Raw genomic sequence first — 114,254 nt, forward strand, 5'->3', positions numbered from 1 at the left:
GATGCGGGGTTTTAGCGGGTGATCGAGGATTGTCCGCCAACGCCGGACGGTCTCGGTCAGTCCATCCTTGAAATCGTCCCCCATGTGCCAAGCCTGGGCATATTGGCCGATCAGGAGGACGAGATCGAGACTGGGAAGCGCCTGGAAGAGCGGCCGGCGCCAGGCCTCGGCGCATTCCCGGCGCGGGCCGAGATCGCCGCCATTGGCATCCTGGCCCGGAAAGCATGAGCCCATGGGCACGATGGCAACCTTGGAAGCATCGTAGAAGGTCGCCCGGTCGAGGCCGAGCCAGTCGCGCAGCCGCGTGCCCGACCGGTCGTCGAACGGGATGCCGCTGGCATGGGCGCGGGTTCCGGGCGCCTGGCTGGCGATGCACAGCCGCGCCGTGGCGCTGCCCTGGATGATCGGACGCGGCTCGTGCGGGAGGGCCGCGCCGAAGCGCGGCGCATCGCGGCAGATCCGGCAAGCCCGCAAATGAGCGGCAAGATCGTCGAAGGTCGGAGAGGGATTCATGCCCATCAGATGGGGATCGAGGCCCAGGCGAAGGAGACACCCCGGGAACGACACGACGTCGCTCCCGTCACGAGTTGCGCCTGCGCCAATCCTGCGGACGCTCGAAATCACCTTCCCAGAGCCCGGCGGGGCGCTTGCGGGCGCGGGTTTCCTCAGGATCGTAATCGCGCCCGTAGGAGACGGCCCAGCCCTCCTCCACCATGCGGGCGCCGATGTCCCGGCCGTTCACGGTGCACCGTGCGAGGACGCGCTGGTAGCGGTCGCGGCCGGTGGCGCGACAGCGCACCGTCTCGCCGGAGACGAGATCGATGAGGGCCCGGCGGGAAGTCTCGCCGCAGGCATAGGAGCGGCCGGAACGGGAGCAGTTCTGCCGGATCTCGGGCGCATCGATCCCTTTGAGGCGGATGCGGGTCTCGCCGATGCGGATCGTGTCCCCATCGGTCACCTGGGCCCTGCCCTCGAGGGAGCGCCCGTTCGGCTTCATTGCAAGCCCCGCCCCGCCGGCGAGCGCCAAAGCGACGATCAGGGAGGTGATGCCGCTCGACCGGGAGCGACGACGCCGGAACCTCACGACAGGCGCTCGGAAACTCCCGCCTGCCCGAAGGTGGCCATGTCCCGATGTACCGCCGCCGCGGCCTTCACGAGGCCGGCTGCCAGAGCCGCGCCGGACCCTTCGCCGAGCCGCATCCCGAGCGCCAGCAGCGGCACCTTGCCGAGGCGAGTCAGCACATCCTGGTGCGCGCCCTCGGCGCTCAGATGGCCGGCGATGCAGTGATCGATGGTCGAGGGGTGGATGGCGTGAAGGACGGCCGCCGCAGAGGTGGCCACGTAGCCGTCGAGGATCACGGGGATATGTTGCAGGCGCGCCGCGAGAATGGCGCCCGCCATGGCGGCAATCTCGCGCCCACCGAGGCGGCGCAGCACTTCGAGAGGATCTTTGAGACTGTCGCCGTGATGGGCGATGGCTGCCTCGACCGCCGCGACCTTGCGCTTGAGCCCCTCGTCGTCAACCCCCGTGCCGCGCCCGACCCAATGCTCGGCCGATCCGCCGTAAAGCGCCTTGTAGATGGCTGCGGCAATCGTGGTGTTGCCGATTCCCATTTCGCCGATGGCAAGCAGATCGGTCCCGCCGGCGATCGCCTCCATGCCGAACGCCATGGTGGCGACGCAGGACTTCTCGTCCATGGCGTCGGCCTCGGTGATATCGCCCGTTGGCATGTCGATGGCGAGGTCGAACACCTTGAAGCCCAGTCCGTAGGCGGCGCAGATCTGATTGATGGCCGCCCCGCCGGCGGCGAAGTTCTCCAGCATCTGGCGGTTCACCTCGGAGGGGAACGCCGAGACGCCCTTGGCGGTCACGCCATGGCTCGCCGCGAAGACGCAGACGAGGGGGCGGTCGACGGTCGGAACGGGCTTCGCCTGCCAGGCCGCCAGCCATTCGGCGATTCGCTCCAGACGCCCCAAGCTCCCGGAGGGCTTGGTGAGCTGGCGATCACGCGCCTGCACGGCCTTGACGGCGGCCTCGTCAGGACCCGGCATGGTCGTGATCAGGCGGCGGATATCGTCGAAAGGTGAGGACACGGCATCGGACATGGAGGGCTCCGGCCCCTGGGGGCATTGCAGAACACGAAGAGGCGTGACCTATAACGACCCATGCACGCGGGGTGAAGCATGTCGGAGCAATTTGAGCAGGGTAAGGCCGATGCCATCGGTGGCTGGCGGGCGGTTGCCACCGACATCGCCCATTGCGTGCGCTTCTATTCCCGGCTGCCGGTGCCCGCCCTTCCCTTCGAGCGGGACGCCCATGGGCTGCCGAACTTTACCCGCGTGGTGCGGGTGATCCCGGTCGGGGGGCTCGTCATCGGCGTCCTGCCGGCGGCCTTGCTCGGCTTGGCTCTTTCCCTCGATCTCGGCCCCTGGCTCGCCGCCATGATCTCGGTGACCACCCTGGTGATGACGACCGGGGCGCTCCATGAGGACGGGCTCGCCGACCTTGCCGACAGCGTCGGCGGCTCGACCCGCGAGAAGCGCCTGGAGATCATGCGCGACAGCCGGATCGGCTCCTTCGGCGCCTCGGCGCTCTTCCTGGCCCTGGCGCTCCGGATCGGGGCGCTCGCCACACTCGCATCCCGTCTCGATGGTGTCGCCGTCATGGCGGCCGTCCTCATCGTGGCGTCCCTGTCCCGGACGGCCGGGCTGATTCCCCTCGTGTTCCTCCCGCCGGCTCGCCGGGACGGCATCGCCCGGGCGGTTGGGCAACCGGCGCGGGAGACGTTCTGGCTGGCGGCGGGAATCGCCGGGGGGATCGCCGTCGTCCTCGGAGCCGTTTCAGGCCTGCCGCCGTTCGGCATCGCCCTGATGCTCGTGCTCTCGGGCCTCGCCGGAATCGCGCTCAGCGGATTCGCATCGCGGCATCTCGGAGGGCAGACGGGGGATGTCATCGGCGCCGCCCAGCAGGTGGCGGAGATCGCTGCGCTGATCGGCCTCTTGACCGCCGTCCACCCATGACGACATGAAGGTAAGATGACCCGCGTTTCCAGCCCCTGCATCCGTGTCTGCATGCTCGACCCTGAAACGGGGCTCTGCGAAGGCTGCGGCCGCACGCGGGAGGAGATCGCCGGCTGGTACCGCATGAGCGAAGAAGACCGCCAGCGGATCATGGCCGCGCTGCCGGAGCGGATGCGCGAAGCCTTTGCCATCGAGTCGCCCTTCGCGCCTCAAGCCGACAAGGCGGGGTGATGCCCGGCATTCGCGGCGCGGGCCTCCTCCTTCTCCTGGCCGCCCTCCTCGTCGGGCTGTTCGTCAGCGACTCGGTCGGCGAACTCTCGGCCCTGGAGGCATCGGGGCTTCTCGCCCTCGGCGGATTGTGCCTGCTCATGGCGGCCTCGATCGTCGAAGGCTTCTCCCGGCATTGGACCTACGGCGTCCAGTCCATCGCGGTCAGCACCGGCATCCTGGTGGCCCTGATCGTGACCTACGCATCCCGGGGAGAGTTGCAGGCCGTGATCGACCGCGCCATCGGCGATATCGCGGTCGGCCGCACCGTCGTCACGCCCGAGGGCGAAGTGGTGGCCGCGCGCCGGACGGATGGGAGCTTCATGGTGCAGGGCGAGGTGAACGGCCACGAGACCCGCTTCGTCTTCGACACGGGCGCGACCACGGTCGTCCTGCGCGCGGAGCACGCCGCCGCTCTCGGCTTCAAACCCGACAACTTGAACTATTCCATTCCTGTCGCAACCGCCAACGGCGGCGCCCTCGCGGCCCCGGTGGTCATCGACCGCCTGACCGTCGGCCCGATCACCGAACGCAAGGTCCGCGCGCTGATCGCCCGCGAAGGCGTGCTCCACGCCAACCTCCTCGGCATGACGTTTCTGGAGCGGCTGGGCTCCTACGAGGTGCGGGGAAACAGGCTGATCCTGAGAGCCCGGTCAGGCTCGTGATGTCACGGCGAAGCGAATGAGGATCCGGCTTCGCTTAAGGATGGGAATGGTTGAAGAGAATCGCGCGCGGCTCCTCACGCATCGCTTCAAGGCTGCACTTCTCCGGCCCGAGCCTGCCGGCCAAACGAGGAAAGCGGGCTGCGATATCGTCTAGCGTGACGTTCTGCACGATGCGCGGACGAGCAACGCACACCGCGCCATCGGCCCCCCAGGCTGCCTCGAACTGCATGCCATCGGCCTTTTCCGAGTGCTGAATGCCGAAGCGGTCGAAGATGTCCACGGACGTGCCATCCCGCGTCGTCGGATGGTTATCGCCCCCGTAATCGGCGCGCAGCATATGCACGCAAGCCTTGTGCAGATCATGCGAAGAGATGCCGTCCCGATTTTCCCAAGGGCGATAGCCCATGCGGACGCATTTGCCTTCAGCCCCGCTGGTGCAGGTGAAATGAAAACCGCCAGACCCGTCAGGGATCACGAAACCGGCGCGCCGCCCTTGAGGATCGGATAGACAGAACGGCTCCTTCTCCTCTCCGTCCGGAGAATGAACCGACATGCTGTAAAGCAGGAGAGGGCCTCCTCTCGCGCTGCCATCCTCTTCGACACCGTCGATCCGGACATGGGTCACGCCATCCGGACCGGCTAGGACGAAACGAAGCCCGACCAGCTTCGCGCCCCGCAGGATCCGCTCACCCTCCAAGTTCAAGACAAGCTCCGGCCCATCGGCATGAAGACTGCCGCCTGCGCCAAAAGCGGCTTGAGGGAAGAGGGCATGGAGAATGAACAGCAGGAAGGATGAAAAGGCCAGAACACGCACTGAATGATCCCGAAAGGAAAGCAGCCTCTCGTTCGAGAGACTGCTGGATGCAAAGCGATAATGATTATCGGTCGAGCGTGACAACCGACCCATCCCGCAGGATCACCGCTTCGAGGCGTAGGCCTGAAGAAGTGGCTCCTGTGTTGCTCTGCCCATTGGTGCTCAACCCATTGGTGCTCAGGCCGTTTGTGCTCAAACCGTTGGTGCTGAGGCCGTTGGTGCTCAGACCATTCGTGCTCAGACCGTTGGTGCTGAGGCCATTCGCGATCTCAAGCGCACTCGCTCCGTAGGCTGTGAAAACGCCGAGAGAAGCAGCAATAATCGAGATGCAAGATTTAAGACGCATAATTGTCCCCTTAGATCGATTTTTCTGAGAAGTGACTCAAAGGCAGATCGCCCGTTCACGTAGAGGAAAATACACGTAATAACCTTTCTGTTAAGGCCATTGACGTAACTTTATATATGCATATTTGCACACTTACTTTGCGGATCATTACCGGTTGAACGGGCGCCACGGATGCATGTACTTCAGATTGAATTCACTGCATTTGCTGTTGAACAGATTTTGGAAAATAACTTTAGGTCGCTTCCTCATTCGCATTGTCTGTCTTTTGAGGGTCTGCACCGGGAGACGGATTGGCCTTGCTCTGCGTCCGCTCGCCTATCGTTTTGGGGAACCACGTCCCGGATGAATTGAGAGAGGTCCGACGAGCAAACAGGAGCTTCTCCTTCGACGACGCGCTCCACGATCCTGTTCGGGAAAAAGCCTATGCGGTGCATCGGGTCTTTTGAGGCAGAGCGAACGGGGCCAACTCACGTCTCTGAACGATGCCCTGGGTCAGATACTGCGGACCAACCAAAAAGCCCTCGCCGAGGCAGGGGGCCGGTGCGTGTTTCCGAGGGATGATGAGACCACCTTCAAGCGTCGGACGCGATCTCGAAATCACGCCCGACGCGCTAGGGGCGTGAACGACGATGCGCCTGCACGTTCGGCAAGGCATGCTGTCGATGGAAACGCTCCTCGCCGAACCGTGGCACGGGCGACGTCCGGCGGGCTCTTGTCACTTCTTGTCTCTGCGCCATGTCAGGACGGATTGATTGAAGAGCATTGCCCGCGGTTCAGCCCGCATGGCCTCTTCCGAACAGGCGCTCGGCCCCAGCCTTCCGCGCAGGCGCGGATAGCGCTCGGCCAATTCCTCCAGGCTGATGTTGTCGGCGATGCGCGTGTGAGAAACACAGATGGCGCCATCAGGCCCCCAGGCGGCTTCGAAGGCCATCCCCGGTGCCGGATCGGGATGCTGAATGCCGAGGCGATCATAGACGTTCACGGCGGTGCCGTTGCGGGTCGTGGGATGGTCATCGCCCCCGTAATCGGCGCGCAGCATGTGGATGCAGGCTCTATGCAGATCCCGCAGGGAAACGCCGTCCCGCGTTTCCCAGGGAAGGTAGCCGAAGAGAATGCACTTGCCTTCCGCGCCGCTGGTGCAGGTGATGGAAAAACCGCCTGCCCCATCGGGAAAGGCGAAAGCGGCGTGCTCGCCGTCAGGGTCGGCCTCGCATAGGGATTGCGCCGCTCCAGTGACGGGATCCTTTACGGACATGCGGTAAAAAGTAATGCCGCGGTTGGCCAGCTGCCCCTCACGGATAATGTCGTCGATGCGAATTTGGATTTCGCCGGACCCCGTGCCCATAATAAAGGTCAGGCCTATCATGGCATTGCCTCGCAGCACCGTCCCGTCGTTCAGGCGCAGCAGGAGGTCCAGATCTTCGAGTGCGAAGCGCCCTTCCTTGGAAGCCGTCGGGACGGCGAGGACGACGAGCAAAGCGCCGATCCGAAGGCACCAGGACAGCAGGCGATCCACCGAACGTAGAAGACCCCTTCGTCGGGAACGAAGGGGCCGCCCCTCTCGGGAAGTCACGATTAACGCAGTTCGATACGATCGCCGTTCGGCAAAGTGACGGCGTGAGGCGCAAGGATTTTCGAGGTCAGGCCTGTGTCATAGCGACCGTTCACGGTCAGGCCGTTCACCGTGAGACCGTTCACGGTAAGGCCATTCACGGTAAGGCCATTCAGGCTGATGCCATTGGCTCCGTTCGGTGGCGGCCTTGGGCTCAAGGCGAAAAATGCTTGGGCTTGCGTAGCAACCGAAACTCCGAGGACGGCGTAAAGCCCAATCCAGGAGAACGATGCTGTTCGAGAGCTGTTTTTCATAACCCAACCCCTTTTGGCACTTACTCATCGAAGGATCGACAAGACCCTTCGACCAAGGAGTTTAGGCCTATAAATGTTATAGTAAAGCAATCAGGGCGTGTTCCATGTGCTCCTTGGCGGAGCGGGCTCGCCGTCACGCGCTAATGCAGCAATACAAAGCTTCTCCGCAAAGCGAGATGCCTTCGATACGGCAACTCTCGCGTGCGGGACAATCTCCGGTCATCCCAAACCGGCTTGGTCTAATGCGCGGAAGGACAGGTCGAACCTGGTTCAGGCGGACATCGCGGCCATTGCCACGACGTCGCGCGACACCTGAGCCACCGCATCCCGCAGGGTCTGCAAAGTCGCGCCCGGCTTCACGGCCTCGGTTGCGAGGTGACGGCGATAGGCCCGTGCGCCCGGGCGGCCCGTGAACAGGCCGAGCATGTGGCGGGTGATGTTGCTCAGGCGCTCGCCCCTGGCGAGCTGAGCCGCGATATAAGGTTCAAAAGCCTCTACCGCCTCGAACCCGTCGGCCACCGGCGGTTCCTCGCCGTAGAGTTCGGAATCGACGTCCAGCAGGATCTCGGGCTCGTGATAGGCCACGCGGCCCAGCATCACGCCGTCCACGTGCTTCAGGTGCCCGCGGATCTCCTCCCAGGTCTTGATGCCGCCATTGATGGCGACGGGAAGAACCGGCCGTGCCTGCTTCAGGCGATAGACTCGATTGTAGTCGAGAGGCGGGATATCCCGGTTTTCCTTGGGCGACAGACCCTTGAGCCAGGCCTTCCGGGCATGGACCGTCAACTCGTCGCAACCTGCCGCCACGACGCAGTCGGTAAGGCGGTCGAGGGCCTCTTCGGTGTCCTGGTCGTCGACGCCGATCCGGCACTTCACCGTCACCGGCAGGGAAACCGCCGCCTTCATGGCCGCCACGCATTCGCCCACCAGAACCGGCTCCTGCATCAGGCAGGCCCCGAAGCGGCCGTTCTGCACCCGATCGGACGGGCAACCCACATTGAGGTTGATCTCGTCATAACCGAAATCGGCGCAGATCCGCGCGGCTTCCGCCAGATCCTTCGGATCGGACCCACCAAGCTGCACGGCCACGGTATGTTCCACCTCGCTGAAGCCCAGAAGCCGCTCCCGCGGCCCATGGATGACCGCTCCCGTGGTGACCATCTCCGTATAAAGCCGCGCCCGGCGCGACAGGACGCGGTGGAACGCCCGGCAATGCCGGTCGGTCCAATCCATCATGGGGGCAACGGTGAAAAACTTGTTGGTCATATGCAGCAGAGCAGCGGGTCTGGGGGTGGGGGAAGGCCCTTTCATATGGGGATGGCAGTTACAAGGCAAATAGGGACATTCTACGCCCTTTCGATTTATGAACACAAAGATGAACACCCATTCACTTATGTATAAACTTAAATACCTTCACTTCTGGAACATCCATTCTCAGCATTCGTTCTTCACGTCCAAGTTATACGTTCTCATAGGAGCACAAACGTGAAGAAGACACTTGGCCTCTCCTGCGCCACCGCTTTGTTCTTTGCCATTCCCATGGCAAGTCATGCGCAATCTTCGAACACCAACACGAATTCGAACGGCGCTTCACAATATGCTACCGGTCAGCAGGACCGCAGCACCATGACGGGCCCCGGCGCATCGAGCGCTGCTCCCGGTCAGAAGATGCAGAACGACACCACCGGCTCCGTGAGCGGGTCCGGTGCCTCGGGCTATGCCCCGGGTCAACAGAAGAAGCTGCCGACGGCTTCGACCGGCACCTCGACACAGCGCAAGTAAGCTGCCCCGTGCGGAGAGGCGAGGCCTCTCCGCCCCTTATCCCGGGCAGTTTTCAGATCACTGGCGCGACCTTCGCGTCCAGCACAGCCGCCGCCTCCCGGGGGGCGAGCTTGACCTGAAGGCCTCTCTGGCCTCCGTTCATGAACACTTCGGCATGTTCCAAGGCCGATTGCTCCAGCACGGTCGGAACGCGCTTCTTCTGGCCGAAGGGGCTGATGCCGCCGACATGGTAGCCAGTGAGGCGTTCCGCATCGGCTGGTTTCATCATCTGGGCCGCCTTGCCGCCGAGAGCGGCGGCGAGCTTCTTCAGGTTCACTTCCCGGTCTGAGGGCAGGATCACGCAGGCCGGCCTGCTGTCCACCAGCACCATCAGGGGCTTGAGCACCTGGCCAGGGTCCGCCCCCAAGGCTTCGGCCGCCTGCAGGCCGATGCGCTCCGCATTCGGGTCATAGTCGTAGGCATGAACCGTGAAGGAGACGCCGGCCTGCTGCAGGGCTACCGTCGCGCGGGTGGTTTTGGACATGGCCGTGAAGCGGAAAGGCGATCAATGCTCGTGCTTGTGGCCGTGGTGATGACCGCAGCCGCAGCCATGGCCGTGCTCATGATGATGGTCGTGGTTGTGATCGTGCCCATGCTCATGATGCGCGGGGCTGTGGGCATGAGCGTGGCTATGGCTCTCGCCATGGCTGTGCGAATGCCCGTGGTCGTGATGGTGATGATGCCCGTGGTCGTGATCGCACACATGGGCGCTGCGCTCCGGCTTGAACGGGCGCTCGACGGGCGTCGCCGTGCAGCCCTGTCCACGCACCAGTTCGGCTACGGCCGGGCTGTTCTCGACATAAAGAGCGTCCGCTGCAACCTCGACCAAGCCATGGCTGCTGCCGAGGTGCCAGGCAAGGCGGGTCAGGCGCAGGGGGTTCTCGGCCTTCACCTCCAGCAGGGGCTCGGCCGCCGCCTGCACCTGGACGAGCCGCCCGTCCTCGAGGCGAAGGGCATCGCCGTCGTTGATGGTCGTTTCCATGTCGAGGTCGAGCAGGATCTCGGTCCCGCCCTCGCCCTTCAAAGTCCCGTGGCGGCGGTTGCGGGCCTCGTGATCGAGGGTGATCGTGTCGACGACGCGGTCGGCCTTCACGGCGGGCTTGCGGACGATGGTGGTGACGCGGGGCATGGCTTGTCTCGGGTAGATGTCGGTGAAACTTTAGATAAGCAGGCGTCAGGCGGATCCTAGGCCGGCCCGGATTCAATACTTGATCTTGTCTTCCTTGTCCGCCCAGGCGTCGAACACGGCCTTGGCCTCCAGGCTCGGCAGGTGATCCATCGGGAGGATGCGCTCGGCGATGGGCTTGGGGATCTCGTCGTAGATCAAGCTGTCGTCGAAGCCGATCTCGGCCGCATCCTTCCGGGTATTGGCGAAGACGATCCGGCTCACGCGGGCCCAATAGGCCGAGGCGAGACACATGGGGCATGGCTCGCAGCTCGTATAGAGCGTGGCGCCCTCCAGGGAGAAACTGCTCACTTCCTGGCAGGCCCGGCGGATCGCCGTGACCTCGGCATGGGCCGTCGGGTCGTTGGCGGACGTCACCTGGTTCCAGCCTTCGGCCAGAACCTTGCCGTCGCGCACGACCACGGCGCCGAAGGGCCCTCCGGCTCCCTCATCCATGTGCTCGCGGGAGAGTTCGATGGCGCGCGTCAGATAGCGCTGATCGTCGGTCTTCATGGTGCTCATGGAGGTTTATGTATCGTTTGAGGCGGCGGGAGGCGAGAGATTTTGCGCCGGGCTTCCATGCTCCCGCACCTGCAGCAGCTGCGCCGTCACGGAGGCGGCGATCACCGCCGGGTTCTTGTCCGTGATGCCGGGAAGCCCGATGGGGCTGACGAGGGAGCGGATCGTCTCGTCGGACAGGCCGAGCTCCCGGAAGCGCTTCTCGAAGCGGGCCCGCTTCGTGGCGCTCCCGATGAGGCCCACATAGGAGAAGCCCCGCTTCAGGGCCGCCGCCGTGATCGCCATGTCGAGAGGGTGGTCGTGGGTCATGACCAGGATGAAGGAACTCGGCCCGGCCTGCGCGATCTCGGCCTCCGGATCGCGCAGGCGGACAGCCCTGGCGTTCTCCGGAAGGTGGGAGGGAAAGGCATTCTCCCGGTCGTCGAGCCAGCGGACCGAGAACGGCAGGGGCGCGAGGGACAGGACGAGGGCGCGGCCCACATGACCGGCACCGAAGATGAGGACGGGTGTGCGGACCTCGCCTTGGGTCTCGTGCCAGCCGGCCCAGCGGTCGTCGCCCACGGCAGAGCCGATCTCGCGCCGCACGCGGCCCTCCTCCATCCGGCACTCGACCTCGAACAGCCCACCCTCGGCTTCAGCCGAAACGAGAGGAGCGAGGTCTTCGAGGTCCCGCCCGTCGAAGGTCTCGATAAGGATCTTCACCCGCCCGCCGCAGCATTGGCCGAGGTCGGGCCCGAGGGCCTGATCGACGATCCGCGCCGGTCCCCGCCCCGCCGCCAGCATCTCTCGGGCGATGTCGAGCATGCGGAGCTCGAGCTGCCCGCCCCCGATGGTGCCGTGAAAGGCCCCATCGGGCCGCACGACCATGTGCGCGCCGACCTCCCGGGGGGCGGAGCCTTTCACGTCATGAACGGTGATGAGGGCGGCGCTGCCGTGCCGCGCCACGAGATCGGTGAGCTGGCGCCAGACCCTCACCCCATCGGCCTCCCCCGCAGGCTCTCGCAGGCGCGCAGGATCGCCTCAGGCGTGGCGGGTGCTTTGAGAGGCACGGGCTTGGAAGGGTCGAGCGCATGAATCGCGTCCGCAAGGGCGCAGAACACGCTGTTAGCCAGCATGATCGGCGGTTCGCCGACGGCCTTGGAGCGATAGATCGTCTCCTCGCGGTTCTCGTTGGGATAGAGCGCCACGTTGAAATCGGCGGGAACGTCGGACGCGACCGGGATCTTGTAGGTGGAGGGCGCATGCGTGAGCAGGCGGCCCTCCTTGCTGAAGACCAGCTCCTCCGTGGTCAGCCAGCCCATGCCCTGCACGAATCCGCCTTCGATCTGGCCGATATCGATAGCGGGATTGAGGGAGCGGCCTACGTCGTGGAGGATGTCGGCGCGCAGCAGGCGGTTCTCCCCCGTGAGCGTGTCGAGGATCACTTCCGAGCAGGCGGCCCCATAGGCGAAGTAGAAGAAGGGCCGGCCCGTGCCCTTCGCCCGGTCCCAGGTGATCTTCGGCGTCTTGTAATGCCCTGCCTCGGACAGCGAGACGCGGGCGAGAATGCACTTCTTCACCAGCTCGTCGAAGGGGACGCTTTCGTTGCCGATGAAGACCCGGTCGTCGCGGAACACGACCTGCTCCTCCAACACCCCATAGGCTTCCGCCGCGTAGGCTATCATGCGCTTCTTGATCGCACCCGCCGCGACGCGCGCCGCCATGCCGTTGAGATCGGACCCGGAGGAGGCCGCCGTCGGCGAGGTGTTCGGCACCTTCGCCGTCGTGGTGGCGGTGATGCGCACCCGCTCCATGGCGATCCCGAATTCCTCGGCCACCACCTGAGCCACCTTGATATAGAGCCCCTGCCCCATCTCGGTGCCGCCGTGATTCAGATGCACGGACCCGTCCTGATACACATGCACCAGGGCGCCCGCTTGGTTCATGTGGGTGAGCGTGAAGCTGATCCCGAATTTCACCGGCGTCAGCGCCAGCCCCCGCTTCATGATCGGCGAGGACGCGTTGAAGGCCGCGATCTCCTCACGGCGCGAGCGGTAGTTCGACGTCTCCTCGAGCGTGCGCACGAGATTGAGAAGCGTATCGGTCTCCTCGACCTCCATGCCGTATGGCGTGACGTTTTCGCCCGGCCGGTAAAAGTTGGCATAGCGCACATCGAGCGGATCGCGCCCCGTCGCCCAGGCGATCTGGTCCATCACGTGTTCGATGGCCAGCATCCCTTGCGGTCCGCCGAAGCCTCGGAAGGCGGTGTTCGAGACCGTGTTGGTCTTCAGCCGCCTCGAGGCGATGTGGACGGCAGGCATCCAATAGGCGTTGTCCGCATGGAACATGGCCCTGTCGACGACGCCGCTGGAGAGATCAGCCGAGTAGCCGCAGCGCGCCAGCAGATCGACCACATAGCCCTGGATGCGCCCGTCCTCGTCGAAGCCGACCTGCCAGTCGCAGCGGAAATCGTGACGCTTGCCGGTGAGGACGAAATCGTCGTCCCGGTCGAGGCGAAGCTTGCAGGGCCGGCCCGTTACGCGGGCTGCCAGAGCCGCCGTGACGGCCCATTGCGTCGCCTGGCTCTCCTTGCCGCCGAAGCCGCCGCCCATGCGGCGCGTTTCGCAGGTCACATAGGCATCGGGGATGTCGAGCACGCGGGCGACCACGTGCTGCACTTCCGTGGGATGCTGTGTCGAGGAATAGACATGAATGTCGCCGTCCTCGCCCGGGATCGCCATGGCGATCTGGCCTTCGAGATAGAAATGCTCCTGTCCGCCGACGCGGAACTGGCCCTCCAGTTTCCGTGGCGCCTTCGCGATCACGGCATTCGGATCGCCGCGGCCGTAAGCGTAGTCCGGCAGCACGGTCTCGCCGCGCTCCAGCGCATCCTCGACCGTGATGCTGGGCGTCTCGGCCTCGATCTCCATGATCGCCTTCCTGACGGCGCGACGCGCCACGTCGCGGCTCGTCGCGACGACGGCGAACAGGGACTGGCCCAGAAAGCTGATCTCCGTATCGGCGAAGAGCGGATCGTCCCCGAAGGCGGGCGATACGTCGTTCTTGCCGGGAATGTCGGCTGCGGTGAGAACGGCTACGACGCCGGGCATCGCGCGGACGGCCGACACGTCGAGTGAGACCAGCCGGCCACGGGCTTTCGGCGATTGACCGATGGCAACGTGCAGCGTTCCTTCCGGCTCGCGGATGTCGTCGATGTATTGCGCCGAACCCTGGACATGCTTGATGCCGGAATCATGGGCGATGGGCTGGCGGATGTGGCGAAGCGATTCCGCATCCATCATCGGCTTGGCGGGTGCGTTCATGGCTCTACTCCGCCGCCTGAAGCGTGTCGCGCCGGCCGACGATCCGCGTGGCCCGCGTTTCGCCCGATGAGGTTTCGCTCAGGACCTTGAACACGAGGTTGCGGGCGACCGTCGAGCGGTAGGCGGACGATGCGCGATGATCGTCGAGAGGCTGGTAATCCCGTGCGATCGCCGCCATGGCTTCGCCCCAGGATGAGGGCTCGTCCAGGGACAGGCCGATCAGCGCCTGCTCCGTCTCGGCCGCTCGCTTGGGTGTTCCCGCCATCCCGCCGAAGGCAACGCGGGCCTCCGCGATGCGCCGCCCGTCGAGGGTGACCTTGAAGGCGCCGAGAACCGCCGAGATATCCTCATCGAATCGCTTCGAGATCTTGTAGGCGCGGAAGCCTTCATGGGGTTTCAGCTTCGGCACCGTCACCCGCCGAACGAACTCGCCCGGCTTCCGGTCCTGCCTGCGATAGGCGATGAAGAAGTCTTCGAGAGGTAGGGTGCGGGTGGTATCGCCCTGTCGCAGTTCAAGCTCCGCGCCAAGCGCGATCAAGGCCGGCGCGAGATCGCCGATGGGCGAGCCGTTGGCGATGCTTCCGCCCACCGTCCCCGAGGCGCGCACCTGCACCGAGCCGAAGCGCCGCATGATCTCGCCGAGATCGGGATCGATCCGTGCAAGCGATGAATGGACGTCCACATGCGTCACCGTCGCGCCGATGCCGAGGCGATCTGAGGAATCCTCGATCAGGTCCAGGCCCGCCACGCGCCCGAGCCAGATGACCTTCTCGATCTCCATCATGGCCTTGGTGATCCAAAGGCCCACATCGGTGCAGCCGGCGACCAAGGTCGCGTCGGGGTGCCGTGCATATAACGCACCAAGTGATGCTTCGCTCGCGGGCGCGGCAAAGAAGCGGGTCTCTTCGCCGATGAAGATGTCACGTCCGTCGGCCAGTCCCATGAGCCCCTGCGCGGTGTGCTCGCCATGCACGGAAAAGACATCGTCGCCCTGCCCGCTGCAGGCATGAAGAGCCGCGTCCACGATGGGGCGGTAGCCCGTGCAGCGGCAGAGATTGCCGGCCAACACATCGTTGACGCTCTGACGGTTCAAGGGCCGCTCACCGTCATGATAAAGGGTGAAGAGGCTCATCACGATGCCGGGCGTGCAGAAGCCGCATTGCGATCCGTGATGCGCCACCATGGCGGATTGGACCGGGTGCAGGTCTCCGGTTGCGCTCAAATCCTCGACCGTGACGAGTTCCGCCCCGTCGATCTGGCCGAGCAGCAGGATGCAGGCATTGACAGGCTCGTAATGCACGCGCCCGCCCCGTACTCGGCCCAACGCCACTGTGCAGGCGCCGCAATCGCCTTCCCCGCACCCCTCCTTGGTGCCGACGCGACGCTCCTGAAGCCTCAAATAGTCCAGAAGCGTGGTGCGTGGGTGAAAGCCTGAAACCTCGACGGCCTGTCCGTTCCGCCAGAAGCGGATTGTGTCTCGTACCACAGTAATCCTCCGCCGGTTGCACCCGGCCTTGTTATGGTGAGCCGGGTAGAATGACGGAGCAAGGCCTTTTCGCCAAGGGCGCCCTCAAGCGGGACTTTCCGATCTCGGAGCCTGCTTTCCTTGCCGTCCAGGTCCGGGCCTACCAGGTGCCGGTATTCGGCATGGACGCCCAGGGCTCCTGCACGGGCTTCGGCTCGCCGCGCTGCAGCAATTCGATCGAGATGTTGTCCGGAGTCTTGACGAAGGCCATGTAGCCGTCGCGGGGCGGACGATTGATGGTGACGCCGGCATCCATCAGCTTGCGGCAGGTCTCGTAGATATCGTCGACCCGGTAGGCGAGATGGCCGAAATTACGACCTCCGGTATATTCGTTCTCGTCCCAGTTGTAGGTCAGTTCCAGCAGCGGCGCCTTCGTATCCTTGGATTTCTCCACATCGCCGGGAGCCGCAAGGAAAACGAGGGTGTAACGCCCCTTCTCATTATCCGTCCGGCGAACCTCGACCAGCCCGAACTTGTTGCAGAAGAAATCGAGGGATTCGTCGAGGTTCGAGACGCGAACCATCGTGTGCAGATATTCCATGATCGGTTTCCCTATGGGTCGGGGATAGGTGATGGAGTATTTGTCGAGGAGATCAAGGGGTACCTTTTTCTTGCGCCGAAAAAGCCTTGGATTTGCTCAAGATCAGGTGACTTTTAACGAATGCTGCTCCAAGCAGAGTGGAAGTCCCTTCCCCAAGGCCCTAGCTTTAGACGAAACTCAGTTTCAGACGAGTATCTGATGCGCATCGATACCAACCCGATTGTTCGCCTTGAGGATTACCGACCCAGCGACTTCCTGATCGACAGCGTCGAACTCGACGTCAAGCTTCATCCCACGGAAACCCGGGTCGTCGCCACTCTCGCCATGCGGCCCAATCCGGAGGGACGCTCGGACGCGCCGCTTGCTCTCGATGGCGATGAACTGAAGCTGAAGACCGTGGCTCTGAACGGCCGCACCTTGGCGGACGAGGAGTTCGAAGCCTCGCCTCAATCGCTCACGATCGCGCAGGCGCCCCGGCAGCCCTTTACGCTCACCATCGAGACCGAGATCAACCCGACGGCCAACACCAAGCTCATGGGCCTCTACCGGTCCGGCGGCAACTACTGCACGCAATGCGAGGCGGAAGGCTTCAGGCGCATCACCTATTTCCTCGACCGGCCGGACGTCCTCAGCGTCTATACCACCCGCATCGAAGCCGAGCGCGGCGATGCCCCCGTTCTCCTGGGTAACGGCAATCCGATCGAGAGCGGATCCATTGAAGGCTCCGGCAGGCATTATGCGATCTGGCACGATCCGCACCCGAAGCCGTCCTATCTTTTCGCCCTCGTCGGCGGACGCCTCGGCCGTATCGCCAAAACCTTCGCGACCATGAGCGGACGCGCGGTGGAACTGGCGATCTACGTGGAACCCGGCAAGGAGAACCGCGCCGATTATGCCCTCGACGCCCTGGAGCGCTCCATGCGCTGGGACGAGCGGGTCTTCGGCCGCGAATACGACCTCGACGTATTCAACATCGTCGCCGTGTCCGACTTCAACATGGGCGCGATGGAGAACAAGGGCCTCAACATCTTCAACGACAAATACGTTCTGGCTTCTCCCGAGACGGCCACGGATATGGACTACGCCCATATCGAAGCGATCATCGCGCATGAGTACTTCCACAACTGGACCGGCAACCGCGTGACCTGTCGCGACTGGTTCCAGCTCTGCCTGAAGGAAGGCTTGACGGTTTTTCGCGACCAGGAATTCTCGTCTGACGAACGCTCGCGCTCCGTTCACCGCATTGCCGAGGTGAAGACCCTGCGGGCGCGGCAGTTCCTGGAGGATTCGGGCCCCCTCGCCCACCCAGTCCGTCCGACGCAGTATCGAGAGATCAACAACTTCTATACCGCCACGGTCTATGAGAAGGGGGCCGAGATCGTCCGCATGCTCAAGACGATCATAGGCGAGGAGGATTTCCGGCGCGGGATGGATCTCTATTTCGAGCGCTGCGACGGCACCGCCGCCACTGTGGAGGATTTCCTGAAGGCCTTCGCCGATGTGACGGGTCGGAACCTGTCCCATTTCGCCCGCTGGTACGAACAATCCGGGACGCCGCGGGTCAAGGTGAAGGGGCAGTACGATTCCGGCGCGCAGACCTACCGTCTGGATTTTGCGCAGAGCACTCCCGCGACGCCCGGTCAGCCGAGAAAGGACGCGATGGCGATCCCGGTAGCGCTCGGATTGGTCGCGCATGACGGCTTGCCCTTGAATGCGACCTGCGAGCGCGTGGACGAGCGAGGCGTCTTCCTGTTCGACAGGCCGGAGGACGGCATCACCTTTACGGGGGTGACATCCCTGCCCGTCCCGTCCCTCTTCCGAGGATTCTCGGCTCCGGTAAAGGTTTCGCTCGACCTGCCCAACGAGGAGCTGCTGGTCCTCCTCCGGCACGATACGGACGCCTTCAACCGCTGGCAGGCGGCTCAGACCGTTGCCATGCGCCTGCTTGCCGCCCGCTCGAACGGCGCCGACGTCGCCGACGCGGAAATCGATGCCTTCTCGGCCGCCCTCGCCTCCTTTATGGAGAGGGACGCGCAAGAGGACCCGGCCTTCGCGGCGCTTGTGGGCACACTTCCCAGCGAAGCGGATATCGCGCAGGAGATCGGCCAGAACGTCGACCCGGACGCCATTCACAGGGCCCGGTCGGAGATGAGGCGGCGCATCGGCCTGAGTTGCGCCCGCCATCTGCGACGCTTCTATGAGTCGATGACGGATCTAGGACCTTACAGTCCCGACGCGGCCAGCGCCGGGCGGCGCTCCTTGCGCAACGCTTCCCTCGATCTTCTTGCCGCGGCCGATCCAAGCGCAGGCGAAGCCCTCGCCGTGCGGCAGCTCGAATCCGCGAGCAACATGACCGACCGCCTTGCGTCCTTGAGCGTTCTGACCACCTTGCCGGGTGCTGTGCGCGAGGAAGCCGTTGCCCGTTTCGGCGAGCGCTATCGCAGCGAGCCTCTGGTGCTCGACAAATGGTTCACGCTGCAGGCCACAATTCCGGAAGATGGCACCTTGGAGAGAGTCAAGGGCCTGATGCAGCATCCGGCGTTCTCGATCGCCAATCCGAACCGCGTGCGCGCGCTCATCGGAAGCTTCGCCATGCTGAACCAGGTTCAGTTCAATCGCGCCGACGGAGCGGGCTATCGCTTCCTGGCCTCGATCGTCCTGCGCACGGATGAATTGAATCCGCAGCTCGCCGCCCGTCTCCTGACCGCTTTCGGAACGTGGCGGATGATGGAAAGCGCACGCCGTTCGCACGCGGAAGAGGCCCTTCGTTCCATCGCCCAAAAGCCCAATCTTTCCCGCGACGTAGGCGATATCGTGAGTCGGTCCCTCGAGGAGAGCCAGGGCAAATAAGCAATTTATTTTAAAAGGTTAGCCGGTTGTCCCAGCTTTCCCCAGGGGAATGCGAAATGGGAAAATTTTTATTAACCTTCGGGTTCTACTAACTAGACAAATCACCCGCTCAAGATTCTATTGTTAGTGATTCGGAGAGATGCGGCACGTCCTCCGAAACAGGACGTAAACGGTTCCGGAGGAAGCATCGCATGGCGGGGGCGGTGACCGCATGCGTACCCGCACGCGCGGGTACGATTCTAGGAGTGACGCGATCGGATGCGAATCCGGCCTATCGTCGGCTCGAGCAATATGAGCCTCTGCTGAGGCTCGCAGTCCCTGCCCTTCTGGTCCTGTTCCTGATCACCCTTGCCGGCAGCGCCTGGATCCAGATCCGCGACGGCCGCAAGGACACGCTCTTCGACGCCATCAACGACATCGACATCATCGCGTCGCTCTCGGCCGCGAAGCTCGGCACCGCCCGCGCCCCGGCTGACCGGGCGCAGGCGTTGGCTCAGCTTGAGCGCTTGGCGAAGGACATGCCGCCGAGCGCCCTGACCCAGAACCGTTCTCTCATGCTCGTCGATCAGGCAGGCATTGTTCTCGCCGTCTATCCGCCGATGGACGAAGCACCGGCGAAGCTGACGGACATTCTGGGAGAAGCTCAGCCCCTGATGCTGTTCGCAGACCGCGCCGGCGTGATGACGATCAAGCTTCCCGGCGGCACCGAGGGCATGGCGACCGTCCGCGCACTTCATGCTTCTTCCGGCCAGATCGCGCTCGTGCAGCCGATGCCGCACATTCTCTCCGGCTGGTGGACGCGCACCATCGGCCATGTCTCGCTGCTCGGCGCCACGATCATGGTCCTGCTCGGCATCGGCGTGGCTTATGTGATGCAGGCGAACCGCGCCCGCGCCGCCGACGAGGTGTGCGAGAAGGTGCGCGACAGGATCGATTCCGCGCTCAACCGCGGACGCTGCGGGTTGTGGGACTGGGATATCGGCCGCGGACGCATCTACTGGTCCGACTCGATGTACGAACTCCTGGGCTACGAGCGGCAGGACGAGTTCCTGTCCTTCGGCGAAGTGAACACCATGATCCATCCCGAGGATCAGGACCTGTTCACCCTGGCCGAGCAGCTTGCCTCCGCCAGCACCTCCCTCGTGGACTACGAGTTCCGCATCCGCAGCATCTCGGGCGATTGGGTATGGTTGCGCGCTCGCGCCGAGTTGATGAACGATCCGGACGATGCGGCGAGCCACCTCGTCGGTATCGCCGTCGACGTGACCGAGCAGCGGGGCCTCGAAGAGAAGACCGCAAAGGCCGATGCCCGCCTGCACGATGCCATCGAGGCGATCTCCGAAGCCTTCGTGCTGTGGGATGCCAACAACAACCTCGTGCTCTGCAACTCGAAATTCCAGAAGCTGCACGAGCTGCCGGCGGATGCGCAGCTTCAGGGCAAGTCCTATGCGGAAGTGATGGCTCTCGGACGCCCGCCGGAAGTGCAGCATCAGTTCCTTCGCCGTGAGCAGCAGGATGTGGGCGCGCGCACCTTCGAGGCACGCCTGCAGGACGGACGCTGGCTGCAGATCAACGAGCGGCGCACGAAGGACGGCGGCTACGTGTCGGTCGGCACGGATATTACCGCGCTCAAGCGCCACGAGCATCGTCTCGTCGAGTCCGAGAAGGAGCTCATCGCCACGGTTCTCGACCTCAAGCAGTCGCGACAGAAGCTCGAAGCGCAGACCCACCAACTCGCGGATCTCGCAGAACGCTATCTCGACCAGAAGGCGCAGGCCGAGAGCGCCAACCGGGCGAAGTCCGAGTTCCTCGCCAATATGAGCCACGAGCTGCGCACGCCGCTCAACGCCATCATCGGATTTGCGGAAGTGATGCAGAGCGGCATCTTCGGCTCGCTCGGCTCCGAGAAGTATGAGGAATACTGCTCCGACATCCGCTCGAGCGGCGAATATCTCCTGTCGGTGATCAACGATATTCTCGACATGTCGCGCATCGAGGCGGGCCGCACCTCGCTTACCAAGCAGCCGATCGAGGTCCACGCATCGATCCAGCGCGCCCTCAAACTCGTGGGCGAGCAGACGAAAGCCAAGAATCTCTCCGTCACGGTCGACGTGAACCCCGAGGACATCATCGTTCCGGCGGACGAGCGCGCGCTCCACCAGATCCTCGTCAACCTGCTCCAGAACGCCACGAAGTTCACGAGCGACGGCGGCTGCATCACGGTGCGAACCCGCCAAGCAGGAAATGCGGTCAACATCTACGTGGAAGACAACGGCATCGGTATTCCCGATCACGCCCTGCACAAGCTCGGGCAGCCGTTCGAGCAGGTCGAGACCGAGTTCTCGAAGAGCTACAAGGGCTCGGGCCTCGGCCTCGCCATCGCCCGCTCCCTCGCCGAGCTCCACGGCGGCAGCTTGCGCATCAGAAGCCAGGAAGGCGTCGGCACCATTGTGCTCGTCCACCTGCCGCTCACCGAAGCCACCAATGCGGACATCGCTCTGGCCGATGCGGCGGCGTAAGCTCCTGCAGCGATCCGGAAAACAAAATGGCGCCCAGGGCATCTGCCCAGGCGCCTTTTCTGAGGCTGAAAGATCCTGCGCGACGGCAGGCAGAACCTTACTTCAGAACGGCCTTGTAGATCTCCGTCACCTGCCGGTACGTGTCGGACAGATGCGACAGCAACACGGTCTCGTTCGGTAAACCTGCCACCGTCGACAGCCTCTTCAGGATCGGCTTGGGCGCCGTCTCCGCGTCGAAGCGCCCCTCGATCGTCAGCCGCTGCCACTGGAAAATGTCGTTGAAGAGCTTGTGCGCCTCGATCAGCGACCTCGCATCCTCGCTGTCCAACAAGCCTTCGTCCTGAGCCTTCGCGAAAACTCCCTCGGCAGCCTGCCCGATCAGCGACGGATGAACATGACCGTGGGCCAGTACGAGGGCTTGCGCGATGAAGTCGAGATCCGTGAGACCGCCGCGGGCAAGCTTCAGGTCCCAGGGATCGCTGTCGCCCTTCTCCTGCGCGATCAATTCGCGCATGGCACGCACTTCCTTGAACACCGCCTTGGGATCGCGCTTCGGGCTGAGAATGCTGATTATGGCATCAGAGACGTCTGCGCCGAATTCCTCATCGCCCGCCAGGACGCGGGCACGGGTAAGCGCCATGTGCTCCCAAAGATCGGCTTCGGACGTCTGATAGCTCACGAAGCCCTTGAACTGCGAGGCGACCGGCCCTTTCCCACCTTGCGGACGCAGGCGCAGATCCACCTCGTAGAGCAGACCGCGCCGCGTCGGCACGGTAAGCGCGGAGACGAGACGCTGCGTGAGACGCGTATGATAGACGACGGCGTCGAGGCTGCGCGGACCGGTGCTTTCGCGGGCGTTCTCATCGAAATCGTAGATCACCACGAGGTCGAGGTCGGAGCCTGCGGTGAGTTCGCGGCTGCCCAGCCGCCCGAGGCCCAGGACCGCAACCCTGGCACCCGGCACCGTGCCATGCTCGCTTTCGAAAGCCCGGCGGACCTCTTCGAAGGATGCGCGGATGACCGCGCGGGCAATCGCCGCATAAGCTTCCCCCGCCTGAGCGGGAGACAGGACGCCGGAGAGAAGCCTCGCGCCGGTCACGAAGCGCATCTGGCGCGCGGCATCGCGGATGCGATCCAGAAAGTCCTCGAAATCGCGCACTGAGCCGATGAGCTGGCGTACCTGCTCCTCAATGGCTTCGTCGTCCGTGGTGGGGGTTCCGAAGGCAGGATCGATCAATGCGTCGAGCACATGCGGCGATTGCGCCACCGTATCGGCGAGGCGCGGTGCCGTGCCGAGAAGATCCGCAAAGAGAAGCCGTAGCCGGTCGTGTGATTGCAGGATGGTGAGAAGCTCGACGGCGGCCGGCATGCGGCCGAAGGCGCGGTCGAGAGCCGCGAGAGCACCGTCCGGATCGGCAGTGCCGCCGAGTGCGGACAATAACGCCGGAGTGAGCTCGGTGAGCACTTCCCGGGCACGCGCGCTCTGGATTGCGGGACGGCGGCCGAAATGCCAGCCGCGCACCGTTTCCGCCGCACGCTCGGGCTCGCGAAAGCCTAAGCGCCGAAGGGTGGAAAGGGTCTCCGGATCGTCCCCCGTTCCCGTGAAGACGAGGCTGCCCACGTCGGAGGCGAGCTCCGGCCCCTCCTCGAAGAGCAGCGCGTAATGGCCCTGCACGATCCTCGCCTGATCGGTGAGGGCCTTCGCGAAGGCCTTCAAGGTGGCATAGCCGCAGAACTTGGCGAAGCGCTTGAGCTGCTCCTCGTCCGACGGCAGGCGCTGCGTCTGCTCATCGGCCACCATCTGCAGCCTGTGCTCGATGGTGCGCAGGAAACGATAGGCGTCGGAGAGTTCGTCGCGCGCCTTCGCGGTGATCCAGCCCTCGTCGTGTAGAGCCTTGAGCATGTCTAGGGTGCGGCGGCCCCGCAGATTGGGACGGCGGCCGCCGAAGACGAGCTGCTGCGTCTGGACGAAGAACTCGATCTCGCGGATGCCGCCGCGTCCGAGCTTGATGTCGTGGCCCGCGACTGCGATCTCGTCATGCCCTCGCACCGCATGGATCTGCCGCTTCATGGCGTGCACGTCGGCGATGGAGGCGAAGTCGAAATACTTGCGCCAGATGAAGGGGCAAAGCTCCTTCAGAAATGTCTCGCCGAGTGCGAGATCGCCCGCCACCGGCCGCGCCTTGATGAAGGCCGCGCGTTCCCAATTCTGCCCGACCGTCTCGTAATAAACATAGGCCGACGACAGCGACACGGCCGTCGGAGTCGATCCCGGATCCGGGCGCAGGCGGTAATCGACGCGATGCACGTATCCATCGGCGGTGCGCTCCTGCAGGAGCTTGGCGAGCTGCTGGGCGATCCGCGTATAGATTGTCGCCGCCTCGGAGTTATCCTTCAGAACCGTCGTGCCGGGATCGAAGAAGATCACGAGGTCGATATCGCTGGAATAATTGAGCTCGCCCGCCCCGTGCTTGCCGAGCGCCAGCACGGTGAAGCCGGAACCCTCCCCCGGAGCGTCGGGGTTCGTGAGATTGATGCGGCCGAGATCGGCCGTCTCGGTCAGCACCAGGTTTACGCCGCCGGCCACCGAGGCATCGGCGAAATCGGAGAGAGCCTGCGTGACCTCCTCCGTGCTCCAGACGCCCCCGATATCGGCGAGGGCCACGAGAAGCGCATGGGCGTTGCGGTTCTGCCGGAAGGCGCGCACGGCATCGGTGCGCGTCATCGCGCCGGACCGCACCGCCCGGAAGAGGGTGGACTGGCTGTCGACGATGGCGCGATGCGATGCCTCGGGCGCCGCTGACGCAAGCCTCGTCATCCTGGCCGGATCGTTGACCACGAGTTGCCACAGGAAGGGGGAATGATCGGACAGTCCCAGAAGAAGATCGTGAAACGTTCCGCCGTCGAGGTGCTTCAGCAGCTCCCCTGCCTCAGGTTCCTCCCGGATGCGCTTGATGAAATCCGCCAATTGCGCCTTCGCGCGCTTCGTGTCGGCCACCAAAGGGGCCCTCGTCAGGCGGTCGAGAAGTGAGTTCGTCCGGTCGGGCACGGCCTATCCATCGGGTTCTGCTATCGGCCCTGAGTGTTCACGCCGGGGCGCCGGAGGCAACAGAAAAGTGCCGGCATGATCCGGCTCGACGGGTCAGGCGGCGGATTGCAGAGGAGCCTGCGGCAGCTCGATGGCCTTTAGGGGCAAGGCCAGGACAACCCGCAATCCGGGTTCGTTGTCCTCCAGCAGCAGGCTCCCGCCATGGAGCCGGGCCACGGCGGCGGCCAGGCTGAGACCGAGGCCGAAACCGGGACGCGAACGCGCCGTCTCCAGCCGAACGAACCGCTCCAGGACGCGACCGCGCTCCGCCTCCGGGATGCCGGGGCCGCGATCGGCCACGACGATCCGCACCTCGCCGCCATTCCGCTGGGCCGACACGCTGATCGCCTGGGGCGCACCGGCGGAAGCGCCGTATTTCAACGCATTGTCGAGGAGGTTCGCCATGGCCTGGCCCAGAAGCTCGCGGCTGCCATGGATCGGCAGATCGTCCTCCACGGAAACTTCGAGCGACACACCGGCCTCTTCGGCCAGCGCATCGTAGAGCTCCGCCACGTCCCGCACCGCCTCGGCGGCGTCGAAATCCGCCAACGCGTCGCGTGCATTGCCGGCTTCCAAACGCGCGATCATGAGCAGCGCGTTGAAGATGCGGATCAGATTGTCGCTTTCCTCGATGGTCGCCTCGAGGGCCGATTTCAGCTCGTCGGGCGTGCTCGCCGTGCGCAGGGCTTCATCCGCCTTGTTGCGCAGGCGCGTCAGAGGCGTTTTCAGGTCATGGGCGATATTATCCGAGACCTCCTGCATGCCGCGCATCAATTCGCCCATACGGTCCAGCATGTCGTTGAGGTTCTGGGCGAGACGGTCGAGCTCGTCTCCGGTTCCGGCAATCGTCAGCCGCCCGCCCAGGTCGCCCGCCATGATGTGCCGCGTGATCTCCGTCATGTCGTCGACGCGTTTCAGGACGCGCCGCGTGATGAACCAGCCGCCGACGCAGCCCAACACGACGATGAAGAGCAGCGAGTATCCGAAGGCGCGGTAGATGACCTCCTGAAGACGCCTGCGCTCCTCGATGTCGCGGCCCACGAGAAGTCTGAATCCGCCGGGGAGAAGGTAGACGCGCACGATGGCCATATCAGGCCGTGCCTCAGTTTCATCAGTGCGGTTGTAGAGCGTCTCGAACTGCCCCGTGCGGCCGATGACGCCCGGCGGCAGCGCGCCCACATTGCCCGCGACCCTCTCGCCTGCCTCCGTCGTGACGAGATAGAGCATGGCGCCCGGCGCCCGAGAGCGCCGCTCGACGATGTTCACGAGGCGGCGCAGGCCGCCGAACCTGTACTGGTCGGAGAGGCTGTTGATCTCGCTCTCGATGGTGGACACGAACTGATCGGTGAGCAGCCGTTGGGCGTTCCAGGCCACATAGCCGAGACCCACGAAGGCGAAGATGGTGAAGATGAGCAGATAGGCGAAGGACAGCTTGAAGGCGGTCGTCCGGACGAGCTTGCCGAGGGCGGTCATGGAAGCGTTCATCGCCGCACGCTCATTCCTCGTCGCCCTCCTGGCCGACGCGCACCATGTAGCCTGCGCCCCGGATGGTATGGATCAGCGGCTTGTCGAAACCCTTGTCGATCTTGGCGCGCAGCCGCGACACGTGAACGTCGATCACGTTCGTCTGCGGATCGAAATGATAATCCCACACATGCTCCAGCAGCATGGTGCGGGTGACCACCTGGTTGGCATTCTTCATCAGATATTCGAGCAGCCGGAACTCGCGCGGCTGCAGCACGATTTCCTGGCCCGAGCGCGTCACGCGGTGCGACAGGCGATCGAGTTCGAGATCGGCGATGCGATAGAGTGTCGGCTCCGTGGTGGGAGTCGATGCCCGGCGGCGCGAGAGCACCTCGACGCGGGCCAGAAGCTCGGAGAAGGCATAGGGCTTGGGGAGATAATCGTCGCCGCCGGCGCGCAGGCCCTTCACCCGATCGTCGACTTGCCCCAGCGCAGACAGGATGAGGACCGGCGTCTCGACCCGCTGCTCGCGCAGGGAGCGGATGAGGGAGAGGCCGTCGAGCTTGGGCAGCATGCGGTCGACCACGAGCACGTCGTAATCCCCCTCCTCGGCCAGGGCATAGCCGTCGAGCCCGTCGGCGGCATGGTCCGCCACATGGCCCGCTTCGCGAAACGCCTTCACGAGGTAGGAGGCCGCCTCTTTGTCGTCCTCGATGATGAGAATCCGCATGAGCCTCCTCGAAACGCAATGAAATGCCCGACGGCAGGCCGGCCTTGGAGGGGAAGAGGCCGACCTGCCGTGGGCAGAAGACACCAGGTGCGGGGGGCGATCAACTACAAAGCCCGGTGCCTTTTACTCTTGATGTGGATCAGGCCCGCTGAATCAGGCCTTGGGCTGACTCCCGACCTCGAGTTTCACGGTCCGCTCCTGGCCCTGGCGCCAGAGCGTGAGCGACACGGACTTGCCGGGGGCCACGTTCGCGATCTTCCGCGACAGGTCCTTGGCTTCCTTGATCGGCTCGCCGTCGACCGCGATGATGGTATCGCCAGTCTGGACACCCGCCTTGGCGGCAGGACTGTCCTTCAGAGCCTCGGCCACGAGGGCGCCCTTGGGCTCCTTGAGGCCGATGGCCTCGGCGATTTCCTTGGTCACCGGCTGCATCTGCACGCCGATGAAACCGCGGGTCACGGAGCCCTTGTCCTTGAGCGAGGCGACAACCTGCTCGACGGTGCTCGCCGGGATGGCGAAGGCGATGCCGACGCTGCCGCCGGACGGCGAGTAGATCGCCGTGTTCACGCCCACGACCTCACCCGAGAGGTTGAAGGTCGGGCCGCCCGAGTTGCCCTTGTTCACGGGCGCGTCGATCTGGATGAAGTCGTCGTACGGACCCGATCCGATGTCCCGGTGCTGAGCCGAAACGATGCCGGCCGTCACGGTGCCGCCGAGGCCGAACGGGTTGCCGACGGCCAGGACCCAATCGCCGATGCGGGCCTTCTGCGGAGCGAGGCGTACATAGGGGAAGTCGTTGCCCTCGACCTTCAGCAGCGCGAGGTCCGTCTTGGGATCGGTGCCGATCACCTTGGCGCTCAGCTCCTTGCCGTCATCCATGGTTACGGTGACCTGGGAGCCGTTCTCGACCACGTGATTGTTCGTCACGACATATCCGTCAGCCGAAATGAAGAAGCCGGAGCCGAGGGCCTGGCCGAACTGGCGCGGGCGCTGCGAGCGTTCGCCCCGATCGCCGCGGCCGGGCATCTGCTGATCGCGGAACTGGCGGAAGAAGCGCTCCATCGGGCTGCCGGGCGGGAAATCGGGCATCGAGAACTGCTGACCATCCTCGTCGTCACCCTGGGCGGCCACATTCTGCACCTTGACCTTCCCGGCCACGACGGCAGGCTTCACCCGGTCGATCATATCGGCGAAGGACGGCATGCCCTGCATCGGCTGCGACATGGAGCGCAGCTCGGCATGGGCGGGATTGGGAGCAATCAAACCGCTATCGACGGCGCCGCCCGCGATGAGCGCGGCCACGGCCGCTGCGCCGAGCCACTTCGCGGTGCGCTTGCGGGCGGGAGTGGAAACCTTGTCCAACATGTCTTGTCTCTCCTCGAAGAACGCTTGTTGGTTCGTCATGAGAGCAAGATGGGGGTTCAAGCCTTACGGTACCCTCACCCGCAGATGAATTGTTGGTAAGGTTTCGGGAGGGCGGCCCAACGGCTTCACCGCCCCCTTCGAGACGGCGGCTTGCCCTTCCTCTCCCTGGCCTTCGCAGCCTTGGCCGTCCTGGTGGAGGCCACCTTCGTCCGGGAAGGTTTCGCCCGCCCTGCCTCGCGTTGAGGCTTGACGGGGCTCGATGCGGCGGCGGGCCGTCCGCCGCCAGCCGTGGCATCGTCGAGCACCCGTCGCGGCGGGGACGGAGCGTTGCTGCTCGCCACCACGCTCCGGCCGATGCATTGCGTGACATAGGTCGCGCGGCGTTGGACGATGCGGCGGTAGTCGTCGACCTTGATCTTGCCCTTGGGCGCGATACGGCTTCTCGCCTCGATGCGGCATGCCTCGCGCTTGTCGGCGAGATTTTCACTCGATCGAACCGCGGAAGGCAGAGCAAGAAGGATCAGACACAATCCATAGGCCGCAAGCTTCACGACCGTACCTTTCGCGGGAGATATCGGGAGATGTGAAAGCCCGATATCAGCCGGCGCCACGCTTGGCACCGCGACAAAACGGCATGATCAACACAAAGGAGCGGACGTGCTTAACGCAAGGGATGCGGACTTGTTCGATGCCGCTTCCTTCACCCGCTGCTGCGGCATGACCTCAAGCGCTCTGATCCCGCTTGAGCAGATCGTCCAGCGCCTTCTGCTCCTCGGCATCGAGCGCGGGGGCGACGCGGGGGCGACGTCGCATGGCTGCATAGGCGCCGATGCCGCCGAGGACAAGGACGAGGGCGGGTGTCAGCCAGAGCAGCAGAGTATGGGTGCGGAAGGTGGGCTTCAGCAGCACGAACTCGCCGTAGCGCTGCACGAGGAAGTCGCGCACCTGGCCGTCCGTGTCGCCCGCCACCAGACGCTCGCGCACCAGGAGCCGGAGATCCTTGGCGAGCTGCGCATCGGAATCGTCGATGGACTGGTTCTGGCACACGAGGCAGCGCAGGCCTGATGAGATCTCGCGGGCGCGCTTTTCCAGCGCCGGATCCTTGAGTACCTCGTCGGGCTGTACGGCGAAGACCGCGCCGCTGAGAAGGAGAGCCGCAATGAAGGCGAGAACGAACCGCATGGCCTACTCCGCGGGGACGGCAGCGGACGGAACCACCTTCGCGCGGGCCGGTGCACCGATGCGCATGCGCCGATCCGTAAGCGACAGCGCACCGCCCGCCGCCATCACGAGGGAACCGATCCAGATCAGCAGGACCAGCGGCTTGTGATAGAGCCGCATGCCGATGGACCCGTCCGCCTGGATCTCGCCGACGCTGGCATAGACCTGACCGAGCCCGATGGTCATGATGCCGGCTTCCGTGGTCGGCATGCCGCGAGTCACGTAGAGCCGCTTCATGGTTTCGATCGTCCCGAGTTCGCGGCCGGAACCGATGACCGTCAGGAGTGCGACATCCTCGCGGTAATTGGCCTCGACACGCGGGGTTACCCGCTCCAGCCGCACCTCGTAGTCGCCCGCCTTGAGGCGCTCGCCGGGCTTCAGGCTGCCGATGGCCTCGACGCCCCAGGCGGTCGCGGCGATGCCGATGACCGTCAAGCCCACGCCCGCATGGGCGATGGCCGTTCCCCAGGCCGAGCGCGGCAGGCCGCGCGCTTTCCGCCAGGCTACGGACAGGGGCGTGCCCTTGGACCAGGAGCGGGTGACGATCTCATTGAGGGAGCCGAGCACCAGATAGACGCCAAGCCCCACGCCGAGCGGCGCCGCCACCGGCCCGCCATGCTGGAGAGCGAACAGCGCGAGGGTGACCAGGAGCGCGATGCCGAACACCGTATAGAGACGCTGGGCCGTCCCGAGGAAGTTGCCGCGCTTCCAGGCGAGCGTCTGGCCGAGCGGCAGCAGCAGCAGCAGCGGAACGATCAGCGGCAGGAAGGTGAAGTTGAAGAACGGCGCCCCGACCGAGATCTTCTCGCCCGTCAGCACTTCCAGGGCCAGAGGATAGAGCGTGCCGATGAACCCCGTGGCGCAGGCGCTGGCGAGAAAGAGATTGTTGAGAACGAGCGCGCCCTCGGGGGAAACGGGCGCGAACAGGCCGCCTTGCCTGAGCATCGGCGCGCGCCAGGCAAAGAGCGCGAGCGATCCGCCGATGAACAGGATGAGAATGCCGAGGATGAACGTTCCACGCTCCGGATCGACCGCGAAGGAATGCACCGAGGTGAGAACGCCGGAGCGGACCAGGAACGTGCCGAGAAGCGACAGGGAGAAGGTCAGGATGGCGAGAAGGATGGTCCAGACCTTCAGCGCGTCGCGCTTTTCCATCACCACGGTGGAATGCACAAGCGCCGTGCCTGCGAGCCATGGCATGAGCGAGGCGTTCTCCACCGGATCCCAGAACCACCAGCCGCCCCAGCCGAGCTCGTAATAAGCCCAGTAGGAGCCCATGGCGATGCCCAGCGTCAGGAACGCCCAGGCTCCAAGCGTCCAGGGCCGCACGATCCGGGCCCAGACCGCGTCGATGCGTCCGTCGATCAGGGCCGCGCAGGCGAAGGCGAAGGAAATCGAGAACCCCACATAGCCGATGTAGAGCAGCGGCGGATGGATCGCGAGGCCTGGATCCTGCAGCAGCGGGTTCAGATCCTGCCCCTCGGGCGCGGCCGGGATGACGCGCGTGAATGGGTTCGACGTGGTGAGGATGAAGAGCAGGAACGCGATGGTGATCGAGGCCTGTACGGCCAGCGTGTTCGCCTGCAGCCGGAGGGGGATGTTGTTTCGCGCGAGCGCCACCACGCCTCCGAACAGGGCGAGGATCAGCACCCAGAGCAGCATGGAGCCTTCATGGTTTCCCCACACGCCGGAAATCTTGTAGATCAGCGGCTTCGCCGAATGGGAGTTCTGGACGACGTTGAGCACCGAGAAATCGGAATTCAGGTAAGCGAAGGTCAGCGCCAGAAACGAGAATCCGATGCAGGCGAGCACGGCGAGCGCGCTCGTCGGCGCGACCGCCATGAGCACGGGATCGTTGGCGCGCGCGCCCCAGAGCGGCACGATGAACTGGATCAGAGACAACCCAAGCGCCAGCGCGAGTGCGAAATGTCCGGCCTCGACCAACACGAGGGATCTCCCTTGCTACTGCGTTACCTTACTGCGTCTTGGGCGCGGCGTTGGCCTCGCCCATCCAATGACCTTGCTTCTTCAAGGTGTCGGCCACCTCGCGGGGCATGTAGTTCTCGTCATGCTTGGCGAGAACGGAATCGGCCCGGAACATGCTGGGACTCACGAGCACGCCCTCGGCCACCACCCCCTGCCCTTCGCGGAACAGGTCGGGAAGCAGGCCCTTGTAGCTCACTTGGATCGCGGCCTGCGCGTCCATGACTTCGAAGCTGATCTGCTGATCCGAGCCGCGCTGGACGGAGCCTTCCTTGACGAGGCCGCCGAGGCGGATGCGCGTGCCGGGTTGCACGTTCTTCGCCTGGATGTCGGCCGGGGAATTGAAGAACACGATCGTGTCGTTCATGGCGTAAAGCACGAGACCGAGCGCAATCGCCAGGACACATCCTGCGACTCCGATCAGGGTCAAACGGCGTTGTTTTCTCGTCATGGCTGAGCGTCGGTCAGTTTCAGTTCCTGCGCCATCATATCGATGGTCTTCAAGGCGTCCTTGTCCTGCGCCAACGCCTCCCTGGCGCGGCGGGCGGCAGCAACGGCTTTATCACGCTGGCCCAGAACCGTATAGGAGCGCATCAGTCGCGCCCATTCCTCCGCCGTACCGCCCTGAGACTCGAGGCGACCGGCGAGGCCCGCCACCATGCCGGCGATCGCCTCGGGGCCGATCCTCTGCGATTCGCTAGCCGGATTCGCCGCCTGAGGAGCGCCGAGGGCGGCGAGCTCCTGCTTCACGGCTTCGACCCAGGGCGCATCGGGAGGCGAGGAGGACAGAAGCTCCGTATAGGCAGACTTGGCCTTCTCGACCTGTCCATCCTGGACAGCCGCGCGGGCGACATAGAAGCGCGCCTTCGGCGATGTCGGATCGAGCTTGAGCGCCTGCTCGAAGGCAGCCTGCGCATCATCCGACACGAGCCCGTCCCTGGCCATCACCAGAACCTCGCCGTAATTCGCGAAGCGGTCGGCGGTCGGCGGCAGATAGCGGGCCGCAGCCTCATAGGCCCTCGCGGCATCGTCGATGCGCCCCATGCGCAGGTAGACCGGAGCGATCACCTCCCAGCCGCGGCCGTCCTGCGGGTTCTTTGCCAGATGGGATTCGATCTGGGCCACGGCCGTCATGAGGTCGACATTGCCGGCCTGCTGCGGCGCCTGTTCGGCGGCGGGCCGGCTCAGCGACTGCGGCGAGCCATAGATCTCATAGGTCGCGAGCGCCAGGATCGGGATGATCGACACGGCCAGGGTCGAAGCGGCGCGGCGGCGGCGCAGGGCCGGCTCTCCCACGGCCGCAAGAGTCTCGCCATGTAAGCCCGTCGCCCGCAGGAGGCGCCGACCGGCTTCGGCCTTGGCGGCCTCGGCCTCGCCCGGCAGCAGCACGCCGCGCGACAGGTCACGCTCGATCTCGGAAATCTGCTCGCGATAGAACTGCGTGTCCGGATCCACCTGCCGTGCCACGGCGTAATGGCGCGACAGCGGCCAAAGCACCGCCATCACGGCCGCCGCCGTCATCGCCAGGAGAATGATCCAGATCACCATAAAGTCCTATTTACTGCGTGTCCTCCTCAAGCACGACGGTGGCACGGTGTCACGCGTAAATATCCCTAAGTCGAACTCCTATCCCCGGGGAGTTCGAGGATGGCCCTGAGGCCGCCCGCGGGCGAGGCGTCCAGCCTCAAGGTGCCGCGATAGAGGGCCGCCAAGTCGCTCACGATCGACAGCCCCAGGCCCGAGCCGGGTTTGGTTTCGTCGAGCCGGCGACCGCGCTTGAGCACCTCCTCCCGGGCCGCCTCCGGCAGCCCGGGCCCGTCGTCGTCGATGAGAAGACGAAAGCGGGGCCGATCGTCGTCGCGCAGGATTTCGACCGACACCGCCACCTTATGGGCAGCCCATTTGGCCGCGTTGTCGATGAGATTGCCGGCCATCTCCTCCAAATCCTGCTTCTCGCCGCGAAAGCGCAGGTCCGGCGGAACGGCCAATTCGACCTCCAGGTCCTTGTCCCGATAGATCTTGGCGAAGGTGCGAGCGAGGCCAGCGATGACGGGTTCGGCTTCGGTCAGCGTTCCCAGCGTTCCCGCGAGCGCCGCCGCGCGGGCGCGGTCGAGATAATAATTCACCTGATCGCGCATGGTCGTCGCCTGCTCGCGAACCCTGGCGGCAACGTCCTCTGGCGCGTTCTCGGCCTCGTTCATGATGATGCTGAGCGGCGTCTTGAGCGCATGGGCGAGGTTGCCGACCTGCGTGCGGGCGCGCTCCAGGATCTCGCGGTTGGTGTCGAGCAGGAGGTTCAGCTCGCTGGCCAGGGGAGAAATGTCGCGGGGATATTCGCCCGCGATCCGCTCCGCCTCGCCCCTCCGGATCGCCCCGAGCGCGCTACGGAGATTGGCGAGCGGACGCAGGCCGAAGCGGATCTGCAGCAGCGTCGTGAATCCCAATCCCATTCCGAGAAGCGCGAAGGTGACCGTGAGCGCGAAAATGAAATCCCGCACGGCGACATCGATCTCGTCGGCGGGACCGGCGACACGGATGATATATCGCCCATCTTCGCCGAGATCGATGTCGCGTTCGATGAGGCGCAGGTTACGGTCGTCCGGAGCCTTGCCGTAGCCGCGGCGGATCTGGCCGAAGCGGTCGTCGCCGGAGGCGAGGCTCGGCAATTGCCCGCCGAACAAGGATTTCGACGACCGTATTTCGCCCAAAGCCGCATTGGGGCGCGCCACCTGCCAGTACCAGCCCGAAAGGGGCAGCTCGAAGCGCGGGTCGCCGATGGGTCCGAGATCCCGGTCAGGGTCGCCGGGTCCGACGAGGTTGGAGGCGAGCGTGTTGGCGTAGACGAGGAGCCGCTGGTCGAAAGCGCGCTCCGTGTTGTCGCGATAGAGCGTCGACAGGATGAGACCCGCGATCAGCAGGATCACGAAGCTCCAGAAGACGGAGGAGACCGCAAGCCGGACCGCGATGGGCCGGCTGGCGAAGCGGCGCACGAACGGCGGCAGACGGCTCACGTCTTGGTCTGGCCCGCATCGAGGAGGTATCCCAGGCCCCGGACGGTCTGGATGATGTCGACCCCGAGCTTCTTGCGCAGGCGGCCGATGAAGACCTCGATGGTGTTCGAATCCCGGTCGAAATCCTGGTCGTAGAGATGCTCGGTCAATTCGCCCCGCGAGACGATGCGGCCCGTATGATGCATCAGATAGGACAGGAGCCGATACTCGTGGGAGGTGAGCTTCACCGGGTTGCCGTCCACGGCCACGCGGCCGGAGCGGGTGTCGAGCTTCACGGGCCCGCAGGCGATTTCGCTTGTGGCATGACCGGCCGAGCGCCGCAGCAGCGCGCGGACGCGGGCGAGAAGCTCCTCCATGTGGAAGGGCTTCGTGACATAGTCGTCGGCCCCGGCGTCGAAGCCCTGGACCTTGTCGCTCCAGCGGTCGCGGGCGGTGAGAATGATCACGGGGGTCTTGCGTCCGTCACGGCGCCACGCGGTCAGAACCGATACGCCGTCCACCTTGGGAAGGCCGAGGTCGAGAATGATGGCGTCGTAGGGCTCGGTCTCTCCGAGGAACTGCCCCTCCTCGCCGTCCATGGCGGTATCCACCGCGTAGCCTGCCTGCTCAAGGGCAGTCACGATCTGCTTATTGAGGGTTCTGTCGTCTTCGACAACGAGTAGGCGCACGGTTCGAGCTTCCCCTAGAGCATCGGAGCGATCCGATGCGGAATTCCTTTAACGCCCCTTCCCGGGCGTGAGAACCGGATCCGCTTTCAATGGCGCGGCCCTTGAGCCCACGCGATGCGCTAACGGACCGACTTCACGCGCCCGGAGGAGCCTTCGATCATCACTTGCACGATGCGACCGTCTTTCTGCAGGACTGAGATCACATAGACAAGATCATTGCTGTTGCGGCACAGGCTGGCCCGGACCACGTCGGCACCCGGCACCTGGCGACGTGCCGTCATCACGGCGGAGGCCGGTGCGACGACGCCCTTGGCGGCCACGGCCTCCTGCATCTCGCGCGGCGGCAGACAATTCTTCAGGGCGGCCGCCGGGCTTTGCGCGAACGCCGCCCCCGACACCCCCCACAATGCTATGACTAGCCAAACCAGACGCATGAACCGACCATGACCTTGCCGCAATGAACAAATTCTGAATGCTTCGAGGGCCGGTTTCGTGCCAGGAAACCGGCCCCATCCCCCTGAAAATGTTTCTAATTCAGAATCTGTTTCGTGGCCAGGATCCGGAAAACGGTCGAGGCGATGAAGCTTGCGGCTGCGATGAGCTGCACGAAGGCTTCCTCGACCGCCCCGGTGGCGAGGGCCGAGCCGTCGAAGCCGAACAGGCCGAGGACGAGGGCCGCGAGCCCGATGAGGTTGGCCCAGACCGTACGGCTGGCCAGGATGGTCTTGGTATCGAACATGTCAGATATTCCTTGGTGAAGAGGATGCAAGAGACGCGAGCCGGAGAGCTTCCTGCTCGACGGCGAGGACGCGCCGGCGCCAGCCCAGTCCGAAGACCGGCCAGGTGGCGAGGCGGCCGAGAAAGCCCAGGCGGGCTTTCGTGAGGCGGCGGATCATCTCCGTGACATCGGCTGCGCGCACGGCACACAGCGTGACCGGCCCGACGATCCCGTCCGCCTCGATCTGGAGGGTGGACTGCAGCATCGCCACCGCCCGCACAGGACCCGAATTGACCGCCAGGTCGAAGACGGCGAGGTCGAGCCCCGGCGGAAGCTCGTCTCCTTGCACGGTGTCCCAATAAAGCTGCCGATAGATGGAAACCGCCTCCCGCCTGGACAGGCGGCGAACATCGGTGACGGAGGCAGGGCGGCCTTTCGCCCGGGAGAGGGTGTCGCGGGTGATGCCGAACTTGGTGGCACCGGCCGGATCGCGGGGGTGCTGGCTGAAACCGCCCTCATGGCTGAGCACATGGTCGACGGCCTGATCGAAACGCGATGGAGAAGCTTTCATGCGCATTCCTCACAGTTCCGCCTGCAGGGCGATGAAAGCCTGATTTCCCAGGTAAAGGACGCCGACAGCGCCGGCGACACCGCTGAAGGACACGCCTGCCTGCAGCCTCAACACGATCGCCGATGAACCGGCGCCCGTCAGCGTCGTCACCGTCAGGGCTCCCGAGAGCGACACCCAGGCCGACCCGCTGTTGTTGTAGAATCCGATCTGGTTGCCTGCCGGAAACCCGTTCGTCCAGACGAACGCGCTCGTCGTTACGACAGGATCGGCTCTCATCGGCACGGGCAGCGTATAGGGAAGATCGATGTTGGTGGTGGACACGCGCTGCCCGAGCGCACCGGCGATGGCAGGGGATCCGCCGCTCACGGCGAGGCGCTGGTAATAGCGCCGGCACCGAAGCTCCTCGATATCGAGCGGAACGCCCGTCCATGGCGTCGCATAGGTGCCGACCTCGAGCTTCACGCGCTTGAAGGAACACGTGCCCGACGGCTGGAGCCGCACCGTAATGTTGCCCGTCTCGGTTCCGTCGAGCGTCACGCTCGCCGAACGGCGCCCGCTCCCCGCAGGGATCGTGGCTGCCTTCGAGCCGATGAAGATGGGGAGAGGATCCGAGGGATCCTCGACGGAGAGCGTCAGGGTCGCGCCTGCGAAACTCGCCGCGCCGAACTCGGCGGCCATGTGGGCAACGTCGATCACTTGGTCGAGTGCACCGGAGAGCGTCACCGTTCCGTCCGCCCCGAGGCTGAGCGAGCAGCCGCCCGGGCCCCCCTTCCAGCGGTCGAAACCATAAACGCCCGCACCCAGGGTACCGCCTGAAAACTTGCGCTGGTTCACGAGAAGGGCGGAATTGATCAGGAGGTTCGATCCCGGCACATTGGCGAGACCGCAGGGGAAGGACGCAAGGCCCGTCCGGTGATCCACCAGCAGCGCATCGTGCCACGCGCTCCCGTCGGCCGAAACACGGATGGAGAAATCGTCGTTGCCGATCAGGCCGGTTTCCGCACGACCGCTGTAGCCGCGCTGATAGAGCTGCGACAGAACTCCGGCTTCCGTGCTCTTGTTGAGCACGAAGCGCAGGTCCCCTGTGCCGCCTTCATCGGATCCCAATGCGGTAAAGAGCGTCGCGTTGAGCTTCACCGACAGGCGGTTCAGATCGTCCGCCGTCGTACCGATCCCGAGCCGCTGCAGGTTGTTGATCACATCCGGAACCGCCCCGGACGGCTTCCATTCGTCGCCGTCGAAAACAACGAACAGGTCTTCGGCCTCCACATAGGCCAGCCAGCCCGGATTCGGCGCGAAGAAGCGCCAGCTTCCGAGATCGAACAGGGCGACATGGCCTTCCCAGGTGGCGAAGGAGCCTGTTGCGCCGGATCCCACAAGATAGCGGTCTCCCTCTTCGGGCAATGCCGGCGGAGCGGAGCGGTTGCGTTCCCTGACCGCGAGCTGGACGAGCGCATCGAGGGATGCGAGCGCCTCGTTGTGGGTGACATGCTTCTGCGCCTGCGCGGCCGCGAGGAGCGGCAGGGCGAGATGGGGTGTTGACGACATGGGATGAGTTTTTTCTTTGACTGGAAAACAAAAATACGCAGCGACAACACTCTCTCACGTCATCACCGGCCTCGTGCCGGTGATCCCGATCGGAAAAGCGCAGCGCTTCACACAACCGAGATGGCCAGGACGGGCCCGGCCATGACGTGGCGGGTGTCATCCTCAGGTCAGCGAACGGCAACCGTCGCGTGACGCTCGAACCCGCGCCCGGCCACGGCGCTCACTTGCGCGATGCGAAGGGTGAGCGTGGATTGAAGCCCACCGAAATCGGCCATCTCGTCGGCGTTGCCATAGACGAGGAACGGCTGCGTGCTCGTCAGCGTCCTCACGACCGCGCCGCCCTTGAGAATGTCGATCTCGTAGCGTTCCGCATCCTCGTCGAGCGGAACCTCGATCGCGTCCCAGGCGTCGCCGTTTCGGCGCGCGCGGCGCACCCACTCGAGACGGATGCCGCCGGGTTCGCGACGGGCCGAGACCTGGACCGGGCTGAAGGGCTTGAGAGCGTCCCGCCCGACCGTTGCGACAACTTCAGTGACAGCAGGATCGCCATGGTCCCTGCCCGAAGGGCCGATCCTGTAGCGCCAGGTCGATCCTAGATCCTGCAGGCTCGTGGTGAGAGGCACCACGGCCTCGTCGAGTTTGACCAGGAGCGAGCCTGCCGGCACGGCGCGGCCCGCCTCGGGCTCGGATCCGGCGAGGCCGCGCAGGAAGCGCGTGAGACGGTAGACGCGCTCGCCGATCATCTCCGCGCGCGCGGCTGAAAATATCTCCCACCGGCCGTCCGGGCCCTGCAGTGCGAAGAGGTTCCGGCCGCCCAGAGCAGCCTCGTCGTCGATGGCGCTCAAGGCGCCGGAGGAGATCTCCACGTCGAGCACGGCGGACGGATCCCAGCGCCAGAGCGGTCCCGGCATGAGCGCCGTCTTCGTGCGCCCGATCACGGCCGGCAGGTCGAGAACGCGGAGAGGCGTGAAGCTCGTCCCGTTGCCGGAGCGCCAGACCGTCATCGCGCTGGGCCAGGGATCCGCCGCCACAGCGACATATTGCAGAGGCGCGGGATCGCCGAGGGCCGCCGGCAGATCGAGCACTACGACGGCGGGCTTGCCGGGCACCGGCGGAGGTCGTCTGACGGGCCTTTCGAGGGAGAGGCCCGGCCGCTCGAAGACGGCAGGCTCCACGGCCCTGGTGCTGATCTTCCGCGTCGGGCCGTCGGCGATGCGCGTGATGCGGTGCAGCTTCTCGCCCGCATCGGTTGGAACCGCGATCACGTCGCCCGGTTCGAGCTCCATCCGTCGGGGCGACAGCTCGAACTCGGCGCCCTCGCGCCCGGCCCACAGATCCTGCAGCCAGGTATCGGCGAGGCGCTGCGCCTCCGCACGCCGAGTGATGACGGCGCTGTCCGCCCTCGCCTCGCGGCGGCTCGAACCGGAGAGACGCCGCGAAGCCACGGTGGCCCGGCGGTAATCCGTATCGCCCTCGATGAAGCCGACCTCCACCTGCTGGGGCAGTTCGGTTTCCTGCGCGCGGGTGAGCTTGAGCGACGGCTCCTTGTCGTCGAGCACGAGATCGTCCTTCGTGAGATGCACGACCGCACGCCCGCCGCGACCCTGCCATGCGATGCCGCCGCCACGCGCGACGGCATCGACGCCGAAGAGACGCAGCAGAGGCTCGACCGCGCCGCGCACGGACATGGGCCGGTCGATCACGTAGCCGTCCACGAAGCCGTCGATGGGAATGGCACCGGGATCGGAGAAGCCGAAATCGCGCAGGATGCGCGCGATCAGCCGGTCGAGCGTGGCGCCCTCGATGCGCCCGGTGATCCAGTGCCCGGTCTCCCAGTTGCGACCATCGGCCCAGACATTGTCGAAATCGGGAAAAGCCGGATAGGGACGCGCATCCCAGGCCCAGACGAAGACGCTGTCCGGATCCACCATGCGCCCATCGTAGGAGGACGAGGGCGGATTATACTCCGCGAGGAAACCTCTCTGGGCCGGATCGAACCGCGACAGGATCGCTTCGAGCGTGCGCGCCTGGACGAGATCGTCGCGCACGCCACGCGAGAACGGCGGATAGGCGGATTCCGACGACTTGGGATCGGGAAACACGTTAGGGCCGTTCGGCCCCTTGTCCACGGCCGGAACGCCGATCTCGGTGAGCCAGATCGGCTTCGACTGCGGCTGCCAGGAGGTCGCTCCGGTCTCCACGCCGTTCACGCGCTCCACGTGCCGGTTCGACCACCAGGACACGAGATCCTTTGCCCGAAAGATCCAAGGCTTACCATGAGCGCCGTCCGTGATGGGCCGTCGCGTCTGTACGGCCCGCTCGGACGCATTGGCATAGTACCAGTCGAAGGCCTCGCCGCTTCCCAGCCGCGCACGCAGATAATCCACATCGTAGATGTTGCGGGCCGCTGACAGGTCCGCATGGTTGGGACCGTCGCGCCAGTCCGAGATCGGCGGATAGTAGTCGATCCCGACCGCGTCGATATCGTCGCTGGCGAAGAGCGGATCGAGAGGAAAGCGCACCTCGCCGCCGCTGTCGAGAATATGGGCACCGTATTCCGTCCAATCCGCCGCATAGACGATCTTCGTAGAGCTGCGGAGGATGTCACGGACCTGTCCCGCGAGCGCCTTGAGCCGCGTGACGGCGGGATAGACGCCCGATGCCGAGCGCACGCGTGTCAGGCCGACGAGTTCGCTCCCCAGGACGAAGCCGTGAACGCCGCCCGCCTGTTCCGCCAGTTCGGCATAGTGCAGGACCATGCGGTTGAAGCCCTCAGAGCGGGTAAACCATTGCTCGACTTGCGTTGCGGCCGCAGCCGTTCCATCGGGAGAACCACTCTTCCCCGGCGCGGGATGGCAGGTGATGCGCCCGCGCCAGGGATAGGGCGGCTGGCCCGTGCCGCCGTAGGGGTCCGGAAGTTCGTTGCCGGCGGGCACGTCCATCATCACGAAGGGGTAGAGAACGACCTGGAGCCCGCGCGCCTTCAGGTTCCGGATCAGGCGCTTCACGGATTCGTCGGAGGGTGTGCCGCCATAGGCCGGCGACCCGTTCACGAGCGACACCGCCTTGGCGTCCGCACGCGTCACGCCCGCCACGGACCACGTGGCTCCGTCATTAGCCTTGGTCTTCACATCCACGCGCGGCTCGACGAGGCATGATCCGGCGCGCAGATCGTCGCCGAACCAGCTCACCACCAGCGAGACGCGCTTGAGGTTCGGACAAAGGGCCTGCATGGCATCCAGCGATGCGGCCACATCGGTGTCGCGCTGCATCTGGTGCCGGTTTTCCGGCCGGGTCTTTCCGAGATCGAGCACCTGCGTCACGGGCAGCGTGTCGTAACCGAACTCGCTCGCGCCGGGGATGAGACAGACGGCGCGGATCATGCGGTTGAGGCCGTCGACGGGACGAACCACCTCGAAGGAGAATTGCGGCACGCGGTTGCCGAAATCCGCAAGCGGCAGACGCTCGAACACCACATAGGCCAATCCGCGATAGGCCGGCGCGTTCTGCGCCCCCTCCTTCGCGACGATCAGCGGATCGGCGTTCTGCGTCTCGCTGCCCGTGTGCACGCGCATGGTGATGGTGCTCAGATCGAGTTCGCGCCCATCGGCCCAGACGCGGCGGATGAAGGCGATGCGTCCCTCGCAGAGGCCGACCGCGAGATTGGCGAAGTAGGAATAGGTCGTGGTGCTGGTCTTCGGCCCGCCTATGCCCTTGCCGCCCTGGCTCGAACGGTCGGTGCTCGCCACCTCCTCGAGCCGCGTCGCCCAGATGAGCTGTCCGCCGATGCGCGCGCGACCGTAGACGCGCGGGATCGGCGCGCCTTCCGTGGAGGTGAGGCCGTCGATGTCCTTGAGGCGCGGACCCTCCACATGCTTGGTGCTGTCGCCGCTGAACAAAGCATTGTCGATGGCCGCGCCTGCGAGCGCGCCGAGCGCACGCCCAGCCATGGCCCCGATGGGGCCGCCGACCATGCCGCCGACCGCGGCGCCGACGGTTTGAAGAACGATTGTGGCCATCAATAGGGTTCCGGAAAGCGAAAGGCGTAAGCCAGATGGCGCCGCCACCAGGGATGAAGCGCGACCTCGGCCACCGACGCGCCGTCATGGGCGTGGATCATGGTGTCGGGCGATGTCGCAATGGCGCAGTGCTTGGCCGGCATGGTCGTGCGCCAGCGAAACAGCAGCACGTCGCCCGCCGTGAATTCATCGCATGCGATCTCGGCGAGGTATCGTCGCGCCGCGGCCACGAGCGTATCGGCTCCGGCTTCCGCCCAATCGGGCGAGTAAGGCGGCGGCAGCTCGGGCTCGGAGCCCATGACGCCCCGCCAGACCCCGCGCAGGAGGCCAAGGCAATCGCAGCCGACGTCCTTGAGCGACGCCTGGTGCCGGTAAGGCGTGCCGATCCAGGAACGGGCCTCGGCGAGGATGAGGTGGGGCTGGGGCATGTTCATAAAGCGTGCGGAAGCACCCTCCCCTCGAGGGGGAGGGTCGGCTCGCAGAGCCGGGGTGGGGTGGATAGCGCTGTCGGATTTCGATGTCCGGTATGGCCTGGCAAGGGGCGAGATAGGTCGCGTTTCCGCCCCACCCCGCTCGCGATGCTCGCGACCCTCCCCCTCAAGGGGAGGGTCCGGACGCATCACCTGTAAAAACTTCCGCCATCGAGCCCCGGTTCGCCCTGCTGCGGCATACGGATGATGAAGTCGTTGCCGGGCATGTGCGGGAAGCCGCGGAAGTTTACGGCATTCCTGAACTTCGCCCGGCAGGTGGCGTGGGTCTTGTCGCAACCGGCCGTGATGCGGAACGTGTCGCCGTTCCTGATGGGCTGCGGGGCGCGCTGCCAGAGGTCGACCTCGTCCGCGCCGCCGATTGCGCGATGCACCTTGATCTCCACCGACAATCCGGCATTGCCGCCGCAGATCCACGTGAGCCGGCCCGCATTGCACCATCCGTCCGCGAAGCCGATTCCGGAGGCCGTAAGGGTCAGGGCGCCGTCCGTCGCCGTCACCGTGCCGACCTGACCATAGGTGGCGGATGCGAGATCGATGCCGCATCGCGCGTCGCCGAGATCCGCCGAGCATGTGGCGCGGAACAGGCGCCCGCGCTCCTCGTCGAAGCGGTGCATGAGCCCCCTCACCTCGGCCACGAAACCGCCGTCGGCGCGGCGGATCTCGCCGATGGATCCGATATCGAGGAGCAATCGCTCCTCCACCCGGCTCCAGTTGACGAGCCAGGTCTCGACGCTGGCATCGTCGTAGCGGCCCGACGCGATGTCCTCCTCGGTGAGGCCGGCGGACACGAGCGCGCCCGACACCTCGCCGCCGCCGACCGCGAAGCCGAGTTCGGCGGTGACTTCGGCCGCCTCCAAGCCGGTCCGCGCGGCATAGACGGTGCCGCCGAAGGCAAGATCGCGGTCGTGGTCGGTGAAGCCGAAGGTCGTGCCGTCGCGCCGGATCAGCTTCCAGCAATGGCAAAGCGTGGTCGCCCCGTCGGCCATGTGGGCGGCGAGGTCTTGGGGGATGATGCGCATGAGGTTCTTGTCGTGAATGAGGAGCGGGTCAGGGCACGATTTCGATCAGCGGGATCTGCGGAATGCCGCCGGCGTCGAAGGTGGAGAGGTCGATGTCGAGCTCGTCCGTGTCGAAGCGGACCGGGACGTCGAAGGCGAAGCCCGCCGTGACGACGGCACCGGGAGGCGGCGCGGCCGTGAAGGTCACGATGCCTGTGGTGGGATCGCAATTGAAGCCTGTGCCGACGCTCTGCTCGATCCCGTTCACCGCCACCCGCACCGTCCCGCCCACCGGCTTGGCGATGGGGCGGCTGTAGGGCGCGAAGGACGAGCCGTAGGCCTTCACCAGCGGAAAGCTCGACGTCTGCCCGTCGCCTGTGCCGACGCGCTGGTCGAGGGGCGTCGGCTCGCTCGAAGGCGGGCCGGAGCGCCAGTCGGTGCGGTCGCGGAAGCGGAAGCCGTAGAGCCGGCCGCGCCGCTCCTCGAAGAACGCGATCACCGCATGCAGCGCATCGACGGTCCGGACCCCGAGGCCCGCGTCGTAGCGGCGCCGGGACCCGGCCCAGCGGCTGTTGCGGTGCTCGCGGCCGGAGGACAGCGTGACGATGTCGGTCCGCCGCACCGGCCCGCCCCGGCTGCCGAGGCTGACATCGAGCGGGAAGCGGACCTCATGGAAATCCGAGGGCATGATCCCTCCTTTTCGAAAGATGAAACGAAAAAAGCCGGGGTGGCGTTGACGTCGCGAAGCCCGAACGGCAAGGAGGCGGCACGCCATGAGCAATGCTCCCAACGACCTCGCGGACGATTTCCCGGACAAGCGCGACCGGATCCACCAGCTCAAGACGAGCAACAACCACTTCGCGCGGCTCTACGACGAATACGACGAGCTGAACCGCACCATTCACCGGATCGAGACCCGGGTGGAGCCGAGGACCGAGGAGGCCGAGGAAGACCTCAAGCGCCGCCGCCTGCAGATCAAGGACGAGATCATGGCGATGCTCGACGGCGCGGGCGGCTGACGAGAGCATTTTTCGGTAAAGTGGTCCCGGTTCACCGTCACGAAATGCCGCAAAGCAATGAGGACGGATATTTCCACTTTCATGGAAACATCTCTGATGCCTACATCCCGCGCTGGCCGCGCGCGACGGCCCGGGCCAGAGCGGCGGAGACCTGCGCCTCGGAGCGGCGGAAGCTCTCCGCATCGGGCGTCGAAACGTTCACCGTCACCGAGAGCGGACGCCCTCCTCCACCGCCGCGCACGCCGAGCCGCCCGTCGGGCCCGCGCGCCAGCGGCATCACCGCCTCGGCGCCCTGCTCGCCCATGAGGCCGAGCCCGCGCCCGAGCGGAAAATAAGTCGGCGCGCCGATCACCCCGCCCTGGGCGAACGGCATCACCATGCCGCGCGAGAACGCGCCGCCCTTGGCGAAAGCGGCGCCTCCCCCGCCGAACAGGGAGCCGAGGACGGAACCCAGCCCCTTGACGACCCCGTCGAGCAGGCCGCCGCCATCGAGCGGCAGCGACCCCTGCATCGATCCCGCCATCAAGCCCTTGAGACTTTGGCTCAAGGCCAGCTGCAGGGGCGCCAGGCCCAGGCGCAGCCCACTTTCCACAAGGGATTGTCGAACAGACTTTATAACATTATCAAATTTCTTGCCTTCCGCGATATTCTTGGCGAAAGCGTTGGACAGGGAGTCGCCGAACTTTTCGGAGAGGCCAATGAGCGTGGTGAGCTGGCGTTTGCGGTCTTCATCGATTGCCTTCTCGGCAGGGGTCATTTTCTCTGGATTAAGAGGATCCTTCACGACTGCTCTCCTTCTAGGGTGCGTGGCGGCTGGCTGCACAACGTCGAAGCGGCCCGAGCCGGTTTACGTTTCGAAACTCTCCGACGCAGAACTCAAGCAAGCCAAAAGGGAGTGTTCATACGAAGCTGAGAAGGCAACTGCGTCCGTCAAACCCGGATACGCTTATTATCCCTGGCTACGTGTCTACGTGATGTGCCTTGATCTCAAAGGAGTGAAATACGTTGAAGAGCATTGAGGGCAAAGCAAGTTAGAAACACTCTCCCGATCACATGAGAGATATCAGTTTTGATGCCTTCCGCGATGTTCTTGGCAAAAGCATTGGACAGGGAGTCGCCGAACTTTTCGGAGAGGCCGATGAGCGTGGTGAGCTGGCGGGCGCGATCTTTCTTTATCTCCGACTCTGGAGAGCAATCTTTCCATACTTGCTTGTTGTCAGCCGTTCTACGCTTCTCTGTATCTTTAATTTTTCCACTTACATTACTCGCGGGCTGCAAAACGACGGCAAGGCCAGACTTCGTTTTCGATGCACAAGGCTTGTCGCAACAGCAGTATTCCCGAGCCGGAGCAGGGTGCGAATTGGAGGCTGAGAAGGCTGCGATCCAAGCCAAAAACAGCATCACGGCTGGAGAAAATTGGCGAAAAATCTTTGTGCTCTGCATGGAAGCGAAGGGGGCTCGCTTTCTTGGGACAACGGACCAGTTTCCTGAGAAAAAAACAATGATTCCACGGTCTCCAACGACTGCCTTCTCCATGATCGTATCGGGGATCTTCTTCACCTATCCGGAAACGCCTCCATCAGCCGCCTGAGATCGCCGCTCAGCGCCGGTCCGGGTTTCCGTCCGCCACTCAATCCGTCCCAGGCCGCCATCAATTCGCGCGGCGTCGCGCGCCAGAAGGCGTCGGGGCTCCAGCGCAGGATGCCGAGGCAAAGCGTCAGCGCGTCGTCCCAGGGGAAGGCGTGGGGCTCGCATCCCGCGCGGCGTGGATCGGGCACGCCGTTCTCCTCGTTCGAATGCGCATCGCCCGGTTTCGAACGATGCGCTAGGGAGGGTTTGGCGTTGCCTCGCTCGCGCCGAAGGTCGTGACGAGAAGATCGGCAAGGGCCGCGGCCACAGGCTCGATGCCGTCGTGGAGCGGCAGTTTCGCCACCTCCGCGTCGCTCATCGCCTGACCGCCGCCGCGCAACGCGACGGCAAGCAGCGTGAGGAGGTCGCGGCTCGACAGGCGGCCCGAGCCGAAGCGCTCGCCGAGCGCCATGAGATCCTGCACGCCGAAAGCCTCTTCGAGTTCCGCGAGCGCGCCGAGCGTGAGGCACAGGGTATAGCGCGTGTCGCCGAGCTGCAGCGCCACCTCGCCCCGTCGTCTGTTGGGCATGGTCGTTCCTTTGTTTGGGGGAGTGTCATTCCCGGCGCACGCAGTGCGGGAAGGGGATCCATGGCGATGTGCCTGGTTCTGGATCCCCTTCCCTCGCCTGCGGCTCGCCGGGGATGACACCTGCTAAGTCATGGCCGGCCCTGTGCCGGCCATCCCGGTTTGGTGAAGCGCAGCGCCTCATGCAATCGGGATCACCGGGACAAGCCCGGTGATGACGTGATGGGTTTCAATGCCGTCCGCGTCGATCGATCATCCGCTTACAGCGCCACGAAGGCGAGCGCGCCCGCGGATTCGAACGCCATCTCGAACGTCACCTCGCCCGCGTGGTCGCCGCGGTATTCCAGGCTCGTGATCTGGAACGGGCCTTCGATGCGGCCGAAATCCGGGATGACGATCTGGTAGGCGAGAATGTCGCCGTCGAAGAAGACCTGGCGCATGCGCGCATCCGAGGCGTCGTCCTTGAATACGCCGGAGCCGGAGATCGACGCGCGGCGCACGCCGACGCCGGCGAGCAGCTCGCGCCAGCGCCCGGCGGATTCCGCATGGGTCACGTCCACGGTCTCGGCATTGAAGGCGATCTGGCGCGTGCGCAGTCCAGCCACGGTCACGAAGCCGATGCCGCCATCGCCGATCTTGATGAGCAGGTCCTTGCCCTTCTGAGCAGGCATGGGATGTCCTTTGTTGAATGAGGGAAAAGAATGACGGGCGCTCTACGCGCGCCTCACACCACCTCCGTCACCGCGCGCAGGCGCAAGGTGACGCGGGTGAGGCCGCTGTCCCTGTCGCGTCCGGAGGAGAGTTCGGTGACGCGCAGGTTGACGAGCCGGTGCCCGTCGAGCGGCAGCGACGCATCGTCGAGAAGCGCGTCGAAGCGCTCGGCAACGGAGAGCGCCGTCCGGGCGCCGCCGCGCTCGGACCAGACGACGATGCCGATATCCTGTTCGTGGCCGCGATCCTGATCCGTGGACCAATCCGACGCGCGCGTGTCCGAGAACAGGGCATAGACCGGCTCGGCGCCGCGCGGCGGCTCGTCGTAGAGGCGCAGAGCCCCTCCCATGAGCGTGCACAGCTGCGTGTCCGCGCCGGCCGCGTCGAGGATCGCGCGGCGAAGCGCGAGAACGGGGCTGGTCATGCGCGCATCTCCTCGACGAGGCAGACGAGATCGCGCTTCGATCCGTCCGGATCGGTCGCGGCCCGGATGGCGAAGCGACGCAGGCCGACGCTCAGACGCATGGCGCCGGTCACGCCATCGCGATAGCGCAGGGTGATGCGATGGGTCAGGCTCTGCTCCGGACGGTCGGCACGCACGCGCTCGGAGCCGGAGAGCATCTCGATGGCGCCCCAGAGCTGGGGTCCGGGCGTGTAGGTGCGGATGACGCCGCCGAAGCCGTCGGGCCGCTCGAGCGGCATTTCGAGTACGAACCGGCGCGCCCGCGCGCCGATGGGGACAGGTTTTGGTTTCATGGCAATGTCTTTGGGAGGGAAAACGGAGCATCTGAGCCACACGTCGCGCCTCGCCGAATTTGATCCGGAGAGGCGTGCCGGTAACCTTGCTTCCAGGTACTCTCACCTCATCCCGAGGAGGTCGCGAAGCGACCGTCTCGAAGGAGGATCCAGCGTGCACCGGAAGCTCCTTCGAGACGCAGCTGCGCTGCTCTTCAGGATGAGGATGGAGAGTTGAAACCGAGACTGGAGATCACCGGCACTGAGTCGGCCATGACGTGGCGAGGGTTAAATTCGCACTCTTTGAAAAGGCGCCACCAAGGCGAGCGCCTCCGGCGGCAGGATCTGCTCGCCGATGGCGTCGCCCCGGTTCTCGAACCAATGGGCCACGAGAATGCGGATTGCGAGCTTCAGGGTGGCGGGCACTGCCTCGGGCGCGGTGCCGTAGCCGGCCCGCAGCTCGATGGAGATGCCGTTCCTCGTCTTGCCCGGCTGCGCCGCGTCGCCGACCAGGATGCGCGGCGGATCGCACAGCGCATCGGTCTCGAAGGCATCGGCCGGGACCTCGGAGGTGCCGCCCGATAAATCCGCCACCGTGATGCGGTCGACCGCGATCAAGGGCGAGATCGGCAGCAGAACCGCTCCGCCGGCAGGCCAGCAACCCAGCCCCCCGCGCCAGCGCTGCTCGATCAGGCCCCGCCGCGAGGCCGCCTCGACCATGAGCCGCGCCGCCTTGACGAGCCCCGCGACCAGGTCGTCCTGCGTGACGTCGTCGTCATCGACGCGGAGATAAGCCTTCATCTCACCGAGCGTAACGGGCTCGACGGCGGGGCCGCTGATGAATATGGGAATCATCGTGAACAGGAATCCTTTGAAGTCATGCAACGTCTGGTTTTGATCTGCCTTGCCCTGCCGCTGATGGCCGCGCAGGCGAAAGCCGTCGTCGGCGGCGCCGAGGACGAAGGCCCCCTCGCCCGCCGAAGCGTGATGGTCCTGAGTTCGAACGGCGGCGTGTGCAGCGCCGTGGTGCTGGCGAAGGACGTGGTGCTCACCGCCGCCCATTGCGTGACGGGCGCCGCCGAGCACCGGGTGCATTTTCGCGACGAGACCGGCGAACCGGTGCTGATCACACCGGCCGCCAAGGCGGTGCATCCGGGCTACAACGCGAAGGCTATCGAGACCCGGCAGCGTTCCATCGATCTCGCCCTGGTGAGGATCCCCGAGGCTCTGCCCGCGCGGTTCGAGCGGGCGACGCTCTCCGTCGGAACCGTCGCGAAGAACAGCCCGGTCGTCGTCGGCGGCTACGGCCTTGCCCGCGAGGGCGAGGCCAAGAGTTCCGGCACCTTCCGCACTACATCTCTGACCGCCATCGAGCCCTACGGCCCGAGCAGGATCCTGCTTTGGGCGGACGGCTCCGGCACGGCCAGCGCCTGCCAGGGCGATTCCGGCGGGCCGATGGCCTCGGGATCATCCGTCGCGGCGATCACGAGCTGGTCGTCGCCGGCGAAGGGGCGAAGCTGCGGAGGCGTGACGCAGGGCATCCTCGTCGGTCCGCAGCGCGAATGGATCGACCGGATCCTGAAAGGCTGGAATCGCACCGCTCTCTGGAACGAGAACTAGTTTTCCCTAACGTAAGGAACTATCCTGACAGCCAAGATCTTGCCTTAAAAAATCCTTCTCCCATACGGCATCATCATTCCATGCGCGCATTGCCAACCCTTGCCCTTGCCGTCTTCGCCCTTGTGGCCACTCCCGCCTGGGCCGTCCTGCAAGGCGCCACCTCGCGCGATCCCGATGGGCTGCGCCGGTCCGTGGTGTCGATCGAGAGCTCCACGGGCGAACTCTGCTCCGGTGTGGTGGTCGGGCCGGACCTCGTGCTCACCGCCGCCCATTGCATGACGGATCGGGCCGCCTACCGGGTCACGGCACTCAACCGCGCCTTCAAGCAACAGCGGTTCGACGTCGCCGCGCTGGCGGTTCACCCGACCTTCGTGCCAGGCACGACGCCGCGCACGCAGCCCGGGATCGACCTCGCCCTTCTCAAGCTCGACCGCCCGCTCGGCCCAGATTTCCTGCCTCTCAACCCGTCCCAGGCGGGCCGGATCGATGTGGGCGACGGCGTGACGATCGCCGGCTTCGGCGTATTGACCGAGCGAGCCAAGCGCACGGCCCGGACTCTGCGCCAGACGAACTTGGTATCGCTCGGCCCCATCGAAGTGGCCAACCGCGTCCTGATCGTCGCCGACCGCAACCGGTTGGCGGAAACGACCGGCGCCGGCGCCTGCAGGGGCGATTCCGGCGGGCCGATCCTGGCCGCCACCCAGTCTGGCTATCTGCTCTACGGCATCACGAGCTGGTCGAGCGGCCCCTTGCGCAGCCGGGAGCGGAGCGCCTGCGGCGGCCTCACGGCCGTGACCCCCATCGTCGAGCATATCGGCTGGATCTCGTCGAACATGCGTCATCTCGGGGCGATGAACGGCACATGGACGGGGAATTAGGGGCCTCGCCATTTGGCTTTGTCAGCTAGACACCCCCTCACGTCACGGCCGACCCTGTGCCGGCCGTCCCGATTTCTTAAAGCGTCGCGCCTCAACCAATCGGGATCACCGGCACAAGGCCGGTGATGATGTGGACAGGCCGGTTGTAGGCCTCGCCTTTAAGCCGCGAACTTCAGCAGCTTGATCGCCGCGTAATCCTGCACGCCGCCGCCGACGCGCTTCGTCGTGTAGAACAGCACGTAAGGCTTGGCGGAATACGGATCGCGCAGCACGCGCATGCCCGCACGGTCGACGATGAGATAGCCGCGCTTGAAGTCGCCGAAAGCAACCGCGCATTCATTCGCCGCGATGTCCGGCATGTCCTCGGCCTCGACGACGGGGAAGCCCATCAGGGTCGCGGCCTGGCCCACGCTCGCGGGCGGAGCCCAGAGGTACTGGCCGTTATCGTCCTTGAACCGGCGGATCGCGCTCTGCGTCTTGCGGTTCATCACGAAGGAGGCGTTCTGGCGGTAACCGGCCTTGAGGGCGTAGATCAGGTCCACCAGCACGTCGGACGGGTTGTCCGCCGGGAAGCTCGCGCCGCCCGTCCGCACCGTGCCGAGCTTGCCCCATTCCCAAACCTCCTCCTCGACCGTCTCGGCGGAGAGGAAGCCCTTGGGCTTGTTGACGCCGTCGCCGGTCACGAAGGCGGTGCTTTCCTGCTCGGCGAAGGCCGCCTCGACTTCCTCGGCGATCCAGCGGTCGATATCGACCACCGCGTCGTCGAGTAGGGTCTGCGTGGCGGCCGGCATGGCATAGAGTTCCATGGCCGGGAAGCTCATCTCGGAAAGCGTCGGGCTCGCCGTCTGCGGGCGGGCCGCCGCCTCTCCGACCCAGCCCGTCGCCGGGCCTGTGACCGAGAAGGCGCGCTTGTACTGACCGCCGGAAATCACCCGCACGGACGAGATGGAGCGGATCGGAGAGATGGCGGAGAGACGGCGCAGAACCTCGGTCTCGACCGTGTCGGGCACGAGATAGCCGCCATCGGGACCGGAGCCGGCGGACAGGGCTTTCTCCTCGAGCCGCTTCAGGCCCGATGCCTCGCCGCTGCGGATGTAGGAATGGAACGCCGCCTTGTGCTCTCCTTTCGCCGGATCGCGCGCGATGTCCGTGGCGCTGCCCAGGGGTGGACGGGAGCGGTTGAGGGAGAGACGGTCGAGGCGGCGCTTGGCGTCGTCGAGGGCGGTGTCGATGCGGGTGAGCTTCTCGTCCGTCACCACGTCGCTCGACAGCCTCGTCTCGATCTCGGACAGGCGCGTGTCGTTGGTTTCCTTGAACGCCTCGAAGGCGCGGGCGAAATCCTCGAAGGCCGAGGTGACGTCATCGGAAACGGCTTTGGTGTCTACAACTGGGATCATGTCAATCAATCGATTCTGAATGCTTCAACGAAAAAGGCCCGCCGAGAGGCGGGCCCGTTTATTTCCCCGTGAGGGAAAGGCTTACATGCGGCGTGCGGTGCGGCGCGCCGAGCGGGCGACGGTCGGACCGGTCACCGCGCCGACCGCGCCACCGGCTACCGCGCCGACGGGACCGGCCACGGCACCGACGCCAGCGCCGACGGCCGCGCCGCCGACGCGCTCTTCCGTGGTGGTGCAGGCGGCTGCCGCGAGGCCGAGGAGTGCGACGAAAGCGAGCTTCTTCATGAAATCCTCCCAACAAGCGCGGAGCCCAGACACCTTCCGGATGAAGAAAGGGCCCGCCGCGTCCGCGAACCATGCGGGCGATCTTCTAACGCGCTCCTACGGACAAGGTTCAGGACAATAATCGCACCGTAGCCCTGCGGATGCTGGCGGCGAGCGTCGGTTCCGTGTGCTTCACGGTTTCGACCCGCGCGTCGGGCAGCATCGGGAAGGTCACGACGGAGATCTCCCACAGGTCGAGCTTCTCCAGCCGGCGCAGGCCGGTGGGCCGCTCGGAGCGGGCGCGCTCGACGCGAAAGCCGATGGAGAGGCCGTCGACGGCGCCCTCGCGCATGAGCGCGTGGATCTCCCGCGCACGCTCCACGGCCAGGCTGAGCTTGCCGCGCACGCGCAGGCCCCGCTGGTCCTCCTCGATCGTGAGCCAGCGTCCGATGGGCTGGCCCGGATCGTGCTGCCAGAGCAGCCGAACGGCGGACGCGCCGCGCTTGCGCAAAGAATCCGAGAACGCGCCCGGCATGACCACGTCCTTTCCGAGATCGGCCGTGCCGAACAGGCTGGCATAGCCTTCGAACACGCCGTCGACATCGACCGCGTTCAGCGGCTCGGCCAGGAACTTACGCTCCCGGATGATGGGCAGGCCGGGCTTCATCGCGCGGCTCCGCGGATGGTCTTCGGCGGCTTCGCGTCGAGCTTCTCGAGCTGGCGCACGAAGTCGCGGAACACGAGCGTGGCGCGGCCCTGCCCGTCTCGCGCGGCCTTCGGCTTGCGCGGCGTGCGGGCGATGGAGCGGGTCATGAGGGGTCTCCCGAATGGCGGCGGTTGAAGAGGGACAGCTCGCGCACGAACGCATCGAACCGGCGATTGGCCGCGAACAGATCGCGCAAGGTCATGGCAAGCAAAGCGGACGCCCCGCTCGCCCAGACGAAGAGGGCGAGGTGGGCAAGATCGCCGCGCCGGATGACGGCCTCGGTGATCTGGTCGAATGAGTTCATATTTTGTTCCTGCGCAAGGACTCCGTCAGGGTGGGTGCGCGTGGGGTTGGGATGATCACGGTTTCGGTGGGGCGCGGTTGCGTGCGGCCTCTCGAGCGGTGTTTTTTGTCTCTTTTACTCAGATGTCATCGCCGGCCCTGTGCCGGCCATCCGGATGCTGTGGACACTTCGCTGTCATCCCCGGCGCACATAGTGCGGGAAGGGGATCCAGGGTGCTTGGCGTGCGGGTGGATTCCCTTCCTACGATGGCTTCGCATCACCGGCCGGGAATGACGCTGACGGCGCTTCAGGCGATCGGGATCACCGGGACAAGCCCGGTGAAGTCGTCGCGCCGATGGTGACGGCGAGCGCCTTCACCCCCGCCTTCCCTTGCGTCCCGCAGCACGCCCGTAGCCCACGGCCTCGCGCTTCTCGTCGTCGGACAGGAACGTTGCCGCCGAGACGCGGCGCCAGAGGCTCTCGCGTTCGTCGGCAAGCGCCTCGATGGCGTCGAGGTCGGGCTCGAGGCGCAGGGTCTCGCCGAATGCCGGAGCGAGCCAGTGCGACAGCGATTCCGCCGTGCGCTTCACGAGAGGGATCACAGTCTGGCGATAGAAGGCGCGGTTGGCTTCGGCGTAGTTCGCATGGGTGCTGTCGCCGGGAAGGCCGAGCAGCAGCGGCGGCACGCCGAAGGCGAGCGCGATCTCGCGGGCGGCGGCGGCTTTCGCCTCGACGAAGTCCATATCCTTCGGCGAGAGCGAGAGCGGCCGCCAGTCGAGGCCGCCTTCGAGGAGCAGCGGGCGGCCGGCATTGGCGGCGCCCTGGTAATTGGTTTCGAGCTCGCTCTTCAACCGGTCGAACTGAGCGTCGGTGAGCGTCGCGCCGCCGACCACGAGGGCCCCGGAGGGACGCGCCGCGTTGTCGAGCAGCGCCTTGTTCCAGGCGCCCGCCGCATTGTGGATGTCGAGCGCGGTCGCGGCCGCCTCCATGGGCGAGAGGCCGTAATGATCGTCCGCCGGATGGAACAGGGTCAGGTGCAGGATCGGCGGCAGGGGCTCGTCGTCGCGGATGGCGAAACGCACGACCTGCGTACCGACTGCATATTCATAGGCCCCCGGCCAGCCGTCCGCGTCCGGCACCACGCGCATCCGGTCGGGCCGCAGGGCATAGAGCTCGTGCAGCGCGCCGTCGAGGCTCACCGCCTCCACATAGGCGTTGCCGGACACCATGAGGTGGCCGTAGAGGCTCTCCAGGAAGCGCTGTCCGGTCTCGCGCGCATTCGGCCGCGAGAGCAGGGACAGGAGCGGATGCGCCGCAAGCTCGCGGTCCTCACTCTTGAGCACCAGCGGCAGCGATGCAGCCGCCTCGCTCACGAGCCGCACGGCGCGATGCACGATGGCGTTCTTCTGGAATCCTTCGCGGGACAATGCCGTATAATCGCGCGGCGTCCACACGGCGCGTCCGGCGACATAGAGCGCGACTGCGCTTTGCGCGCGCGAAGCCTTGGCCTCGGGCGGCGCCTGAAGCCAGCGGGTCAGTCGATTGAGCATGGAAAACTCCTGCCCGAACGGGGCATGAAGGGTGAAGGTGCGAGTATCTTTCGTGATGTTATGGTCAGGCCGGTAACGACACCCACACGTCATGGCCGGCCCTGTGCCGGCCATCCCGACATGGAGACGCGCGGCGTTTCAGGTCATCGGGATCACCGGGACTGATCCCCGGATCAAGTCCGGGGACGGTGATGACGTGAGGGAGACAGCTGCACCGACGCCTCTGCCCTTGCCCTCCCGCGATTCAGAATGGCGACAACTTCCGCATCCGGTGATGAAGAAGCGGGCAGTTTCCGTCAGGTTGTCATTGGATGGTCACAGGCCATGGAGTAATCTTCAGATGTTGCGGGGCATCCGGCGACATTCACGCGCCAGCCGAGCTGGTCCACCCACTTGGCTGGCGCGACCATCAGTTTCTCGAGCTCTGTCGTCCTTTCTCCTATTCGGGACGACATGAGGCAGATGGCGGGGCGGATCGGCACGGATGGACTGCCATCCGCCCCAGCCTTCCGGCGAATGGCCGCCCTGCTTGCGATACTTGAAACGGTTCCGTCTCCACGTTTGCAGCATCGGCTCTAAAGTGGTGTCCCCTTTCGGGTCGCATGCTCCAAAGACTCACTCCATGAGGAGACGTTGAGGATCGCGCGTCACCACATAGCTTATGCATCGTGGCTCCGTCTTTTGCCCCTACGGGAGTCACGGCGCCCCGGCTGGAGACTTGCGTGAACGTTGTGCTTCGGCTGGGGCGTTTTTTAAGCCATGGGCAATGCCTCTGACGCTCACCCCTCCCCCTGGGCTTCATCCTTCGAGACGATCGCTGCGCCGCCTGGCATTACAACACCCGCACACGCGGCTCGCGCTTCTCCCGCAGCATCAGTTCGGTCAGCGCCCAGACGAGCGCGTCCATGCGATCGGGCGAGCGGCCTGAGGTGAGGCCGCCCGGCCCAAAGTCGCAGAGCTCGTCCTCGAGTTCCGGCAGCGCGCCCACATGGCGCACGCGGGCCTGCGCGTAGAGCACGGAAACCGGCTCGGCGCGCAGGTACTTGCCGCGCGTCGCGCGCACGCCGATCACCGGCACGGACGGATCGACCTCGCGGATCACGCCGGTCGCCATCTCGCCGCCCTGGTTCGTCTCGACGACGAGCGCATCGGCCTCGAAGCGCCGGTAAAGCGCCACGGCCTTAGCGGCCCATTCCGGCGGCTTCAGGTGCGCGGCCGTCGCATCCTCGAGCACATAGGCGATGCCGTTCTCATCCATCCCGGCCGCAACGATCCCGCAGGAATCGGCGCGCTTCGACGAGGAGGCGGGAGGATCGACGGCAACGACGATGCGGGCAAGCGGCGGCGCGGCGGCGATCCGGTTCTCCTCGATCACGTCGCGGGTCCACAGGGCATCCGGACGATCCTCGATGATGTCCCCGTCGAGCTCCTGCCGCCCGAGCCGCGTGCCCGCATAGCGGCGCATGACGGTGTCGAGAAAGACCGGCGCCAAATTCTCCGCATTGTCGGATGTCCGCACCCGCGACACCGCCACCGACGGATCGGCGAGGAAGCGCTTGATGAGCGGGATCGGCCGCGGGGTGGTCGTCACCATCTGGCGCGGATGCGCCCCGAGGCGAAGGCCGAATTGCAGCATGTCCCAAGTCTCCTCCACGTGCTTCCACTTGGCGAGTTCGTCGGCCCAGGCGGCGTCGAATTGCGGCCCGCGCAGGGAATCCGGATCCTCGGCCGAGAACACATGCGCGACCGCGCCGTTCGCCCATTCGAGCTTGCGCAGGGACGGCGACCAGGCGGGACGCTCATGGCGCGCATGGATGGAGAGAATGCCCGCGGGCCCTTCCACCATCACGTTACGCGCGTCCGAGAAGGTCTCGCCGATCAGCGCGATGCGCCGTGACGATTGATGGGCGAAATCGGGTTGCGCAAGCGCGATGCCGCGCACCCATTCGGCGCCGGTGCGGGTCTTGCCCGCCCCGCGCCCGCCGAGCATGAGCCATGTCGTCCAAGGATCGTGGTTGCGCGCGAGACCCGGCAATCGCTGCTCGGGCCGGCAACGGATCGGCCAATGGCGCAGAACCTGTTCGAAATCGTCTTCAGACCAGGATGCCGTCGCATCCGCGAGCCTCCTCTTCCGCAATAACCCGGTTAAGATGGTGAGCAAGTTCGTCGCGCAGCTCGTTGAGGCTGCGTCTCGGTTTATCGTGATGCTCGCTGTCATCGAGCGGGGAGCCTTCCTGTTCCAGCAGGGCCCGGGCGGCCGCCAGCGTCCTGGCATAGGAGGCGAGCCGTCGGGCCGTCTTGTCGTGATCCTTGGCGCGTCCGGTGCGCTGCTCGTCCATGAGCGCGTCGATCTGAACCCGCGTCGCCTGGGCGAGAGCCCGGGCCGCATCGTTCACGGATGCTTCGGCGGCCTTGTGAAGGCCCGCGACGCCGCCCTCATTCCGGGCGGCCTTGCTCAAGGCGTTCGCCTCGAGGGCGGCGTGGCGCGACGGCCAGCCCCAGCGCTGGCGCATTCGCGCGAAGTGGCTGGCGCTGACGCCGAGGAGTTTGTGGATGTCCGGCAGATGCTTGCTCGGCTCGCGGGCATAGATCTCCCAAGCCTGCTGCCTCTGCTCGTCGGTGACGTCGATTCTCTGGCGCATGGAGTAGCCAATAAAAAACCGCCCAGGCGAAAGCTCTGGGCGGTGGAGGGACACCGAAACCGTGATGCGGGGGCTGCATTCACACTTCGTCAGTGTTCACGTTTTGTACTCTAAGAGCGTCACGCTGTCAAGGTGATTGTGTATCATGTTGGGGATTTGAGACGCCGTAAGGGTTTGCACCGTCGCCCGCCTTCCGTGAAGACGCGTTGTCCACAGGCGAAGGGGCGAGTCGGCAGCCCTGGATCAGATCCGCTCTCGTCCCAAAAGATGCTTCCGGAAAGTTCTCCTAACGGCCGCACGCACGGACAATGTTTCATGTATGGGCGATCAAAATCGGAACATACGATAACTCAAATGAAACGTCACGACAGTAACTATAAGTCATAGCGTCAATTCTCAGCCTAAAACCGCCAAGATCCGGGAGGATATTAATTGTTATTATTTTCGTTCAATCCATGCCGCTCTGGTTATCGCAAATATCTACGCGGCCGAACCTCGATTTTCAATCAAGGGAAGCTCACATCGACCGTGATCATCTCGTGATCCGACACGGCCCTGCCCTGCTCGTCCAGTGCCGGTACGAGCAGCGGATTCGTTGCGGTAAGGCCGCGCACAACCAGCCAGTCGAGCTTTCCGAAGGGCGGTTCGTGCTTGCCGGTCGGTCCCGGCGTCTGGGTCGGCAACGCCAGGTTTGCGTGCTGCCACGCGAAGCCCGCCTCCTTCAGATCGGCGAACAGCGGCTCGTCGCGCTCGGGGGCCTCGAGCAGGAGATGCCGCTCATCCTCTCCACGCGGCAAAGCCTTGGTGTTGAAATCCCCGCCGATGACGCAGGGCTCGTTCGGCGCGATGGTCTCGAGCGCGCGCAGGAGGGCGTGGATCTGAGCCCGGCGATCCGCCGGGGCGGTCTTGCTTTCGAGATGCGTGCCGACGATCCAGAGCGGTGCCGGTGCCCCGGAGACACGGGCGGCCAGTGCCATCCGCCCGCCGATTCGCCGTTGCGCCCCATCGAAGCCCGAGAACCACAGGCCGTTCTCGTCCAGGGGAATCAGGTGCGGCGCCTCCAGGGCCAGCGCGCTCACGATGGCATTGCCATGAAGGCTGCAGGCATTCCGCTCACCCGCATGAGCGCGCATCTCCTGCGGGTCACCGAGATCGAGTTCCACGAACTCGACGCCGTAGAGATAGCCCTCGCCCGTCCCGGCGGTGAGATCGCGGATATTATGCGCGTTGCCTGACCGGGCCATGCCAAGATCGACCTCGCTGAACAGCGCGATATGGGCGCCGGCCAGGGTCATCAGACGGCGAACCGCCGGCCGGTCCTTCATGCGTTCGGCATTGAAGGCCGCGATTCTCAACGTCCCGGGCCAGGGAATCGGGCGCGCGGGCGGCTCCTGCTCGATGGCCTGAAAGGCGGGAATGCGCGCGAGGAACGTCCGATACGCGTCCCCGCTTCGTGCTGCATCCTGGCGGGCTTCGTCCAGGACCGGGACTTTCGGGGCGTCGAGTCTCGGCACTGTCCGATGAACGACGGGGCGCATGGAACCGGCAGCTCGAAAAAGTTTCATCGCAGAGAGGAAATTAGGGCACACTCCTCTTGCCGTAACGGCACTTCTCGGGAATCTTTCCGCGCGGCCTTAGGAACTTATTGGGACGCAGGCCGTTATGTGTGCGCATCAAGCTTTGCAGGGGAGAAGGCCCATGATCTTTTGGGCTGTTGTTTCCGCGCTCGTCATGGGCGCTTTCGCTTATTTGGGCGACCCCTCTTCCATCCTCGTGAGCGTGGCCGAGATCGGCGGCGTCATTGCCATGTTCATGCTGATCTGCGCCGCGGAAGCCTTCAGTGTTCCGAAGGGCCCGAACTTCGACAAAGGCCAGGCACAGCCTGAATCCTGACCCCAGGTAGACCGGACGAATGGGATCCGTCGGCGGGGTCGGCGAAAGGACCGCTAGGCCTCTCAGCCTGCGGCCTCTTGAAACATAGGAACGTTGCGTTAAGTTACGCCCCGTGATTATGTTTCATGAACGGACATGCCCGGCATCGCTTTGATCTCACCCGTGGATTTGGAGCAACTCACCGGCGACTTCGCCGCCTCTGTCTCCGAGCAATCCAAAGGCGCCCCGGACAGTGCCCTGCAAGAGGCACTCGCCCACACGATCGAAGCGAAGGTGCAGGCCCAGCTCTCGGTGGTGCTTGAGGGCATCGGGGACGCGTTCTATTCCCTCGATGATCAATGGCGGTTCAGCTACATCAACCGCATGGCGGAAAGCTTCTTCGGCGAGCCCCGCCATTCCATGCTGCGCAGGGTGATTTGGGACGTGTTCCCCGAAGCCGGGGGGACCGACCTGAGGCGGCGCTACGAAGAGGTCTTCGCCTCCGGCCAACCCCTCTCCTTCGATGCACAAGCCATCGGGCGCCCGGGGCATCACCTGGAGTTCAATGTCTTTCCTTATAAGGGCGGTCTCGGCGTCAGCTTCCGAGACTGGACGGAGCGCCGCTGCGCCGAGGAGGAACTGCGCGAGCGCCAGGCGCAGATCAGCGCGCTGGCCGACAATCTCCCCCTCGGCATGGTCTATCAGATGGATAACGGCGTCGGCTATGAGGGCCGCCGCTTCATCTACGTCTCGGCCAGTTGCGAGCGGCTGAACGGCATCCCTGCGGACAAGGTCCCGGGGGATCAAAGTCTTCTCTTCAATCTCATTCTCCCCGAGTTCCGCGAGCCCGTCTATCGGGCGCAGCTGGAAGCGCACGCTCAGCTCAAGCCCCTCGACATCGAGTTCGCCATCCGCCATGCCAGGACCGGCGAGATCCGCTGGCAGCGCATCGTCGATGCGCCACGCAGGCTACCGAACGGCAAGATCGTCTGGGATGGAATTCAGATCGACATCACCGATCAGAAGCGTGCCGAGGATCATCAGCGGCTTCTGATCAATGAGTTGAATCATCGGGTGAAGAACACGCTCGCCACGGTTCAATCCCTTGCGGCACAAAGCTTTCGCAGCGTCGGGGCGCAAAGTATCGATTCCCTGCCCTCCGCCTGCGCCTCCTTCGAGGAGCGGCTTTTCGCCCTCGCCCGCGCCCATGACGTGCTGACGCGGGAGAACTGGGATGGAGCCGATTTCTCGGATGTTCTCAGCCAGGCATGCATGCCCTACCGGACCGATGGGGCAGAGTGCCGCCGCATCGAGATCGGCGGACCGGACCTGCGGATCTCGCCGTCCATGGCCCTCAGCTTTTCCATGATTCTGCACGAGCTTTTCACCAATGCCCTCAAGTACGGCGCCTTGAGCAACGCATCGGGCCGTGTGCGCATCTCCTGGTCGACCCTCGCCGGCACGCCGGGCTCGCGCCTGTCGATGCGGTGGGAAGAGCATGGGGGCCCTCGGGTGGACCCTCCGTCCCGCAAGGGATTCGGGTCGCGGCTCATCCAGGACGGCATAGCCCGGGAACTGAACGGCACCGTAGCCCTGAGCTACGATCCGGACGGGGTCGTCTGCACCGTCGACGTGCCGCTTCCTTGAGGAGGACCAAGCACGTTTTCACAAGGCGCATAGATCATTAGTCGATAGAGCCGTCAGGCTTCTTGCGAACGCAACCTAATTTAGTGTCAATAGGGCGCAAGTGACGAAAGTCACTCTCCAGAGAGGAAAAAAAGCAATGAAACGTCGTCAATTTATGCAGGCCGCAGCGGTTGGGGCCGCCGCGACCGCCGTCGCCGCCCCGGCCATCGCCCAGTCGATGCCCGAGCTGAAGTGGCGCCTGCAGTCCGGCTTCCCCAAATCCCTCGACACCATCTACGGCGGCGCCGAAGTGATCGCGAAGTTCGTCTCCGAGGCGACGGACGGCAAGTTCCAGATCCAGCCCTTCGCGGCCGGTGAAATCGTCGGCCAGCCTCAGATCGCCGACGCGGTCGGCAACGGCACCATCGAGATGGGCCACACCTGCTCCTACTACTACTTCGGCAAGGATCCGACCTTCGCTCTCGGCACGGCGGCTCCGTTCGGTCTCAATGCCCGCCAGATGAATGCCTGGCTCTATCAGGGCGGCGGCAACGACCTGCTGAACGAATTCTACGCCAAGCACAACCTCTACGGCATGCCGGCCGGCAACACCGGCGTGCAGATGGGCGGCTGGTACCGCAAGGAGATCAAGACCGTCGACGACCTGAAGGGCCTGAAGATCCGTATCGCCGGCATCGCCGGCCTGGTGATGCAGAAGCTCGGCGCCGTGCCGCAGCAGATCCCCGGTGGCGACATCTACCCGTCGCTCGAGCGCGGCACCATCGACGCCGCCGAGTGGGTTGGCCCCTACGACGACGAGAAGCTCGGCTTCTCGAAAGTGGCCCCGTACTACTACTATCCGGGCTTCTGGGAGGGCGGTCCCGCGATCCACCTCTTCATCAACCAGGCCAAGTGGAAAGAACTCCCCAAGTCGTATCAGGCCATCCTGACCGCGGCCGCCGGCTATGCCAACAACGACATGCTGGCCAAGTACGACGCCCGGAATCCGGCCGCCCTGCGCCGTCTGCTCGGATCGGGAACGCAGCTGCGTCCGTTCTCGCAGGAGATTCTCGAAGCCGCCTACAAGGCCACCAACGAGGTCTTCGATGAGGTCTCGGCCAAGAACGCCGACTTCAAGAAGATCATCGACGCGGTCAAGGCGTTCCGGAACGAAGAATATCTCTGGTTCCAAGTGGCCGAATACGCCTACGACACCTTCATGATCCGCGCCCGCGCCCGCGGCTGATCTTCACTCAAGACAATCCTGAAAAAGGGCGGCCTACCGGTCGCCCTTTTTTGTTGCCATCTTTGTCCCTACATAAATTCTCTCAGGTCGCGACGCCGTTCTTGACGGCATCAACTCTACGGTAAGTCCTTTCCTTCCATTCAAAGGTACTCCCTGGACGATGCGCTGGACTTTGCGGATCAGCTTTCTCCTCTTTCTGGCCTGGGCCATCTTCATGGTCTCGCCTTTCGTCGCGCTCTACGACCTCTCCAAGGCCGTTGAAGCCAGGGACATGGACCGGATCACGGAGCGGGTGAACTTCAACGCGCTTCGCGCCTCCCTCGCCCGGCAGATCCTGGGCGAATTCCTGAAGACGCAGGACCTCGGCGGGCTGGACCGGCAAACGGCCGCCCAAGCCGGGACCGCAACGCTCAACCCCGTGCTCGAGGAACTCATCACACCGCATGCCCTCCTCGATCTTCTCGATGACGGGCAGCTGCAGCGCTACGAAGGAGCCGCGGGCGGCAAAGGCATCCTGACCCCTCCGGGTTTCGATGCCGCGTCCATTGAGACAGCCTGGCGGACATTCATCCTGTCGGAGACGCAAGGCTTTCGCTCCATCACCATCCCGGTCCCCGTCGATGAACCGAAGACACGGCAGTTCAAGATCACCTTGCGCCTGAGCAGCGCCACCTGGCGGCTGACCGGAATCGACCTTCCTGACACACTCAGAAAAGAATTGACCAAGCGCGCAGCAGCCGCGACGAAGTAAAAGCCTTCATCAGGCCTGCACGGCCGCCATCCGATAAAGACCGAAGGATCCGAGACGCCGAAAAGCCCGCCTGAAAGGACAGGCGGGCTTTTCGTTACGCGGGACTTGAACGCAAATTCCGGCACATCTCTTCCATACAGAAGAGTATTGACGACGCTCTTCAGTGGACGAACAACCACCCGACCGTCGCAAGTGGAAATACTGTGCCAAGAATAAAACAGATGACTTGTGAGGTCATTTCCATTCCCTCCATGGCACGATAACCATGAATACCGGAATGCGTTCCCCAAAAATGACCAATTTATTAAAATCAAGGACGCTCAATACGTAAATGCGAGGCTCAATCTAACCTACTTATACATCTCGACCGCCCACGGGAACCGAGCTGAGCCGCTCTGATTGTCACCATAGCGAAGGTGAGGCGTAAACGATGGATGATCAGAACCGTTCCGTTCGTGGGCTCATGGGAGACGCGGAATTCGTCCGCAAGACTTTCATCGTGCTCGGCATAGGCGTGTTTGCCCTCCTGCTGTGGACGCTATCGGACGTTCTCCTCCTCGCCTTCGGCGCCGTCCTCGTGGCGATCCTGCTGCATGCGGCCTCGGATGCGCTCGTGCGCTATCTCAAGGTCCCCGAGCGCTGGAGCTTGACCGTTGCCGCCCTGATCATCTTCGCGCTGCTCCTCGCCATCATCGCGCTTTTCGGAACGCAGGTACGGTCCCAGTTCTCGAACGTGGTCGAACAGCTTCCCCTCGCCATCGACAACTTCGCCAAGCAGCTCGGCCTCGGCGCCGTCAGCGACGATCTGTCCGAAATCGTGAGCAATGCGCCCGTCGGTGGAATGGCGGCCCGCCTTGCCGGGATCGGCGGCGCTATTCTCAACGGCCTCGCCGACTTCGCCCTGGTGGTGCTCGCAGGCCTCTACATCGCGGCCGCGCCTCGTCTCTACAGGCAGGGCTTCGTCAAGCTGTTTCCCATCCGCCATCACGCCCGCGTGGAGAGTTCGCTGCAGGCATCCGGTCAGGCCCTGAGGCTCTGGCTCACGGCCCAGCTGATCGCCATGTCCTGCGTGGCAATTCTGTCGACCATTGCCTTCTGGCTGATCGGCCTGCCCTCGGCGATCGCACTCGGCCTCATCGCGGGCCTGGCCGATTTCATCCCGTTCCTCGGCCCGATCCTCGGGGCGTTGCCTGCCGTCCTGATCGCATTCGGCGTGAGCGGAGAGACGGCGCTCTGGACGATGCTCGCGGTCATCGCCATCCAGCAAGTCGAAGGCAACATCATCTTTCCCCTCGTGGCGCGCAGCGTCATCAGTATCCCTCCGGCCCTGGCATTGTTCGCCATCCTGATCGGCAGCGCCCTGTTCGGCGCCTTCGGCCTGATCTTCGGCTTCCCGCTTGCCGTGGTTGCCTATGTGCTGGTCAAGAAGCTCTACGTGCGGGAGACGCTGGGGGAACACACGGAAGTCCCTGGCGAGTCCGGCAGCGATCAACAGGAAGCGCCGGGCGCGTGACCGAAGGATTAGCTCATGAGTCGAAACCCGGTCCTGCGGCACGGATCTAAAGGCTTAAGTGGATTTACGCCAAGCTGGAACAGATCTGAAATGACGCGCAGCGCAGGGAGCCCGCCATGAAGGCCTATATGCTCGGTATGATTGTGCTGCTCGGAAGCCTTTCGGACATTCCCGCCATGGCACAGCAGCTGCCCCGGTTCAATATCGAGGCGACCTGCAAGGAGGCTCGGCCCCTTACCCCGCAGGATACCAACCCCTACGAGAGCTGCATGAGGGACGAGACGGCAGCGGAACGCCAGCTTAGAGACATCTGGAGCAGCGCGGCTGAAGGCACACGTGCGACCTGCGCAAGGGAAGCGCAGATCGGCGGGACGCCGAGCTATGTCGACATGCTCACCTGTCTACAGGTCGCTCAGGGCACGCCCCCGACCGTGACGTCGCGCCGCCGGAAATAGGCGCGATAACGTCTACGTCCCAAGCCAAAACATCGCATGCAGCAGCCGCTCCGACGCCAAGTGTCAGGATCGCGGTTTCGGGATAGGGTTCGAGTGACGCGGTTTCGGCTCTTCGACCAGACGGAAACTTACAGGTTGCGATTTCCAATCGGACGGCAATTGAAGCGGTACGGTACACGTGGTCAGCAGGCTCCGGCCCTCTCGGTTCCGGACCTCGAACACGAAGCCCGGCCGCTCCATTTGCGCGCAGCTCTGCCACTGGTCGAAATCGACCCAATCGCTCATCGGCGTAACCTCATGATGCTTCATCAGAGATAAAGGTCGGCGGCCGTCAGCGTCGAGATGCCGGCGACATTGATGCGAAAGTCGGCGATCCTGTCGCCGTTCACGTCTCCCGCCAGCACACCACCGGTGAAGTTCAATTGGCCTGCATGGCCCGAGAAGCCTGCGCCGCCGAGGAACGAGAAGGCCTGATCGCCGCCGGTCGCCGTACTGGCATCGATGCTTCGCAGATCGATGTGGTCGGTCCCTCGCACGAAATCCAGAACCGTATCGCGGGCATTAGGTGTGGAGTCCTTGATGGAGTTGAAATCGAAGATGTCCGCTCCGCCGCCGCCGGTAAGCGTATCGGCTCCAATGCCGCCGTCCAGGATGTCCGCCCCACCGAGCCCGTAGAGTTTGTCCGCTCCCGCACCACCCTTGAGCAGGTTTGCGCCGTCGTTGCCGGTCAGCGTATCGTTGCCCGATCCACCCACCGCATTCTCGATGAGAGAACGTGTATCGCCCTGATAGAGCAAAGCATTGGCAATATTGCCGACTGCGACCTTCGAGCCGTCCCAGCTCAGCTTCGCAAGCTGAGCGTTGGACGTCTTGGTCCATTCGCCCGGGCGCAGATCGATTTTGAGATTGGTCGTATAGTTCGAGAGATTGTACGTATCGTTGCCGCCCCCATCCCAGATCGTCAGGAAGATCCTGTTGTCGCCAGGGGCCCCTTGGGCCACGCCATTGATGCTCATCTCGCCCGTGGCAGGATTCCAGGAATAGGTCGAGTTGCCGCTGTTCGTGGCATAGTTCGCCCCGTACATGTGCTGCACGGCCGCGATATCGTACATCATCAGCGACTGCGCATATCCCCAGGTCTCATTGGTGTAACCCGACGTCGTGGAGCCCCCGAGATACGAGCGGTAGCTCATGACCGTATACTCCAGAGAGTCCCGGTCCTGCGGCATGACGTTGCCTTCATGCGGATGGTCGAGCCCGATCGCATGCCCGAGCTCGTGCAGGAAGACCATGGAGGCGTAGTTGCCCTTGGCCGTGCTGGTGAAATAGCCGTTCGAGAGGTTGAACCAGACATCTCCGCCCTCTGCTGCCGTCGAGGGAAGATAAGCCCATGCGGTCGGTGTCGCGTCCGACATGGCCAAGCGCACATCGGCATGCTGCGTGGCCGTTTCATCCATCTCCGTGAAGGTCAGGTTCGCAACGGAGGCATAGGCCTTCAAGGCATTGCGGGCGGTTGTCTGCTGAATAGAGCCGAGGCCCTGGAAGTTGGTTATGTTTTCCGCAGCACCGTAGGACGTTCCGTAGGTCGATCCGCTTGTCGGGAAACTATAGGTTACGTTGTTCGATCCCCATTTATAATCGCCAAGAACACCATCGACATACGCATTTCCAGTCAGGCCATAAGTAGCAATAGCAGACATAAAACACCCTGTTCGGAAATTATTCTGAAAACTAAGAAATCAGAACTTCTCTAAGACTGACGAGGGTTGCCGTTGGGAGCGATGCTGGCAATTACTCCAAAAGAGGTATTCTTCGGCTTGATGCGCGGATTTTAGTTCGGATATGCCGCAATCGAGCAGCGATTTTCCGTGCATTTCCCTGGGATGGAGACGCTCGCGCCGGGCTCCTCGCCACGTCCAAGTCTGCGACGCTTTGCCTCCGAACGTTACTCCCCACGCACGCTGGGATCCTCCATCGGCCAATCGGTGATGCGCTCCAGGAGCTCCGCGACGGTGAAATCCTCCTCCGGGCCGGCAACCCGGTCGCGGACGGAGATTCCGGCCGCATGCACCGTCTCCGGATCGCCCGAGACGAGCGGATGCCACCAATAGAGGTCGTGCCCCTCGGCTAGGAGCCTATAGGCGCAGGTATGGGGCAGCCAGGAGAGGCTCCGCACGGCCTGCGGCGTAAGCCGCACGCAATCGGCCACCTTGGCCTGGCGGTTCGGGTAATCTTTGCAGCGACAGGTCTGGTCGTTGAGGAGGGTACAGCCCACATCCGTGTACATCACCTCGGCCGTGTCCTCGTCCTCGAGCTTGACGAGACAGCAGCGGCCGCAGCCGTCGCAGAGGCTCTCCCACTCGTCCAGGGTCATGGCTTCGAGCGACTTCACGCGCCAGAAAGGTTGCTTCTCCGGCTGCGGGCGAACGAGGGGTGCGGCATTTGGCATGTGGGCGCTTTGACGTCTTTTTGAGGCGGTTTGAGGGAAGGTGCTAAGCCGCACACCGGGCAGCCTATCCTTCGGAAGAGGTAAATCTCTGTGAACCTACAAACAAGGTTCTGAGTTATATATATCGGCATCGCCACGCTTCGGCATTGCCGATAGGACATTCAAATATCATAAACTAGGCAGGTCAGGCCCTGACCTGCTCGAGGACCGTCGTGAGTCAGAAGCCCCCAATTCCTCTTATGACCCGGATCAAGCGCGGCGCGCTCTGGTTCGACGCGTGGCTCAACTCCACGCTGTATCAAAGCGGGCGCGGACTGGGCAGCGCGTGGGGCTGGTACTCGGAGAAAATGAAGTGTCTGCGGTTTCGCGGGCCTCTTCGCGGTATCCTCGACCTGACCAGCGAGGCGACGACGCTCGGCACTGCGGGCGGCATCGTCATGCTGGCGCTCGCCCTGCCGGCTTTCCGGGAGACGGAAGACGACTGGCTCAAGACCCAGGATCTCGCCGTCACCTTCCTCGACCGCTACGGCCAGGAGGTCGGGCGGCGGGGCCTTCACCTCGACGATTCCTACAAGCTCGAGGATTTCCCGGACTACATGATCAAGGCCGCGCTGGCGACGGAAGACCGGCGCTTCTACGATCACTGGGGCATCGACCCGATCGGCACCATGCGCGCCCTCATGGTCAACACCCAGGGCGGCGGCGTCGTGCAGGGCGGTTCCTCCATCACCCAGCAGCTGGCCAAGAACCTCTTCCTGACCAACGAGAGGTCCCTGGAGCGCAAGATCAAGGAAGCGTTCCTGGCGGTCTGGCTCGAATTCCACCTGACCAAGGATGAGATCCTCAAGCTCTATCTCGACCGCGCCTATATGGGCGGCGGCGCCCACGGCGTCGTGGCGGCGGCGGATTACTATTTCGGCAAGCCGGCCAAGGAATTGACCCTGGCCGAATCCGCCATGCTGGCCGGCCTGTTCAAGGCTCCGACCAAATATGCCCCGCACGTGAACCTGCCGGCGGCCCGCGCCCGGGCGAACGAGGTCCTGCGCAACATGGTCGAGGCCGGCTTCCTGACGGAAGGCCAGATCCAGACGGCCCGGCGCAATCCGGCGACCCCGGTCAACCGGCAGCGCGAGACCACGCCGGATTTCTATCTCGACTGGGCCTTCGAACAGGTGAAGGCGCTCGCGTCCGAGAAGAAGTTCGGCCACGAGCGGGTGCTGATCGTGAAGACCCCGCTCGACACGGCGCTCCAGCGGCATACGGAAGAGACGCTGGAGAACATGCTTCGCCAGCACGGCCGCCAGTACAAAGCCGGCCAAGGCGCCATCGTCGTCATGGACGTGGACGGCGCCGTCCGCACCATCGTCGGCGGGCGGGATTACGGGCAGAGCCAGTTCAACCGTGCCACGGCGGGATTGCGCCAGCCAGGCTCGTCCTTCAAGCCCTTCGTCTATGCCGCGGCCCTGACGACCAATCCGAAGCTGCGGCCCAATTCGACGGTCGTCGACCGGCCGATCTGCCTCGGCAACTGGTGCCCGCAGAACTATGGCCGCTCATTCGCCGGCGCCATGCCGCTGGTCTCGGCCCTAGCCCGCTCCATCAACTCGATCCCGGTCCAGATGTCCGTCGAGATCGGGAAGGGCAACGCCAAGGCGGGCCGCGCCGTGATCGTCGATACGGCCAAGCGCATGGGCCTCACCCACCCGCTGACGGATTCGAGCTCGCTCCCCATCGGCGCCGCCGAGGTCACGCCGATCGACATGGCGGCCTCGTACGCGGTCTTCGCCAATGGCGGCAAGCGCGCCGATCCCTATGCCGCCTGGGAGGTCCGCAACTCTTCGGGCGAGGTCATCTACCGGCACGACCGGGACACGCCGCCCAAGCAGGTGCTCGACACCCGGGTCGTCAACGACATGAATTTCATGCTCAACAAGGTGGTCGAGGAAGGCACCGGCAAGCGGGCCGCGCTCGAAGGCATCCCGGCCGCCGGAAAGACCGGCACCACCAACGGCTACAAGGATGCCTGGTTCGTGGGCTATACGGGCAATCTCGTCGCCAGCGTCTGGTACGGCAATGACGATTCCCGCCCCATGAACGAGATGACCGGCGGCACGCTTCCGGCAATGACATGGCACGAGGTGATGGGCCTCGCCCATCAGAACCTGGAGATCCGCCCCATCCCCGGCGCGAGCCCGGCCAACGCCTTCCGCGTCGCCTCCTCGAAGGGCCAGGCGGCGGATCAGGCCCAGGCTCCGGCTCAGTCCTTCCTGGCCGGCACACTCTCCCGCAAGTCCTACGAGGTCCTTGGCGGAATCGGGACCCTGTTCCAGTCGGTCGACCGTTCGGTGACGACGGGCAAGGCGCCGGAGGCCCCGGGCGGCTCCGCCGCCGTGGACGGCCGCCGCCAAGTAGCGATGCCCTAACGAATGCACACAGAGGCTCCCTTGACGAACGCTCCGGCGGCCGCTTCGATGCGCGCCCCATCGACCCCGATATCGCCCGTGAACGTCAGACGCGTCCCGACAGCCCTCCTCATCGTCTATGCGCTTCTTCTGGCGCTGGGGCTCGGCTTGGGTTCCGCCTATTGGGCCATCAACGGCGACCCGCCCTTCGGGAGCCTGCGTCTTGGACCGTGGCAGGCATGGCCCAAGCTCGGCTCGCCGGAGGCGGATCCGTACATGCGGGCCATCCTCGCCCGGCGCGGCGATGTTCCGTTGGCGACGGGCGAAGGGCTGGGCTTCACCGCCCGGACCGACAGCGAAGGCAGGCCGCTCGATTCCGCCTGCACCTATACCATCGGCGCGGTTGCCCCGACCGCTCGGCTCTGGACCCTGACTCTTTACGACGGCGACGGGCGCCTGCCCATTACCGAGCTTGGACGCAGAAACTTCACCTCGGCGGAGGTGATCCGGGATTCTCAGGACCGTTTCACCATCGCCCTGTCCCGTACGCTGCAGCCGGGCAACTGGATCCAGCTTCCCCCCTCGGGCCCCTTCGTGGCGGCGCTTCGTCTCTACGACCCTCCGGGAGCCGCCGGCGCCAATCTCGATGAAGTCGACTTTCCCGTCATTCAGCGCCTGGGATGCGGAACATGAGAGGCTTTCCTCGCTTTCTGGTCGCCACCTTCTGCGGCATCGTGATAGCCGCGGGGGTTCATATCGTGGCGATCCTCGCGAGCCCCTACCTTGCGGACCGGGACGCGTTCGAGAAGGTCCAGACGACCCTGACCGCCGACAAGGCGCAGATCATCAGCGCGCCGGGCGGTGAGAATACCTGGCTTCCGCGACCGGACCCCGCCATCGCCGTGGCGACCTGCGCCTTCGATCTGCGCAACGGTCCCATGCGCGTCGCGGCTCAGACCGGGTCGCTCCCGCTGTCCTTCTCGTTTCACAAGGAGTCGGGAGGGGTGTTCTTCGCCGTCACGGACCGTGCCGCCGTACGGGGTGAGCTCGAGATCGTCACCCTGACGGCCCGCCAGCTCGACGAGGCCCGAGCCGCCGAGGATGAAAACGATCCCTCGCGGGATGTGAGGATCGTCTCCCCCGAGCGGCAGGGCTTCGTGATCGTGCGCGTCGCGGCTCCCAGCCCGAGCCTGCGGCCCCAGGCGGAGGAAGCAGCAAAGGCCGTCTCCTGCACGGCCGAACAGGATCCCTGACATCATGCCCTGGCGCCCTATGATGCCGGAGGACCTGGCCCAGGTGCAGGTTCTCGCGGACACGATCCACGTCGACCATCCGGAAGATCTCGAAGTGCTGGCCGAGCGTCGGCGCCTCTACCCGCAGGGCTGCCTCATGCTTGTCGAGGACGCGCGCGCGATCGGCTATGCGCTCACCCATCCCTGGCGCCTGGGAGAGCCGCCGCCACTGAACGAGCCGTTGGGCAAACTCCCTGAGGCGCCGACCACCTTCTACATCCACGACGTCGCCCTTCTCCCGGTTGCGCGCGGCAAGGGGTATGCGGTGCAGGCTGCGAACAGGCTGATCGAACACGCCCGCGCAGCGGGCTTCGACAATCTGTCGCTCGTCGCCGTCAACAGGTCTCAGGCATTCTGGGAGAGGGTCGGCTTTCGTGTTCTGGCCCGACCGGGCTTGGAAACGAAGCTTGCGAGCTACGGGCCGGACGCGGTGCTCATGGTGCACGATCTGGCGAGCCCGATCCATGACGCCTAACGGCGTCTCATCGTCATGAAAACAGATTCGGGACTAAGAGCGGCGACGGCCGGGGCTGTTGGACGCCAGCGGGCGGGAAGGTCCCGGATTGGGAGAAGGCCTCTCGTAACGGACGCCTGTGAACAACAGGATCTCGCCCCGAGGCTCATCGGCCGCCAGGATCGGGCGCTGCGGACGCTCCGTGTTATCCGGAAAAGGAACCACCACTCCCGGCGATCTGGTCCAGATGTCTCGCATGTCGCCCTCCTCTATCCTGACATTGCTGCCTCTACGCCTGACTCACAAAAAGAGATCCATGGTTAACAGTTCGTTGCCGACGGGATGTGCGGATCAGAAAAACCCCCGCCCTGACAAGAAAACAACACTCGCTGCTGCGCTTCGGTTCCTCAGGTGAAACCCTTATTTCCCGGGCCGTCCAGGCCGTTAAAGGTGCGCTAAGGAGCAACTCCTAACCTAAGGTCAATTGCGGTGAAGCGAGTTCGAGCATGGCGTCGTCTGCACATCCGGACCTTTGGTCGGACCTGTCGGGTTTCGGATCGTCGGACGGCTCGTCCGATGCGCGCGCGGCTCTCCTGAAAGTCAACGCGGAGATGTTCGTCGCGGCGGCGGCGCGAGACCGAGAGAGCATCGAAACCTTCGAGACCCTCGTCCTCGGCTTCCTGCCGAAGACCGACGCCGCGACCCGTCTCGAACTGGCCCGCATCCTGGCACCCTGCCCGGACACGCCGGCATCGGTTCTGGATTATCTGGCGCGGCATTCACCCGGCGCCGTCGATATCCCTCGTCATCATCACCCCGTTTCGCCTTCTTTCCGCGCAAAGAGGCTTGCCACGCCGGAAGGTCGCCTCGCCCTTGCGGCACAGCCGAACATCGATCCGGAAACGACCCACGGGCTCCTGGTCCTGAGAGAGAATGCCGTCGAGGATGTGCTCGCGGCCAATTCTGCCGTTCTTCCCGACACCGCAGCTTTCGCGGAACTGCTGCGGCGATCCCATCGGCGCCCGACCCTCGCCGCCCTTCTTCTCGACCGCGCCGACCTCCCGACCACCGCTCAGGCGTCTCTTTACCTGGCAGCGTCCGGGGAGCGCCGCGAAGCGATCCGGGAGCGTGTCGCGGCCTCCCTGGCCCATCGGCGCGTCAGCCTGTCGTTCGCGCTGGCCGAACAGGATCTCGCCGATATTTCGGCCGCGAGCCTCAAGGGCGACGACCGCAGGATGGAATCGATCCTGACCGCTCTCTTCGGCTTCCCTGCGTCCACGGAGTGGCGCCTGCTCGAGATCGGGCGTCACCGCCTGCTTGCCCTCGCGCTGAACGTCCTGGGAGTTCCACGGAGGGATGCGGTCAGGATCTTCCTCAACCTGCACCCTGCCCTGTCGTACCCGCTCTCCGCCATCAGGACATTGGTGCGGGAAATGCAGGATGTTCCGGGCCCAGTCGCCCTCGCGCTCATCGAATGCATTCTGGACGTCAAGACCCTGTCGGGAGAGGCACTCGCCTAATGAGCGGCTCAGTCCTCGGACGCGAGATCGAGGAAGTGCCTTCCTGCCCTGTCGTCGACCTCCACGAGCCACAGGTCCGAGTCGAAGCGCAGTTCGCGCGTCATCCGCTCCTCCACGTCGAGGGGCATGACGTCCTTCAGGATCGGCGAGAAGAGACGCTCGCCGCTCTCGTCGAGGAAGAGCTGCGGTGCAGGACCGTAGAGGCTCGCGGTGCCGTCGAGTCGATCCACCTTGACGAACACCGCGCCGGCTTCGGCGGCGCCGCGCTTGCGCAAGGCAGCATCGACCCCCTCCACCGAACAGCGGCGCAGGTAGGCCGAAACCCAGAAGTCGGAACGAAGCCGGGACATTATGGGACCGCGATTCCGGATGCGGCTGAGAGTTCGCGGATCGTCCGAGCGTTCAACTCTCCGGTGACGGGCAGATGCCGGTCCTGCTCGAACCGCTCGATGGCCTGCCGGGTGCCCGAACCCATCAACCCGTCCACCTTCACGTTGTAGCCCAACCGCGCAAGCGCGCGCTGTCCCGCCAGAACCGTATCGCCCTGGTCCGTACGGCCCACATTGGCGGGCGGCACCGGCACGGGGCCGCCCATGCGGATCATGTCCGCGATCGGATCGCGACTGGCACTCCTTGCCGGCGGGGAGGCCGGCAAGGCGGCGGCACTCGTCAGTGGTGGGCGGGGAGCCGGCACAGCGGCCGGGACAGGCTGTCCTCCGTTGCGGATCATTTCGGCGATCGGGCTTCGCGCCGGGGTCTTGGGCGTGGCGACGGATGGCGCCGCCGCCTCCAGGGTTGCATGAGCGGCAGCCTCATGGGGCGGCGGGGCCGACGCCACCTCCTCGACGGACTGGGCTCCTGGACGCGCGGGCGGCAGCGGCTGGCGCGCTTCGCCCTCGGCCTTGGGCTCCGGGGCAAGCACGATCTCGCGCGTGTTGAAGAGCGGCGCCGGATGGCGGCTGCTTTGCAGCGCCAGCGCATTCCAGGCAATCGCGCCGCCGCACCCGGTCAGGAACAGGGCCGCGAGGATCTGGCGCGGATGGCTGAAGACGAACAAGATCGCCCTCTCGCCGAAGCCCGGCCTGCGCGGCGGCTTGACGGCGCGCTTCTGCGTCTGTCGTGCCGGAGCCTTCCGGCGCACGACCGCCGGAAGGTCGAGATCGTCATCGGGATGGTCGACAAAAGCTTCACGCAAGGGAGTCGTTTCCGTCTTCGAAGGATGATGTCGTTGTGGTCCGCCCAGGCAGCAAGACAAGACGGCAAGGCACCGTTTCTTGTCCTTCTGAGGGCAAAGCCTGACAGACCCGGTTTAAGCGAAACCTAATTGCTTCGGGCTGATCGGAGAAACGGCTCCGCGAGAGCGCCGCTCAGGCGCCGAGGCGTCGAGTGTTCCAAAATTTCTCTTTGCTTTTCATGCGTTTAATACGGCCTCCCGGCATCAAGGTTTTGTTCATCCTGTTTCCATCTTTCTCAAACACGTCCTACGCGCGGCATACCGGGTACGTTATGGTGCTGCGTCATCCCTTGGTTTTAAGCCGTCGACCGCTTCATGTTCTCGATCCTCCGTTTCATCCTCATCGTCGGCACGATTTTCTATTTCTCGCCGGTGCGACAGCAGGGCGAGGGGACGGCGGCCGTCGAGGCTCTGCTCACGCCGAAGAAGACCGAACCGGCGACGGGTCAGGCGCCTGGGATGGACAACGCAGGCCATCTCGAATCCATCTGGAAAGCGCTGCCCGACAGCGCCAAGCAGGCCGTCGTCGACAAAGTTCTCAGCACGTCCGGTTTTCCCGTCGCCGGCTCCGCAAAACCTTCGGACACCCTGCGGCCCGAGGACCGTGAACCCGCTGCGTCCAGGCCCCGCACATAAATCCGGCCCTTTCCGTCGCCAAACCGCGTGACGATAGCTATATGACGGGCAGACAACCCGGGTTTGCCATGCTGCCGACAATCGACGAAATCGTCTCCAATTTCGAACTGCTCGACGAGTGGGAGGAGCGCTACCGCTACATCATCGAGCTCGGCCGTCTCATGGAGCCCTTGCCGCAAGAGGCCTATAACGACCTCAACAAGGTTCAGGGCTGCGCCAGCCAGGTGTGGCTCCAGACCGATCTTACTATGTCCTCGAACGACGGGCCCGTCCTGCATCTTCGCGGCGACAGCGACGCCCATATCGTGCGGGGCCTCGTGGCGCTCCTGATCTCGCTCTATAACGGCAAGACACCCGCGGAAGCCCTTTCCACGGACGCCCTTGCGCTCTTCAAGGAACTCGGCCTGTCCGAGCATCTGACGCCGCAACGGTCGAACGGCGTCAGATCCATGGTCGAACGCATCCGCCGGGATGCACAGGCGGCTGTCGCGGCGCCCTAAACCTTCCCGCCGTCAATCACAACGGCCTGCCATGCGCGGATGCCGCGTGAGGCTGCGGGACCCTGGGCCGAGGCCTCGATGCCGTAATGCTCCGCGAGCCGCGTCAGGGCGAGACGCACCACGATCTTGGCGGAGCGCGCGGGCCATTGCCGCTCGCGCTCGATCTGCTCCAGGCCTTTCAGGAAGCCGCAGAGGTCGAGAAGCAGGTCGCTGAAATCGCCCCCGAGGGCATCGAAGGCGTTCCGCAGCCGCTGGCGGGCGGCAACCATCCGGTCCGTCGCCTCACCCGGCGAGGCCGGGCCTCCGCTTCTCGGCATGCCATCCCATCGAGCCGTCACCCCAGGCAGGAGGCCCGCGAGCATGATATCGGTCCGCAGGCGCTCGCCCGCCTGATAGGATGCCTGGTCGATCATAGGTTCGCCGTCGCGGCCCTTGCGGCGGCGCAGCCAGTCGAGAGGGCTCTCGTCGGCATCGACGCGGACCCGGGCTGCTCCTGAATCCGTTTCGACGGAGGCAAGCTCAGTTTCGCGGTGCTGGTGAAAGAACGCCATGTCCGCCTCGGGCGCCGAAGCGCGACGCAGACAGGCCTCACCCGCTTTCGTCAGCCGCAGCGCCTTCCGGCCCGACGCGGCCTGCTCCCAACGGCCGAGATCCTGGCGCACGAGAGCCTCCGCCACGGTTGAGGCGAAGCGCCCTGCCCCAACGGAAATTCCTGACCGGCGCCTGTGGACAAGCACGCTCGAAGGCTCCGTTGGATCGACGATCGCCCATGTCTCCGGCTGAGCGAGCGCCGTGAGAAGCCGCCGCGCATCCCTGGTCAGGGAATCACCCGCCGCCGTGCTGGCCGCGATCTTCGGCTTCCTGCTTCCGCTGCGTCCGCGCCCCTCCGAACGGGTCTTCTTCGCGGCTGAAATCCTTTGTGCGGCAATACTCTGATGAACCGCATCGCCGTCGATAATGTTCATGTTTTGTTCCCATAAATAAAGTAAGGAAGGGTCACCCCCTCCATCTTCGATAGTGGGGTCATATTCCTAGTTGTCAACGAAGATTCAAATCTGTTGATAAGAGTGAGGATAAGTCGGACAGGATGCACCTCATTCGCACAAGGGCCGCAATGATCCGATGCGTTGCGCACAACTGGATCGACCTTCAACCGCGCACTCGATAATACCGGCAGCGGCACGAACTCCGCCCTTTGTCTCCACTGGAAGGCTTTTGCCGGCCCAACCCGTCATGCCTTCGAAAACAGTTGATCAGGCAAACAAGCGCTCCACTGGCGACCAATGTCCCAAAAAGCAAAAAGCCGCCCCTGAGGGCGGCTATTTAGACCCGTGAGGCCTGCTCTTAGCTGCTGCTGCGCGAAGAACGGCGCTTGCGGCGCTGTTGGCCGAGGCCCATTTCCTTGGCGAGTTCCGAACGAGCCTTGGCGTAGTTGGGAGCCACCATCGGGTAATCGACGGGCAAAGCCCACTTCTCGCGATACTGCTCGGGCGTCATGTTGTACTGCGTCCGCAGATGGCGCTTCAGAGACTTGAACTTCTTACCGTCTTCAAGACAGACGATGTAATCCGGCGTGACGGACTTCTTCACGGGGATCGCAGGCTTCGGAGCCTCCATGGGCGTCTCTACAGTGCCGCCCCCGACACGCAGAAGAGCCGAATGGACGTCATTGATCAGCATCGGCAGGTCGCCCGAAGGAACAGAGTTATTGCTGACGTAAGCGGAGACGATATCCGCAGCCAGCTCAATGTAGTTCGAAGCAGCGATGTTGTCGCTCATTTTGATTTTCTTCCTTTCCGGCTCTTTAGAATGGCTCAAAAAAGCATTTCAACCTACGTTTGAGCATTCTCGTCTGAAGCAATGCTTGCTTCTTGCTTGAGCCGCACCCTACTTGCACAGAAATCGTGCTCGTTTTTCCCAAGTATGGCAAATTGAGCCGCATTGCAAGATGTGCAAAAGGAAAACTTTGGAAAACTTCGTATCAACTATCACTATGCAATAAACCTGCCCTGAACAGTTGGTGCCATTGACCACAGGTTAAGGCGTTCATCACGTAAATTTCATCGCTGTGATCCGAAGAAGTAACTAGAAGGGCATTTTTCTGCCTGCTCGATACCCATTCGGCCCGATCCGGACCCGACATGGGAAATCCCCGTTATCTGTGCATAATCCCACTTCTTGATCATCTGGCCGGACAGTTTCATGAATATTCAGCGCCTTCCCGTTGCCCCTTTGCCCGCCGCCCCCTCGGTTCCCGCCAAACCTCACGTCTTCGAGGTTCATGGGATTCGGGTTCAGGACGATTATGCGTGGCTGAAGGCCGAGAACTGGAAGGACGTCCTCAAGGATCCATCCGTCCTCGATCCTTCCATTCGCGCCGTTCTCGAACAGGAGAACACATACGCTGCGGCGGCCTTCGCCGGAACGGAGGAGTTCCAGGCCCGTCTCGTGGCCGAGATGCGCGGGCGCATCAAGGAGGACGATTCCTCCGTCCCCGAGCCTGATGGAGCCTTCGCCTACTTCACCCGCTATCGGGAGGGCGGCCAGCATCCCCTCGTCTGCCGGCAGCCCCGCGACGGCGGTCCTGAGACGATCATGCTCGACGGCGACAAGGAAGCGGAAGGACAACCTTTCTTCGATCTCGGCGGCGCGGATCACTCCCCCGATCATCGGCTGCTGGCCTGGGGCGCGGATATCAAGGGCTCGGAATACTTCACCATCCGGATCCGGGATCTCGAGAGCGGCGCGGATCTGCCGGACGTGGTTGCGCAGACGTCTGGCGGCGCCGTCTGGCTCAACGATTCCTCTGGCTTCTATTATGTCGAACTCGACGAGAACCACCGCCCGGTGCGCGTCAAACGCCATCTCCTCGGCTCGAGCACCGACCAGGATCAGGTCGTCTATGAAGAAAAGGACCCGGGCTTCTTCGTGAAGCTCGGCGTCACGCAGTCGGATGCATTCGTCCTCATCGAGGCGAGCGATCACGAAACCTCCGAGATCTGGCTGCTTGACCGAACGGATGCCACGGCGTCGCCCCGGATCGTCGAGCCGCGCACGCCTCAGCTGAAATACGACGTGGAGCATCATGGCGACAGCCTGATCATCCTTACCAATGCGGACGGCTCAGAGGATTTCAAGATCGTCACGGCGCCCGTCGCCGCGCCCGGCCGGGCGCAGTGGAAGGACCTGGTTCCCTACAAGGCCGGCACGATGATCCTCTCGGTCGTCGCTCTCGCCCGCTATCTCGTGCGCCTCGAACGGGAGAACGCAAATCCACGCATCGTGCTGCGGGAATTCGCCACCGGACGGGAAGAGACCGTCGCATTCGAGGAAGAGGCGTATTCGCTGGGCTTCTCGGCCGGGTACGAATTCGACACCGACGTCATCCGCTACCATTACTCGTCGATGACCACGCCGAGCGAGGTGATCGACTATCATCTGCGTACCGGAGAGCGCACGCTGCGCAAACGGCAGGAGGTTCCGAGCGGGCACAACCCGGCCGATTACGTGACACGTCGCCTGTTCGCTACGGCTCCCGACGGTGAGCAGGTGCCCATCTCGCTCGTCCATCGGCGCGAGGTACCGCTCGATGGCTCCGCACCATGCCTGCTCTACGGGTACGGCTCCTATGGCATGTCGATGCCGGCAAGTTTCCGGACCGGCATCCTGTCCCTCGTCGATCGCGGCTTCATCTATGCCATCGCGCATATCCGCGGCGGCACGGAAAAGGGCTGGCGCTGGTACATGGACGGCAAGCGCGACAAGAAAACGAACACATTCACGGATTTCGTCGCCTGCGGCGAGGCTCTCATTCAGACAGGCTACACCTCGCGCGGGCGGATCGTCGCTCATGGCGGCAGCGCAGGCGGAATGCTCATGGGCGCGGTCGCCAACCTGGCTCCCGACCTCTTCGCGGGGATCATCGCCGAGGTGCCCTTCGTCGACGTGCTCAACACCATGCTCGACTGCGAACTCCCCCTCACGCCTCCCGAGTGGCCGGAATGGGGAAACCCGGCTGCAGACGAAGCCGCTTTCCGAACGATCCTGTCCTACTCGCCCTACGACAACGTGAAGCCGCAGGCCTACCCGGCGGTTCTTGCTCTCGCGGGCCTCACGGATCCGCGCGTGACCTACTGGGAGCCGGCGAAATGGGTCGCAAGACTGAGGTCGACCATGACGGGCGGCGGCCCGGTCATCCTCAAGCTCAATATGGAGGCGGGACATGCCGGCGCGGCGGGCCGCTTCGACCGGCTGGAGGAAGTCGCCTTGGCCTATACCTTCGCCATTCGATGCCTCGAAGGGTTTCAGAACTGACGTGATGCGCTATTTCAAAACATAGCATGGCGAGAGACGACGCCTGGCAAGCCGCAGACCGTACAAAGAGGCCGAGAGTTCAATTCGATGACCAAGCGCGGCAGTTTACTGGTCGAGGATAAAATCGCCTCTCAAGAAGGCGATAAAGAACGCATCGCAGAGCTGGAAAACCGCGTAGCTCAGGCAGAGGCGGCACTCCGCACCAGCAATTTCAAGCTGAGGATCGCACTCGACATCGGTCGGCTCGGTGCCTGGGAACGGGACTTGAAGACCGACGAGATTATCAGCACGGCGGCTTTCAAGGAGTATCTCGGGCTTCCGCCGGAGGCCGCGCTGACCTATACCGAGTTGCAGGCCATGTACCACCCGTCGGATCTCGAGCGCATCAATCAGGCGATTGCCTACGCACTCCGCACCAGGACGGATTTCAATATCGAGTATCGCATACTGAAGGCCGACGGGAGCATCGGTCATGTTCACATGCGCGGCGGCATCATCTACGAGGACAACAAACCTGCACGCTTCGCCGGCGTCCTTCAGGATATCAGGGAGCGGCACAAGATCAGGGAGGAAATGGGTCAAGCCCAGCGCCGCCAGGAATTCCTCCTCAAGCTCAACGATCAGCTCAGCAATATCGACGATCCTCACCAGGTCATGGAGATCGCGGCTCGCAACGTGAGCAACTTCCTGAAAGTTGATACGGCAGGTTACGGGGAGGTCTACGAAGATCGCGGCGTCATCATCGTCGAACGAGAGTGGTCGCGGGGTCTCATCAGCAACGAGGGCAAGGTCGAGAAGATCGACCAGCATGCCAGCCTGATCGTCGAAGCGTTGAAGCGAGGCCAACCCGCGATCATCAACGATGTAAGGACCGACCCCCGCCTCGGCGACGCGGCCGCCCAGGCCTTCTACAGCACCATCAATGTGCGTTCGGGCTTCGCCGTTCCCATTCACAAAAACGGGCGCTTCATCGCCGAATTCTACATCTATTCATCGACCCCTAGAGACTGGACAAGCGACGAGATCTCCCTTGTCGAAGATGTCGCCGAGCGCACTTGGCTGGCTATCGAAAAGGTCCGGGCAGAGACGAAGCTGCGGGAAACGGAAGCGCTCTTCAAGCTCATTGCGGAATCCCTCCCCGCTCTCGTATGGATCATCAAGCCCAATTTGGAATTGACCTATACGAATGAAAGATGGGTCACGTATTCGGGCCTTCCACCGGAGGAGGCTCTGGGACATAGCTGGACGACAGCCATTCATCCGGACGACTGGGTCAGGATGACCGAAGAGATCAAGCCCGTCATAGCCGGTGAAACCACTTATACGACCGAGGCTCGTTATCGTTCCTCGGACGGAGAGTATCGTTGGCACATCATCCGCGCGGCCCCGGTGCGCAATGCCGCCACGGGCGAATTCAAAGGTTGGGTCGGTACGAGCGTCGACATCCATGACTTGAAAATGACAGAAGAGGCACTGCGCACGAGCGAAGAGCGGTTATCGCTCGCCCAGAGCGCGGCAGGAATTGGCGTCTTCGACTGGCATATCCCAACCGACGCCGTCACCTGGACGGCGGAACAGGAGCGCCTTTTCGGCATGGAACCGGGATCGTTCAAAGGGTCCTCGACCGATTGGGCGAATCCCATCATCCCGGAAGACCGGGACTATGCCGTCCAGGCCATCGCCGAGTCGTTGGCCCGCCATGACAAGGATATCGACTTCATCTTCCGAATTGAGCGCCCCGACGGAATTCGGACGATGCAAACCATCGCATTGTTCTTTTATCAGGACGATGGATCGCCAAGGCGCATGGTCGGCGTCAACATCGACATCACACATTACAAGGAGGCGGAAAACCGCCAAAACCTTCTGATCCGGGAACTGCACCACAGGGTCAAGAATACCCTCGCCACGGTTCAGGCCATCGTCGGATCCACGGCCCGCACCGCTTCCAGCATCGACGAGTTCTACCAGGGTTTTGTCGGCCGCATCGTCTCCCTGGCGCGCACCCACAACCTCCTCACCGAGGATCTGTGGCAGAAGGCGGCGTTGGAGGAATTGGTCCAGACGGAACTGGGGCCTTATGAGGACGAGGCCAAAAACCGTATCACCGTCATGGGTCCTCATCTCGAGCTGCCATCGGAAGCAGCCGTTCCGATCGGCATGGCGATCCATGAGCTGACCACGAATGCGGCCAAGCATGGAGCATTGTCCACCTTCGGAGGCCAGGTCGAGGTCCGCTGGGAGATTTCGGGCGGCGAGCGCCCGATGCTGCATTTTTCGTGGGAAGAGCGTGGCGGGCCGCATGTGAGCACGCCCGCGCGCCAGGGCTTCGGCACGCGCCTGCTGCAGCGTGTCCTGTCCACGCAGCTGCAGGCCGAGGTTTCCATGGAATTTCCTCAGGAAGGGTTGCGCTTCTCGATGCGGCTTCCCATTCCGACCGAACCCTCCACGTTCAACCCGGACAGGTAGGTTCCATGCTGCTCGACGCAAAGCGTTCCCATCTCCTCGTCGTCGACCTTCAGGCGCGCCTCATGCCCGCCATTCACGAAGGCGAGACGATCCTCCGAAATGTGCGCATACTGCTTGAGACGGCGAAACGGCTCGGCGTTCCCGTTACTGTCACTGAGCAATATCCCAAAGGACTTGGGCCGACCGTGCCGCCGGTGCGGGAAGCCTTGCCGCCGGACGCGGCCACTCTGTCCAAGACGGCCTTCTCAGCCGCCCGCGATCCGGGGATTGCGGAGCGGGTCGCCGCCTTGCGCGGCTCTGGACGGGACCAGCTCGTGATCTGCGGAACCGAAGCGCATATCTGCGTGCTGCAGACCGCCCTGGAGTTCAAGACGTCTGGCCTTGAGATCTTCGTGGTGGCGGATGCGGTGTCGAGCCGCTCGAGCCGCAGCGTCGACGCCGCCTGCGCGCGGCTTCTTCATGCCGGATGCCACTGGGTAACGACAGAGATGGCGGCCTTCGAATGGATGGGCGAGGCAGCGACGGAGGATTTCCGCGCCCTGGCTCCTCTGTTCAGGTAGAGGACGGCGAGCCCCCCTCGCCTCCCGCGGCAATGAACGCCTTCAGCTCGTCCAGGGACTCGAAGCGGAACACGCCGCTCGGGGTCTGGGCTTCGATCGAGCCGTCCGAGAACATCACGTATTTGTTGTCGCCGGAATTGTAGGTGCCGACGACCACGGCGGGATGCAACGCGTCGGGAGCCGTTTCGTGCTCCTCTTCCACTTCCTCCTCGGCATTGGAGGCGATCTCGGGCTTCGGCTCGGGCTCTGGCTCCCGCTCAGGCTCCGTAACGGTATCTGCGGCGGTCTCCCGGAGTTCGTCGCCCTCGGGAAGATCACGAGCCACGGGCTCGGGCGCAGGCGCGCCGAGGTCGCGGTGATAGAGATCGGCACCATCGGAGACCCGCGGCTCTTCATCCTCGTCGCGCGCCCTCTCCGCCAGGAGAAAGTCGGGCACCTTCATGTCCTGCTCGTCTTCGTCTTGGGTCGCCACCGGAGGCGGGGCCGGCCTCGGCGGGAACGGCACGACCGGCTCGGGGACCCGCGTCGCCGCCGGCCACTCGGCAACCTTCCCCTCTTCCTCGGCCGTTTCCCGCCGATCCTCACCTTCGAAGAGCGGCAGGGTCGCCTGTCTTTCATCGGCGCGCTCACCTTCATCCTGGGCCTCGGTGGCCGCTGGGCCGGCCATGGCGCCGCCGGAGAGAGCCGCCAGCGTGGGCTCCTTCAAGGATTTCGGCGTTCCGATAAGGGCTTCCTCGTCGAATCCGGCCTGGGCCTGCAACAGCCGCTTTTCGATCTTCGACAGCTTGGCCACGACGGCCGCGATGCCGAGCAGGAGCGCGCCGCTCGCGGCCGTGACGCTGCCGGCGATCACCATCGTCCAGCCACGCTCGACCAGAACGATGTCCCATCCAAAGAATGCCGCGAATAGCCCACCAACGATCATCGCAAAAGCGAGGGCCAGAAGAGCGATGATCATGCCGTCTCCATCATACGCAAACCCGGAGCACCGGTCCCAAAAGCAATCCCCGCTTCCAGGATGACCCGATGCTCCCTCCTATAATCAGCTCATCGTTCCCGCAGAAAGCCGGATCCGTTTTCCCACACGATGCGCCAAGACAATCAAGGCAAAGCTATGCTTCTATAGGCAAAAGACAACCGCCTGGGAAGCTTGGGCAGAAAAAAGTCCGGAGCTTGGCCGTTGCTCTTGGGCATGTGGCGCTTTAACTAAGCCCCAGGCGCATCGTGCGGAAAAGTGGCCCCGGATTTTCCGCACCGGGCGATGCGCAGTCAAACGAGGGGTATCGGACCCAGATATGGGGACCAATTCTGGGTCCGATGTCCCGGGTCGCTCAATCCAAAGGAGACGCCGATGTCGTTCACCCTGCCCGAACTGCCTTATGCCTATGACGCCCTGCAGCCCTACATGTCGAAGGAAACCCTGGAGTTTCACCACGACAAGCACCACGCTGCCTACGTCAACACCGGCAACAACCTGCTGAAAGGCACGGAATTCGAGGGCAAAAGCGTCGAGGAGGTCGTGAAGGGCTCCTACGGCAAGAACCAGGCCCTCTTCAACAATGCCGGCCAGCATTACAACCACATCCACTTCTGGCTCTGGATGAAGCCCAATGGCGGCGGCGCCCTCCCGGGCAAGCTCGAGAAGAAGATCATCGAGGACATCGGCTCGGTCGACAAGATGAAGGAAGACTTCATCCAGGCCGGCGTCGGCCAGTTCGGCTCCGGCTGGGCCTGGCTTGCCGTGAAGGACGGCAAGGTCACGGTCATGAAAACCCCGAACGGCGAGAACCCGCTCGTGCACGGCGCCCAGCCGATCCTCGGCTGCGACGTGTGGGAACACTCCTACTACATCGACTACCGCAACCGCCGTCCCGACTACCTCAAGGCCTTCCTCGACAATCTCGTGAACTGGGAGCACGTCGAGGAAATGTACGAGAACGCGACCAAGTAAGCGGAATAACGATACGTCAAACGGGCCTCTTCGGAGGCCCGTTTCATGTTGTGGTCCCAAAAAGCGAGACAGCCCTTTTCTATATGCGCTAAGTTAGTCAACGTATCTTTGTATCGATCGAGGAATGCGTCGATGCGTTATCTGCCCCTTGCTATACTCGTCATCATCGCCGCCTCTTCTACCGCAAGGGCAGAGGATTTCTGCGAAGGCACGACTCAGTACGATATGAACATGTGCGCGGGTCGCGAGTTCGAAAAGACCGATAAAGCGATGAATGAGCGATATGCAAAGCTCATGAAGCGGCTCGATCCTGAAGATCAAGTCAAGCTGCGCCAAGCGCAGAAAGCTTGGGTCTCTTATCGACAGAAGATGTGCGAGTTCGAAGCGTCCGGTCTCGGAACCGTTCGCTCTACAATCTTTGCAGGGTGTTTAACGTTTATTACGGAAGGTCGGATCAAATATTTGGAAGGTCATCTGAATTGCGAGGAAGGTGATTTGTCGTGCAAAGGCCGGTCCAGCGACCAGAATTGATCGCCTGCAAGGCAACTAGCAGAGCTCTTCAGAGGTCCGTTTCATATCATACCCCATGGAGACACATTGGTGATCGACTTCCTATACCGCTCCATCCTGATCGGAATCGGCGCAACGGCGGTGTTCGACCTGTGGGGGTTGTTCCTGAAGCACGCTTTCGGGCTGCCGGGCGCGAATTGGGGGCCGGTCGGCCGCTGGTTCTGCCATCTTGCCGGAGGCACCGTCTTTCATGAGGACATCGCGAAGGCCCGCCCGTTTGCTTACGAGACGGCAGTGGGCTGGATCGGTCATTACGCAGTGGGCATCCTCTTTGCGGCCATCCTGCTGGCCCTCGCACCCTCCGATTGGTCTCGGCAGCCGACCCTGATGCCTGCCCTCATTGTCGGCTTGGTCACGGTCGGCGCAGGCTGGTTCCTGCTTCAGCCCGGCATGGGCGCCGGCATCGCCGCATCGAAACGGCCCAACGCCAACCAGATCAGGGCCCTCAACATCGCTGGACACATTGTGTTCGGGCTAGGCCTATACGCGAGCGCGCTCCTCGTCCGGTAAGGCTCTCAGGTGGCCTTGAACCTAGATACAAGCCTCAGGCCCCGCTGCGCCAGCAACTCGCCAAAAGCGTCTGATTTCAAATAATCCAGTTCCTCCACCCGGCTCTCCACGGCCGGATCGAGCGACCTCAACTCGTCATCCACATAGCCCGGATGGCACATGACGAGGGGGTGGGCCCCGAGGCTCGAGAAGGCTTCCTCGAAAACCTTGGCGGCCGGAACGGAAAGGTCGAGCGGGGCGAAGCCTGAAAAGCCCTTATTCGTCCGAAAGCCCTCTGCATGAGCCTGGCGGGCGAAGCCGCGGGCGAGCGATTTGACGATCAGCGCCTTGTTGCGCCCGATGGGGCGGCGCAGGATCGCCATGGCCCGGTCCGATGGATCGCGCAGCCAGACGCGGCCCGCATAGCCCCTCGCTTTCAGGGCCGCGATTAGGGCCGGCCTGATCACCGGAAGGACATGGACATGCTGGTGCCCGTCCACGAAGGCAGGGGCCGCCCCGAACACCTCCTCGAAGGCATCGATCTGGCGGCCGATTTCGGCGGCGATCTCAGCCGCAGGCCATCGTCGTTTCAGGGCCTTCGGCAGCAATTCCTTTAAGGTCGGGAATCGTCCTGAGGGAGCGAGAGCCGACATCGGCCCCAGGGGCGAGCCTGTCGTGAGGTTAAGGTGCAGCCCCACGGCCATCCGGTCGCGAACGGGCGTCAGGCTCGCCGCCGCCCGGCGCCAGCCCGGCATGTTGGTCATGGCCCCGGTGGCCGAAAGGCGGCCCATACCGGCCAGCTCCACGATGCCCCGGCTGACCCCATCGGCAAGGCCGAAGTCGTCGGCGCAAAGGATGACGGAACGGGAGGAGTTCATGAATGACCTTAAAATCGGCTTTGCCGCACCCTAATGCTCTTGAGCAAAGACGCAAACTCGGCTCTTGATGCAGCCCGGTCATCAAGGGTTTTTATCAGTGGCGTCGCCTCAGCTCAGTGTCATCATCCCCGTGCACAACGAGAGCGCGAACATCGCGCCTCTCTGCGAGCGCCTGCTTCCCATCCTCAATCGGATCACATCGGCCTGGGAGGTGGTTTTCGTCGATGACGGCAGCCGGGACGATACCCTGGACAGGATCAGGGAGGTCAGCCGCACGGAGCCGCGCGTCGGCGCCGTCTCCTTCAGCCGCAATTTCGGCAAGGAAATCGCCATCGCGGCCGGGCTCGACCATGCCCGGGGCGACGCGGTGGTGATCATGGACGCGGACCTGCAGCACCCGCCGGAGATGATCGAGACCTTCGTGGAGCGGTGGCGGGAAGGCTATATGATGGTCTACGGCCAGCGCACGGACCGGTCCGACGAGACCCGGGTCAAGCGCGGCTTCGCTCATCTGTTCTACCAGCTCTTCGCCCGCTTCGGCGAAATCCCCTTGCCCGAAGGCGCCGGCGATTTTCGCCTGATCGACCGCAAGGGCGTGGAGGTGCTACGGACGCTCGGCGAGAAGGCCCGGTTCTCCAAGGGCCTTTATGCCTGGATCGGCTTCAAGGCGACCGGTGTGCCCTTCGTGGTCGAGGAGCGCCGATTCGGCACCTCCAAATGGAGCTTCAGGAAGCTCTTCCGCTTCGCCTTCGACGGCATTGCCGCCTTCTCGACGGTGCCCCTGCGGATCTGGACCTATATCGGCTTCCTGATCTCGATCCTGTCGATCGCCACAGCGGTTTTCTTCATGATCCGCACGCTTCTGTTCGGCACCGATCTTCCCGGCTTCCCGAGCCTGATCGTCTCGATCATGTTCTTCTCCGGCATCCAGCTCATGTCGCTGGGCATCGTGGGTGAATATGTCGGCCGCATCTTCGCAGAGGTGAAGCGGCGGCCGCTCTACGTGGTGGCCGAGCGGATCGGCGGCGCGGCTGAGGTCTCGAGCGGCATCGTTCCGGAAACCTATCCCCTGCGCCGGGCCTGAGAGCGATGTTCCGCAAGATCCTCTCCGTCGGCGGCTGGACTCTGGTCTCGCGCCTGACCGGCTTCATCCGCGACGTGGTGCTGGCGGCCGTGATGGGCGTTGGCCCCATCGCCGATGCCTTCTTCGTGGCCTTCCGCATCCCCAATCATTTCCGGGCTATCTTCGGCGAGGGCGCCTTCAATAATGCCTTCCTGCCCGCCTATGCGCAGGTTCTCGAAACCGGGGGCGAGCGATCCGCCCATTCATTCGCGAGCCGCATCACGACCCTGATGCTGGTCGTGCAGCTCGCGCTTCTCGCCGTCGCCTTCTTCGCCATGCCCTGGGTCGTGACCCTGCTCGCCCCCGGCTTTTCGGACGAGCCGGCCAAGTTCGACTTGGCCGTGACGCTGACGCGGATCACGTTTCCGTATCTGCTCTTCATCACCATCGTGACGATCTATTCCGGCATCCTCAACGCCCATGACCGGTTCTGGGCAGCGGCGGCCGCTCCGATCCTGCTCAACGTCGCCATGATCGTGGCTCTGGCCGTCGTGTTCCTGTTTCCCAACGCAGGCTATGCGGCCGCCTGGGGCGTGACCATTTCCGGCGCGCTTCAGCTCATCCTGGTATGGTGGGATGCCCGGAAGATCGCGTCCAGTCCCGGGCTGGAGCGTCCCCGCATCGACGCGCCGATGAAGACCTTCTTCAAGGCCCTCGGACCGGCCGTCATCGGGTCCGCCGGGGTCCAGCTCGCCATCTTCGCCGACACGATCATCGCGTCCTTCCTGCCGACGGGCGCGGTCTCCTCCCTCTATTATGCGGACAGGCTCTATCAGCTCCCCCTCGGGGTGATCGGCATCGCGGCCGGCACCGTGCTCCTGCCCGAGATGAGTCGCCGCATCGCGGCCGGCGACGAGGCGGGAGCCTATGCGGCGCAGAACCGGACAGTGGGCCTGACGCTCGCACTCGCGGCCCCTTTCCTGGTGGCCTTCATGGTCATGCCCGAGCTCATCATGTCCGCCCTGTTCCAGCGCGGCGCCTTCGATGCCACGGCGGTAGAGCGCGCCGGCGCCGTCCTGGCGGCCTATGGCCTGGGCCTTCCCGCCGCCGTGCTGATCCGCTCGGCCGTGTCGAGCTTCTACGCCCGATCAGACACGGCCACGCCGCTGATCGCATCCCTGACGGCGGTCGGCGTCAATGTCATCGTCAAGATCATGCTCATGCAGACCTACGGTGTCGTCGGTTTGGCTCTCGGAACCGCCATCGGCGTCTGGGTCAACCTGGGACTGCTCTTCATCCTGGCTTATCGGCGCGGGTGGACGGCTCCGAGTGCGACGCTCGGCAGGACTTGCCTTGTCATCGCGACGGCCGCTCTCCTCCTTTCGATCTTCGCCTGGTTCGCCCCCGGCCCCATCGCGGCCTGGACCCTTCCGCTCCCGGCCTGGCGGAACGAAACGCTCCTTGCGCTGCTCGGCGCGGCGGGGGCCTTGATCTATGGCGGCGTGCTGCTGGCCGGCCTCAAGCTGATGGGGGTCGGGCTGGCGAGACGCTGACGGACGCGAAGGTGAAGAGCTCCCGCTCCGCGGCGATGCCCCGGAGCCGATGACGGCCGAGCGAGCGTACGGGAACGGGGCTCACCGATGCGACGCTGTCGGACAGGATCACGGAGCATTGGAGGCTGTTGCAAAGGGCCTCCATGCGGCTGACCTCGTTGACGGCGGGCCCGATCACGGTGAAGTCGAGGCGCCCGGCCGCCCCGATATTGCCGTAGAACACGTCGCCGCAATGGAGCGCGATATCGAGGCTCAGCGGCGTCTCGCCGGCGTGGCGCCGGTTGGTCTCGGCATTCCGCTCCAGCGCCGTCTGCGCCGCACGAATGGCCGCCGCGCAGGCCTGCTCTCGCGAGCGTTCCTCGGTGATCGGGAAGGCCGCCAGGACGCCGTCGCCCATGAACTTGAGCACCTCACCGCCCTCCTCGGCCACGGGATCCGCCATGGCTTCGAGATGCCGGTCCAGCCGCGCAATCAGGTCCATGCCGGCCGTATCGGCCAGGGCGGTGAAGCCGCGCAGATCCGCGAAGAGGAGCGCCGCCGTGATCGTCGTGCCGAACCCGCGTCGGATCTCGCCGCTCAGGACCCTACGACCGGCAGAGAGCCCCACATAGGTGTCGAGCATCGCGACCGTCAGGTCGAACAGCGTCATGCGATAGGCCGCGAGCCCCAGCAGGGGCAGAAGCGCATCGATCCGAGCGATCTCCTCCGGCCGGAAGCCTTCAGGGCGGCTGCTGGAGAATGAGATGCCAATGCCCCGCAAGTCCGGTGCGCTGGCGTTCTCGAAGCTGAAGAGGCGCGCCAGATAATCGGTTCCGCCCTCGCGCCGTACGTCCTCGAAAACATCGAAGGGCCGGGTCTCAGGACCGTCGAGCAGCCAGTAACAACTCGTCTGCCCGGCCTGCATCATGTGGTTGAAAGGGCTCCGGTCGAAGGCAAGATCATTGCGTTCGTGGGACACGCCCTCGACCATCAGGCCGGCCGAGCGAGTCCAGACATGGGTGTAGACCCGGATCGTCGGATTGACGGTCGGCAGGGCGAGATACGCTCTGACCAGCGGCATCCCCTCGGCCACCAGACGCTCGGCGAAGCCCGAGAGCAGAGAGCCCACATCCGCTCCCCGCAGGCCCTGTTCGATGATCCAGTCTTCGAGATTCGCCATAGCGACGATTCTAGCATTCCGCCCAGGAATGTCTTCAAGCCCTGAATGCTGCGGTCACCGGCTCGCATGACGCGAAGTGCCGCCCGTTCCGGCGATCTCCGTCAGCAGCTTGCGGCGGGCGGCGCCCGCGAGGGGCCGCGTCTCGTCGGCGATCTCGACGAAGGAGCCCGGCCCGCCGATGACGCTCCGGCCGTAATAATCCTCCAGCGTCATCCCGCCGGGCCCGCCCGGGCGGCCGCTGCCGGGGCGGCTTATCGCCAGCGCGTTGATGGTGAAGCCCTTGGCCAGCGCGTCCGCCCTCGCCTGCTCCAGGGAGCGGCCGTTCATGTTCGGCCCGTCACCCGACACGTCGATGACCTTGCGCGTGCCCTCATGGGCGTTGGTCTCGACGAGGCGGACGGAGAAGTCTATGGCATTGGAGATGGAATTGTAACCATAGGCGCCTCGAGGCGCGGTCATGAGCTTGTCGGCGAAAACCTTCGCGCTCGCCTCGTCGCGGATCACGTGCCAGTCGACGATGAGCACCTGGGAGCTCGGCCCGCCCCACTCCATGAAAGCCACGGCGATGGCCCCAATGGGACCATCCTTGATGCCGCTGAGGACATCGGCACTCGTGAGCGCCTCGGCCCAGCCCTGCCGCTGGAGACGCAGTTCGGAATCGTCGATGGAGCCCGATCCATCGGCGGCGAAGACCAGCTCTAGGTCGACGGATTCGGCCAATGCCGGAGCGGTCAGGAGAGAGAATGCAACAAGGCCTATCAGAACGGATCGCATCGAGGGCTCCGGCGTTGGGCGCGATGCTGGAGCCATTTAGGGCGTTCCGCCTGCGAGAAGGCGGTCAGGACGATCACAAGTTTGTTGGGAGAATGACACCCGACACGTCATGGCCGGCCTTGTGCCGGCCATCTCAATAAAGAAAAGCGCCCTGCCACAGCCAATCGAAATCACCGGCACGGGTCCCCGGATCAAGTCCGGGGAGGTGATGACGTCGGCTATAGCAATGACTTGGATCACTTCGCCTTCAGCAGATCCGCCACGTCGAGCAGAACGAACTCGTTGTCGTCCTGCTTGTTGGGCTCGCGGCTCGAGGAGAAGGGCAGATTGTTGTCGTTGCCGACGATGATGTGGCGCTCGTCGACCACGTCCACGTTCTCGATGGTGAAGAACGGGAAGGTCAGCACATTGTCGTTGAGAGGCTTGCGAGCCTTCTTGTTCGGATCGGCGATCTGCATCAGGTCGACATAGCCGATCTTGCGGACCGGGTTGCCCACATTGGCGTCCGACAGCTCGATCTTCACGATGCGCTTGAACTTCGCGGGATCCTGGAAGCAGTCGGGACGCCTCTCGCCCTGCGGGCAGGCCTTGTCCGCCGTGCCCTCGCCGTTGTCGCGCTCGATGATAAGGCCCGTGGTGCCGTCGATCATGTTGAAGTCGCCGATGGCGAGGCCATTCTGGTCGAGAACGTACTTCCAGTGGCGGCCGGTCCACTTCTCGCCCGCCACATCGAATTCGAGGATGCGCAGGTACTCGCGCCCATCGACGGACTCCCACTGCTTCCTCTCGGCGTCCCAGACCGGGCCTTCGAGAAGCGCATAGAGGAACTTGCCGTCCTTGGAGGCGGCCATGCCCTCATAGCCCTTGGAGCGGCGCACGTTGAAATTGACGGTTCCATTGGGAGCCGCAGGCGTCGTCACGGCATAATGATCGGGAGAGCGCGCGGGCTTTCCGTCGATGACCGTCTCGAACACGGCTTCGACCTTGCCCGAGCGGTCGGCCTTGATCAGATAGGGTCCGAATTCCTCGGCGATCCAGAGCTTGTCGCCGATGGGCTGGAAGCTTTCGAGGTCGAAATCGGATCCCGTGAGATAGCGCTTCTCGGTCGCCTCGTTGGCGATGCGGAACGGAACCTTCTTGTCCGGATCGTGCAGGAACACCGTCTCCAGGCGCTCGACGGAGCCCTTGTCCCAGTCGATGCGATGGCGGTTGAGGTAGAGCATCGAATCCGGCGACGTGGCTTTGGATCCGAACCCGTTGTCGGTGATCACCCAGAAGGTGCCGTCGCCCATGGATTTGATGCCGGAATGGCCCTGGAGCGGCTGTCCCTTGAAGGGCAGCTTCACGCCGGTCGGACGGTCGCCCGAGGTGCCCTCGACGGTGCCGAGCGCCTCGATGCGCTTGCCGGTCGTGAACTTGCCGGAAACCTTCAGGTCGGCCGGGGCATCCGCGGGAGCATCGACGAAGCTCAGGGCGGGCAGAACGGCATGGCCGGCAAGGACGGCCGGGAATTGCTGCTGCGCCAGGGCGCTCGTGCCGAGCAGCACGGTCAGCGGCAGGGCCGCGAAAAGACGAACGGACATGGTGGAAACCTCATTTGCTTGTTCAAGCGAGGTTGCTCTTGCAGGAGCCCCATGTCCGTCCGTTAACGGATCGACGACAGGTCTATGACGTTCGGGAATTTACCCCGAACGATCAGGCGGCCTTGAGGATACCCTTGTCGTGGGCAAAGGCCCAGTAAAGCTCGCGCGCCAAGCGATAGAACGGGCCGGGCTGGAGATCGCGGCCGTCGATGCGCAGCACCGGCATCACCTTGGAATAATTGCCCGAGATGAAGATCTCGTCCGCCGTGGCGAAATCCTCATAGCGCAGCGTCCCCTCGACCACGGTCGTGCCGTCGTCGCGCAGGAGCTGGATCACGCGCTGGCGGGTGATCCCGTTCAGGAACGTACCGTTCGGATACGGGGTGTAGACCACGCCATCCTTGGCCATGAAGACGTTGGATGTGCCTGTCTCGGCCACGTTGCCGAGGGCATCGCAGACGAGCGCGTTGTCGAAGCCCTTCTCCCTCGCCTCGCGGAGTACGCGGGCGTTGTTGGGGTAGAGCGCCCCGGCCTTCGCGTCGGTCGGCATGGATTCGAGCGTCGGACGACGGAAGCTCGACTTCATGACGGAGAGGCCGCCCGGCACCGGCATCGGCGCCTCGAACAGCGAAAGGCAGAACTGGGTCGATTCCGGATCCGGCGCAATGGTCGCAAGGCCCTCGGCCTCGCCCCAATACATCGGCTTCACGTAGAGCGCGGTCCCCGGGGCGAACTTCTTCACGCCCTCACGGACGAGATCCATGATGGCTTTGGCGTCCATGGTGGGCTTCAGCCCGATGGTGGGCGCCGAGCGGTTGACGCGCTCGCAGTGCCGGTCGAGATCCGGCGCGACGCCCTCGAACACGCGCGCGCCGTCGAACACGGAGGAGCCGAGCCAGGAGACATGGGAGCGCGGCCCGATCAGGGGCGGGTTGCCCTCATGCCATGCGCCGTCGAACCAGTTCCAGGTCTGCGAATACCAAGCCACTTGTCTCAATCCTTATGGGTCAGAATGACTGCCGTATCGAATCCCTTGCGGCCCCAACCGTCAATCGTTCCTTCGGCCATTGGACCATAAAGACTTGTGATGAGTTTCATGAGGGCAGCTGATCATTGGTCGAATTGCCATTGTCCTCCGCCGATGAGACCCTTGGACCATGTCTTCGCCGATCATCCCAGACCATACCAAGGCCCTCATCTTCGACGCCTATGGAACATTGTTCGACGTGCACTCGGCCGTTGCCCGCCATAGGGCCGAGATCGGACCGGATGCAGCCCGCTTCTCGGATGTCTGGCGCGCGAAGCAGCTCGAATATTCATGGGTGCTCTCGCTTGCCGGCCGCTACGAGCCCTTCTGGAACCTGACCGAGAAGGCGCTGGACTACGCCTTCGCACGGTATCCGGACGTGCCCCCCTCGATCAGGCCGCTCCTGCTGGAGGCCTATCGCAGGCTGGATGCGTATCCGGACGTGCGCGAGACGTTGCGCGCCCTTCTCAGGAAGGGCCTGCGAAGGGGCATCCTGTCGAACGGCGATCCGGACATGTTGAACGCCGCCGTGAAATCCGCCGGCCTTGCCGACGATCTCGACACGGTCCTCTCGGTCGATGCGGCGCGGGTGTTCAAAACGAACCCGCACACCTATGAGCTCGTGCTCCAGGCGTTGTCCATCGCGGCCGACGAAGTCGTCTTCGTCTCCTCGAACCGCTGGGACATCGCAGGCGCCGCGGCGTTCGGCTTCACGCCTGTCTGGGTGAACCGGCTCGGATTGCCGGACGAATATGGGGAGTTGGCTCCAAGCGCGGTGATCAGGTCGCTGAGCGAGCTTGCTTAGGCGCCGCCATGGCCGGGTTTGTCCCGGCCATCCATATCTTATCGATCCGCGCCCCTCTTAAGACGTGGATGCCCGGCACGAGGCCGGGCATGACGCAGCGGTGACCGCAAGATTTTGAGACTGCTTACTTCGCCAGAGCCGCCAGGATCCGCGCCCAGGAGCGGGTACCCTTGTGGAAGCTCTTGAGGTCGTATTTCTCGTTGGGCGAGTGGATACGGTCGTCGTCGAGGCCGAAGCCGACGAAGAGGGTGTCGAGGCCGAGCGTGCGCTTGAAATCGCCGCCGACCGGGATCGAGCCGCCCATGCCGATGACGATGGGATCCTTCTTCCATTCGTCGTGCAGAGCCGATTTCGCCGCCGTGATGGCAGGGAAATCATGCGGCAGCGCCAGGGCGCGGGAGCCCTTGTGCTTGATGAACTCCACCGAGCAATCGGCCGGGATGCGCTCGCGCACGAAGGCCTGGAAATTCGCGGAGATCTTCTCCGGATCCTGATCGCCTACGAGACGGAAGGAAATCTTGCAGCGCGCTTCGGCCGCGATCACCGTCTTGGTGCCCTCGCCCGTGTAGCCGCCGATGATGCCGTTCACGTCGCAGGTGGGGCGCGACTGGATCTGCTCGATGAGCATACGCCCTTTCTCGCCGGCGGAATGCTTCAGCCCGACCTGGCCGAGGAACTCCTCCTCGGTGAGATTGAGGCCCTTCCACTGCTCCAGAACCTGCGTCGGCGTTTCCGGCACGCCCTCGTAGAAATCCGGGATCGTGATGCGGCCGTCGTCGTCGTGGATCGCCGCGATGATCTTCGACAGCACATGGATCGGGTTTCGGGCCGCGCCGCCGAAGGAGCCGGAATGCAGGTCGCGGTCCGCGCAGCGCACGATCACTTCCTCATAGACCATGCCGCGCAGGGACGACGTGATGGCGGGCGTTTCCTGATCCCACATGCCGGTGTCGCAGACGAGGGCCACGTCGGCCTTCAGCTCGGCCTTGTTGGCCTCGATGAACTCGGGCAGGAACTTGGAGCCGTCCTCTTCCGCGCCCTCGACGAGGAAGGTGATGTTGATCGGCAGCGATCCGGTCACGGATTTCCAGGCGCGGCAGGCCTCCACGAAGGTCAGCACCTGGCCCTTGTCGTCGGAGGATCCGCGGGCGCTGATCGCCTTGCGCCCGTCCGGCAGCGTGATGATGCGCGGCTCGAAGGGAGGCCTTTCCCACAGCTCCAGCGGGTCGACCGGCTGCACGTCGTAATGGCCGTAGAAGAGCACATGCAGCTTCGCGTCGCCGCCGGCATGTCCGAGCACCACCGGATGCCCGCCCGTCTCGCGCAGGGACGCCTCGACGCCGATGCCCTTCAGTTCGTCCACCAGCCATTGCCCGGCGGTGCGGCAATGATCCTTGTAGGCCGGGTCGGTGGAGATGGAGGGAACCTTCAACCACTGGAACAGCCGCTCCAGGGAGGCGTCGAGATCGGAATCGATTTTGGAGAGAACTTGGTCGAGCTGGGACATTGGGAACATCTGCCTTGTGGAAGGGTCGCCCCAAGACGTACCCTCATCGCACAGGTCATCGCAAGTATGAGGTTTTGCCTCAGGGTCGGGAGCTCAGCAGCTTCGTCATGTAGACGCGCCGGAAACCCTTTTCCTCGGCGCGATGCGTCTCTAAGAATCCCAGGCGTTCATAGAGACGGATGTTCTCGCTCATCGCCTCGTTCGTATAGAGCCGGATGGCCTTGAACCCACGTTCGCGGGCGAGCCTTTCCGCAAAGGCGATCAACGCACGCCCGTAGCCGCGTCCGTGCCGATCCGGATGCACGGCCACATTGTCGAGAAGCATTGCCCCATCGTCAGGCACGAGAACGAGGATCCCGGCCACCTCCTTCTCGGCGACGAGCACATGGACGCAACGCTTCGCGATGAGCGCGGCATAATCGTCCAGCATCGGCCCGGGCCTTTGCCCGATGATCGGGATGTACGGCGAATAGGCGGCCTGGACGATCGCTTCGACAGCGGCAAGATCGTCGAGCTGCGCGAGGCGGATATGATGCATCGTCGATGCCGAGCGAGGTTCCGGCCGGCGCTACCGCTTCAACAGCCCGCCCAGGGTCCCGCGCACGATGGCGCGACCGATGGAGCTGCCCTGGCGGCCGCCGATGGACTTGCCGATCTCGGCCGCCAGGCTCCCCACCGTCTGGTTGACGACCGTGCGCGTGACTTCGCGGGTCACCCGCTGGGTCATGGTCATGGAACCCTTGCGCTGGCCCGACGTCCCGAAGAGGCCGCCGAGCATGTCGAGAATGCCCCCTCCTCCTTCCGCCGCCTTGGCATCGGCAGCAGCCTTCTCGGCCCGCTTGGCGAGCATCTCGTAAGCGGATTCCGGATCGACCGGCTGGTCGTATTTTCCGCGCAACGGGCTCGAGGCCACGATCTGCTGGCGCTCGGTCAGCTCGATCGGCCCGACCTGGGCCATGGGCGGCGCGATCAGCGTGCGCTCCACCATAGACGGGACGCCTTTCCCTTCGAGCATCGAGACCAGGGCCTCGCCGACGCCGAGCTCGGTGATGGCCTTCTCCGTGTCGAAGGCGGGGTTCTGCCGGAAGGTCTGCGCCGCCACGCGCACCGCCTTCTGCTCGCGCGGCGTATAGGCGCGCAGAGCATGCTGCACCCGGTTGCCGAGCTGCGCCAGGACGCTCTCCGGCACGTCGACCGGGTTCTGCGTGATGAAATAGACGCCGACCCCTTTCGACCGGATCAGCCGCACGACCCGCTCCACCGTCTCGACGAGCACCTTGGGGGCATCGTTGAAGAGAAGATGCGCCTCGTCGAAGAAGAAGACGAGCTTGGGCTGGTCCAGATCGCCCACCTCCGGCAGGTCCTCGAACAATTCGGACATGAGCCAGAGGAGGAACGTCGCGTAGAGGCGCGGATTACTCATCAGCTTGTCGGCCGCCAGGATGTTGACGACGCCGCGCCCGTCGCGATCCGTGCGCATCAGGTCCTTGATGTCCAGGGCCGGCTCGCCGAGGAACTCGTCGCCCTGCTGGTTCTCCAGCACGAGAAGCTGGCGCAGGATCGTCCCGATGGTGGCCTTCGACACATTGCCGTAGGTGGTGGTGAGTTCACCGGCATTGTCGGAGATGAGCTGCAGCAGCGCGCGCAGATCCTTCAGGTCGAGCAGCAGCAATCCTTGCTCGTCGGCGATGCGGAACGCGATGTTGAGCACGCCTTCCTGAGTGTCGTTGAGATCGAGGAGGCGGGAGAGGAGCAGCGGGCCCATCTCGGAGATCGTCGCCCGCACGCGGTGGCCCTGCTCGCCGAACAGGTCCCAGAACACCACCGGGAACTTGTCCGGCACGTACTCGATCCCGATTTCCTTGGCGCGCTTGACCAGGGGCTCCTTGCCATTGCCGGGAGCGGCCATGCCGGAGAGATCACCCTTGATATCCGCGGCGAAGACCGGGACGCCCGCATTGGAGAATCCCTCCGCCAGCACCTGCAGCGAGACGGTCTTACCCGTGCCCGTGGCACCGGTCACCAGGCCATGGCGGTTGGCAAGCCTCAGGTCCAGATATTCCGGCTTGGTGCTTTTACCGATGAAGATCTTTCCGTCTTCGAGCATCGCGTCTCTCCAGCTCCTCTTACAGTCATAGGGGACGCCACGGCTCGTTTCCACTCTCCAACGGAAACGGCAACACAATCGATTGCAGCATTCTCAAACGTGCATATTGCACTTACACAAGTTAGCATGATATTTAGTATCGATATGTAAATTATCTCAAATAAGAGCTATTTGGGAAACCGCTTTGTGGGGCTTCTGTCGGGCCGTGGCCAGCCGCTTCCTGCTCCAGATGATCCTGACGCCGCGCTGATGTTCGATCGGGAGCGGGCCGGACGTGAGGCGAGCCCGGCGGTCAAGCCTCCCTATGCCGCAACAAGGGGGCGCTGCCGGCAAGAAGATCGTCGGGTACAAGCGCCACATCACGGTGGACACCGACGGGCGGCTCCTGATGGTCAAGCTGGCCGCGCCGCCATCTCCGAACGTGCCGGCGCAAGCCATCCTCGACCCCATCCGCAAGCGATGGCCCTGGGTGGCTCATCTGTTCGCCGACAGCGCCGATGAGAGGCTCAAGCTGAGGACAGGCCCCTATCTCGACATTGTCGCCGAGAGTGTCCGCCCCCGCAGAAAAACCAATACAGAGTCACTTCAAGCACAGTGGCATCATATAGGGCAACTAGGGGCGTAAGGGACGAGGGTAGTTTTCACAAGGATTTTATTACACTATATCACATCAAATTGGGTGACTGACGATATCTTTACGAGCCATATAGGCGCTCCCCTCGAACCATAACATAAAGGCGATCATCACATTCTTTGTAGTCAGCTAAGACGAGCTGTTCAGAGATCATAGACACGTTCATTCGGAACTCTGCAGCTGAAGGCACCTCCGCCGAACCTCCACAATCGTATGTTCCAGAAGTCGTTGACGATCTCGCCGCGATCACTGCACTATAATATTAGATTATATGTATCACTGTAGTGAGCTCTGATCGTTTTAACATAGTCTCCTGCCGGTACAGCGCGATGAAGCTCATTGCCGTTTCCATTTTCACTTCCATAACGATGCAGGCGTACGCACGAAAGCTGCAGATTTATACGATGGCTCCGAAGAACAAGAACGATCCGTCATTCGACTACGTCAGCAAGTGTTCGGGTTTTCATATGGGTTGCAGGCTCGAGAAGATGACCACGAGGCGCAAAACATCCGCCTGCGTCCCGGCAAGCCATTGAAGCAGCCAATAACCGACGAAGAGCAGAGGAGAGCTGGCGGCCATGACGAATCCGAACTCCCGCCATGCGAGATTGCGCTATCCTTTCGGAAGTATCGGCGCAGCATTCACCAGCATCAGAACGCTCACGATCATGGCGGCATCGGGCAGCGACAGCAGCTCGGTCAATGCCACTCCGCCTATGATGAGACCGGAGGCGAAGCACGTCAGATTCTGCACATCGGCAGCGACACCTGTCAGTACGAGAGGCCGATGATCTCTGCATCCGACTTCCGTCAGAGGGGCCTCAGGCTCGCGAACAACGGCGCGAACCCCGATCCTGAACGGTAGAACACGGGCGGCTGTCCGAAGGGTGCCGGAACCGTCGCCTCACGCCCGCCGGCGAATGCCTCGCCCGACCAGACATGAACCCATTCTGCGCCTTCTGGAAGATAGACGCTCCATTCCGTCTTCCCCGCCTGCCAGACCGGCGCGACGAGGAGGTCAGGGCCGTAGAGATAGGCATCCTGGATTGCGTAGGTGCGGGAATCGTTCTCGAAATGAAGGAACAGCGGGCGCTGCACCGGCAGGCCTCGCGTCGATGCTTCAGCCACGAGGGATTTCAGGTAAGGCACGAGATGCACATAAATCTGCGTCATCCGGGCGAAATGTTCGAGCACCTGCGGGTCCTGGTCGATCTGAAGGTTGTCGCGCGGGCGGTTACCTTCATGGGTGCGCATGACCGGCGTGAACGCTCCCATCTCGGCCCAGCGCATGATGAGCTCGGCCGTGCGCACATTGCCGAACAGGCTCGTATAGCCGCCGATATCGGAGTGGTGATAGGCATTGCCGAGAAGCCCCGATGAAAGCGCGCCCGACATCACAGTCACGAGCCCGTCGTGGCGGGTGAAGTCGACAGACTGGTCTCCGCCCCACAGCAGGGGACAATGCTTCTGAATGCCCGTGAAGCCGGCGCGCATGAAGAACAGAGCTTCGCCGGTCTTGCCCCGGCTCGCTACCGCGCGCGCATTCACTTCGGCCCAGAGCGTCGGCCACGCATTGTGCATCAGCTTCGCGTCGATGCCGTTGGCGAGCTTCACGTCGATCGGCAGGTACTCGCCGAAGTCGGCCATCCATCCGGAAAGGCCGAAATCGAGCATGTTCTGACCGATCACCCGCTCGGCGAACCAGGCGGATGCGTCCGGATTGGTGAAATCCACGACGCCGCAATCGAACTCGCCGAAATCCACGAGCGCCGTCTTGCCGACCTCGTCTTTGGCGAAATAACCTGCAGCCTCCGCTTCCGGGAACAGCGAGCCGTCGACCGCGAGATAAGGATTCACGTAGCCGAGGAAACGAATACCGCGCTCCTCCAGCTCCGCAATGCGTCGGCGCAGGCCCGGATATCGGTCGTCGTTGGCCTTCCAATCCCAGAACAGACGAGCGCCGAACGAGGTATGGCGCAGGCCCACCCAATCCTCGCACCAGAGGCCCGACACCTTCGTGCCAGCGGCAAGGATGGCGTCCAGGCGCTCGAACGACCGGGCTCCGTCCTTCAGGCCGATGATCGCACCGCCATAGACCCATTCCGGCAACGGCGGCTGACGGCCGAAGCGGTCCGACATGGCCTCGACGAGAGAGATGAAGGTAGGACGCGCCGTGAACTCGATCCGCTCCGGCACGGCCCAGGTCTCGATTTCGTGGAAATTGCCACGGCGGAAGTCGAAGGCCGAATAGGCCGTCGTCTCCACGTGCAGCGCATAGCGCCGGGACGAGAGATAGGTCGGCTGCGGATAATTGGTGTTCCAGTAGTCGCCGCCCGACTTCCCGGTGACATCCGCCTTGAAGGTGATTTCCGTCGTCTTGTCACGGCCTACACCGGGCTCCGACGTCCAGAGAGGAAATTGGCGTCCGCGCATGTCGAGATAGGACATCTGCTCGCCGCCACCCCATACATGCTCGTCCTCTTCCGCATAGATGCGAATCCAGATCCGGTTGAGCGATGCATCCTCGGTCCGGAACGCGATGGTGCCTGTCCGCTCATCTCCCGAAACTTGAAGGATCACCCGGGCCGGCTGCCCCGGCGCCGCTGAAAAAGCGATGTCGGATCCGGATATGACTACGTGCGCGAGCGGGGTGCGCTCAATGACATAGTCCTCGATGTCGAAATTGCCGCGATACATGTCCATCCGGGCATCGCCTTTCCCCACGAAGAGACATGGCGCATCGCCACGCTGGCGCAGGATCAGTCTTCCATCGAGAACGAGATCGAAGCCGTCAGCGGTCGTTTGGATCTGCATGGAAAACTCTCAATTCTGGGTCAGGCCGGCATCGACGATGAAGTTCGCCCCCGTGCAGCCGCCGCTCTCGTCGGAGCCGAGGAACAGCGCCATCCTCGCAACGTGGCTGGCGTCGAGCCGGAACTTCAATGCCTGAAGATCGAGGAACTGCTGGTTCAATTCGGGCGTGAGCCAGAGCTGTTTCTGGCGTTCGGTGAGAATAGCGCCCGGCACGATGCAGTTGACCCGGATATCGGACACTCCCAGCTCGCGGGCGAGCGTGCGGGTCATGCCGTTGATCGCCGCTTTCGCAGTCGTGTATCCGACCATGCCAGGACGACCGCGTATCCACGAGATGGACCCAAGCATGATAATGGAGCCGCCCCCGCGCGTCGCCATACCTTTCGCGACAGCCTGCGTTGCGAAGAACTGATGATCAAGATTCAGCGCGAGGGCTCGCCGCCAGTAATCGGGCTCAACCTCGGCCATGTCGTGCCGGTCGTCCTTGCCGGCATTGTTGACGAGCACATCCACACCGCCCTGATCGCTTTCGATCCTGGCCAGCACCTGCCGGAGCGCCGGAATGTCGGTGATGTCGCAGGCGTGGAAGGCGGCACCCGTTGCGCTCGCCAGCGCGCGCCCCGGCTCCTGCGCGATGTCGATGAACGATACCCGCGCCCCCTGCGCGACGAAAGCCTTCACCATCTCCTCGCCGATTCCGGATGCACCGCCCGTGATGACGACGGAGCGGTTCTTGAGAGAGCGATACTGAACGGTTGTGTAGTCGAATGCCATCGCAGCACAGCCTTAAACAGAAGGGTCGAAACGGGTTTCGGGCAGGCCCGGCACATCGACCGGCATGGAAAACAGACTTCCTGAATGCGGGAAGGCTTCAAGTTCATCGACGGACCGGCCGGTGCGGGCGGAGGTCACAAAGAGCGTCTTCAGGTCAGTTCCGCCGAAGCAGACCATCGTGGGGCACCGGGCCGGAACGGGATATTCGGCCAGCAACCTTCCATCCGGCGCGTAGCGCTGGATCCGCCCACCTTCGAACAAGGCCGTCCAATAGCAGCCTTGAGCATCCACCGCGGCGCCGTCGGGACGCCCGCGATCCGCCTCGGTCGGCTGAAGGCGCAGGAACAGGTCTTTGTTCGTCGCCTGTCCACTCACCGGATCATAGGCATAACGCCAGACCGTGAAGGTCGGGGTGTCGGAATGGTAGAGCGTACGCCCGTCCGGTGAGAAGGCGACGCCGTTCGACGTGAGAATGCCGCTCGCCAGCGTCGCGAGACCTCGACTGTCATAGCGGTAGAGATGCGCCTTGCCGCCATCTTTCGGCTCGTCGATCGTGCCCGCCAGGAAACGGCCGGCCGGATCGACGCGGCCATCGTTGAAGCGGCTGGTGCGCTGGTCCTCCGGATTGTCAGCGAGCTTGCTTTCGCACCTGCCCTGCGGGTCCAGCAGCCAGAGCCCCGAGCGGAACCCCGCAATGAAACCGCCGCCCTTTCGGAATCCGATGCAGCCGATCTCCTCGGGCATCGGCATGACGACATGCTCGCCCGTCGCAGGACGGAAGCGATGCAAGGCTCTCCCCTTGATGTCGACGAAGCACAGCGCCTGCTCGTCGGCATCCCAAATCGGACACTCTCCCAGTTCGGCGCGGACATCGAGAGCGACAGAGAGGGGCATCCTGATGAACCTCAATAGGCGGCGACGGGAGCATCCGGCGAGGCCGGTTGATCGCGCAAGACTCCCAGCCACTCGGAGGCGCGGCTCGTCATCATGGCGATGTCGGACGCTACGGCCACATAGCTGTAGCCGTAAGCCATGAAGCGGCGAACCATGTCCGGATTGGGGCCCACGATGCCGACGGGCTTGCCCGCATTCCGCGCCATCTTGGCGGCCTTCTCGATCAGCGCCTGAACGTCGGGATGCGCGATATTGCCGATATGGCCTATAGCGGCGGCGAGATCGCCGGGACCGACGAACAGCGCATCGATGCCGGGAACCGCCGCGATCTCCGGCAGCCGCTCGATGGCTTCCGGCGTCTCCAGCTGGACGATCACCGCGACCTGATCGTTGGCGCGCTTGAGATAATCCGCCGCGCGACCGAACCGCGAGCCGCGATGAACGGCCGCGACACCGCGAACGCCTTGGGGTGGATACTTCGCGAACGAGACCGCTAGCCGGGCCTCCTCCGCCGTCTGCACGAACGGGAGCATGATCGTCTGAGCGCCCGCATCGAGCACACGCTTCACGAGCACCTGATCGTTCCAGGCGAGGCGCACGACCGCATCGGCTGGCGTGCAGCCGATGGCGCGCAGAATGTGGGCCAAGTCGGAAACTTCGATCGGCACGTGCTCCATATCGACGACGAGGAAGTCGAAGCCGCTGTAGCCCATGGCTTCGGCACTCGCAGGGGCGGCCGCCATAAGCCAGGTGCCGAGCGGCGGGCATGGGCCCGTGCCCTTCAGCCAGCCTTTGAAGCGGTTCTCGATATCGGTCATGGCGTGCCTTTAGAAGATGGACGGCTCGACCACCGGGCCGGGCGCGCTGAGGAAGTCGAAGTCGCAGCCCTGATCGGCCTGCGAGACATGGCGCTGGTAAAGCGCCGCGAAGGAGCGGCCATAAACGTGCGCAGTCGGCTTCCACTCGGCACGGCGGCGCTCCAACTCGGCCTCGTCGACCTTCATATCGATCCGGCCGGCCTCGACATCGAGCTCCACGAGATCGCCCGTCTTGAGGAGGCCGAGAGGTCCGCCGACCGCCGCTTCCGGTGCCACGTGCAGGATGCAGGTGCCGTAATGGGTGCCGCTCATACGTCCGTCGCAGATGCGGACCATGTCGCGCACGCCTTGACGGAGGAGCTTCTTCGGGATCGGCAGATTGCCCCATTCCGGCATGCCTGGAGCCCCGACCGGACCGGCATTGCGGAGAACGATGACCGTATCCTCGGTGATGTCGAGATCGGGATCGTCGATGGTCCGGTTCATCTCGGCAGGGCTGTCGAAGACGAGCGCCGGTCCGACGTGCTTGAGGAACTTCGGATTTGCCGCCGAGGATTTCATCACGGCGCCGTTGGGGGCAAGATTGCCGCGCAACACGGCCAGCGTCTTGCCGCGTGAAAGCGGCACGACTGGATTGTCCTCTCCCCGAATGACGTCATCGTTCCAGCATTCGACTCCAGTGATGTTCTCGCCGAGCGTCCTGCCGTTCACCGTCATGGCGTTTCGCTCCAGGTGCCGCTCAAGCTTTTTGAGCAGCGCGAGCAATCCGCCGGCAAAGTAGAAGTCCTCCATCAGGTATTCGCCGGACGGGAACAGATTGGCGCAGACCGGCACCTTCCCGGCCATGTCGGACATGTCGTCGAGGGTCAGGTCGACATCGGCGCGGCGCGCCATGGCGATCAGATGCACGGCGGCATTGGTGGAGCCGCCGAGCGCCATGTAGGTCACCAGGCCGTTGTGGAAGCTCCTTGCATCGAGGAAGCGAGATGGCTTCAAATCCTCCCAGATCATCTCGACGATGCGCTCGCCGCAGGCGGAGGCCATGCGCGGATGGCCACTGTCGGCGGCCGGGATCGAGGACGCACCCGGGAGCGTGAAGCCCATGGCGTCCACGATGGACGTCATGGTGGATGCGGTCCCCATGGTATTGCAGGTGCCGATGGAACGGGTCATCCGGCTTTCCAGATCGACCCAATCGGCCTGAGTGATGTTACCCGCCCGAAGCTCGTCCCAGTATTTCTTGGTGTGGGTGCCCGCTCCAGTCTTCTGGCCGCGCCACTGCCCGTTCGACATGGGGCCGGCCGGGCAGTAGATCACCGGGATGTCCATGCTGATCGCGCCCATCAGAAGCCCGGGCGTGGACTTGTCGCAGCCGCCTAGCAAAACGGCCCCGTCGATGGGGTGCGAGCGCAGGAGCTCCTCCACTTCCATGGCGAGGAAATTGCGGTAGAGCATAGTGGTGGGCTTCACCATCACCTCGCCGACCGACAATGCGGGCAACTCCACCGGGTAGCCGCCCGCCTGCCAGACGCCGCGCTTGACGGCTTCGGCCCGATCGCGCAGATGCGAATGGCAGGGGCTCAGATCGCTCCAGGTGTTGATGATGGCCACGACGGGTTTGCCGAGGAACTCTTCCCGTCGCAGACCCGTCTGCTGAGTGCGCTGGCGGTGGGCGAAGCCGCGCATGTCGTCCGAGGCGAACCAGCGCTGGCTCCGCAACTCTCCGAGAGATCGGCGTGTCATTTCAAAACTTCCTTCTCCCTTGATGCGGCTGGAAGCCAGGCAGGATCATCGGGATCCTTGCCGAGGCCTCACCCCTGGAACGCCGGTGCGCCCTGCGCCACCTTAATGGCTCCCTCGGGCGTTTCGATCCGGAGCTGTCCTTCGATGGCCACGGTGCGAACCGAGACCGTGTCGAAAGCCGGCCGGTAGGAGCCGATCGTATCGTGCGACAGCACGAGGTCCTTGCCGTTCCGCCGCAGCTGAAAATGAAACTCCAGCCGGCTGTCGCCCCGCCAGTCAGACGTATCGCCGTCGTCCTCGTAGAGATCCGCATGGGCGCGGTCCCGCGGGGCCCCAAAGACGATCAGCTCGCGTTGCGTGTCGGCTCTCGGATCAATCTTGTCGATTTGCCGGGTCACCGGAATCATGGCGCCACACCGGACGAAGACAGGCAGACGGCCCAGAGGGGCCGGGACGTTGATCGTCTGCCCTCCGTCAAAGTGGCGGCCGTCATGAAAATCGAACCAGCCGCCCGGATGGTCAGGCAGATAGACCTGCCTGTCCGACGCCCCCTCCTCGAGAACGGGCGCAACCAGAATGTCCGGTCCCAGCATGAAGCTGTCCTGGATATTCAGGGCCGAACGATCCTCAGGGAAGTCGTAGAACAGTGGGCGCACGACCGGCTCGTTCTCGCGCGAGGCGCGCCACATCTGCGTGTAGAGATAGGGCATCAGCCTGTAGCGCAATTTGATGACGTCGCGAACCTGCGGAGTGACGCTCTCGTGCATCCAGGGAAGGTTGACGACGCCATTGTCCTTCCAGGAATTCATGACCATCCGCGGCCAGAGTGCGCAGAACTCGACAAAACGGCAGAACAACTCCGGATTCGGGCTTGGTCCGTGGAATCCGCCGACGTCATGTCCGATGTTGAACATGCCCGACAGGCTCATGGTAAGCCCTTGGGTCAGATTGAACCGAAGGGTCTTCCATGCGGTTTCATTGTCGCCGGACCAGGTCTGCGCATAGCGCCATAGGCCGGCCGCGCCGCCCCGCGTGATGGCATAAGGCCGCTTTCCGGGCGCATCGGCAGCCTGCGCTTCGTAGGAGAGCTTCGTCATGAGAAGTGGTTGCGCCGGTCGCGCCAGGACTTGCGGGAACGGGCGCCCATCACCGTTGCAGATGGCATCTTCGTCCCAGATCTCGTATTCGTTGTTGTCGTTCCAGACCGTGACGACGCCATAGTCGAGCAATGCGGACTGAATACCGTTCCGCCACCAAGCGCGCCCGTCGGGATTCGTGAAGTCGACATGGAAGCCAAGGCCGTCCCAGAACTGCGCCACGGCCGGCTGAGCCGTTGCGCCATCCGTGACGAGGATCCCCTGCTTCATGGCTTCATCCAACCGAGGATGATCATCGAGTAGGCAAGGCTTGAGATTGGTGACGGGCTGCATGCCGGCTTCTTTCAGCCGGCGCATGGTGCCTGCCGGGTCCGGAAACTTATCGCGGTTCCAGTTGAAGGCGTAACGGCGGTGGCCGATCGATGTATAGCCGGAGCCGAAATGAAAGCTGTCGCAGGGAATCCGGTGGTAACGGCACTTCTCGATGAAGTCCGTGATCCTCGCATCGGCATCGGGCGCGTCCGCGATGGTCATGGACGTGGTGGCGAAGCCCAACGACCATTTCGGTGCGAAAGCCTGACCGCCGGTCAGCCAGGAGAAGCGCCGCACCACGTCCGGAACGCTCGGCCCCGCGATAACATAGAAATCGAGGTCCCCATCCTGTGCACTGTAGGATCGGAATAGTCCATGATAATTGTCGATCGTGCAGCCCAGATCCATCTCGCCGATGGCAAGGTTGTCGTAGAACACGCCATGCGCACCCGCCGGGCCGTCGACAAGGAGGAACGGAATCATTTTATAGAGCGGATCGCTCAGCTCTGCGTCGAACCCGCAGGGGTCCACCGCGTCGATCTTAAAGCGGCGGCCAGTATGATCGAGAGGACCTGCCTTGTCGCCTACACCGTAGTGACGATCGTGTTCATCACGCGCCATGACATGCTGCAATGCACCGGTCTTGCGCGAAACGAAATACGCCTGCGTCTGACGGTCCTGCAGGAAGGGACGGCTTTCTCCATCCCGGTGCCAGGCAATTCCGAAAGGAGCCAGCGTGATGACGGCGCTCAGGCCTTCGGCGGAGAGCACGACGGTGCCGTCCTGTTCCGTGACGGATGCATCCGGGCAGGCAAACCCCTCCGTGGAATCCCTCGTCCTGCCTTCATAGGCGGGCTCAAGTCCATTCGGCGCGATGCTCCAGCCACGGTCGAGGCGATAGCCGCCGTCACGTTTCATCACGACCCGACCGATATCCTGCTCCAGAATGCCAACGCGCAGTTCCGTATTCCATCCGAGTTCGAACACGGCCCAGATTCCGTCGCGGCCGCGATAGCGGCCCTCCGTCAGCGCTTTCATCGAAAGTGTCTCCTCAGCAGTATCAGCGAATGCGGATCGCGTGTCCGTCCACGTCGAAAAGGTGAAGCGCCTCGCGCTTGAGGCGAAGCCCAACCCTCTGCCCTCGGTCGTATCCGGCCTGGCCATCCTGGCGCACGGTCATCTGCGGCAGGCCTGGAGCCGACCCATACAGGTAGGTTTCGCCTCCGAGCTGCTCCACCAGGTCGACCGTGATAACGAGATCCGCCTGGGTTTCGTCCACGACATCGATGTGCTCGGGGCGGGCACCCAGTGTGATGCCGTCGCCTGGAGAAGCCCGGCCCGTCGACGGCACGGCCATCGCCCGCGTGTCGTCTCCGATGATGACCTGCCCTGGACCGGTCACGCGGGCCGGGAGCAGGTTCATGCGGGGCGAGCCGATGAAGCCCGCTACAAAGAGATTGTTCGGATGGTTATAAACTTCGAGGGGCGTTCCGACCTGCTCGATGCGTCCGGAACGCAGCACCACGATGCGGTCCGCCAGGGTCATAGCCTCGACCTGATCGTGAGTGACGTAGATCATGGTGCCACCGATCTCTCCATGCAGCGCGGCCAGCTCCTTGCGCGTGGCGACGCGAAGTTCCGCGTCCAGATTCGACAGCGGCTCGTCGAACAGGAAGATCTTCGGGTCGCGCACGATCGCGCGGCCGATCGCGACACGCTGGCGCTGCCCGCCCGAGAGGGCCTTCGGCTTGCGGTCGAGATAATCGGTCAGCTGCAGCATCTGGGCCGCGCGACGGACACGCTGATCGATGTCCGGCCGGCTCAGGCCCATGTTCTCCAAAGCGAAGGCCATGTTCTTGTAGACGCTCATATGCGGGTAGAGCGCATAGGACTGAAAAACCATCGCGAGCCCCCGATCCGAGGCCGGAACGTTCGTGACGCTTTGCCCGTCAATTCGGATGTCACCGCCACTGACCTGCTCCAGACCGGCGATGATGCGCAAAAGCGTGGACTTCCCGCAGCCCGAGGGACCTACGAACACCACGAACTCGCCATCCTCGATCGTCAGATCGACTCCATGAATGATCGTAGCGCTGCCATAGGATTTCTTGATGTCTGTGAGCTTCAGCTCTGCCATGATTCATCCAATCCGGTTATTTCATCCCGGTATTGGCGATACCGGTGGTGATGAAGCGTTGCAGAAACACGAAGACGATCGCCACTGGGGTCAGGGTCATCACGGTCATCGCAAGGAGATATTGCCACTGCGTCTGCAACTCGCCCTGGAACGCATTGAGACCGATCTGAAGTGTGTAGGACTCCGTCTTCGTCAGGACGGCCAGCGGCCAGAGAAACTCGTTCCAACGCCACATGATCGAGAAGATCGTCAGCACCGCGAGCGCCGGCAGGGTCAAGGGCATGACGATGCGCCAGTAGATCTGCCATTCCGACGCCTTGTCCATGCGAGCCGCTTCGATGAGATCGCGCGGCAAGGTCAGCATGTACTGTCGCAGGAGGAATACGCCTGTCGGTGTCGCCGCCCCTGGCAGGATCACGGCCCAAAGCGAATTCACGAGGCCGAGATTGGTCACCACGAGATAGACCGGAACCAGGATGATGGTGATCGGGATCATGAGCGTACCGATCACCATCAGCATGGCGGCGTTCTTGCCCTTGAACTCGTAGATCGAGAGGGCATAGGCCGCCATGGAGTTGATCAGAAGCGTGATCAGCGTAGCGACCACGGTCACGAAGACCGAATTGGCGAGGAAGCGCGGGAACGCGAACCGTTGCAGCGGCTCGGAATAGTTCTCCGTCGCCAGAGAGAACTCGCGGACAGGGGTGCGCTTGTCGATGGCGACCCTAAAGGTCTGACCCGGATTTGCAGGATCGATCATTTGTGCCTGGATGCCGATCCTCCGGACCTGCGCGAGTTCGCGTTTAGTCCCGTCCTCCATGGTCACCGTGAACAAGGGCAGCGGCTGTGGGTAGCCTGACACGACGACCTCCTTCTGCGACAGGGGCAGAAGCGAGGGAGGAAACTCCAGGAGGCTCGCCTGCGTCTTGAACGACGACAGGACGAGCCACAGCACCGGCCCGAACATCAGAACCACGCCGAGCAGAAGGTACGTATAGGCCGCAATGTCGGTCCAGTGCCAGCTCCTGGGATTGCGGCGCGCAGTGGCGAGATGAGCAATGTTCATGACGGCCTCACGAGGACTTGCGTTGCGTGAAGGCGAGTTGCGCCAACGTCAGGGCGAAGAGTACGATGCCGAGGACAACGGATGCCGCCGCTGCGAGCCCGAAATTCTGAACCTGGTTCGAGAATGCCGTCTCGTAGATGTACTGCACGACCATGAGGGTGGACGTTCCCGGTCCGCCGCCCGTCAGCACGAACACCTCGTCAAAGGTCTGCACGGCACGGATCAGGGACAGCACGATCACAACGATGAGGTTGGGCCAGAGCAACGGCAGGGTCAGGCGCCAGAACACGCGCCAGCGGGGCGTCGCGTCCATCTCGGCGGCCTCGTAGATATCCGCCGGAATGGCTTGGAGACCCGCCAGCAGGATGAGGGTGTAGAACCCCATATGGGCCCAGACCGATACGAAGATGGCCCAGAACATGGCCCAGCCAGGTTCCGTCAGAAAGAGAATTCTGTCGCCGCCCAGGCCTGTGATGGCGGCATTCAACAGTCCGTCGCGCTGCAGAATCCACTTCCAGATCAGCGCCACCACGACGGGAGACAGAAGGACGGGGAAGAAGTAAACCGCGCGAAAGAAACCCCGGCCGCGGATCTTCATGTTGAGAACGACGGCGGTCAGGAGCGACAGCCCCACCATCGCGACGACCTGGAACAACGAAAAGAAGAGCGTGTTGTAGACGCCGCGCCAGAAATGATCCTCACGGCAGGTGTTCGGATCCACATAGGACCCGCAATCGAACAGATACGAATACTGACCGGCCCCCACATATGGGCGCTCGGACGGAAACAAAGCGGGGCCGCCCGTGACCGAATAGACGACGTTGATGGCGATCGGCACGAAAACGAAGAGGCCGAAGAACACGAGGTTCGGCAGGAGGAACACATAGGGCATCCGCCGCTCGCCGATGAGGCGCTGCAGACCGGCCATCGGCCAGTCGAAAATCCGAGCGACCAGTTTCAGGACGGGATTCGGTCCGCGCGATTGGATGAGGCTTCCTGACGGGGCAGGCGATGTCACCGGAGAGGTTTTCGACGTAAGGGTCATGTGTCTTCAGCCAGAGCGAGGATGCTCCGGGCGACTGCGCCCGGAGCAAGGATTCGGGCTTACTTCCTGGTACGCTCAGCAATCTGCTGCTGCACATCCGACTCGATGCGCTGGTAAGCCTCGTCGAGCGTGGATTCTCCAGCGATGGCCTGGCCGAGCCGGCTGATCACCGCGTTGAAGATCACGCGGTTATGGACATAGCCCTGAAGCTTCGTGGCGACCGGGGAGAGTTGCGCCACTCCTTCATTGAAGACCTTCAGCGCAGCCTTGCCCTGCGACGTGGCGCTCTTGTATTCGAGGCCCTTCTTCGCGATGCCCAGGTGACCCGGCACGAAGAGGGAGCGCTCATAGAACTCCGCCGCGATCGGCTCGCTGGCGAGGAACTCCACGAGGCGCGCGACCTCCTGAGGATGCTGGGTCGTCTTGATGGCCACGAGCGCGGCACCGCCGGGCATGCCCGAGCAGTTGGCAGGCCCGCAGGGCGTCGGAACCGCCACCCAGTCGAACGCATCGCCGATGGTCTTGTCGAACTGCCCGATCTGCCAGGAGCCGGACTCGTACATCACGACCTGCGCGTTCTTGAACTCGTCATTGGCCCCCCGGTAGGCAGTGCCGGCGACCGAGCCCCAGAGTTCCTTCGACATCACGCCGTTCTTGTGCCAGTCGAAGACGAGCTGCGCGCCTTTCTTGAACCCTTCGTCGACGACGGCGGGCTCGCCCTTGTCGTTGAACAGCTTTGCGCCCTGCGTGATGGCGAGGCTGAAGAATCGATGGCCGGACCGGTCGATGGCGACTGGGAACGGCGCCTTCACCTTGGCCGCAACATCCTTCGCGGCTTTCGCCCATTCCTCCCAGGTCGCCTTCGGACCCGGCATGGGAACGTTTGCCTGCTCGAACAGGGTCTTGTTCACGAACGGACCCGTCAGGGTGAGCTGGGTCATGAAGCCCGGGATCGAGGTCGTGTCGCCCGGAACCCGCATCCATTCGAGGAAGGGCCCGAAATTGGTCTCGAAATAGGCCGGGTCCTTCAGATGAGGACGCAGGTCCAGCATGTAGCGCGCCACGCCTCCGAGATCCGCGACGCGCGCGAGGTCCGGCCCCTGCCCGGCCGCGAGCTGGACCGGCAGGTTCTCGTTGATGGCTTTGAACGGGACCTGATCGAGAACGACCTTGATGCCTTTGTTCTGCTCCTCGAACCGGCGCAGGAGATCGGACATGACCTCGCCCTCGTTTCCGTCCGAGTACCAGGTCATTCGCAGCGTCGTTTGAGCTTGAGCATTGCCGGCTCCAAGGCTCGCTGCGAGTAAGGCGCAGCCCAGGAGCATCGTTGTCCTCTTCATCGTTTCCTCCCTCTTGTATTCTTATCGAACGTCGAGATTTGCTCGGATCTGTGGCGCCACGGGGGCATCAGATCTCATTGAAGCCCTTCTCCTTCGGACGGCGCCATCCTCGCGGCGGAGGAGTTCGCCGAACTTGGATCGGGCCGGACTTTACTCAAGTCGCGCACCAGTCCGTGACTGCTTGCCGGCGGCCTATCCGCCATGGCGCAAGCAACCTGTTGCCGGCACTAACGCCGATCTTGCGCTTGGAATTTGGCAAACGTTTGCCTAAACTGTCTATCAGCCTTTGGTCTAAGCAACCTTGTGAGTGCATGAGGGCTCTCGACAGGACAGGCGAATGTGGTGAACAAGATGGCATGAACAAGCAGAAACCCATCAGCCAGGAACCTGTTTCACTGGCAACGGTAGCGGCTCAGGCCGGCGTTTCCGTTGCGACTGTGTCGCGTATCGTGAACGGCGAAACCCGGCGCGCATCCGCCGAGACCGTCGAGCGCGTTCAGAAAATCGTGGCCGACCTCGGCTATCGGCCGAACCACGTGGGACGGACGCTGCGCAGGCGGGAAAGCCGGGTCGTCGCTATGCTCTCCCCCAACCTCGATAACCCGGCGATGGCTGCCATCGCGGCCTCGGTCGAGACGGCCCTGCGCTCGGCGGGCTACGTCATGATCCTGTGCGACACCCATGACCGCGCGGATCTTCAGGACGAATATCTGCACGTGATGCGATCGCAGCTCGTTCAGGGATATATCGTCGTCAATCCCGTGCGCAGCGAAGCGCTGTCGGCTTCGGTCGCCCGGGGCGACCCCATCGTGTTCGTCGGACGCCGAAACCCTGACGGAGGTGGCGCCTTCGTGGGAATCGATAACCGCGGGGCCGGAGAGGATGCGGCCGACCACCTTTGGGCCCGAGGGATCAGGAAGCTCGCGGTCATCCAACCGACGCAGGGATCGTCGGCGACGCGCGATCGTGTCGGCGGCTTCATCACGCGGCTCGAGGAGCTGGGACTGCCCGATAACGCCATCCGTCAGGCCGAAGCGCCGGGCCTGTCGCACTTGGAGGTCGGCTACGCTGCGGCTCGGACGCTCGTCGACGGTCGCCCGTGGCCCCAGGGGCTGTTCTGTCCGAGCGATCTCATGGCCTATGGCGCTTACCGCCTTGCATTGGAAGCCGGTATCCGCATCCCCGAAGATTGCAGGATCGTCGGCGTCGACGATAACAAGCTCAATGCCTGGATTACGCCGTGGCTCACCTCGGTCCACATTCCCTATGCGGATTTCGGCGCCAAGGTTGTGGATCAGCTGCAAGCTCTATGGGCCGGAGAGCAGCCCTCCGAGCAGCTTCTGCCGCATACGCTTATCGCCCGCTAATTCAGCCTATCTCGCGTGTTACAGCTTGAGGTCTCCTTGGCTAGGCGATAGGCAAGACCATACGTCACCTCGTGCGCCTCGTCTTCATCAAGGCGATGGCTTGTCGCAAATGGGCCCAGTCGACCAAGCGCCCCACGTCGTGTCGGACCGAGCGTCGAGACGATCCGCAAACAGGTGCAAGCGGCTTTTCGGCAGTGGGGCCAGCTTGACCATCAGGAGCCGCCCGTCGGTGTCCACCGCGATGTGGCGCTTGTACCCGACGATCTTCTTGCCGGCAGCGCCCCCTTGGCGGCGTAGGGAGGCTTGACCGCCGGGCTCGCCTCACATCCGGCCCGCTCCCGATCGAACATCAGCGCGGCGTCAGGATCATCTGGAGCAGGAAGCGGCTGGCCACGGCC

Annotated in this window: 109 protein-coding genes and 1 pseudogene (1 of these 110 cut by a window edge); 33 read left to right on the plus strand and 77 right to left on the minus strand. The window is 64.0% G+C overall.

Translation table 11 applies throughout. From position 1 onward, the window contains the following. The 3 genes from H0S73_RS18035 to cobT form a co-directional block, all read right to left on the minus strand. Positions 1-519: the 5' portion of a uracil-DNA glycosylase family protein gene (locus H0S73_RS18035; RefSeq protein WP_425488230.1), read on the minus strand. 132 nt of this gene lie to the left of the window's left edge; 519 of the gene's 651 nt are visible here — the first part of the coding sequence; the start codon lies at positions 517-519; its stop codon lies beyond the left edge, outside the window. Positions 520-580: 61 nt separating this feature from the next. Then, entirely contained in the window at positions 581-1,084 is a 504-nt protein-coding gene (locus tag H0S73_RS18040) for a thermonuclease family protein (RefSeq protein WP_181053444.1), read from the minus strand. Further along, complete coding sequence (cobT, locus tag H0S73_RS18045; RefSeq protein WP_181053445.1) at positions 1,081-2,106, minus strand: nicotinate-nucleotide--dimethylbenzimidazole phosphoribosyltransferase; 1,026 nt, start codon at positions 2,104-2,106, stop codon at positions 1,081-1,083. The genes H0S73_RS18040 and cobT overlap by 4 nt, the downstream gene beginning before the upstream one ends. Before the next feature lie 78 nt (positions 2,107-2,184). Here cobT and H0S73_RS18050 point away from each other — a divergent pair, with 78 nt between their 5' ends. From H0S73_RS18050 to H0S73_RS18060, 3 genes are read left to right on the plus strand one after another with little or no spacing between them, the layout of a single operon-like run. Continuing rightward, entirely contained in the window at positions 2,185-3,021 is an 837-nt protein-coding gene (locus H0S73_RS18050) for an adenosylcobinamide-GDP ribazoletransferase (protein ID WP_202049824.1), read from the plus strand. Between the two features lie 15 nt (positions 3,022-3,036). After that, the gene (locus H0S73_RS18055) at positions 3,037-3,252 is read left to right on the plus strand and encodes a DUF1289 domain-containing protein (RefSeq protein WP_181053446.1); all 216 of its coding nucleotides are present in this window, start codon (positions 3,037-3,039) and stop codon (positions 3,250-3,252) included. Beyond that, a complete protein-coding gene (locus H0S73_RS18060) occupies positions 3,252-3,953 on the plus strand; it encodes a retropepsin-like aspartic protease family protein (RefSeq protein ID WP_181053447.1) in 702 nt (233 codons plus the stop codon). Before H0S73_RS18055 ends, H0S73_RS18060 begins: the two co-directional genes overlap by 1 nt. 34 nt (positions 3,954-3,987) lie before the next feature. Here H0S73_RS18060 and H0S73_RS18065 read toward each other — a convergent pair whose 3' ends face one another. The 5 genes from H0S73_RS18065 to dusA form a co-directional block, all read right to left on the minus strand. After that, the gene (locus H0S73_RS18065; RefSeq protein WP_246389045.1) at positions 3,988-4,860 is read right to left on the minus strand and encodes an ADYC domain-containing protein; all 873 of its coding nucleotides are present in this window, start codon (positions 4,858-4,860) and stop codon (positions 3,988-3,990) included. Continuing rightward, entirely contained in the window at positions 4,832-5,113 is a 282-nt protein-coding gene (locus H0S73_RS25535) for a hypothetical protein (RefSeq protein ID WP_202049825.1), read from the minus strand. Before H0S73_RS25535 ends, H0S73_RS18065 begins: the two co-directional genes overlap by 29 nt. 715 nt (positions 5,114-5,828) lie before the next feature. Beyond that, complete coding sequence (locus H0S73_RS18075) at positions 5,829-6,629, minus strand: ADYC domain-containing protein (protein ID WP_181053449.1); 801 nt, start codon at positions 6,627-6,629, stop codon at positions 5,829-5,831. Between the two features lie 59 nt (positions 6,630-6,688). Continuing rightward, positions 6,689-6,979 (minus strand): hypothetical protein, encoded by a 291-nt coding sequence (locus H0S73_RS18080; RefSeq protein WP_181054437.1) that lies wholly within the window; start codon positions 6,977-6,979, stop codon positions 6,689-6,691. A 270-nt stretch (positions 6,980-7,249) separates the two neighbouring features. Beyond that, the gene (gene dusA / locus H0S73_RS18085) at positions 7,250-8,245 is read right to left on the minus strand and encodes a tRNA dihydrouridine(20/20a) synthase DusA (protein ID WP_181053450.1); all 996 of its coding nucleotides are present in this window, start codon (positions 8,243-8,245) and stop codon (positions 7,250-7,252) included. 219 nt (positions 8,246-8,464) lie between these two features. On the opposite strand from dusA, the gene H0S73_RS18090 reads away from it, so the two are divergent. Beyond that, positions 8,465-8,761 carry a hypothetical protein gene (locus tag H0S73_RS18090; protein WP_181054438.1) on the plus strand — a complete coding sequence of 99 codons (297 nt, stop codon included), beginning with the start codon at positions 8,465-8,467 and terminating at the stop codon, positions 8,759-8,761. A 52-nt stretch (positions 8,762-8,813) separates the two neighbouring features. Here the strand turns inward: H0S73_RS18090 and ybaK are convergent, their stop codons facing one another. The 7 genes from ybaK to H0S73_RS18125 all read right to left on the minus strand — a co-directional run bounded on the left by ybaK (position 8,814) and on the right by H0S73_RS18125 (position 15,852). Further along, positions 8,814-9,284 (minus strand): Cys-tRNA(Pro) deacylase, encoded by a 471-nt coding sequence (gene ybaK, locus H0S73_RS18095; protein WP_181053451.1) that lies wholly within the window; start codon positions 9,282-9,284, stop codon positions 8,814-8,816. Positions 9,285-9,305: 21 nt separating this feature from the next. Continuing rightward, on the minus strand, positions 9,306-9,929 hold the full coding sequence (locus H0S73_RS18100; protein WP_181053452.1) for an urease accessory protein UreE: 624 nt from the start codon (positions 9,927-9,929) through the stop codon (positions 9,306-9,308). 72 nt (positions 9,930-10,001) lie between these two features. Continuing rightward, a complete protein-coding gene (locus H0S73_RS18105; RefSeq protein WP_246389047.1) occupies positions 10,002-10,487 on the minus strand; it encodes a nucleoside deaminase in 486 nt (161 codons plus the stop codon). Positions 10,488-10,493: 6 nt separating this feature from the next. Then, positions 10,494-11,459 (minus strand): xanthine dehydrogenase accessory protein XdhC, encoded by a 966-nt coding sequence (gene xdhC, locus H0S73_RS18110; protein ID WP_181053453.1) that lies wholly within the window; start codon positions 11,457-11,459, stop codon positions 10,494-10,496. Next, complete coding sequence (gene xdhB / locus H0S73_RS18115) at positions 11,456-13,786, minus strand: xanthine dehydrogenase molybdopterin binding subunit (RefSeq protein WP_181053454.1); 2,331 nt, start codon at positions 13,784-13,786, stop codon at positions 11,456-11,458. Before xdhB ends, xdhC begins: the two co-directional genes overlap by 4 nt. Before the next feature lie 4 nt (positions 13,787-13,790). Continuing rightward, complete coding sequence (gene xdhA, locus H0S73_RS18120) at positions 13,791-15,272, minus strand: xanthine dehydrogenase small subunit (RefSeq protein WP_181053455.1); 1,482 nt, start codon at positions 15,270-15,272, stop codon at positions 13,791-13,793. 139 nt (positions 15,273-15,411) lie between these two features. Continuing rightward, a complete protein-coding gene (locus H0S73_RS18125; RefSeq protein WP_181053456.1) occupies positions 15,412-15,852 on the minus strand; it encodes a VOC family protein in 441 nt (146 codons plus the stop codon). 198 nt (positions 15,853-16,050) lie between these two features. Between H0S73_RS18125 and pepN the strand changes: the two genes are divergently transcribed. Together pepN and H0S73_RS18135 are read left to right on the plus strand one after the other, a co-directional pair. Beyond that, on the plus strand, positions 16,051-18,702 hold the full coding sequence (gene pepN / locus H0S73_RS18130) for an aminopeptidase N (protein ID WP_181053457.1): 2,652 nt from the start codon (positions 16,051-16,053) through the stop codon (positions 18,700-18,702). Positions 18,703-18,947: 245 nt separating this feature from the next. Further along, positions 18,948-21,221: a PAS domain-containing sensor histidine kinase gene (locus H0S73_RS18135; protein WP_343058404.1), complete on the plus strand. Its 2,274-nt coding sequence runs from the start codon at positions 18,948-18,950 to the stop codon at positions 21,219-21,221. A 97-nt stretch (positions 21,222-21,318) separates the two neighbouring features. Here the strand turns inward: H0S73_RS18135 and H0S73_RS18140 are convergent, their stop codons facing one another. The 19 genes from H0S73_RS18140 to H0S73_RS18230 form a co-directional block, all read right to left on the minus strand. Continuing rightward, the gene (locus H0S73_RS18140) at positions 21,319-24,270 is read right to left on the minus strand and encodes a bifunctional [glutamine synthetase] adenylyltransferase/[glutamine synthetase]-adenylyl-L-tyrosine phosphorylase (protein ID WP_181053459.1); all 2,952 of its coding nucleotides are present in this window, start codon (positions 24,268-24,270) and stop codon (positions 21,319-21,321) included. Between the two features lie 93 nt (positions 24,271-24,363). After that, the gene (locus H0S73_RS18145; RefSeq protein WP_181053460.1) at positions 24,364-25,794 is read right to left on the minus strand and encodes a HAMP domain-containing sensor histidine kinase; all 1,431 of its coding nucleotides are present in this window, start codon (positions 25,792-25,794) and stop codon (positions 24,364-24,366) included. Between the two features lie 10 nt (positions 25,795-25,804). Next, positions 25,805-26,503, minus strand: a complete 699-nt coding sequence (locus H0S73_RS18150; protein WP_181053461.1) for a response regulator transcription factor — start codon at positions 26,501-26,503, stop codon at positions 25,805-25,807. A 153-nt stretch (positions 26,504-26,656) separates the two neighbouring features. Continuing rightward, a complete protein-coding gene (locus H0S73_RS18155; RefSeq protein WP_181053462.1) occupies positions 26,657-27,868 on the minus strand; it encodes a S1C family serine protease in 1,212 nt (403 codons plus the stop codon). A gap of 125 nt (positions 27,869-27,993) precedes the next feature. Continuing rightward, the gene (locus tag H0S73_RS18160; protein WP_181053463.1) at positions 27,994-28,419 is read right to left on the minus strand and encodes a hypothetical protein; all 426 of its coding nucleotides are present in this window, start codon (positions 28,417-28,419) and stop codon (positions 27,994-27,996) included. 172 nt (positions 28,420-28,591) lie between these two features. Next, positions 28,592-29,050: a cytochrome c-type biogenesis protein gene (locus H0S73_RS18165; RefSeq protein WP_181053464.1), complete on the minus strand. Its 459-nt coding sequence runs from the start codon at positions 29,048-29,050 to the stop codon at positions 28,592-28,594. Between the two features lie 3 nt (positions 29,051-29,053). Beyond that, positions 29,054-31,036 carry a heme lyase CcmF/NrfE family subunit gene (locus H0S73_RS18170; RefSeq protein ID WP_181053465.1) on the minus strand — a complete coding sequence of 661 codons (1,983 nt, stop codon included), beginning with the start codon at positions 31,034-31,036 and terminating at the stop codon, positions 29,054-29,056. A 28-nt stretch (positions 31,037-31,064) separates the two neighbouring features. Next, positions 31,065-31,523, minus strand: a complete 459-nt coding sequence (gene ccmE / locus H0S73_RS18175; RefSeq protein WP_181053466.1) for a cytochrome c maturation protein CcmE — start codon at positions 31,521-31,523, stop codon at positions 31,065-31,067. Then, positions 31,520-32,620 (minus strand): c-type cytochrome biogenesis protein CcmI, encoded by a 1,101-nt coding sequence (ccmI, locus tag H0S73_RS18180; RefSeq protein WP_181053467.1) that lies wholly within the window; start codon positions 32,618-32,620, stop codon positions 31,520-31,522. Before ccmI ends, ccmE begins: the two co-directional genes overlap by 4 nt. A 65-nt stretch (positions 32,621-32,685) precedes the next feature. Continuing rightward, on the minus strand, positions 32,686-34,083 hold the full coding sequence (locus H0S73_RS18185) for an ATP-binding protein (protein WP_181053468.1): 1,398 nt from the start codon (positions 34,081-34,083) through the stop codon (positions 32,686-32,688). Then, on the minus strand, positions 34,080-34,751 hold the full coding sequence (locus tag H0S73_RS18190) for a response regulator transcription factor (RefSeq protein ID WP_181053469.1): 672 nt from the start codon (positions 34,749-34,751) through the stop codon (positions 34,080-34,082). Before H0S73_RS18190 ends, H0S73_RS18185 begins: the two co-directional genes overlap by 4 nt. Positions 34,752-34,870: 119 nt before the next feature. Beyond that, positions 34,871-35,185 carry a PepSY domain-containing protein gene (locus H0S73_RS18195; RefSeq protein WP_181053470.1) on the minus strand — a complete coding sequence of 105 codons (315 nt, stop codon included), beginning with the start codon at positions 35,183-35,185 and terminating at the stop codon, positions 34,871-34,873. 95 nt (positions 35,186-35,280) lie between these two features. Continuing rightward, positions 35,281-35,490, minus strand: coding sequence for a hypothetical protein (locus H0S73_RS18200; protein ID WP_181053471.1), 210 nt, complete (start codon positions 35,488-35,490; stop codon positions 35,281-35,283). A 1-nt stretch (position 35,491) separates the two neighbouring features. Continuing rightward, on the minus strand, positions 35,492-36,040 hold the full coding sequence (locus H0S73_RS18205; protein ID WP_181053472.1) for a glycoside hydrolase family 108 protein: 549 nt from the start codon (positions 36,038-36,040) through the stop codon (positions 35,492-35,494). A gap of 9 nt (positions 36,041-36,049) precedes the next feature. Further along, on the minus strand, positions 36,050-37,588 hold the full coding sequence (locus H0S73_RS18210; RefSeq protein WP_181053473.1) for a DUF2793 domain-containing protein: 1,539 nt from the start codon (positions 37,586-37,588) through the stop codon (positions 36,050-36,052). A gap of 167 nt (positions 37,589-37,755) precedes the next feature. Continuing rightward, positions 37,756-41,607 carry a baseplate multidomain protein megatron gene (locus tag H0S73_RS18215; RefSeq protein WP_181053474.1) on the minus strand — a complete coding sequence of 1,284 codons (3,852 nt, stop codon included), beginning with the start codon at positions 41,605-41,607 and terminating at the stop codon, positions 37,756-37,758. Next, positions 41,607-42,041, minus strand: a complete 435-nt coding sequence (locus H0S73_RS18220; RefSeq protein ID WP_181053475.1) for an NlpC/P60 family protein — start codon at positions 42,039-42,041, stop codon at positions 41,607-41,609. The genes H0S73_RS18215 and H0S73_RS18220 overlap by 1 nt, the downstream gene beginning before the upstream one ends. Before the next feature lie 185 nt (positions 42,042-42,226). Continuing rightward, a complete protein-coding gene (locus tag H0S73_RS18225) occupies positions 42,227-43,117 on the minus strand; it encodes a DUF2163 domain-containing protein (protein WP_181053476.1) in 891 nt (296 codons plus the stop codon). A gap of 28 nt (positions 43,118-43,145) precedes the next feature. Then, on the minus strand, positions 43,146-43,784 hold the full coding sequence (locus H0S73_RS18230) for a DUF2460 domain-containing protein (RefSeq protein ID WP_181053477.1): 639 nt from the start codon (positions 43,782-43,784) through the stop codon (positions 43,146-43,148). An 85-nt stretch (positions 43,785-43,869) separates the two neighbouring features. Between H0S73_RS18230 and H0S73_RS18235 the strand changes: the two genes are divergently transcribed. Next, a complete protein-coding gene (locus H0S73_RS18235; protein WP_181053478.1) occupies positions 43,870-44,115 on the plus strand; it encodes an HP1242/YdcH family protein in 246 nt (81 codons plus the stop codon). A 100-nt stretch (positions 44,116-44,215) separates the two neighbouring features. Here the strand turns inward: H0S73_RS18235 and H0S73_RS18240 are convergent, their stop codons facing one another. The 8 genes from H0S73_RS18240 to H0S73_RS18275 form a co-directional block, all read right to left on the minus strand. After that, positions 44,216-44,899, minus strand: coding sequence for a phage tail tape measure protein (locus H0S73_RS18240; protein ID WP_343058408.1), 684 nt, complete (start codon positions 44,897-44,899; stop codon positions 44,216-44,218). Between the two features lie 203 nt (positions 44,900-45,102). After that, entirely contained in the window at positions 45,103-45,675 is a 573-nt protein-coding gene (locus H0S73_RS18245; protein ID WP_181053479.1) for a hypothetical protein, read from the minus strand. After that, on the minus strand, positions 45,672-45,893 hold the full coding sequence (locus H0S73_RS18250) for a phage tail assembly chaperone (RefSeq protein ID WP_181053480.1): 222 nt from the start codon (positions 45,891-45,893) through the stop codon (positions 45,672-45,674). Before H0S73_RS18250 ends, H0S73_RS18245 begins: the two co-directional genes overlap by 4 nt. A 47-nt stretch (positions 45,894-45,940) precedes the next feature. Then, positions 45,941-46,273 (minus strand): gene transfer agent family protein, encoded by a 333-nt coding sequence (locus H0S73_RS18255; RefSeq protein ID WP_181053481.1) that lies wholly within the window; start codon positions 46,271-46,273, stop codon positions 45,941-45,943. 257 nt (positions 46,274-46,530) lie between these two features. Further along, positions 46,531-46,941: a phage major tail protein, TP901-1 family gene (locus H0S73_RS18260; RefSeq protein ID WP_181053482.1), complete on the minus strand. Its 411-nt coding sequence runs from the start codon at positions 46,939-46,941 to the stop codon at positions 46,531-46,533. 53 nt (positions 46,942-46,994) lie between these two features. Further along, the gene (locus H0S73_RS18265) at positions 46,995-47,405 is read right to left on the minus strand and encodes a DUF3168 domain-containing protein (RefSeq protein ID WP_181053483.1); all 411 of its coding nucleotides are present in this window, start codon (positions 47,403-47,405) and stop codon (positions 46,995-46,997) included. Then, positions 47,402-47,737 (minus strand): phage head closure protein, encoded by a 336-nt coding sequence (locus H0S73_RS18270; protein WP_181053484.1) that lies wholly within the window; start codon positions 47,735-47,737, stop codon positions 47,402-47,404. The genes H0S73_RS18265 and H0S73_RS18270 overlap by 4 nt, the downstream gene beginning before the upstream one ends. Before the next feature lie 267 nt (positions 47,738-48,004). Further along, positions 48,005-48,571, minus strand: a complete 567-nt coding sequence (locus H0S73_RS18275; RefSeq protein ID WP_181053485.1) for a head-tail connector protein — start codon at positions 48,569-48,571, stop codon at positions 48,005-48,007. Positions 48,572-48,595: 24 nt separating this feature from the next. Here H0S73_RS18275 and H0S73_RS18280 point away from each other — a divergent pair, with 24 nt between their 5' ends. Next, positions 48,596-49,336, plus strand: coding sequence for a S1 family peptidase (locus tag H0S73_RS18280; RefSeq protein WP_181053486.1), 741 nt, complete (start codon positions 48,596-48,598; stop codon positions 49,334-49,336). 80 nt (positions 49,337-49,416) lie between these two features. Beyond that, a complete protein-coding gene (locus H0S73_RS18285; RefSeq protein WP_181053487.1) occupies positions 49,417-50,214 on the plus strand; it encodes a S1 family peptidase in 798 nt (265 codons plus the stop codon). A gap of 158 nt (positions 50,215-50,372) precedes the next feature. Here H0S73_RS18285 and H0S73_RS18290 read toward each other — a convergent pair whose 3' ends face one another. The 9 genes from H0S73_RS18290 to H0S73_RS18330 form a co-directional block, all read right to left on the minus strand. Next, positions 50,373-51,611: a phage major capsid protein gene (locus H0S73_RS18290; protein ID WP_181053488.1), complete on the minus strand. Its 1,239-nt coding sequence runs from the start codon at positions 51,609-51,611 to the stop codon at positions 50,373-50,375. 81 nt (positions 51,612-51,692) lie between these two features. Further along, on the minus strand, positions 51,693-51,896 hold the full coding sequence (locus H0S73_RS18295) for a hypothetical protein (RefSeq protein WP_181053489.1): 204 nt from the start codon (positions 51,894-51,896) through the stop codon (positions 51,693-51,695). 109 nt (positions 51,897-52,005) lie between these two features. After that, positions 52,006-52,542, minus strand: a complete 537-nt coding sequence (locus H0S73_RS18300; protein ID WP_181053490.1) for an HK97 family phage prohead protease — start codon at positions 52,540-52,542, stop codon at positions 52,006-52,008. After that, complete coding sequence (locus tag H0S73_RS18305) at positions 52,539-52,688, minus strand: hypothetical protein (RefSeq protein ID WP_181053491.1); 150 nt, start codon at positions 52,686-52,688, stop codon at positions 52,539-52,541. The genes H0S73_RS18300 and H0S73_RS18305 overlap by 4 nt, the downstream gene beginning before the upstream one ends. Then, complete coding sequence (locus H0S73_RS18310) at positions 52,685-52,885, minus strand: hypothetical protein (protein WP_181053492.1); 201 nt, start codon at positions 52,883-52,885, stop codon at positions 52,685-52,687. Before H0S73_RS18310 ends, H0S73_RS18305 begins: the two co-directional genes overlap by 4 nt. Before the next feature lie 353 nt (positions 52,886-53,238). Then, a complete protein-coding gene (locus H0S73_RS18315; protein WP_181053493.1) occupies positions 53,239-54,414 on the minus strand; it encodes a phage portal protein in 1,176 nt (391 codons plus the stop codon). Between the two features lie 832 nt (positions 54,415-55,246). Next, positions 55,247-56,575 (minus strand): DNA-packaging protein, encoded by a 1,329-nt coding sequence (locus tag H0S73_RS18320; protein ID WP_484502642.1) that lies wholly within the window; start codon positions 56,573-56,575, stop codon positions 55,247-55,249. Then, positions 56,508-57,056, minus strand: coding sequence for a hypothetical protein (locus H0S73_RS18325; RefSeq protein WP_181053494.1), 549 nt, complete (start codon positions 57,054-57,056; stop codon positions 56,508-56,510). Before H0S73_RS18325 ends, H0S73_RS18320 begins: the two co-directional genes overlap by 68 nt. A 506-nt stretch (positions 57,057-57,562) precedes the next feature. Beyond that, positions 57,563-58,594 carry an endonuclease/exonuclease/phosphatase family protein gene (locus tag H0S73_RS18330; RefSeq protein WP_181053495.1) on the minus strand — a complete coding sequence of 344 codons (1,032 nt, stop codon included), beginning with the start codon at positions 58,592-58,594 and terminating at the stop codon, positions 57,563-57,565. Positions 58,595-58,754: 160 nt separating this feature from the next. Between H0S73_RS18330 and H0S73_RS18335 the strand changes: the two genes are divergently transcribed. From H0S73_RS18335 to H0S73_RS18360, 6 genes are all read left to right on the plus strand, one after another. Beyond that, positions 58,755-58,949 carry a hypothetical protein gene (locus tag H0S73_RS18335; protein ID WP_181053496.1) on the plus strand — a complete coding sequence of 65 codons (195 nt, stop codon included), beginning with the start codon at positions 58,755-58,757 and terminating at the stop codon, positions 58,947-58,949. 135 nt (positions 58,950-59,084) lie between these two features. After that, positions 59,085-60,575, plus strand: coding sequence for a sensor histidine kinase (locus tag H0S73_RS18340; protein WP_181053497.1), 1,491 nt, complete (start codon positions 59,085-59,087; stop codon positions 60,573-60,575). Between the two features lie 136 nt (positions 60,576-60,711). Then, positions 60,712-61,800, plus strand: coding sequence for a TRAP transporter substrate-binding protein (locus tag H0S73_RS18345; RefSeq protein ID WP_181053498.1), 1,089 nt, complete (start codon positions 60,712-60,714; stop codon positions 61,798-61,800). Between the two features lie 160 nt (positions 61,801-61,960). Further along, on the plus strand, positions 61,961-62,551 hold the full coding sequence (locus H0S73_RS18350) for a DUF2939 domain-containing protein (protein ID WP_181053499.1): 591 nt from the start codon (positions 61,961-61,963) through the stop codon (positions 62,549-62,551). A gap of 430 nt (positions 62,552-62,981) precedes the next feature. Beyond that, positions 62,982-64,064 (plus strand): AI-2E family transporter, encoded by a 1,083-nt coding sequence (locus H0S73_RS18355; RefSeq protein WP_181053500.1) that lies wholly within the window; start codon positions 62,982-62,984, stop codon positions 64,062-64,064. Between the two features lie 116 nt (positions 64,065-64,180). After that, positions 64,181-64,519 (plus strand): hypothetical protein, encoded by a 339-nt coding sequence (locus tag H0S73_RS18360; RefSeq protein WP_181053501.1) that lies wholly within the window; start codon positions 64,181-64,183, stop codon positions 64,517-64,519. 308 nt (positions 64,520-64,827) lie between these two features. Here the strand turns inward: H0S73_RS18360 and H0S73_RS26155 are convergent, their stop codons facing one another. Both H0S73_RS26155 and H0S73_RS18370 read right to left on the minus strand, forming a co-directional pair. After that, positions 64,828-66,219, minus strand: a complete 1,392-nt coding sequence (locus tag H0S73_RS26155; protein ID WP_181053502.1) for a M10 family metallopeptidase — start codon at positions 66,217-66,219, stop codon at positions 64,828-64,830. Between the two features lie 245 nt (positions 66,220-66,464). Then, positions 66,465-66,968 (minus strand): YcgN family cysteine cluster protein, encoded by a 504-nt coding sequence (locus tag H0S73_RS18370; RefSeq protein ID WP_181053503.1) that lies wholly within the window; start codon positions 66,966-66,968, stop codon positions 66,465-66,467. A gap of 239 nt (positions 66,969-67,207) precedes the next feature. On the opposite strand from H0S73_RS18370, the gene H0S73_RS18375 reads away from it, so the two are divergent. The 5 genes from H0S73_RS18375 (at position 67,208) to H0S73_RS18395 (ending at position 72,636) form a co-directional block, all read left to right on the plus strand. Further along, entirely contained in the window at positions 67,208-69,391 is a 2,184-nt protein-coding gene (locus tag H0S73_RS18375) for a transglycosylase domain-containing protein (protein WP_202049826.1), read from the plus strand. Positions 69,392-69,469: 78 nt separating this feature from the next. Then, positions 69,470-70,063, plus strand: a complete 594-nt coding sequence (locus H0S73_RS18380; protein ID WP_181053505.1) for a DUF1214 domain-containing protein — start codon at positions 69,470-69,472, stop codon at positions 70,061-70,063. Next, a complete protein-coding gene (locus H0S73_RS18385; protein ID WP_181053506.1) occupies positions 70,060-70,623 on the plus strand; it encodes a DUF1254 domain-containing protein in 564 nt (187 codons plus the stop codon). The genes H0S73_RS18380 and H0S73_RS18385 overlap by 4 nt, the downstream gene beginning before the upstream one ends. A gap of 4 nt (positions 70,624-70,627) precedes the next feature. Next, on the plus strand, positions 70,628-71,137 hold the full coding sequence (locus H0S73_RS18390) for a GNAT family N-acetyltransferase (protein WP_181053507.1): 510 nt from the start codon (positions 70,628-70,630) through the stop codon (positions 71,135-71,137). A 485-nt stretch (positions 71,138-71,622) separates the two neighbouring features. Then, entirely contained in the window at positions 71,623-72,636 is a 1,014-nt protein-coding gene (locus tag H0S73_RS18395) for a hypothetical protein (RefSeq protein ID WP_181053508.1), read from the plus strand. An 8-nt stretch (positions 72,637-72,644) separates the two neighbouring features. Here the strand turns inward: H0S73_RS18395 and H0S73_RS18400 are convergent, their stop codons facing one another. Both H0S73_RS18400 and H0S73_RS18405 read right to left on the minus strand, forming a co-directional pair. Then, a complete protein-coding gene (locus tag H0S73_RS18400; protein ID WP_181053509.1) occupies positions 72,645-72,986 on the minus strand; it encodes a DUF1491 family protein in 342 nt (113 codons plus the stop codon). Next, complete coding sequence (locus tag H0S73_RS18405; RefSeq protein ID WP_181053510.1) at positions 72,986-73,831, minus strand: peptidoglycan-binding domain-containing protein; 846 nt, start codon at positions 73,829-73,831, stop codon at positions 72,986-72,988. The genes H0S73_RS18400 and H0S73_RS18405 overlap by 1 nt, the downstream gene beginning before the upstream one ends. Before the next feature lie 354 nt (positions 73,832-74,185). Here H0S73_RS18405 and H0S73_RS18410 point away from each other — a divergent pair, with 354 nt between their 5' ends. After that, on the plus strand, positions 74,186-74,506 hold the full coding sequence (locus tag H0S73_RS18410; protein ID WP_181053511.1) for a hypothetical protein: 321 nt from the start codon (positions 74,186-74,188) through the stop codon (positions 74,504-74,506). Between the two features lie 41 nt (positions 74,507-74,547). Next, positions 74,548-75,006, plus strand: coding sequence for a SufE family protein (locus tag H0S73_RS18415; protein ID WP_246389076.1), 459 nt, complete (start codon positions 74,548-74,550; stop codon positions 75,004-75,006). On the opposite strand, the gene H0S73_RS18420 is transcribed toward H0S73_RS18415, so the two are convergent. Together H0S73_RS18420 and H0S73_RS18425 are read right to left on the minus strand one after the other, a co-directional pair. Next, complete coding sequence (locus H0S73_RS18420) at positions 75,003-75,971, minus strand: DUF6456 domain-containing protein (protein ID WP_246389078.1); 969 nt, start codon at positions 75,969-75,971, stop codon at positions 75,003-75,005. The two genes, H0S73_RS18415 and H0S73_RS18420, sit on opposite strands and share 4 nt — an antisense overlap. Positions 75,972-76,350: 379 nt before the next feature. Next, positions 76,351-76,785: a Ros/MucR family transcriptional regulator gene (locus tag H0S73_RS18425; protein ID WP_181053512.1), complete on the minus strand. Its 435-nt coding sequence runs from the start codon at positions 76,783-76,785 to the stop codon at positions 76,351-76,353. A 423-nt stretch (positions 76,786-77,208) separates the two neighbouring features. Between H0S73_RS18425 and H0S73_RS18430 the strand changes: the two genes are divergently transcribed. From H0S73_RS18430 to H0S73_RS18440, 3 genes are all read left to right on the plus strand, one after another. Then, complete coding sequence (locus H0S73_RS18430) at positions 77,209-79,320, plus strand: S9 family peptidase (RefSeq protein WP_181053513.1); 2,112 nt, start codon at positions 77,209-77,211, stop codon at positions 79,318-79,320. A gap of 87 nt (positions 79,321-79,407) precedes the next feature. Next, positions 79,408-81,789, plus strand: a complete 2,382-nt coding sequence (locus H0S73_RS18435; RefSeq protein ID WP_181053514.1) for a PAS domain-containing protein — start codon at positions 79,408-79,410, stop codon at positions 81,787-81,789. A 5-nt stretch (positions 81,790-81,794) separates the two neighbouring features. Next, positions 81,795-82,349 (plus strand): isochorismatase family protein, encoded by a 555-nt coding sequence (locus tag H0S73_RS18440; protein WP_181053515.1) that lies wholly within the window; start codon positions 81,795-81,797, stop codon positions 82,347-82,349. Here H0S73_RS18440 and H0S73_RS18445 read toward each other — a convergent pair. After that, positions 82,342-83,307 carry a hypothetical protein gene (locus tag H0S73_RS18445; protein WP_181053516.1) on the minus strand — a complete coding sequence of 322 codons (966 nt, stop codon included), beginning with the start codon at positions 83,305-83,307 and terminating at the stop codon, positions 82,342-82,344. The genes H0S73_RS18440 and H0S73_RS18445 overlap by 8 nt on opposite strands. Positions 83,308-83,700: 393 nt before the next feature. Here H0S73_RS18445 and H0S73_RS18450 point away from each other — a divergent pair, with 393 nt between their 5' ends. The 3 genes from H0S73_RS18450 to H0S73_RS18460 all read left to right on the plus strand — a co-directional run bounded on the left by H0S73_RS18450 (position 83,701) and on the right by H0S73_RS18460 (position 85,380). Next, positions 83,701-84,300, plus strand: a complete 600-nt coding sequence (locus H0S73_RS18450) for a superoxide dismutase (protein ID WP_181053517.1) — start codon at positions 83,701-83,703, stop codon at positions 84,298-84,300. 132 nt (positions 84,301-84,432) lie between these two features. Then, positions 84,433-84,831: a lysozyme inhibitor LprI family protein gene (locus H0S73_RS18455; RefSeq protein WP_181053518.1), complete on the plus strand. Its 399-nt coding sequence runs from the start codon at positions 84,433-84,435 to the stop codon at positions 84,829-84,831. 69 nt (positions 84,832-84,900) lie between these two features. Beyond that, positions 84,901-85,380, plus strand: a complete 480-nt coding sequence (locus H0S73_RS18460) for a DUF2938 family protein (RefSeq protein WP_181053519.1) — start codon at positions 84,901-84,903, stop codon at positions 85,378-85,380. 5 nt (positions 85,381-85,385) lie between these two features. Here the strand turns inward: H0S73_RS18460 and H0S73_RS18465 are convergent, their stop codons facing one another. Continuing rightward, positions 85,386-86,237: a ChbG/HpnK family deacetylase gene (locus H0S73_RS18465; protein ID WP_181053520.1), complete on the minus strand. Its 852-nt coding sequence runs from the start codon at positions 86,235-86,237 to the stop codon at positions 85,386-85,388. Between the two features lie 67 nt (positions 86,238-86,304). On the opposite strand from H0S73_RS18465, the gene H0S73_RS18470 reads away from it, so the two are divergent. Continuing rightward, entirely contained in the window at positions 86,305-87,321 is a 1,017-nt protein-coding gene (locus tag H0S73_RS18470; RefSeq protein WP_181053521.1) for a glycosyltransferase family 2 protein, read from the plus strand. Positions 87,322-87,326: 5 nt separating this feature from the next. Beyond that, entirely contained in the window at positions 87,327-88,853 is a 1,527-nt protein-coding gene (murJ, locus tag H0S73_RS18475) for a murein biosynthesis integral membrane protein MurJ (RefSeq protein WP_181053522.1), read from the plus strand. On the opposite strand, the gene H0S73_RS18480 is transcribed toward murJ, so the two are convergent. From H0S73_RS18480 to H0S73_RS18495, 4 genes are all read right to left on the minus strand, one after another. Continuing rightward, entirely contained in the window at positions 88,819-90,012 is a 1,194-nt protein-coding gene (locus H0S73_RS18480; protein ID WP_181053523.1) for an adenylate/guanylate cyclase domain-containing protein, read from the minus strand. The two genes, murJ and H0S73_RS18480, sit on opposite strands and share 35 nt — an antisense overlap. A 54-nt stretch (positions 90,013-90,066) precedes the next feature. Continuing rightward, a complete protein-coding gene (locus H0S73_RS18485; protein ID WP_181053524.1) occupies positions 90,067-90,786 on the minus strand; it encodes a DUF1194 domain-containing protein in 720 nt (239 codons plus the stop codon). 236 nt (positions 90,787-91,022) lie between these two features. Then, the gene (locus H0S73_RS18490; RefSeq protein WP_181053525.1) at positions 91,023-92,369 is read right to left on the minus strand and encodes an esterase-like activity of phytase family protein; all 1,347 of its coding nucleotides are present in this window, start codon (positions 92,367-92,369) and stop codon (positions 91,023-91,025) included. Positions 92,370-92,481: 112 nt separating this feature from the next. Then, positions 92,482-93,357, minus strand: coding sequence for a branched-chain amino acid aminotransferase (locus tag H0S73_RS18495; RefSeq protein WP_181053526.1), 876 nt, complete (start codon positions 93,355-93,357; stop codon positions 92,482-92,484). Positions 93,358-93,526: 169 nt separating this feature from the next. Between H0S73_RS18495 and H0S73_RS18500 the strand changes: the two genes are divergently transcribed. Then, positions 93,527-94,201, plus strand: coding sequence for a haloacid dehalogenase type II (locus tag H0S73_RS18500; RefSeq protein ID WP_181053527.1), 675 nt, complete (start codon positions 93,527-93,529; stop codon positions 94,199-94,201). Between the two features lie 124 nt (positions 94,202-94,325). Here the strand turns inward: H0S73_RS18500 and H0S73_RS18505 are convergent, their stop codons facing one another. The 3 genes from H0S73_RS18505 to H0S73_RS18515 all read right to left on the minus strand — a co-directional run bounded on the left by H0S73_RS18505 (position 94,326) and on the right by H0S73_RS18515 (position 97,815). After that, positions 94,326-95,708, minus strand: coding sequence for a M20/M25/M40 family metallo-hydrolase (locus H0S73_RS18505; protein ID WP_181053528.1), 1,383 nt, complete (start codon positions 95,706-95,708; stop codon positions 94,326-94,328). A gap of 79 nt (positions 95,709-95,787) precedes the next feature. Next, positions 95,788-96,246 (minus strand): GNAT family N-acetyltransferase, encoded by a 459-nt coding sequence (locus H0S73_RS18510; RefSeq protein ID WP_181053529.1) that lies wholly within the window; start codon positions 96,244-96,246, stop codon positions 95,788-95,790. Between the two features lie 30 nt (positions 96,247-96,276). Further along, positions 96,277-97,815 (minus strand): helicase HerA-like domain-containing protein, encoded by a 1,539-nt coding sequence (locus H0S73_RS18515; RefSeq protein ID WP_181053530.1) that lies wholly within the window; start codon positions 97,813-97,815, stop codon positions 96,277-96,279. Positions 97,816-98,119: 304 nt separating this feature from the next. Between H0S73_RS18515 and H0S73_RS18520 the strand changes: the two genes are divergently transcribed. Next, the gene (locus tag H0S73_RS18520; protein WP_181053531.1) at positions 98,120-98,440 is read left to right on the plus strand and encodes a transposase; all 321 of its coding nucleotides are present in this window, start codon (positions 98,120-98,122) and stop codon (positions 98,438-98,440) included. An 819-nt stretch (positions 98,441-99,259) separates the two neighbouring features. Here H0S73_RS18520 and H0S73_RS18525 read toward each other — a convergent pair. The 10 genes from H0S73_RS18525 to H0S73_RS18570 form a co-directional block, all read right to left on the minus strand. Next, a complete protein-coding gene (locus H0S73_RS18525) occupies positions 99,260-101,263 on the minus strand; it encodes an alpha-glucosidase (protein ID WP_181053532.1) in 2,004 nt (667 codons plus the stop codon). A 9-nt stretch (positions 101,264-101,272) separates the two neighbouring features. Further along, positions 101,273-102,037, minus strand: coding sequence for an SDR family NAD(P)-dependent oxidoreductase (locus H0S73_RS18530; RefSeq protein ID WP_181053533.1), 765 nt, complete (start codon positions 102,035-102,037; stop codon positions 101,273-101,275). A gap of 12 nt (positions 102,038-102,049) precedes the next feature. Continuing rightward, positions 102,050-102,931 carry an SMP-30/gluconolactonase/LRE family protein gene (locus H0S73_RS18535; protein ID WP_181053534.1) on the minus strand — a complete coding sequence of 294 codons (882 nt, stop codon included), beginning with the start codon at positions 102,929-102,931 and terminating at the stop codon, positions 102,050-102,052. Positions 102,932-102,942: 11 nt separating this feature from the next. Continuing rightward, the gene (locus H0S73_RS18540) at positions 102,943-103,749 is read right to left on the minus strand and encodes an HpcH/HpaI aldolase family protein (protein ID WP_181053535.1); all 807 of its coding nucleotides are present in this window, start codon (positions 103,747-103,749) and stop codon (positions 102,943-102,945) included. Between the two features lie 9 nt (positions 103,750-103,758). Then, positions 103,759-105,492, minus strand: coding sequence for an L-arabinonate dehydratase (araD, locus tag H0S73_RS18545; protein ID WP_181053536.1), 1,734 nt, complete (start codon positions 105,490-105,492; stop codon positions 103,759-103,761). A gap of 68 nt (positions 105,493-105,560) precedes the next feature. Continuing rightward, entirely contained in the window at positions 105,561-107,939 is a 2,379-nt protein-coding gene (locus H0S73_RS18550; RefSeq protein WP_181053537.1) for a glycoside hydrolase family 31 protein, read from the minus strand. Between the two features lie 22 nt (positions 107,940-107,961). Then, entirely contained in the window at positions 107,962-109,041 is a 1,080-nt protein-coding gene (locus tag H0S73_RS18555; RefSeq protein WP_425488231.1) for an ABC transporter ATP-binding protein, read from the minus strand. Between the two features lie 13 nt (positions 109,042-109,054). Then, on the minus strand, positions 109,055-110,104 hold the full coding sequence (locus H0S73_RS18560) for a carbohydrate ABC transporter permease (protein ID WP_181053539.1): 1,050 nt from the start codon (positions 110,102-110,104) through the stop codon (positions 109,055-109,057). A 7-nt stretch (positions 110,105-110,111) separates the two neighbouring features. Further along, a complete protein-coding gene (locus H0S73_RS18565) occupies positions 110,112-111,149 on the minus strand; it encodes a carbohydrate ABC transporter permease (protein ID WP_181053540.1) in 1,038 nt (345 codons plus the stop codon). 59 nt (positions 111,150-111,208) lie between these two features. Then, entirely contained in the window at positions 111,209-112,489 is a 1,281-nt protein-coding gene (locus tag H0S73_RS18570; RefSeq protein WP_181053541.1) for an ABC transporter substrate-binding protein, read from the minus strand. 356 nt (positions 112,490-112,845) lie between these two features. Between H0S73_RS18570 and H0S73_RS18575 the strand changes: the two genes are divergently transcribed. Continuing rightward, positions 112,846-113,856 (plus strand): LacI family DNA-binding transcriptional regulator, encoded by a 1,011-nt coding sequence (locus H0S73_RS18575; RefSeq protein ID WP_181053542.1) that lies wholly within the window; start codon positions 112,846-112,848, stop codon positions 113,854-113,856. 195 nt (positions 113,857-114,051) lie between these two features. On the opposite strand, the pseudogene H0S73_RS25845 reads toward H0S73_RS18575, so the two are convergent. After that, positions 114,052-114,218 (minus strand): annotated as a pseudogene (locus H0S73_RS25845) (IS5/IS1182 family transposase); the annotation flags it as partial. Positions 114,219-114,254: the final 36 nt, after the last annotated feature.

Source organism: Microvirga mediterraneensis, from assembly GCF_013520865.1.
GTDB lineage: Bacteria > Pseudomonadota > Alphaproteobacteria > Rhizobiales > Beijerinckiaceae > Microvirga > Microvirga mediterraneensis.

Coding starts and splice junctions, on each gene's coding strand:
- cobT (WP_181053445.1), bottom strand. CDS start 2,106: ATGTCCGATGCCGTGTCCTCACCTTTCGACGATATCCGCCGCCTGATC.
- H0S73_RS18050 (WP_202049824.1), top strand. CDS start 2,185: ATGTCGGAGCAATTTGAGCAGGGTAAGGCCGATGCCATCGGTGGCTGG.
- H0S73_RS18055 (WP_181053446.1), top strand. CDS start 3,037: ATGACCCGCGTTTCCAGCCCCTGCATCCGTGTCTGCATGCTCGACCCT.
- H0S73_RS18060 (WP_181053447.1), top strand. CDS start 3,252: ATGCCCGGCATTCGCGGCGCGGGCCTCCTCCTTCTCCTGGCCGCCCTC.
- H0S73_RS18065 (WP_246389045.1), bottom strand. CDS start 4,860: ATGGGTCGGTTGTCACGCTCGACCGATAATCATTATCGCTTTGCATCC.
- H0S73_RS25535 (WP_202049825.1), bottom strand. CDS start 5,113: ATGCGTCTTAAATCTTGCATCTCGATTATTGCTGCTTCTCTCGGCGTT.
- H0S73_RS18080 (WP_181054437.1), bottom strand. CDS start 6,979: ATGAAAAACAGCTCTCGAACAGCATCGTTCTCCTGGATTGGGCTTTAC.
- dusA (WP_181053450.1), bottom strand. CDS start 8,245: ATGACCAACAAGTTTTTCACCGTTGCCCCCATGATGGATTGGACCGAC.
- ybaK (WP_181053451.1), bottom strand. CDS start 9,284: ATGTCCAAAACCACCCGCGCGACGGTAGCCCTGCAGCAGGCCGGCGTC.
- H0S73_RS18100 (WP_181053452.1), bottom strand. CDS start 9,929: ATGCCCCGCGTCACCACCATCGTCCGCAAGCCCGCCGTGAAGGCCGAC.
- H0S73_RS18105 (WP_246389047.1), bottom strand. CDS start 10,487: ATGAGCACCATGAAGACCGACGATCAGCGCTATCTGACGCGCGCCATC.
- xdhB (WP_181053454.1), bottom strand. CDS start 13,786: ATGAACGCACCCGCCAAGCCGATGATGGATGCGGAATCGCTTCGCCAC.
- H0S73_RS18125 (WP_181053456.1), bottom strand. CDS start 15,852: ATGGAATATCTGCACACGATGGTTCGCGTCTCGAACCTCGACGAATCC.
- pepN (WP_181053457.1), top strand. CDS start 16,051: ATGCGCATCGATACCAACCCGATTGTTCGCCTTGAGGATTACCGACCC.
- H0S73_RS18145 (WP_181053460.1), bottom strand. CDS start 25,794: ATGAACGCTTCCATGACCGCCCTCGGCAAGCTCGTCCGGACGACCGCC.
- H0S73_RS18150 (WP_181053461.1), bottom strand. CDS start 26,503: ATGCGGATTCTCATCATCGAGGACGACAAAGAGGCGGCCTCCTACCTC.
- H0S73_RS18155 (WP_181053462.1), bottom strand. CDS start 27,868: ATGTTGGACAAGGTTTCCACTCCCGCCCGCAAGCGCACCGCGAAGTGG.
- H0S73_RS18165 (WP_181053464.1), bottom strand. CDS start 29,050: ATGCGGTTCGTTCTCGCCTTCATTGCGGCTCTCCTTCTCAGCGGCGCG.
- ccmE (WP_181053466.1), bottom strand. CDS start 31,523: ATGACGAGAAAACAACGCCGTTTGACCCTGATCGGAGTCGCAGGATGT.
- ccmI (WP_181053467.1), bottom strand. CDS start 32,620: ATGGTGATCTGGATCATTCTCCTGGCGATGACGGCGGCGGCCGTGATG.
- H0S73_RS18195 (WP_181053470.1), bottom strand. CDS start 35,185: ATGCGTCTGGTTTGGCTAGTCATAGCATTGTGGGGGGTGTCGGGGGCG.
- H0S73_RS18200 (WP_181053471.1), bottom strand. CDS start 35,490: ATGTTCGATACCAAGACCATCCTGGCCAGCCGTACGGTCTGGGCCAAC.
- H0S73_RS18205 (WP_181053472.1), bottom strand. CDS start 36,040: ATGAAAGCTTCTCCATCGCGTTTCGATCAGGCCGTCGACCATGTGCTC.
- H0S73_RS18210 (WP_181053473.1), bottom strand. CDS start 37,588: ATGTCGTCAACACCCCATCTCGCCCTGCCGCTCCTCGCGGCCGCGCAG.
- H0S73_RS18215 (WP_181053474.1), bottom strand. CDS start 41,607: ATGGCCACAATCGTTCTTCAAACCGTCGGCGCCGCGGTCGGCGGCATG.
- H0S73_RS18220 (WP_181053475.1), bottom strand. CDS start 42,041: ATGAACATGCCCCAGCCCCACCTCATCCTCGCCGAGGCCCGTTCCTGG.
- H0S73_RS18225 (WP_181053476.1), bottom strand. CDS start 43,117: ATGCGCATCATCCCCCAAGACCTCGCCGCCCACATGGCCGACGGGGCG.
- H0S73_RS18230 (WP_181053477.1), bottom strand. CDS start 43,784: ATGCCCTCGGATTTCCATGAGGTCCGCTTCCCGCTCGATGTCAGCCTC.
- H0S73_RS18235 (WP_181053478.1), top strand. CDS start 43,870: ATGAGCAATGCTCCCAACGACCTCGCGGACGATTTCCCGGACAAGCGC.
- H0S73_RS18255 (WP_181053481.1), bottom strand. CDS start 46,273: ATGCCCAACAGACGACGGGGCGAGGTGGCGCTGCAGCTCGGCGACACG.
- H0S73_RS18260 (WP_181053482.1), bottom strand. CDS start 46,941: ATGCCTGCTCAGAAGGGCAAGGACCTGCTCATCAAGATCGGCGATGGC.
- H0S73_RS18265 (WP_181053483.1), bottom strand. CDS start 47,405: ATGACCAGCCCCGTTCTCGCGCTTCGCCGCGCGATCCTCGACGCGGCC.
- H0S73_RS18270 (WP_181053484.1), bottom strand. CDS start 47,737: ATGAAACCAAAACCTGTCCCCATCGGCGCGCGGGCGCGCCGGTTCGTA.
- H0S73_RS18275 (WP_181053485.1), bottom strand. CDS start 48,571: ATGATTCCCATATTCATCAGCGGCCCCGCCGTCGAGCCCGTTACGCTC.
- H0S73_RS18280 (WP_181053486.1), top strand. CDS start 48,596: ATGCAACGTCTGGTTTTGATCTGCCTTGCCCTGCCGCTGATGGCCGCG.
- H0S73_RS18285 (WP_181053487.1), top strand. CDS start 49,417: ATGCGCGCATTGCCAACCCTTGCCCTTGCCGTCTTCGCCCTTGTGGCC.
- H0S73_RS18290 (WP_181053488.1), bottom strand. CDS start 51,611: ATGATCCCAGTTGTAGACACCAAAGCCGTTTCCGATGACGTCACCTCG.
- H0S73_RS18295 (WP_181053489.1), bottom strand. CDS start 51,896: ATGAAGAAGCTCGCTTTCGTCGCACTCCTCGGCCTCGCGGCAGCCGCC.
- H0S73_RS18300 (WP_181053490.1), bottom strand. CDS start 52,542: ATGAAGCCCGGCCTGCCCATCATCCGGGAGCGTAAGTTCCTGGCCGAG.
- H0S73_RS18305 (WP_181053491.1), bottom strand. CDS start 52,688: ATGACCCGCTCCATCGCCCGCACGCCGCGCAAGCCGAAGGCCGCGCGA.
- H0S73_RS18310 (WP_181053492.1), bottom strand. CDS start 52,885: ATGAACTCATTCGACCAGATCACCGAGGCCGTCATCCGGCGCGGCGAT.
- H0S73_RS18315 (WP_181053493.1), bottom strand. CDS start 54,414: ATGCTCAATCGACTGACCCGCTGGCTTCAGGCGCCGCCCGAGGCCAAG.
- H0S73_RS18325 (WP_181053494.1), bottom strand. CDS start 57,056: ATGCGCCAGAGAATCGACGTCACCGACGAGCAGAGGCAGCAGGCTTGG.
- H0S73_RS18330 (WP_181053495.1), bottom strand. CDS start 58,594: ATGCGCCCCGTCGTTCATCGGACAGTGCCGAGACTCGACGCCCCGAAA.
- H0S73_RS18335 (WP_181053496.1), top strand. CDS start 58,755: ATGATCTTTTGGGCTGTTGTTTCCGCGCTCGTCATGGGCGCTTTCGCT.
- H0S73_RS18340 (WP_181053497.1), top strand. CDS start 59,085: ATGCCCGGCATCGCTTTGATCTCACCCGTGGATTTGGAGCAACTCACC.
- H0S73_RS18345 (WP_181053498.1), top strand. CDS start 60,712: ATGAAACGTCGTCAATTTATGCAGGCCGCAGCGGTTGGGGCCGCCGCG.
- H0S73_RS18350 (WP_181053499.1), top strand. CDS start 61,961: ATGCGCTGGACTTTGCGGATCAGCTTTCTCCTCTTTCTGGCCTGGGCC.
- H0S73_RS18355 (WP_181053500.1), top strand. CDS start 62,982: ATGGATGATCAGAACCGTTCCGTTCGTGGGCTCATGGGAGACGCGGAA.
- H0S73_RS18360 (WP_181053501.1), top strand. CDS start 64,181: ATGAAGGCCTATATGCTCGGTATGATTGTGCTGCTCGGAAGCCTTTCG.
- H0S73_RS26155 (WP_181053502.1), bottom strand. CDS start 66,219: ATGTCTGCTATTGCTACTTATGGCCTGACTGGAAATGCGTATGTCGAT.
- H0S73_RS18370 (WP_181053503.1), bottom strand. CDS start 66,968: ATGCCAAATGCCGCACCCCTCGTTCGCCCGCAGCCGGAGAAGCAACCT.
- H0S73_RS18375 (WP_202049826.1), top strand. CDS start 67,208: ATGACCCGGATCAAGCGCGGCGCGCTCTGGTTCGACGCGTGGCTCAAC.
- H0S73_RS18385 (WP_181053506.1), top strand. CDS start 70,060: ATGAGAGGCTTTCCTCGCTTTCTGGTCGCCACCTTCTGCGGCATCGTG.
- H0S73_RS18390 (WP_181053507.1), top strand. CDS start 70,628: ATGCCCTGGCGCCCTATGATGCCGGAGGACCTGGCCCAGGTGCAGGTT.
- H0S73_RS18395 (WP_181053508.1), top strand. CDS start 71,623: ATGGCGTCGTCTGCACATCCGGACCTTTGGTCGGACCTGTCGGGTTTC.
- H0S73_RS18400 (WP_181053509.1), bottom strand. CDS start 72,986: ATGTCCCGGCTTCGTTCCGACTTCTGGGTTTCGGCCTACCTGCGCCGC.
- H0S73_RS18410 (WP_181053511.1), top strand. CDS start 74,186: ATGTTCTCGATCCTCCGTTTCATCCTCATCGTCGGCACGATTTTCTAT.
- H0S73_RS18415 (WP_246389076.1), top strand. CDS start 74,548: ATGACGGGCAGACAACCCGGGTTTGCCATGCTGCCGACAATCGACGAA.
- H0S73_RS18420 (WP_246389078.1), bottom strand. CDS start 75,971: ATGAACATTATCGACGGCGATGCGGTTCATCAGAGTATTGCCGCACAA.
- H0S73_RS18425 (WP_181053512.1), bottom strand. CDS start 76,785: ATGAGCGACAACATCGCTGCTTCGAACTACATTGAGCTGGCTGCGGAT.
- H0S73_RS18430 (WP_181053513.1), top strand. CDS start 77,209: ATGAATATTCAGCGCCTTCCCGTTGCCCCTTTGCCCGCCGCCCCCTCG.
- H0S73_RS18435 (WP_181053514.1), top strand. CDS start 79,408: ATGACCAAGCGCGGCAGTTTACTGGTCGAGGATAAAATCGCCTCTCAA.
- H0S73_RS18440 (WP_181053515.1), top strand. CDS start 81,795: ATGCTGCTCGACGCAAAGCGTTCCCATCTCCTCGTCGTCGACCTTCAG.
- H0S73_RS18445 (WP_181053516.1), bottom strand. CDS start 83,307: ATGATCATCGCTCTTCTGGCCCTCGCTTTTGCGATGATCGTTGGTGGG.
- H0S73_RS18450 (WP_181053517.1), top strand. CDS start 83,701: ATGTCGTTCACCCTGCCCGAACTGCCTTATGCCTATGACGCCCTGCAG.
- H0S73_RS18455 (WP_181053518.1), top strand. CDS start 84,433: ATGCGTTATCTGCCCCTTGCTATACTCGTCATCATCGCCGCCTCTTCT.
- H0S73_RS18465 (WP_181053520.1), bottom strand. CDS start 86,237: ATGAACTCCTCCCGTTCCGTCATCCTTTGCGCCGACGACTTCGGCCTT.
- H0S73_RS18470 (WP_181053521.1), top strand. CDS start 86,305: ATGCAGCCCGGTCATCAAGGGTTTTTATCAGTGGCGTCGCCTCAGCTC.
- murJ (WP_181053522.1), top strand. CDS start 87,327: ATGTTCCGCAAGATCCTCTCCGTCGGCGGCTGGACTCTGGTCTCGCGC.
- H0S73_RS18480 (WP_181053523.1), bottom strand. CDS start 90,012: ATGGCGAATCTCGAAGACTGGATCATCGAACAGGGCCTGCGGGGAGCG.
- H0S73_RS18485 (WP_181053524.1), bottom strand. CDS start 90,786: ATGCGATCCGTTCTGATAGGCCTTGTTGCATTCTCTCTCCTGACCGCT.
- H0S73_RS18490 (WP_181053525.1), bottom strand. CDS start 92,369: ATGTCCGTTCGTCTTTTCGCGGCCCTGCCGCTGACCGTGCTGCTCGGC.
- H0S73_RS18500 (WP_181053527.1), top strand. CDS start 93,527: ATGTCTTCGCCGATCATCCCAGACCATACCAAGGCCCTCATCTTCGAC.
- H0S73_RS18505 (WP_181053528.1), bottom strand. CDS start 95,708: ATGTCCCAGCTCGACCAAGTTCTCTCCAAAATCGATTCCGATCTCGAC.
- H0S73_RS18510 (WP_181053529.1), bottom strand. CDS start 96,246: ATGCATCATATCCGCCTCGCGCAGCTCGACGATCTTGCCGCTGTCGAA.
- H0S73_RS18515 (WP_181053530.1), bottom strand. CDS start 97,815: ATGCTCGAAGACGGAAAGATCTTCATCGGTAAAAGCACCAAGCCGGAA.
- H0S73_RS18520 (WP_181053531.1), top strand. CDS start 98,120: ATGCCGCAACAAGGGGGCGCTGCCGGCAAGAAGATCGTCGGGTACAAG.
- H0S73_RS18525 (WP_181053532.1), bottom strand. CDS start 101,263: ATGCAGATCCAAACGACCGCTGACGGCTTCGATCTCGTTCTCGATGGA.
- H0S73_RS18530 (WP_181053533.1), bottom strand. CDS start 102,037: ATGGCATTCGACTACACAACCGTTCAGTATCGCTCTCTCAAGAACCGC.
- H0S73_RS18535 (WP_181053534.1), bottom strand. CDS start 102,931: ATGCCCCTCTCTGTCGCTCTCGATGTCCGCGCCGAACTGGGAGAGTGT.
- H0S73_RS18540 (WP_181053535.1), bottom strand. CDS start 103,749: ATGACCGATATCGAGAACCGCTTCAAAGGCTGGCTGAAGGGCACGGGC.
- araD (WP_181053536.1), bottom strand. CDS start 105,492: ATGACACGCCGATCTCTCGGAGAGTTGCGGAGCCAGCGCTGGTTCGCC.
- H0S73_RS18550 (WP_181053537.1), bottom strand. CDS start 107,939: ATGAAAGCGCTGACGGAGGGCCGCTATCGCGGCCGCGACGGAATCTGG.
- H0S73_RS18560 (WP_181053539.1), bottom strand. CDS start 110,104: ATGAACATTGCTCATCTCGCCACTGCGCGCCGCAATCCCAGGAGCTGG.
- H0S73_RS18565 (WP_181053540.1), bottom strand. CDS start 111,149: ATGACCCTTACGTCGAAAACCTCTCCGGTGACATCGCCTGCCCCGTCA.
- H0S73_RS18570 (WP_181053541.1), bottom strand. CDS start 112,489: ATGAAGAGGACAACGATGCTCCTGGGCTGCGCCTTACTCGCAGCGAGC.
- H0S73_RS18575 (WP_181053542.1), top strand. CDS start 112,846: ATGAACAAGCAGAAACCCATCAGCCAGGAACCTGTTTCACTGGCAACG.